Origin of the sequence: Pseudomonas sp. 50_B, assembly GCF_017491625.1 — a bacterium.
Classification (GTDB): Bacteria; Pseudomonadota; Gammaproteobacteria; order Pseudomonadales; family Pseudomonadaceae; genus Aquipseudomonas; species Aquipseudomonas danubii.
Map to the genome: position 1 here is coordinate 54,138 of NZ_JAFGYX010000013.1, position 112,743 is coordinate 166,880.

Genomic DNA, 112,743 nt, shown 5'->3' on the forward strand with positions numbered 1-112,743 from the left:
CGTACGCGCCGCTGAGCTGGGCCTGGACCCTGAGCAGACTGCCCTGGCCATGAGTCGCCCACCGCTGCGGGTGTTGATCGATGGCCGTTTGCGGGTGCCTCTCGACGCGCCGTTCTTCAAGGCCGGACCGGTGTTGGTGGCCACCTGTGCGGCCGTGGAAGAGCAATATGCCAACGGCCCGGAGTGCCTGATCGTTCCCGGCCCCGATGGCCAGGTCGACCTGCATCGCTTGCTGTTGGAGCTGGCCGCCCGTGGCGTCAATGAAGTGCTGGTGGAAGCCGGCCCGCGGCTGGCGGGAGCCTTTGCCCAGCAGGGGCTGGTGGACGAGTACCAGATCTTCGTCGCCGGCAAGTTCCTCGGTTCCTCGGCGCGGCCGTTGCTGGACTGGCCGCTGGCGCAGATGAGCGAGGCACCGTTGCTCAAGATCATTGAAATGCGTGCAGTGGGCGATGACTGGCGAGTCACTGCCATCCCGACCCCGCCAGCGAGCGTATAATTCCCGACTTTCGCCTACCCGGCGGCCCTGTTCTCGAGGAGGACTCCATGTTCACCGGCATCATCGAATCCATCGGCAGCATTCGCGCATTGACCCCAAAAGGCGGAGATGTGCGGGTCTATGTAGAAACCGGCAAGCTTGATCTGGCCGACGTCAAACTGGGCGACAGCATCGCGGTGAACGGCGTCTGCCTGACCGCAGTCGAGTTGCCGGGTGACGGTTTCTGGGCCGATGTCAGCCGCGAGACCCTCGATTGCACGGCCTTCCATCAGTTGAAAGCCGGCAGCCGGGTCAACCTGGAGAAAGCCCTGACCCCGACCACCCGCCTGGGCGGTCACCTGGTCAGCGGTCACGTCGACGGTGTCGGCGAAGTGGTGGCGCGGGAAGAAAATGCCCGGGCCATTCAGTTCCGCATCCGCGCACCGAAAGAACTGGCCAAGTACATCGCCCATAAAGGCTCGATCACCGTCGACGGCACCAGCCTGACGGTCAACGCGGTCAATGGCGCCGAGTTCGAGCTGACCATCGTGCCCCACACCCTGGCGGAAACCATCATGGCCGACTACCGGCCGGGTCGGCAGGTCAACCTCGAGGTCGACCTGCTGGCGCGCTACCTGGAACGCCTGCTGTTGGGTGACAAGGCTGCTGAAGCCACCACCGGCAGCAGCATTACCGAAAGTTTTCTGGCCGCTAACGGCTATCTCAAATCCTGACTCAAGGGGGTGCCGCGTGGCGCTCAACAGCATCGAAGAACTGGTTGAAGACATCCGCCAAGGCAAGATGGTCATCCTCATGGATGACGAAGACCGCGAGAACGAAGGCGACCTGATCATGGCCGCCGAGTGCTGCAAGGCCGAGCACATCAACTTCATGGCCAAGCACGCCCGTGGCCTGATCTGCATGCCCATGAGCCGCGAGCGCTGCGAGCTGCTCAAGCTGCCGCTGATGGCGCCGCGCAACGGTTCCGGCTTCGGCACCAAGTTCACCGTCTCCATCGAGGCCACCGAAGGCGTGACCACCGGCATCTCGGCCGCTGACCGTGCGCGTACCGTACAAGCGGCAGCGGCCAAGGACGCCAAGCCCGAGGACATCGTCAGCCCGGGTCACATCTTCCCGCTGATGGCCCAACCCGGCGGTACCCTGGCCCGTGCCGGCCACACCGAAGCCGCCTGCGACCTGGCGCGCATGGCCGGTTTCGAGCCAAGCGGGGTGATCTGCGAAGTGATGAACGACGACGGCACCATGTCCCGTCGTACCGAACTGGAAGCCTTCGCCGCTGAACACAACATCAAGATCGGCACCATCGCCGACCTGATTCACTACCGGATGATCCACGAACGTACCGTTCAGCGGATTGCCGAGCAGCCCCTGGACAGCGAACTGGGCCAGTTCAATCTGGTGACCTATCGTGATTCGGTGGAAGGCGACGTGCACATGGCCCTGACCCTGGGCGATATCTGTGCTGAAGAGCCGACCCTGGTGCGCGTGCATAACATGGACCCGCTGCGCGACTTGCTGATGGTCAAGCAGCCGGGCCGCTGGAGCCTGCGCGCGGCCATGGTCAAAGTGGCCGAGGCCGGCAGTGGCGTGGTGCTGTTGTTGGGTCACCCGCTGGATGGCGATGTACTGCTGGCGCACATCCGTGAAACCGCGGAACACCAGCCGGTGAAGAAACCCACCACCTACAGCATCGTCGGTGCCGGTTCGCAGATCCTTCGCGATCTGGGCGTCCGCAAAATGCGCCTGATGAGTGCGCCGATGAAGTTTAATGCGATATCCGGTTTCGACCTGGAAGTTGTAGAATACGTGCCCTCCGAATAAAAGCCGGTCGTTTCCGGCTTGAAATTCGCGGTTCAAATATCACTGAAGAGCGTGTGCTAGACACGCTCTGGCTCTTTAAGAGATTTGTCGAATGACCCTGAAGACCATCGAAGGTACCTTCATCGCCCCTAAAGGCCGCTATGCCCTGGTGGTCGGCCGTTTCAACAGCTTCGTCGTCGAAAGCCTGGTCAGCGGCGCGGTTGACGCCCTGGTTCGCCATGGCGTGAGCGAAAGCGACATCACCATCATCCGTGCCCCTGGCGCCTTCGAAATTCCGTTGGTCGCGCAGAAAGTCGCACAGAAGGGTGAATACGCGGCGATCATCGCCCTGGGCGCGGTCATTCGTGGCGGTACTCCGCACTTCGAATACGTAGCCGGCGAATGCACCAAGGGCCTGGCCCAGGTGTCCATGGAGTTCGGCGTGCCAGTGGCCTTCGGCGTGCTGACCGTTGATTCGATCGAACAAGCCATCGAACGTTCCGGCACCAAGGCCGGCAACAAAGGGGCCGAAGCTGCCTTGTCCGCCCTGGAAATGGTCAGCCTGCTGGCGCAGTTGGAGGCCAAGTGATTAGCGACGATAGCGATCGTTTCAACCCGCGCGATCCCAAGCCTGCCAACGCCGGCAAGCCATCCAAGAGCGCCAAGCGTCGCGAAGCCCGTCAGCTCGCGACCCAGGCGCTGTACCAATGGCACATGGCCAAGCATTCGCTGAACGAGATCGAAGCGCAGTTTCGGGTCGACAACGATTTCACTGACATCGACGGCGCCTACTTCCGGGAGATCCTGCACGGAGTTCCGGCCAACAAGAACGAGATCGACAACGCGCTCGTGCCTTGCCTGGACCTGGCCATCGATGAGCTGGACCCGGTTGAACTGGCGGTCCTGCGGCTGTCCACCTGGGAACTGCTCAAGCGCGTCGACGTGCCGTACCGCGTTGTGATCAACGAAGGTATCGAACTGGCCAAGGTTTTCGGTTCCACCGACGGCCACAAGTTCGTCAACGGTGTTCTCGACAAGCTGGCCCCACGCCTGCGTGAAGCTGAAGTGAAGGCGTTCAAGCGCTGAACCGCGCTTGCAGCTGCCATGGGCGAGTTTGAGCTGATCCGTAACTTCTTCGCTGCCGCGCCTTGTGCGCAAGGCGGCGAGGGTGTTGCCCTGGGGATTGGTGACGACTGCGCCTTGCTGGCGGTTGCTTCGGGCGAGCAGTTGGCGATTTCCACCGACACCCTGGTGGCCGGTGTGCATTTCGCCGATCCCTGCGACCCCTATCTTTTAGGCCAACGCTCCCTGGCGGTGGCTGTCAGCGATCTGGCTGCCATGGGCGCCACCCCGCTGGCCTTTACCCTTGCCCTGACCCTGCCGACGGTAAGCGCCGATTGGCTGCAGGCCTATGCCCGTGGCCTGAACGCCATGGCCCAGAGTTGCGATGTGCGCCTGATCGGTGGCGACACCACTCGTGGCTCGCTGACCTTGACCCTGACCGTCTTCGGGCGAGTGCCCGCAGGCCTTGCCCTGACCCGCAGTGGTGCCCGTGTGGGTGATTTGCTCTGCGTCGGCGGTGAGCTGGGCAATGCCGCCGGAGCCCTGCCGCTGGTCCTGGGCCAGCGCAGCGCTGATGCAAGCATCGCCGCCCCCTTGCTGGCTCACTACTGGTCACCGCAACCGCAATTGGCCCTGGGCCAGGCACTGCGGGGCAAGGCCACCTCGGCCCTGGATATCTCCGATGGCCTGCTGGCCGATTGCGGGCATATCGCGGCCGCTTCGAAGGTCGCCTTGCAGGTGGAGGTGGAGAAACTGCCACTGTCGCCAGCATTGTTGAGCTTTCTTGGAGAACAGGGTGCCCGCGCTGCGGCCTTGAGTGGCGGCGATGACTATGTCCTGGCCTTTACCTTGCCGCCTGCCGAGCTGGCGCCGCTGTTGGCGGCTGGTTGGCCGGTGCAGGTGGTGGGGCAAGTGGTGGCCGGGCAGGGTGTGACCCTGCTGGACGCCGGCGGCCAGGACATCACCCCCGGCACCCGGGGTTATCAACACTTTGCGGAGACACCGTGACAGATCATCCCAAACAGGTTCCGGCGGAGTTCGTACCGCCGTCGGTCTGGCGTAATCCCTGGCATTTCCTGGCGTTCGGTTTTGGTTCCGGCACCTTGCCCAAGGCGCCAGGCACCTGGGGCTCGCTGGTTGCACTACCCTTTATCCCGCTGTGGCAGATGTTGCCGGACTGGGGCTACTGGCTGATGCTCGGCGTCACCATGCTGTTCGGCTTCTGGCTGTGCGGCAAGGTCGCCGACGATCTGCGGGTGCATGACCACGAAGGTATCGTCTGGGACGAAATGGTCGGTATGTGGATCACCCTGTGGCTGGTGCCCGAGGGCTGGTACTGGCTGTTGGCGGGGTTTTTAATGTTCCGTTTCTTCGACATTCTCAAGCCGTGGCCGATTCGCTGGGTCGACCGGCATGTGCATGGCGGTGTCGGCATCATGCTCGATGATGTGCTGGCTGGCGTGTTTGCCTGGTTGGCGATGCAAGGGCTGGTGTGGTGCTTCAACTGAGGAATTAGGCATGGATGTCTGCCGCGTGCTGCTGGTGTTGCTGGTTGCCTGGAGCTGTTGCAGCGTCCGGGCCGGCGAGCTGCAGGCGCCATCCGGGCAGATTCGCATCGCCAGTGAGGTCTGGAGCGAATACACCGAGGCCGACGGCGATGGGTTGGCCTGGGCCATCCTGCGCGAAGTCTTCGAGCCCGTGGGAATCACCATCGAGCGTTGCAGCGTGCCTTATACCCGTTCGGTCGGGTTGGTGCAGCGCGGCGAAGTGGATGCACAGGTTGGGGCTTATCGCGACGAATCGCCGGGCGTGCTGTACCCGCACTGGAACTACGACACGGACCACATCTACGCCCTGGGCCTGGCGAGCAGTCCGGAACTGAGCCTGGCGACGCTCGGCAGTTACCGGCTGGTCTGGGTGCGTGGCTACAAGTACCAGGACTACCTGCCCAATGTTCGCCGCTACAACGAGATCCGGCGGCGTGTCGGTATCCTGCCGATGCTGCTCTACAGTCGCGCCGACTACTATATCGATGCCCAGACCGAGATCGATTATGTGCTGAGCCAGGCTCAGGACCCGAGCCAGTTCAAGCGCACCCATTTGGCCGAGCTGCCGCTGTACCTGGGGTTTGCCAGTAATCCCCGGGGCCGGGAAATGCGCGAGCTGTATGACCAGCGCATGGCGCAGTTGGTGAGTACAGGGCAATTACGGCCAATCTTCGAGCGTTGGAAGCAGCCTTATCCCTTTGATGGGAGTCCGCGTCCGGCGGTCCGTTGATCAAACTTATCGATCTTTATCTCCGATAATTCAGCCTAAGCGTGCAGTGGAGGCTGCTGTTACAATGCCGCCTCTGCGAATCTCCAGTCCTCATACAGATCAGGAGCACAACAGTGCCCGTCGTTTTTGTTGCCGCTTCCAAGCTGCCTACGCCTTTTGCGCAATTCACCATGCATGGTTTTCTCGATGAAGCCACCGGTCGCGAGCACGTGGTGCTCAGCCTGGGGGACATCGCCGATGGCGCGCCGGTTCTCGGTCGCCTGCACTCCGAATGCCTGACCGGCGACGCCCTGTTCAGCCAGCGTTGCGATTGCGGCTCGCAGCTGGAAGCCGCCCTGCGGGCCATCGCCCGGGAAGGTCGCGGGGTGCTGCTGTACCTGCGTCAGGAAGGTCGCGGTATTGGCCTGCTGAACAAGATCCGTGCCTATGAGCTGCAAGATGGTGGCGCCGATACCGTGGAAGCCAACGAGCGCCTGGGCTTTGCCGCGGATCAGCGTGACTACGGCATGTGCCTGCCGATGCTCGAGCATCTGGGGGTCAAGTCCCTACGCCTGATGACCAACAACCCGCGCAAGGTCAAGGCGTTGACCGAGATGGGCATCCAGGTTGCCGAGCGGGTGCCGCTGCACACCGGGCACAACCCCCACAACAAGCTGTACCTGGCGACCAAGGCCAGCAAGCTCGACCACATGATGGGCAACGAGCACCAGGGCGAGGTCGACCGCGCGTGACTCGGGGTCAAGTCAAACGGCGTCTGACCGTTAGCTGGTGGCAATACCTGGCCCTGGCCTTGCTGCCGCTGTTTGTGATCAACCTGGTGTTTGGTCAGGGCGAGGCCTTGATGCCAGTGCTGGCGATGCCATTCTTTATCGCCGGTACGGCCTCGATGTTCGTCAGCCTGCGTTTTTTCAACGGCTACAAACATGCCTTGATCGCCGCTGGCAAGGCCCTGGATACCCCTGAGGAACCTGCCGCCTGGATCACCCTGGCGGCCCGTCGTCGTGCCGCCTTCCTGGCGGCATCCTTGCCAGCCTGGATCGGTGCCCTGGCGGTGTTCGTCGGCCTGGAAGCGGTGCCGCTGATGCTCCTGGCCCTGTCCACCGCAGTGCTGTTCTACCTCTACCGTATTCCTCGTCAGCTCGGCTGATGTGGCGCTGGCTGGCGGTCCTGTGCCTGCTGGTCGGCACACCGGCACTGGCGGCGCAGCGGGTGGTCAGCCTGGCGCCGTCACTCTCGGAAATCGTCGTCGAGCTGGGGGCTTCCGACTTGCTGGTGGGCGTGCTGGATGCCGGTGAGCGGCCGGCACCGCTCAAGGACCTGCCTTCGGTAGGGCGTTACGGCCAGTTGGATATCGAGCGTCTGCTGAGCCTTCGACCGGATTTGCTTTTGCTCTGGCCGGGCAGCGTCGGCCCGGTCCAGCGCGATCAGCTGGCGCGCCTGGGGATCCCCACTTATGTCGCCGAGCCTCATGACTTCAAGCAACTGACGGCGCAGATCACCGAAATCGGCGAGCGTCTGGGGCGCTCGGCGGCCGCTCGTAAACTGGCCGCCGAGTTGGACGGGCAACTGGCCGGTTTGCGTGCCCGCTATCACCGCGAACCGGCATTGCCGGTGTTCTACCAGGTCTGGGACCGGCCGCTGTATACCGTGGGCGGTGGCCAGATCATCAGCGAAGCCCTGAGCGTCTGTGGCGCCCGCAATGTGTTTGCCGACCAGTCGTTGCCGGCGCCCCAGGTCAGCATCGAATCGGTGTTGCAGCGTAATCCGCAGGCGATCCTGGCCACCGCCCAGGGGCAGTTGGATGCCTGGAAGGCCTGGCCGCAGATCGCGGCGGTGCAGCAGGGGCGGCTGTTGCTGGTGAGGGACAAGGGGCTGGAGCGACCCAGTGGGCAGATGATCGCGGCGACGGCCAAGCTCTGTGCCTTGATCGCGCCTGAGCGCTGAGCCCCTTCGGCGGATCTTACAGCTCGGGCGTCCAGGTCACGCCGAGCATCCAGGTGCGGCCTTCGGTGCGGTAGCCATAGTCGCCGCCTTGGTAGCTGTAGAGCGCTCGGGAGTAGGACTTGTCGAAAAAATTGTCGAGCTTCAGGTCCAGTTTGATCTCGCGATTGACGGTCCAGCTGCTGCGCAATCCAACCAGCCCATAGCCGCCGAGTCGCGCCTGCTTCTGCGGAGCTTGATCTTCACGGCTATCGCTTACCAACTGCCAACTGGCGCCCAGGCCCAACTGCTCGAACTGCCGGTCCAGATCCAGGTTCAGGGTGCGCCTGGCTCGGCGTGGCAGTTGCTCTCCGCTCTGACGGTTGCGTGGGTCGATGATGGCGGCGCCAAGGCTGCTCTGCCAGCCGAACCACTCCTGCTTCAGGGCCGTTTCCAGGCCATTGATCCTCGCCGAGCCGATGTTCTCCGGGCGCTGCGCGCCGAAGTCGAAGATGATCGCGTCCCTGATGTCGGTACGGTACACCGATGTTTCCAGGCGGCTGCTTGGCGTCAGTTGGCTGCGCCATTGCAGTTCGTAGCTCCTGGAGTGCTCCGGCTTGAGGTCCGGGTTGCTGAAGCCTGGGTAATACAGGTCGCTGAAGTTCGGCGCACGGAAGCCTTCGCTGTAGGACAGCAGCAGGTCGTTGTCCGGATTCAGTGGCAGGGTCAGGGTGCCGCTCCAGGTGTTCTGGCTGCCGTACTGCTGGTTCTGGTCACGGCGCAGGCCCAGTTCGGTGGAAAAGCTCTCGCCTTGAAACCGATGCTGGATAAAGGCTCCACGATTCCAGCGGCTGTCTTCGGCGAAGTACAGCGGGGTGCTACCGATGAAAAAGGCCGGCCCGGTATTGAGTCGGTCCTCATACCAGTCGGCGCCAAGGATCAGGCTGTGCTGCGCATTCAGGCGCAGATCGTTTTGCCAGGCGAGCGAGTCGCGGTAGGTGTTAAACACGCTGTTTTGGTCGCTGAGCTTATCGCTCTTGAGGTCGCGGTTCTCGCTGTGGCCCAGTTCCAGTCGAGACTGCCAGTGATCATTAACCATTGCATCGATAAAGCCGCTGACGCTGCTGACGGTGAAGTCGGTGTAAAGATCCTGCTCCGGGCCGAACGGGTTGTCATAACGGCTGCGGCCTCGGTTATCCAGCAGGTTGAAGCCCACTTCCAGGTCGTCGCTGAGGGCATGGCTGAGGGTGAAGCTGAGGGATTGGTTGCGGTAGCCATCGTGATCCGCATCGCTGGGGTAGGAGGCGTGGGTCCAGTCGATTCCGGCACTTTCATCCAGGTTGGCGCCGAGGCTGAAGCGGGTCTGGGCGTCGCCGCCGGAAAGGCCCAGGCTGCGCTCCCAGGTCTGGTTGCTGCCAGCGGCGACGCGCATGCGCCCATGCAGTCCCGACTCGGCGCCGCGCCGGGTGAAGATCTGGATCACCCCGCCAATGGCGTCGCTGCCGTAGATCACCGAGCGCGAGCCGCGCAGCACTTCCACTCGCTCGATCTGCTCGACGCTGATGAATTGCAGATTGCTGTCGCCGGAGGATGAACTGCTGATGCGCTGGCCATCCACCAGCACCAGGCTCTGGGCCGAGTTGGTGCCGCGAATGAAAATGTTCGGCAGGTTGCCGCGTCCGCCGCTCTGGGCAACCTGGACCCCGGGCACCCGTTGCAGCAGGTCGGTCAGGCTGGTGGGTTGCAGGCGGTCGATATCTTCCCGGGTGAATACCGTGTTCGCCGCGCTGCTGTCGTTGCGCGCCTGTACCTGGCGGTTGGTGCTGATCAGTGTCTCGGACAGTTTCAATGCCTGATCGCGCCCGAGACTCTCGGCCAGGAGTTCAGTGCAAGGCAGGAGGCAAAGGGGCAGGGCAAATCGAGCAAGTTGCATGGCTATTCCATTAGCGCACTGCGGCCTTGACCGCGTACAGCGAAAGGTCGGGTCTTGCAGCACACGCCCGCGTGGCGGGCGTGTGCATTCGAGTGTGGCGGTTACAGGCCCAGCAGTTCCAGGCGCTGGCGCACCGAAGCTTCGATGCCAGCTTCGTCGAGGCCGCATTCGGCAAGCATCTGCGCCGGTTTGGCGTGCTCGACGTAGGCGTCGGGCAAGCCCAGGTGCAGGATCGGCTTGAGGATGCTTTCGCGGGCCAAAAACTCGCTGACCGCGCCACCGGCGCCGCCCATGATGGCGTTTTCCTCGATGGTCACCAGCAGTTCGTGGCTACCGGCGATCTCGCGGACCAGGGCTTCATCCAGGGGTTTGACGAAACGCATGTCGACCACGGTGGCGTCGAGCTTTTCGGCCACTTGCAGGGCTTCGGCCAGTTGCACGCCGAATACCAGCAGGGCCACTTGCTTGCCTTGACGGCGGATCACGCCCTTGCCGATCTCGATCGGTTCCAGGTCCTTGTCGATCGGCGCGTTGGGGCCGGTGCCGCGCGGGTAGCGCACGGCGGCGGGGCCGTTGTACAGGTGCCCGGTGCTGAGCATCTTGCGCAACTCGTTCTCGTCGCTCGGGGTCATCACCAGCATGCCGGGGATGCAACGCAGGTAGGACAGGTCGAAGCTGCCGGCGTGGGTCGGGCCGTCTTCGCCCACCAGGCCGGCGCGGTCGATGGCGAACAGCACATCGAGGTTCTGTACCGCCACGTCGTGGATCAGTTGGTCATAGCCGCGCTGCAGGAAGGTGGAGTAGATCGCCACCACCGGCTTGGCGCCTTCGCAGGCCATGCCGGCTGCCAGGGTCACTGCGTGCTGCTCGGCAATTGCCACGTCGAAATAGCGCAGCGGGAAACGCTCGCTGAAGGCCACCAGGTCCGAACCTTCCTTCATCGCCGGGGTGATGCCCACCAGGCGCGGATCGGCGGCAGCCATGTCGCACAGCCACTCGCCGAAGACGCCGGAATACTTCGGACCGCCAGCCTTTTTCGGTGCGGCCGCCGGAGCATCCAGGGGTTCCAGCTTGGTGATGGCGTGGTAGCCGATCGGGTCGACTTCCGCCGGGGCGAAGCCCTTGCCCTTCTTGGTCACCACGTGCAGGAACTGCGGGCCCTTGAGGTCACGCATGTTGCGCAGGGTGGCGATCAGGGTCGGCAGGTCGTGGCCGTCGATGGGGCCGATGTAGTTCCAGCCCAGCTCTTCGAACAGGGTGCCGGGGACCAGCATGCCCTTGGCGTATTCTTCGGTGCGGCGGGCGATTTCCCAGGCACCGGGCAGGCGCGACAGCACTTTCTTGCTGCCTTCGCGCATGCTGGCGTAGGTGCGGCTGGAGAGGATCTTGGCCAGGTAGTTGGACAGCCCGCCGACATTGCGCGAGATCGACATGTCGTTGTCGTTGAGGATCACCAGCATGTTGGCGTCCACTTCCGGCGCGTGGTTCAGCGCCTCGAAGGCCATGCCCGCGGTCAGGGCGCCGTCGCCGATCACCGCGATGGCCTTGCGCTCGCTGTGCTGCAGGCGGGCGGCGATGGCCATGCCCAGGGCGGCGCTGATGGAGGTGCTGGAGTGGCCGACGCCAAAGGTGTCGTACTCGCTCTCGGAGCGCCGCGGGAAGGCCGCCAGGCCGTCTTTCTGGCGCAGGCTGGCCATCTGTTCGCGACGACCGGTGAGGATCTTGTGCGGATACGCTTGGTGACCCACGTCCCACACCAGCCGGTCGTCCGGGGTGTCGAACACGTAATGCAACGCAATGGTCAGCTCGATGACCCCGAGGCCGGCACCGAAATGCCCGCCGGTCTGGCCGACCGTGTAGAGCAATTCCAGGCGCAACTCATCGGCCAGGGTTTCCAGCTCGGCTTCACCTAACCGACGCAGGCCGTCCGGCGTCTGGGCACGGTCGAGCAGCGGCGTGGTAGGGCGTTTGCGGGGAATCTCATGAAACGTCGTGGGCATCAGGCGAATCGTTATAGGTATAGAAAGAGGCGGCAGTTTACCTTATGCATCGCAAGCTGCCCACGCGGAGCGCCGAACTTGGCCGATATGCGGTCCGGCTATCGGGAGTCGATCAGCTGCGGCGCTCGACGATATACCGCGCCAGCTCGCGCAAGGGCTCGGCCGCTGCGTCAAACGGACGCAGCGCATGCAGCGCCTGGTCCCGCAATTCCAGGGCGTATTCCTTGGCTGCGGCCAGGCCCAGCAGCGCCGGGTAGGTCGGTTTGTCCCGAGCGATGTCGGCACCCTGGCGCTTGCCCAGGGTGGCGGTATCGCTTTCGACGTCGAGGATGTCGTCCTGCACCTGGAATGCCAGGCCGACTGCCTGAGCGTAGGTCTGCAGGGCCTTGAGTTCGTCTTTCTCGGCCCGGCCGCTGGCCAGGGCCCCGAGAATCACGCTGGCTTCAATCAGCGCGCCGGTCTTGTGCCGGTGCATGTACTCCAGGGCTTTCTGATCGAGCTTGAGCCCCACCGAGCCCAGGTCGATGGCCTGGCCGCCCACCATGCCCGCCGGGCCTGCGGCCTGGGCCAGGGTGGTGACCATGCGCAGGCGGATCTCGGCGCTGGCGTCGCTCAGGCCCGGGTCCAGCAGGGCGCTGAAGGCCAGGCTCTGCAGGCCGTCGCCGGCGAGGATCGCGCAGGCTTCGTCGAACGCCTTGTGGGTGGTGGGCTGGCCGCGCCGCAAGTCGTCATCGTCCATGGCCGGCAGGTCGTCGTGGACCAGGGAGTAAGCATGAATCAGTTCTACCGCGCAGGCCGCGCCGTTGGCTTGCTCGGGCCGGCCGCCCAGGGCCTCGCAGGCGGCGTAGGCCAGCAGCGGGCGTACACGCTTGCCGCCATTCATCACGCTGTAGCGCATGGCTTCATAAAGACGGGCAAGTTCGGGGCTTGGCGCGGTGAACAGGGTGTGCATTGCAGCGTCGACGCGGGCCTGGCTGGTGGCCTGATAAGCGGCAATCATTCTGGCTGTTCCGCGTCGAAAGGTTGTTCGGCCAGTTCGCCGTCGCGCTCCAGCAGGATCTGCACCTTCTGCTCGGCCTGGGCCAGGGCGGCCTGGCAATCACGGGTCAGGCCGATGCCTTGTTCAAAGGCGGTCAATGAGTCTTCCAGCGACAGCTCGCCGTTCTCCAGACGCTCGACCAGGGTTTGCAGGTCGGCGAGGGATTGTTCGAAATCTAAGGCAGCTTTTTTGCGGGCCATGGCGGCTATCCCGGTTGACGTTAAACCGGCGCGACACTAGCAGACACCGGGGTTTCGGGCAAATGAGAAGCGCTCGCTGGCACGCGTTTCACTGGCCCTGGCTTGAGCGTTTCACGGGGTTTTTCCAGGGGTGCCGAGACGCTCCGGCAGGTCTTCGCTGCGTGGACTGGTGCGGCTTTCCAGAGGGAGTTCCAGGCCAGGCGCCGTGCTGTTGCCAGATCCAGCGTGGGTGGTCCATGGGCGGGCTCTTCGGGGATGAGCCGAATAAATGCGCTATTCGGCTCAGCGTCCAGTTGCACCCTGCCTGAATCAGGCGGATGCAGCGTCGGTCTTGAGCGTGCTGCGCCCTGGTTCACCGGGCGGTGGTGCCTGGATCAGCCACTCCCCGGGCACAGCCTCGATGCGTGGATCAAGGGTCGAGGCCTGCACGCTTGGCGGATGCTCGGGCATGGCCACGTGCTGCAACGGCGCGTCGTCGACCCGGAACTCCCCGCTGACCTTGCTCGGTTGTACCCGCCAGGCCAGCAGCAGGGCGAACAGCGAAAACACCATGTATAAGGCGTTGTGGCCATAGAGGTTCATCAGTGCGCCGCTGAGCAGCGGCCCCAGGCAGGCGCCGACGCCGTGGGTGGCCAGGAGCATGGCGCTCAGGGCCACGCGTTGGGGTTGCTCAATGTGGTCGTTGGCCAGGGCGACCGCCAGCGGGTAGAGGCTGAACAACAGCAGGCCGCTGAGGCAGGCGAACAGCAGCAAGAAGGTAAACGACAGGCCGAACAGCCCCCACAAAGGCACAGTCACCAGGCACAGGAGCAGCGCGCAGGCGCGGATCAGTCGCGCGCGGTCGAGGCGATCCGAAAGCCAGCCGAGCGGCCACTGGGCGCACAGCCCGGCCAGGATCGCCACGGCGACGAAAGTGCCGGCCTGGGCCGTGTCCAGGCCGCTCAAGGTGATGAACACTGGTGCCAGGGCATAGAACGAACCGACCAGCAGTCCGGTGATGAACACCGTGCTCAGGGCTTGCGGCACCCGGCGCCAGAAAAAGCCGATCTGCAGGGGTGCTGTCACCAGTTTGGCCGGGTGCAGGCGTCGGGTCAGGGCGACGGGTATCAGGCACGCGGCGAAACACAGGGCGACGATCAGCAGAGGCTTGAAGTCCAGCTCGGGACGCCAGATCAGCACGCTCTGACCCAGCATCAAGCCCAGGGAGACCGCCACCATGTAGCCGGCGAACACCGCGCCGCGCTGCTGGTTGCCCGCCTGCTCGTTGAGCCAGCTTTCGATCACCATGTACTGGTTCATCATCACCAGGCCGGTGATGAAGCGCAGCACCAGCCACAACCACAGATCTTCGAACAGCAGGTGCAGGAGCACGATCATGGTCGCGGCACCCGCGCAGGCGACGTAAGAGCGGATATGGCCCACGGCGGCAATCATCCGATGGCCGAACTTGGCGCCGCAGACCATGCCGGCGTAATAGGCGGCGGTCAGGCCACCGATCCACAGTTCGCCGACCCCGTCGCTGGTCAGGCGCAGGCCGATAAAGCTGAAGAACAGCCCGTTGCCGGCAAGCATCAGGAGGGTGGCGCAGTAGAGCGCGGGGAATGTCAGCAGGTTCAGGTTCATGAGTCGTCAGGTCGGGGCGATCAAGGGCCGGCGTCGTGGGCAAGGTGGGTGTGTTCCAGCAGCCATTGGCGAAAGCGGCGTACGGCGGATGGTGGATTGCGGTGGTGCGGTTGCATCAGGTTCAGGCGCCCGCGGCTGGGCATGCGCTGCGGCAGTGCGCGTTGCAGGCGTCCGGCGGCGAGTTCGTCCTGCAGCAGGCTTTCCCAGCCCAGGGCCACGCCCTGGCCCATCACTGCCGACTGCATCAGCAACTGGTAGCTGTTGGTGCGCAGGGCGTGTTGCGGGGAGTGATAGGTCGCGCCCACGGCGCTGAACCAGTCGGACCAGGTCAGCCAGTCGTGATAGTGGTCTTCGACAATCAGCAGCCGGTGTTCCTGCAGCAGGTGTTGCGCATCGCGAATCGGCCCCTTGCGGCTCAGGTAGTCCGGGCTGCAGACGCAGATCACCTGCTCCCCGGCAAAGACCGGGGTCAGCTCCAGGCCCAGGGGCGCCGGCAACTCGTCCAGGTGATAGAACAGTCCCAGGTCGTACTCGCTGACATCCAGGTGCTGGGGGCTTTCACTGCAGAGGATGCGGATGTCCAGCTCCGGATACAGGCTCTGGAACGCCGGCAGCAGGCGCGCCAGCCAGATCGAGCTGATGGTCGGGGTGCTGGCCAGGGTCAGTTGGCGCTCGGCGCCGCGGCGGCGCAGTTCCGCCGACTCGCGGTCCAGCTCGCGCAGCAGGCGCTGGATGGTGCGAAAGTAGCGCTCGCCCGCCGGGGTCAGGCTGATGCCCAGGTTGTGGCGGTGGAACAGCGGCCGGGCGAGGTTTTCCTCCAGCCGCTTGATCTGGCGGCTGACCGCGCTCTGGGTCAGGTTCAGTTCCTGGGCGGCCCGGGTAAAGCTCAAATGACGGGCCACGGCCTCGAAAGGCTGCAGGCAGTTGAGAGGGGGCAGATCGACGTTTCGATGCGACATGCGGGTACCAGTCTACAGGGGCGGGCGCTGTGTCCTGCGTCCCGCCGAGTCTCGGAGATTGGGCATCCTGCCACGCTTTACAGCGTGGATCGGGCGATCCGTTTGTGCCACTGGCGTTGATGGATCTGCCGGCCATCGAGTCGCGCAACCTGGGTGGCGCGCAGGTAGAACCATTGCGCGTCGGCGTGCAGGCCCAGGGTGCTGTCCACTTCCACCGACCAGGTGCCGCGACCGGCCCGGTAATGCCATTGGATATCGGCCCGGGTCGACAGCGGGTCCCAGGGCAGGGTGCGGTATTGCTCGGTGCAGCGCTGGTCGACCCACAGGCCGTGATCGAGCAAGCGCATGGCGCCCAGATCGTCATCGATACGCACGCAGACTTCGCCGCTGGCCGCGTCTTCGCTGAGGGTGCGCTTGGGGGCGGCGGCGCGGATGATTTCCAGGTTGGCCGGCGGGGCGCTTTGCGGGGCTTCGAACGGACACGCCACGGCTTCGCCGATGAACACCGGCAACTGCACGCTCTGCACCTCGGGCAGCAGGGTCAGGGTGGTCAGCTCCCGGGCCGGCCACAGCAACGGGAAGCTGGCGGTGCTCAACGCCAGGCGCAGGCGATAACCGGCCGGCAGGCGATAACCGACATGGTCGAGGTTGACGCGCACCTGCAGGGGCGCGCCGGGCTCGGGTGGGCTGGCCACGGCGAAGTCGTCGCGCAGCGACAGGTTCAGGGTGCCGTAGGTGATCTGCGCCACCTGACCGTCCGGGGCCACGGCATTGAGCCGGGCGACGATCTGCCCGCAAGGCTGGTCCGAGGTCAGGCGCAGGTCCAGGCGCACATCACCCAGCAAGGCCAGGGGCTCGCTCAAGGGCTGGCTGTCGAAGCACAGCGAATGAGCATCGTCCCGGCGCTGGTCGGTGGGGCCGTCCGGTCCGAACCAGATGGCGCAGTACTCGCCCTGATGCAGGCCGGTGGTCAGGGGCGAGCAAATGCTGCGACTTGCGCTCAGCGCTTGCGCTCCCACGCTGAGCCCGTTGTCGCTGAGGCTGAAGGTCTGCCACTGGATCTGTGGATCGGGCCAGCCGGCGGTCTGCACCCACACGCCCGGGCGTTCGGCGTAGCTGGCCTTGGGCGGCACGGCGTCCTGCAGGTAGAAGGTGCAGGCGGGCTCGTCCATCACCCCGTTGTCGATGCCCTTGAGCCAGTGGTCCCACCAGCGCTTGGCCTCCTGGAGAAAACCAATGGCCGGGTTGGGCACGGCAAAGTGCGGGTACTTGTGAATCCAGGGGCCGAGCAGGGCTTTCTTCGGGCCATTCAGGTGCTGCATCAGGCGCGGCACGCTGTTCTTGTAGGCATCGCCCCAACCGCCGATGCAGTACACCGCGGCCTTGATCGCCGCGTAGTCCTCGCACACCGAGCCCTGGCGCCAGTAGTCGTCACGGGTCTGATGCTGCAGCCAGGTTTCGGCCAGCATCGGCATGGCGTCCAGGCGTTGCTGCCATTGCGCCTGCCAGTCCGGTACCAGCAGCGGGTCCGGTACGGCGGCGCTGAAGTTGAGCATGGTGGCGGCCCAGCCCTGGTTTTCCATCAACAGGTTGCCACCCTTGTAATGAATGTCGTCGGCATAGCGGTCGTCGGTGGAACACAGGGTAATGATGGCTTTCAACGCTGCGGGTTGATGGGCTGCCACTTGCAGGCCGTTGAAGCCGCCCCAGGAGATGCCCATCATCCCCAGGTTGCCGTCGCACCAGGGTTGGGCGCAGAGCCAGTCGAGCACTTCCAGGGCGTCCTGTTGTTCCTGCGGCAGGTACTCGTCGGCCATCAAGCCCTGGGATTCGCCGTTACCGCGCATGTCCACGCGCACGCAGGCGTAACCCTGGCCCGCCATCCAGGGGTGGGTCAGGGCATCGCGCACGGCGGTGCCGTCGCGCTTGCGATAGGGCAGGTATTCGAGAATTGCCGGGTAACGCCGGGTGCCGGCGTCGGCCGGCAGCCAGATACGCGCGGCCAGTTGGGTGCCGTCACGCAGAGGGATCAGGCAGTGCTCGATCTCGCGGATCGGATGGGGAAAGTCGCGGATGACGTCCATGGGCTACTCCAGTCGAAAAAGGGGCCGGCACCGGGCCGAGCGCGGTGGATCACAGCAGGCTGAAGGGGTATTCGGTGACCAGGCGGATGTGGTCGATATCGCCGTTCGAGGTTCCGTGGATGCGGTAGGTGCCCTGGCGCAGGCTCAGGGACAGGTCCTTGGCGACGCCGCTCTGCACCCGGTAGCTCAGGTCGATGTCCCGCTCCCATTGGCGCTCCTTGTCGGCGTAGTAGCGGTAGGGGCTGTCCTGGGGGATCCGCCGGCCGTCGACATGGCTGCCACGGATGTAGCGGGTGCCGAAGGACAGGCCGGGCAGGCCCAGGTGTTCCAGGTCGAGTCGGTAGCCCAGGCTCCAGGAACGCTCGCCGGGGCCGTTGAAGTCGGCGATCAACGAGGCGTTGGCCAGGTAGATCGAGCCGTGGAAGCCGCCGCCGCTCAGGGCCAGGTAGTCGAAGGGCTGCTGGCCATGGATGCGTTGGTGGGCCAGGGTCACGGTGTGCGGGCCCTGGTTCAGGGCCAGCGCCGCCGACCAGGCCGTTACCGCGATATCCCCGGCCAGGGCCTTGCCGTCGTCCAGGGAGCGGTAGAGTCGCAGGTCCAGGTTCAGGCTGCGCCGCTCCTCGGCGTCCAGGGGCTGGTCGAGGTTGAGGTTGAGGTAGTGCTGGCGCCACAGGTCCTGGTAGCGCGAGCTGTAGAGCCCCAGTTCGACCTGCGGATGCAACTGGTAGGTGCCGCCCAGATAGCTGGCGTCGCCGCCCTCGACCCTGGCGTAACCGGCGTGGAAGCCGCCCCGATGGCCGGTCTGGTTGAAGTCCCGGGAGGCGGTGAAGTGCCCGCCCTCCAGCAACAGGCCTTCCACCTCGCGGCTGCTGAAGGCCAGGCCGGTGGCGGTCGCCGGCATCAGCCGGTTGTCGGCCAGGGCCAGCACCGGGGTCTGTGGCCGCAGGTCGCCGTACTTGAGCTCGGTATTGGACAGGCGCATTTTCAGCGCGGCCCCGGCGGTAGCCGATTCTCGGCGGCTGCTGCCGTCGCTGTCGCTGACCAGCATCATGGTGCGCGCCCGGCCACCACCGCTGTCGAGTCGGGTGGCGAAATAGGCATGGGCATCCAGGCCCCAGCCCAGGGTGCCCTGGGTGTAGCCGGAGGCGTAGTCCAGCTGCAGGCCCTGGCCCCACTCGCGGGCATCCAGGTCCAACTGACGATGGTCGTTGTTGCGGTAGTTGTTGCGCACCAGGACGTTGATTCGGCTGTCTTCGACAAAGCCCCGGGATTGCGCCTGACTGGCGTGGGCCAGCGCGGGGCAGAGCAGCGTCAGGCCCAGGCCGCCCAGGATCAGGAGACGGACGTTCATGGGATAGGCCCTCGTGGCGAGTGGCTTTCCCCGGGCTCTTGTGCTGGCCGCGGCGGTGTCAGCAATGCCGGGTTTTTCATCCAGATAATCAGCGCGCTGCTGGAGAGCAGGACAATCAGCATGCCCGGCAGGCCGCCCAGGTTGGAGAGCATCTTGACCCCGTCGATGCCGACGTAGGCCACCATCACCCAGGACACGCAGCCGATGATCGCGCCCCAGATCACCTTGAGCAGCGGGTTGCCGTCCAGATCGGAGTCGGCGGTGACCCCGCGACTGCACAGATTGCCGATGACGTCGGTGCTGGAGTCGGCAGCGGTGACGAAGGAAATGAAGGCAATGAACAGCAGGAAGGCAATGATCAGGCCGCTCGCCGGCAACTGCTGGAACACCTGGTACAGCACGTGCTCCACCCCTTGCTCGTTGAGCACGCGGTTGAGTACCCCATCACCCTGGGCGTCGAAGTACAGGCTGCTGCCGGAGAAGATGCAGATCCACAGGGCGGTGAACAGCGCCGGGTAGAGCATGGAGATGTGGATGAACTCGCGCACGGTATAGCCACGGCCGATCTTGCCCAGGAACATCGCACTCACCGGGGCCCAGGCGAACCACACCGACCAGTAGAACACCGTCCAGCTCTGGGGCCAGTTATCGCCACTGGCCGCGCCGGTGAACAGGCTGCGGCCGAAGAAGGTCTGCAGGTAGGTGCCGAAGGACTCGATGCCGAGGCTGAAGATGTACAGGGTCGGCCCGCAGACCAGAACGAAAAGCCCCAGCGCCAGCATGATCCAGGTGTTGAAGGTGGAGAACTTGACGATGCCCTTCTGCAAGCCGCTGGCGGCGGAGAACACGAAGGTGGCGACGATCACCGCGATGATCAGTCCCAGGCGCAGCGGTGTGGTTTCTCCGCCGATGTACTGGCTCAGGCCGCCGGACAGGGTCAGGGCGCCGGTGCCCAGGGAAGAGGCCATGCCCGCCACCAGGGCGAACATCGCCAGGGTGTCGATCAGTCCGGCATGGCGCTTGACCCATGCCTGGCCGAGCAGGGGTTGCAGCATGGCGCCGATGGAGAAGTGGCCGCGCAGGTTGTAGAACACCAGGGCGAACACCAGTGAGGGCACCAGATAGATGGCGTAGGGCGTCAGGGTCCAGTGCAGGAACATGCTGGACATGGCGAAGTGCTTGGCTTCGCTGCTGCCGGCTTCGATGTTCAGGCTCGTGGGCGGGCCATACAGGTGATAGAGCGGCTCGGCGGTGGTCCAGAACAGCACGCCGACCGCCAGGGTGGTGCACAGGGCCACCATGAACCAGCGCGGCTTGCTCAGCAGGGGCTTGGCGTCTTCGCCACCGATGCGCACCCGCCCCAGGGGCGAAAAGTAGACGATGGCGGTCAGTACCAGGAGGAAGAAGCTGCCGGCGCTGAACAGCCAGGAAAAGTTGTCGAGGATGATCCGGTTGAGCTGCCTGCTCACCGCCAGGAAACCCTGCAGATCAAGGTAGCTGGCGATCACGGCTGCCAGCAGAATCAGAAAGGTGGGCCAGAAGACCCAGGCTCTTAACGGATACTTCATCAGTGAGGCACTCCCGTTGCTTATCTTTTTTATGGCCAGGCGAGGCCGCAATCACAGGGCGCCGCGGTGCAACGCTGCGGCGTTCTTAGATAAGCGTTGAGTGGTGCGCTGTAGCAATCGACTAATGGGTATGGGGTCATTCCCTGAGGGAATGCGCGATGGCCCCTGGCTGCCATGGGCGATGGCCGGGCCGATTGGTGTAGCAGGCATTGCAGAGCGCTTGCCGCAGGGTCGATCGGCAGCCGTCGGTGGTTGGCGGCCGGACGCTTGCGAGTGCTGGAGAGAGGGGGCCTCTGGGGCAGATTCGTACTTGAACTAAGGGTTTTTCTTGTCGGCTGATGAGGTGTGCAATTAATGGCGTATAGCCACCTTTTTCGGCGCGGATAATGTCGCCGTAGTGGCACCTGCGGGCCGTACTTCAGCAGGGTGTCGATTGCCTTGCAAAATCCCTTTTCGCCAATTGTGCAACAGGCGCCAAGTCGCTAATCTGCGGCCTTTCCAGCGCCCTTTGTCGCCGGGCACTCTTTCCGAATATTCGCAGCCGCGCCGAGGATCTGGCGCCAGGGTTTTCCCATGCATGGCAGGACGCATTACATGCGCGTTTTATCCTCCCTCCTGCTGACCTTGCTGGTGGCCGGGGTGGCGTTCGCCGAACCTTCCGCCGAACTTCAGGAACCCCTGGCCGGCTGGCGCTATTCCGGACTGCTGGACCGTACCGAGCAGGACCGGGTGGCCTATCCGACGCCACCCATCGACCGTGGCATTCAACGCAACCGCACTCTGATCGAGGGCCAGCTCAAGGCGATCGGTCACTTGCGCCAGCCCCATAGCCTGTCGGTCAACGGCAATCCGCTGAACCTCTACACCGACGAACAGGGCCGCTTCGCTCGCCCTTATGCATTTGGCGCCGGCTCCAACAGCGTCGAAGTGCGCAGCTCCGAGGGCAAGTCCCTCAAGCGCGTGCAATTCTACGAAGCCAATCAGAACAAGACGCCCCCACGCATTCGCGTGGTGCTGGGCTGGGATGATCCCAAGGCCGAGCTGGACATGCACATCATCACCCCCGACGGTCAGCACGCGTTCTTCGGTCATCCCGGTTTGACCAACGGTGGCGGCCTGGACCCGGACGGCGTCGACGGGCCGGGCCCGGAAATGTTCACCATGACCGCGCCGCTGCGGGGCACCTATCTGATCTACGTCAACTACTGGGGCAACTTCGGCGGTGGCGGGTACAACTTCGACGAAGGCAGCAATCAGAACGAGGTGATCACCTCGCAGATCAACCTGATCCTTAACGAAAACACCGTCGATGAGAAACGCGAGACCTTTATCGTGCCCATGCGGGCCATCGGCGACCTGTTGCTGGTCAAGTCTTTCAACTATTGAACATCCCGCACCACGGATGAATTGGGCTTTGTGAATCATGAGCGAAAACACAGCATCCCCGGCGGCCGGCGTTCCCGGCCCTGTACAACCCGGTAGCAAACGGCGCTGGCCAGCACTGGTCGCGGGCCTGTGTCTGGTCGCCGCCGCAGTCGCGGGTGTGGGCTGCAAGCCCAAGACCCCGGTGGTCGAACTGGCCGGCGACAAGCTGGGCCTGAGTCGCCCCGACGGGCTACTGGAAACCCACTCCCTGACGCAACTGCCCAAGGACCTGCTGGCGGTGCCTTTCCTCAAGGACACCCTGACCGAAGACTTCGTCTTCTATTACCAGGCCCACGCCGACCGCCTGGGCCTGATCGGCAGCCTGCGGCGGATCATCTACGAGCATGACCTGAAATTGCAGGACAACCTGATCGAGCAACTGTTCGACCAGCCGGCGGATGTGGCGCTGTGGCGCGGTGTCGATGGGCGTCTCAAGGATTTCCTGCTGGTGATGGATCGTGGCGGGCTGGCCAAGCTGCTGGAGCCCCTGGCCAAGGTTGCCCTGGACGACACGCAACTGAGCAAGCTGGCTGAGCTGAAGGTCGGCGGCGATGCGGTGACCCTCTACCAGTTGAACTACAACGCCGGTAAATCCCTGGCGTTCGCTTCCCACGGCGACAAACTGGTGGTGCTGTCCAACCCGGCCAAGCTGTATGACCTGAGCAGCGGTGCCGACGATGAGCATGGCGCCGTCTCCACCGCTGCCCTGGAAGCCCTGCTCAACGGTGACAAACTGTTCCCCGAAGCCTTTGGCCTGGAGGCGCGCAAGCCTGAAGTGCAGCAACGGTTGGCGGTCAACTCCAGTGTCCTGGCCATGGGTTACCAGCGTTTCATCCCCAACTTCGCCGGCCTGCGCTTCGACATGGACGCCAAGGGCTGGCACAGCTACCTGGCCATGCAAGAGCAGGACAACCAGCCGGCCTTCGACTTCAAGCCGATCTGGCAGGCCATGCCCATGGGCGCCAGTGCCTGCGTGGCGCTGCCCCTGGCAGCGGAGCAGCAGAAACCGTTGCTGGTCAAGCTCGGTGCCGAAGAAGCGGTGGCCAGCAGCCTGACTGAACACATGGCCGGCACCGCCGGCCTGTGCTGGTACGCCGATTCGCGGCTGTACACGCCGCTGCTGGTGGCCAGCCTCAAGGATAAGGACAACACCCAGCTCGATGGGGAACTGGGCAAGCTGTTCGGTTCCATGGTCGGGGCCCGGGAAAGCAAGGTGCCGGAGCGCATCTTCCCCGTGGTCGAGCAGCAGAACGGCGAGGTACACCAGTGGCAGCGCCAGGTCAGTTCCAACTTCGGTCAGTACCCGGCCAAGGAGGCCAAGGACCCGCAGGCCATCACCGGCCGCGCCTTCATGCAGGTCAGCCTGGCTCGCCATGGTTCGACCCTGGTGTTCTCCCTGGACGACAAGCTGGTGAGCAAGGCCCTGGATACTTTGGATAAACGCTTCCCGCCCCTGGCCGATGTGGTACCCAAGGATGCACTGATGCCGGTGTACCTGGGCCCGCAATCCCTGGCGCAGTTGATCCAGCAGGAAACCTTCGACAGCTTGCCCCAGGACATGGAGCCGGTGTTCAACAACGCTGCGCAAACCTACCTGGTGCCCAAGCTGCGCACCCTTGGCGGTTACGGCAAGTACGCCCTGACTCTGCCCGAAGGCAGCGAGCCCAACGGTCACTGGCAATGGCTGCCCCTGCAATGGCGCGCGCTGTGAGTGCATGGCGCAAGAGTCTTTCCAGCCTCGGCCTGCTGGCCCTGTTGCTGAGCAATGCCGTGGGCGCGACCCAGGTTCCGCCGCTGGACGTGCAGCAGTCCCAGGTGTTTCGCGCCTGGTTCGTGCGCATTGCCCAGGAGCAACTGAGCCAGGGGCCGAGCCCGCGCTGGTACCAGCAGGACTGCGCCGGCCTGGTGCGCTTTGCCGCCAACGAAGCGCTCAAGGCCCACGACAGCAAATGGCTGCGGGCCAACGGCATGTCCAATCGCTACCTGCCGCCGGAGCTGCAGCTGAGCGAAGGCCAGCGTGGCCTGGCCCAGCAGTGGCAGCAGGGCGGCGGCCAGACCGGGCCCTACGTCAACGCCATCAAGCTGATCCAGTTCAACAGCCATCTGGTCAGCCGTGACCTGGGCCAGGCGCGCCCCGGTGACCTGCTGTTCTTCGATCAGGGCGACGACCAGCACCTGATGATCTGGATGGGCCGCAACATCGCCTATCACACCGGCACCACCACCCCCACCGACAACGGCATGCGCTCGGCCAGCGTGCAGCAACTGATGACATGGAAGGACACTCGATGGATACCCGACCCCGCCAACCCCAACTTCATCGGCATCTATCGACTGAACTTCCTCACCCAATGAGCGAATCGCGTATGTGGCGTTTTCTGTTTCGACTGACTGTTGTTCTGACCCTCGCGGCCCCCGCGAGCCTGGTCAATGCCGAAGACTCGGTGCCGTCCAGCGATTACGCGGCGGTCTCCGGCGAGAGTTTCTTCCTCCTGGCCGACAGCAGCTTTGCCAGCGACGAGCAGGCCATGGTGCGCCTTGAGGCTCCGGGCCGGGATTACCGGCGCTTTCGCATGGAGCCCTACGGCGGCGCGGACATCCGGGTGTACCGGATCAACCAGCCGCTGGACTTCCTCAAGCGCCAGAAGAACCTGCACCGGGTGGTCAGTGACGGCCAGTTCAAGGGCGAGGGCCTGTCCAACACCCTGGCCTACCTGTGGGACAACTGGTATCGCAAATCCCGCCGGGTGATGCAGCGCGCCTTCTCCTACGAGTCACGCAAGCAGGTGACCGAGGAGGTGCCGGAACTGAAGGTCGGCAATTCGATGCTGGCGCCGACGCCCTATGACGCCCAGCCGCAGTTCGCCCTGATTCCGGGGCTGCCGCTGGTGACCCAGTTCCGTTATCCGCTGTGGCAGGCCAAGCCGATCCAGCCGCCGGCCGGGGTTGACCTGTCCGGCTCCTCCAGCCAGTTCATCAACGTCGCGCCGGGCAACGTCTATATCCCGCTGGGGCAACTCAAGCCGGGCCTGTACCTGGTGGAAGCCCTGGTGGGCAAGTACCGCGCGACCACCATGGTCTTCGTCTCCAACACCGTGGCGGTGAGCAAGATTGCCGGTGACGAGCTGCTGGTCTGGGCCGCAGGCAAGCATGAAGGCAACTCCGTGCCCAAGGTCAACGTGCTGTGGACCGACGGCCTGGGCGTGATGAACAGCGGCGCCACTGACGAGCAGGGCCTGGTGCGCCTGAAACACGTCAGCCCCGAGCGCTCCTACGTGATCGGCGAGGACCAGGAAGGCGGGGTGTTCGTCTCCGAGAACTTCTATTACGACAGCGAAATCTACGACACCAAGCTCTATGCGTTCACCGACCGGCCGCTGTATCGCCCGGGGGACTGGGTATCGCTGAAAATCGTCGGCCGCGAGTTCAAGAACGCCCGGGATTCGGTGCAGCCGGGTGCCGGCACGGTGAATGTCAGCGTGCTGGATGCCGCCGGCACCGCGCTGCAGAACCTGACCCTGAATCTGGATTCCAAGTCCGGCACACAAGGCCGTTTCCAACTGCCGGAAAATGCCGTGGCCGGTGGTTATGAGTTGCGTTTTGCCTACAAGGACCAGGTCTACAGCAGCGCCTTCCGCGTGGCCGAATACATCAAGCCGCACTTCGAGATTGCCCTGAGCCTGGCCAAGCCGGACTTCAAGACCGGCGAGCCGGTGAAGGGCAACCTGGTACTGCTCTATCCGGACGGCAAGCCGGTGGCCAATGCGCGCCTGCAGCTGAGCCTGCGGGCCCAGCAGCTGTCCATGGTGGACAACGAACTGCAGTACATGGGCCAGTTCCCGGTGGAACTGACCAGTGCCGAGCTGACCACCGACGCCAAGGGCAGTGCCACCCTCGACCTGCCAGCGGCCAGCAAGCCGAGCCGCTACATGCTCACCGTGTTCGCCAGTGACGGCGCGGCGTACCGGGTCAAGACCACCAAGGAAATCCTCATCGAGCGGGGCGCGGCGAGCTTCAGCCTGAGTGCACCACAGCGCTTCAGCGCCGCCGGTGACAAGGTGCAATTCAGCTACGTCAACCAGAACGCCGGTGAGCAGAGCCAGAAGGTTTCCCCCAGCCGCTACAGTTGGGTGCGCCTGGAGGACCAGTCCACCGGCGAGGGCAAGCTGGGTGAGGCCGACAAGGGCTTTGCCCTGGCCTTCGAACGTCCCGGCACCTACAACCTGACCCTGAAGGACGAGCACGACCGAGTGCTGGGCGGCACCAGCCACTCGGTCACCGGCGAAGGCGTTAAAGCGGTGCCGGGCACCGTGGAAATCGTTCTCGACAAGGCCGAATACAAGACCGGTGACGAAGCTCTGGCGCTGATTACCTTCCCCGAGCCGATAAACGATGCGCTGCTGTCGCTGGAGCGCGACAAGGTCGAAGCCACGGCGCTGCTGTCCAAGGGCGGCGACTGGCTGAAGGTGGAAAAACTCAGCCCTACCCAGTACCGCGCCCGGGTGCCGGTGAAGGACAACTTCGCACCGAACCTGACGTTCTCTGTGCTCTACACCAAGGGCGGCGAATACAGCTTCCAGAATGCCGGGATCAAGGTGCTGACACCGCAGATCGATGTGGCCATCCACACCGACAAGGACAAGTACCAGCCGGGTGACCTGGTCACCGTGGACCTGTCCACCCAGTTCGCCGGCAAGCCGGTGCCGGCGCACCTGACGGTCAGCGTGGTGGACGAGATGGTCTACGCGTTGCAGCCGGAAGTGGCGCCGAGCATCGACCAGTTCTTCTACCACCCTCGGCGTAACAACGTGCGCACCAGCGCCAGCCTGTCGTTCATCAGCTACGACGTGGCCCTGCCGGGCAGCCCCACCGCACCGGGCAAGGCCAACCGCAGCGAGCGTGGGGTCAAGGTGCTGGAGCGGCCACGTCGTGAAGACGTCGACACCGCCGCCTGGCAGCCGGAGCTGGTGACCGATGGCAGCGGCAAGGCGCGTTTCACCTTCCGCATGCCGGATTCCCTGACCCGCTGGCGCATTACCGCTCGGGCCATCGCCGATGACGGCCAAGTGGGGCAGAAGAAACAGTTCGTTCGTTCCGACAAGGCTCTGTACCTGAAGTGGAGCGGCCCGAGCCGCTTCCGCAGTGGCGACAAGCCGGACCTGGGGGTGTTTGCCTTCAGCCAGTCCGAACAACCGGTCAAGGCCGAGCTGGTGATTCATTACGCCGGGGAATCCCAGCGCCTGCCGCTGACCTTGAACAGCGGGATCAACTATGTGGCGCTGCCGGCCATTGCCCCGGGCAATGGCGAGTGGAGCGCCGAGCTGGTGCAGGGAGGCAAGACTGTGGACGCCCTGGCTGTGCGTCTGGTGAGCAGCGCGGCCGGCTGGCAGACGGTGCAAACCCAGAGCCTGGACGTGGTCAGCACCACGACGCCGTTGGGCCTGCCGGCCGATGCCGCAGAGATTCGCCTGCGTCTGGACGACAGCCCGCAAGCGCTGTTCCGTTCGGCCCTGGATGGGTTGCTGGAATACCCCTATGGCGGCGTCGAGCAGACCGCCAGCCAGTTGCTGCCGTTGAGCGTTGCCTACCCGGCGCTGGCCAGCAACCCGCAGATTCGCGATCGGTTGCGCCTGATCATGCAGAACAGCCGCCTGCGCCTGGTGCATATGGCCGGGCCGGAAGCGGCGTTCACCTGGTGGGGTGAAGACGCCGAACCGGATGCGTTCCTCACCGCCTATGCCTATTACGCTGACTGGAATGCCAGCAAGGTCATGGACCTGAACCTGCCGCCGGAACACTGGCAGCGGGTGCTGGAGGTCTATGCCAAGCAGGCCGGCAGCACGCCATTGCTGCAACGGGCGCTGATCCTGTCCTTCGCCCGTGAGATGAACCTGCCGATCAATACCCTGCTCAGGGGACTGATGGACGACCTGGCCAAGGTGGGGGCCGGTCCGGCTGCCAGCATGGATGACGACAGCAGCGACAGCCTGGTGATGGTGGACCCGGATTCGGCCCTCGGCCTGGCCAGCGCCCGGGTGCTGACAGCCGCCCTGGCGCGGGACGCCAAGGTCACGCCGCCACCTGCCTTCGTGGCGCAGTTGGAGGCGGCACAGCAGCAGGTCGACATCAGCTCGCTGCCGTTCGCTCAGGCAATGAATCTGTCCTTGAAGCCTTTCGATCAAGCGACGGCGCGCGCATTGCTGCAACGTCTGCTGCCATCGCAACCGACCCTGGACCGTGCTCTGGCCCTGACCTGGCTGCAGCGTAGCGTGGCCCAGTCGGCACCGGCCGAGGCCCTGAATCCGGGGCAGGGCTGGCAACAGCAGCAGGGCGCCAGCGGCGAACGCTACTGGCAGTGGCAAGGGCCGCAGGTGCCGGCCGTGCTGACCCTGGACAAGGTGCCGGAGCGTCCGCTGCAGGCCTCGGTCAGCTACCTGAGCAAGCTGGACATGGGCACGCCGTCGCCGGTGAACATTACCCGTCGCCTGTTGCGCCTGGTGCCCGGGGATGAAGCCTTCACCTTCAAGCTGGAGCCGGTGGGTAACAAGCCGATCGCCAGTGACGGCCTGTATCTGGACGAAGTGATCATTGCCAACGAGGGCAACCGGCCGCTGCTGTACGGCATGCTGGAAGTGCCGTTGCCGCCGGGCGCCGATGTCGAACGCACCACCTGGGGCATCAAGCTGGCCGGTCCAGCGGGCACTGAAGCGGCGTCCCTGGAAAAAGCGCGTTTCGAACCCGGGCAGATGAGTTACGCGGTGCCGCTGGATGCGTTGAACGACAACAGCGAAGTGCGTCTGCGGCATTTGATCCGCTTCTCCCAGAAGGGCCAGTTCAACCTGCCTGCGGCACGTTACTACCAGGTGTATGCGCCAGAGCATCAGGCCCAGGAACGTACGCCGGCACTGGGTCAGGTCACGGTCAAATAACATGACGCGGTGTTGGGCCTGGTTGTGCCTGTGTCTACTCCCTGGGCTGGTGACAGCCCAGGATGAGCCTCTGCGCCTGGCCTGGAAAGTCGCCCCGGACAGTGAGCTGGTGAGCCTGAGCAAGACTCAGGTGCTGGCTCGCGAGCCGTTGCCGCAGGATCTGCAAGCGCCCCTGGGCAGCATCTGGAAACTCTTCGTCTACGCCTGGCTGGTGGATACCGGCGCACAAGAACCGGCCTATGCCTGCCAGGGCAAGTCCAAGGACGAGGTCTATTGCTGCACGGCAGGCGGCAGCATTGCCCGGGATCAGGCCCTGGTTCGCTCCTGTGGTCTGTACTTCGAGCCTCAGCGCTTGCAGCTGTCCAGTGCTGACTGGCGCGCCTACTGGCAAGCGCGCAATGCTCCGAACTGGCTGCAGGACCTGGACCAGTTGCAACCCCAGACCCGGGTTCCGGTGACGCAACTGTTGCAGGTGCTGGCGCTGCTGCCAGCACGGGATACGGCGCGGCGCGTGCTGCTGGATGTGGTGCTCAATGCCGGTGACGGTGCCGTAGCGGGCGAGTTGGGTGGGCGCCTGCGGGTCAAGACCTGGAGCTGGCTGGCGGATCAGGACCCGCAGTCGCGCCAGGGCGGCTTTGCCGGTTGGCTGGTGGATGGTACGCCGCTGTGGGTGGGCGGGCGCGGTACTAGCCAGCGGGTGCTGAAGGACTACGCCCAGGCCCTGAACCAAGTGCTGCCGGACAATCCGCCTGTGGATAAAGGCCGCTGTGTGGAAGTCAGCCTGTTTTCCCGCTACCCGCTCAAAAGCGTCAGCCAGAAGGGTCAGCCAGCCAGGCCGGGCGCTCTGCAAGGGGATTATCGGGTGGAATTTGCCAACGGCAACCGGCTGGATATCCACAGCGCCGGCGAGTTGTTCCTGCAGCAAGACCCTGCGGCCCAGCGACTGGTGGCGCGCCTGGACCGTGAAGAATATGTGGCCCGTGTGCTGCAACGCGAGGCCAGCAGTGAACCGGCGGAGGCCGCCAAGGCCCTGGCCGTGGCGATCCGCACCTACCTGCTGCAGAACGCCGGACGCAGCGGCGAATGCCTGAGCATCGACGACAGCAGCAATCGCCAGCGGGTCGCGCCGCGCCCGGCGACCGCCCAGGCCCGCGCCGTTGCCGCCTGGACCAGTGATCTGGTGTTGGCCGGCACGCAAGTCACCTACCACTCGGACCTGAGTGCGCCGGACAAACTGTCCTGGCAGCAGGCCGTTGAACAGGCGCGCGCTGGCCAGCGTTACGACGCCATCCTGCTGCATGCCTACCCTCGGGCCAGCCTCAGCCGCTGGGACAACCCGGTGGCGTCTTGCGAACCCTTGCCCGCAGCTCAGGAGTGGCTGTTGAACCAGCGTCGGCGCTGGCGCCAGCCGCTGGAGCGAGAGATCGGCTACAACGAAATCAGCCAGTTCGCCGTGTGCCGCCTGAGCTTCGGTCGGCCCTACGTCGACCGCGAACGGCAACGCATCTACGTGCGTGGCGTGCTCTCGCTGCAAGACCGCCTCGACCTGACTCACGAATACCTGCACCTGGCCTTTGAAGCTCATCCCAACGGCCAGGATGAAACCTACATCGAAGGGCTCGCCCGTCATCTTTTATTGGAATAGGCCATGAAACTTCCTGCTCCCCCGGTCCTCCTGTTCCTTTGCGGAATGTTCAGCCTGCCCATGGCCCTGGCCGACAGCGGCATCCAGCTCGACACCCCCAAAGGCGGCTGGCGGACCCGCGCCGTCGATGGCGAGCAATACATTCAGGAGGTCAACTACCCGGCCTCTTCGGTGAACACGCCCCTGGGCCAGGCCGATAGCGCGCGTATCAGCGGGCAGATCAAAGGCGCGCCCAAAGCGAGCAAGGAGCCGGGCCAACTGATCGTCAATGGCGTCAGCATGCCGCTCAAGTTCAATGAACAAGGTGGTTTCGACCGGCCATATTCCTTCCCCAATGGCAGCAACAGCGTTGAAGTGCGCAGCCCGGACGGCCAGCAGCGCAAGCGCGTGCAGTTCCTCAATACCGGCGGTGGCGTGACTCCGCCCAAGTTGCGGGTGCTGCTGTCCTGGGACAGCGACAACACCGACCTCGACCTGCACCTGGTGACCCCAGACGGCGCGCACATCTGGTACGGCGAGCGCGTGGCCCCCAACGGCGCGGCCCTGGATGTGGACGTGACCACCGGCTACGGCCCGGAAATCTTCTCCATGCCGGCGCCGCTCAAGGGCCAGTACCTGGTGTATGTGAACTACTACGGTGGCGGCTATCGCAGTGACGATGAAGACGGCGGCCAGGAAAACGCCGTGCAGCCCCTGACCACGGCCCAGGTCACGGTGATTACCGAGGAGGGCACGCCGGATGAGAAGAGCGAATCCTTCATCGTGCCGATGCGGGCGCCTGGGGAGCTGACCCTGGTACGCAGTTTCAGCTATCCATGATCGGGCTCAATCTATCCGCCTGCCCGAGCATTGGTTCATTGCCCTGAGACAATACGGTTGCCCGGCGCTTGCCTTGCAATGAATCACCATTCATTGGCAGGGAAATGCGCAACATGGGTAGGTTTCAATCGTGGTTGAAGTGTTGTGTGGTGGTCGGCAGTTGTGCCTCCGGCCTGGTGTTGGCTGCCGGTGCCGACGGCTTGCAGAGGGTCAAGGTTGACCTGGTGGCACCGCCCCAGGTGCACGCCCATGAACAAGTGGTCAGCGGGCCGCCGAAGGTCGTGCAGTTTCGCATGACTGTGGAAGAGAAAAAGATGCAGGTGGATGACCAGGGCACCACCTTGCAGGCCATGACCTTCAACGGCTCCATGCCCGGCCCGACGCTGGTGGTGCATGAGGGCGACTACGTCGAGCTGACCTTGAGCAACCCGGCCAGCAACAGCATGCCCCACAACATCGATTTTCACGCCGCCACCGGCGCCCTGGGCGGGGCCGCGCTGACCCAGGTCGTGCCGGGCCAGGAGGTGGTGCTGCGGTTCAAGGCCGATCGTAGCGGCACCTTTGTCTATCACTGCGCGCCGTCGGGCATGGTGCCCTGGCACGTGGTCTCGGGCATGAGCGGAACCTTGATGGTGCTGCCTCGCGATGGCTTGAAAGACCCTGCCGGCAAGCCCTTGCACTATGACCGGGCCTACACCATCGGTGAGTTCGATCTGTATATCCCCAAGGACAAGGACGGGCATTACAAGGACTACCCGGACCTGGCCTCCAGCTACCAGGACACCCGTGAAGTGATGCGCAAGCTGACCCCGAGCCATGTGGTGTTCAACGGCCGGGTTGGGGCTCTGACCGGGGCCAATGCGCTGACCGCCAAGGTCGGGGAAAGCGTGCTGTTCATCCACTCCCAGGCCAACCGCGACAGCCGCCCGCACCTGATTGGCGGCCATGGCGACTGGGTCTGGACCACCGGCAAGTTCGCCAATGCCCCTTTGCGCAATCTGGAAACCTGGTTCATCCCCGGCGGTTCGGCGCTGGCCGCGCTCTACACCTTCAAGCAGCCCGGCACCTACGTGTACCTCAACCACAACCTGATCGAGGCCATGGAGCTGGGGGCCCTGGCTCAGGTCAAGGTCGAAGGCACCTGGGACGATGACCTGATGACCCAGGTAAAGGCCCCGGGGCCTATTGTTCCGGCCAAGCCTTGACCTGAAGCCGCGCCGTGGCCGCGGGGTTCAAGCCGCGGCTCCGAAACCTGGCATCAGAGGTTCAGGGCGAACTTCAGGTAGCCCGGGTACGCCTGGCGCCAATCGTCCTGGAAGGTGTGGCCTTCGGCATGTTCATGGCTCTGGACCTGGTTGCCGGGTTCCAGGGCCTGTTGCGTGGTGGCGGTGAGCTTCTGGTTGCTCTCGTGCTCTTGGGCGCCATGGACAATGACGATGCGCTTGTCCCGGGCCCGGGTTTCGCCGAACGGAATCCGGTAGCCGCCGGGGGACAGCAGCACCGCGCCGCTGTACTGCTGCGGGTATTCGGCGATCAGGTGCGAGGCGTGCTCGGCGCCTTGGGAGAAGCCCATCAGGGCAATGCGCGAGCGGTCGATGCGAGTCTGTTTTTCCAGTTTCTTCAACGCCGCGCTGACCGCTTCCTGAGTGGGCGCTACAGAGTGCTGCTGCCACATGAACTGGTGCTCATCGCGCTTGAGGGTGCCGTTGATGCCCACCAGCACGGCCTGCTCGCCCACAAGGTCGGTGCGCATATCGACGCCGTCGCTGCCCTCGGTGCCGAATCCCGATAGCCAGACCACCACCGGCCAGCCTGCGGCCGGGGCCTTGCCCTGGGGAATACTGAAGGCCGCAAGGCCGGCATCCTTGGCCTTGGCCGGGTAGTTCTGTTCCGCGGCTCGCAGCAGCTTCTGGTAGGCCGGGGTCTGCTGCAGGGATTGCAGTTCGTCGTCTTCCTTGAGAATCACCAACTGCCAGAAGCCTCGCTCGCGGGCCTGATCGAGGAATTCGGCGGCGCGCTTGTTCTTGTCCATGGCGGCCAGGCTCCCAGCCGCCTGGTAAGAGGCGTAGGCATTCTTCGGGTCGAGGCGGGCGGCGGTCAGGTAGTAGGCGAGGGCGCCAGCGTAGTTGTCATGCTGGCTCTTTTCGTTGTCCCCGGCCTCAATGAAATCCGCCGGCGTGGCCTCGTCCAGGTACAGGTTGGCCATACCGGCCAGGCCTTGCCAACGGCCCTTGGCGACGTCCTGTTGCGCATCGGCATGGGCCCAGGAACCGCTGAGGCTCAGAGCCCCGAACAACGAGAGGAATGACAGGGGCAGGCGTACTGCGGCCGGCAACGACATGACTGAGCGTCCTTTTTCAGTGAAGGAAGTCCCGGGCCGTTGCCCGAAACGGCGCGCAGCTTAGCATGGTGGATCGCCCTGGCGGACGACCCGTGCACTGGCTGGATTCAACGCCGAAATGCCAGATCAGTCGCTCTGATCGGCGGTGGAAAGTACCTCGTCGATCTTCCAGCAGCCCTTGTCCTTGATCATCCGCACATCGACGATCTGGGTGGTGTCCGGGGTGCTGCCCAGCGTCACCTGTTCCTTGGCGCTGGAGCCTTGGACCTGCGGTTCGCTGACCTTGATCTGGGTCAGCCACTCATCCATGTAGTCCTGGGCTTTGAGGAAGTAGTCCTCTTCCAGGCCGTCGGGGCTGGCCATCTGTTTCTTGATCTTGGCGATCAGCGAGTCCGTGACGTATTTCTTCATCTCGGGGACGCTGTCGGTGATCGGGTCCTTGTCTTCGCTGAAGGTTTGCAGGTACCAGCTGTAGAACGCCTGGGTGGCGGGTTTTGGCGAGCTGGCGCAGTCGGCCAGGGCGACCGACTGATGCATGGCGACCGCTGCCAGCAGCGAGCAGAACAGCATTCTCATGGCGAACCCCTTACGGATGGCGATAGATTTTGTAGGCAGGCTTCTGCACCCGATAGGAATGCCCCGGGTAAAAACCGTGCAGTTGCTTGAAGTCTGACACCCAGATGGTGCCGTTGAACATCGCCATGTGGCCGTGGGGGTGCCCGGGAATGGGCTGGATGATGACCACGTCGCCTGCTGCGGGCGCCTGGCCGGCCGGTTGCTCGATAAAACCGGCGGAGGTCAATGATGAGCCGAAATCCTTGGCCGAGTGCTTCCTGTGCAAAATCACCCCACCGCCACCGGCTTCGATCGCTTTGCGGGTATAGGCCGCGCAGCGCCCGGTACTGCCGGCGTGAGCGTGCGCGTTCAAGTGACTGATAGCGGCTTGTTTATTCCACATTCCTTGTTATCCGAGAGTCCTGAAGAGCGGCGATTCTATGCTTGCGCAACGGGGGCGGAAATACTGGCTAAGTGCCTTTTCTTCGGGCTTTGGGGGGCGTATCACAGTTATCGTTAAGGCCGCTAAAACCGCGTTGAGTCCACTTCGGCAAAGGTTGCCCTGACCATTCAACCCGGCTGTAGCTCAAGGACGTTGCGCGCCGCCGTTTGCACCCGGTTGCGCCCCCGGTCCTTGGCCCCATACAGGGCTTCATCGGCCAGGGAAAGCAGGCGCGGCAGATCGTAGCCTTGGGTTTCACTGGTTACTACGCCAATGCTGACACTGAGCAGCCCTGGCTTCAAAAGAGGCAACCGGGCAAATGCCTGGCGAATCCGTTCGGCGACCCGCACGGCGGACTGCTCGTCGGTCGACTCCAGCAGGCAAGCGAACTCTTCACCGCCGATGCGGGCAAACACGTCTTTGCCGCGCAGGGTGTCTGAGAGTACCCGGCTGAAGGCGATCAGCGCCTGGTCACCGGTCTGATGGCCAAAGGCGTCGTTCAAACGCTTGAAATGGTCCAGGTCGCACAACAGCAAGGCTATCGGCGCGCCTCGACGCTGGCATTCGAGCAGCATCCGCTCGCCATGGACCATGAACGCCCGGCGGTTGCCGATGCCGGTCAGGGCGTCACAGAAGGCTGCGGCCTTGAGGCGCAGTTCGACCCGTTCCTTGACCATGCACAGCGTCACGTAGGCGATGCCGATCACATACAGCATCGATTCGAACAACATGAGCGAGAACAGCGGCACTCCGGCGCCGTAGCCTTTGAGCACCTGATCCATGGCCAGGCCCTGGTCAATCACCGCGCGCACGCTGTAGAACACGGTGTGCAGCAGAGTCAGGGCCAGGGCAGGCATATAGGCAACTTCCAACTGCCGACGGCTGCGCCAGAACTCCAGCATGATCAGCAGGCCATAGCCGGCCACCAGCAGCGAATACACCGAGACCCGAACCGTCATCGACTGGTAGAACGCTGGAACCATGCACAGGGCCAGCCAGATGCCGGCCCCGGCGAGCATGCCCGGTGCATGGGGCGGACGTCCGGCGAATACCCGCATGGCCGTCCAGTTTAAGGCTGCGCTGAGTAAAAGGGTCACGTTGCCTAGGACCTTGGGCACCAGATCGGCCTCAAGGTCGCGCAAGCTGACAAGCAACATTCCGGCAGCCGCCAGCAACATCGTGCCGCCTAGGTAGGCCAATGCACGCTCACGGGTTTCCCGCAGCCAGGCATGGAAGGTTAGCAGTCCCATTAAGAAGAAAATGAAGACTGACACCACGAGCAGTGTGGGGATGTGAAGTTCCGTACTCAGGAATATGGCCAAGCATCCTATCAGGGCTGAGTTGCGAGTATTGGTGCAATTGTAAATGGTGCTGGAAACTTACAGTTGGAGCTCTTATTGGTCGTTTTTTGTTTCGTTCTGAACGTAAGTTGTAGGGGATGAGTTGATGTTATGTAAATGGTGTCGGGGTTGTCAGTGGGTTTTAAAGTTTGGTGGTTCAGGTGTTTTTTTGGGGGATGGTGTTGATTGAAAAGTAATTGTTCAAAAAAATGATGGTGTTTTGGTGTGCCACTTTAAATCTTATTGGGTTTTGTATGAGTGTGTTTTTGGGTGTTGAACAGGAAAGTGTTTAAACGGTGAGCTGGCCAAACAAGAGCTGGTCTGTGTTTGGCGCATAAGTGCTCTGTTGTTTTTTGAGCTTACCCGTGCTCGGCAATAAAACTATTCGCAGTTTTACATACGAAAAGAATATCTTCCTTAGTATGGAAGAAAGAGATGGGCAAGCTTAATGTGGTTTTGTGTATTTGCTCGGATATGGGGAAGCTACCGCTAATAATTCCCTTCATGGCAACCTGGTCGATAGGGGGGATCGGATAGTGAATTTCGGTCCCTACGCCATGCTCTAAGAGATAGTTTTTCAGCTTGTCGCGATGGGGGTGTCTTATATTGAAGATATGGAATACATCTCCAAAGTCTTCATTGCGAAGAGGCTTGATGAATGCCTTGTCAAGATGGGTGAAGTATATTTCAGCCAGAGCCTGTTTATGTTTGTTTATTTTCTCTAGTGACTTGAGTTTTATATTCAGGAACGCAGCTTGTAATTCATCAAGTCTGGAGTTGTAGCCCACTAATTCATTATGGTATTTTTTTACAGATCCATAGTTTCTTAGTTTTTTTATGACGCTATCTAGAGCCTCATTGGCACTTATAACAGCTCCAGCATCACCCAGCGCTCCCAGGTTTTTAGTAGGGTAGAAGCTGAAACAACCGAAGTCTCCAAAGGTGCCTGTTATCTTGCCCTTATAGGTCGAGCCGTGAGACTGAGCGCAATCTTCAATAAGGCGTAGTTCATGCTTTTTGCAGATATCTAGAATTGGATCCATATCGCAGGATTTGCCATATAAGTGTACAACCAAAATGGCTCGAGTTCGTTGTGTAATATGGGCTTCGATTTTACCAGGATCTATATTGTAAGAGTAAAGGCAGGGTTCAACCAATATAGGCTTCAATCCAAGGCGCACAATCGCGATAATGGTTGCAATATAGGTATTTGCTGGAACGATGACTTCATCTCCGGCTTGGAGGTCTAGTGCTTGCAGTGCAAGAACTAATGCATCAAGGCCGTTGGCGACACCAGTACAGTAATCCGCACTCAAATATTCAGCAAAAGCTGACTCGAATTGAGCGACATTCTTTCCTAGTACGTACCATCCACTTTCGAGCACTTGTTTGAAGGCGCTTTCATACTCCGTGAAGAAAGGAGCGTTCAGACGACCTAGATTTTCATATTCGATCATGGATATTTCTCATCAATATAGTCAGATGAATCATAAAGCTCAGAAGCTAGGACCAGTAAAGTCGCTGATGTGGTGAAATCTTGCATTGTATGCCAGTCTTTTGCATCCAAAAGCAAACATTGGTCAGGACTATCTAAAGTGTAGGTCCTTTTATCAGTTCCATCATCTACAAAAATTTTACAACTACCACCCAGGCAGATCAGCGCTTGTTTAGTAGTTTTATGACGGTGTCCGCCACGCTGACCTACAACATTGTAAATGTAATAAATTCGCTTTACTGAGAATGGTATCTGTTTTTCTATTACTGATAGAGATCCTCGTGCATCAGTAAATGTTGGGATAACTATCAGTTTGGCCATTATCTATAAAACCAGTTGATTAAATGAATATTATAACACCCGGTTATTTTTTGTCGCAACTTTCGTGCGAGGCTCCTCCAGTCATTGGGAGCGGGCCTGGTGATGGATAGGCTGCCAGTGGCTGACGTCTTGGTTTGAATTGACTGCTCAATTTGCATGAGATGCTTTACGTATGGCTGGTATACCATTTTTTTGGTTTTTTCGGAGAGTCTATACCCCCCAAGATCAACCTTCTGATCTGGTAGGATTTTAAATCCATGAAAGTGGAAAAAGACCAAGTCGAATGCTTGCTGCGTAGTCAACTCAGTGCCTGTTACCTGTTGATCAGTAAGAGTAAAGGCATATTGTTGTACATTCCAAGGGGCCACACCACCACCTAAATGGTAGAGCACATGAACCTCCTCGAAGCGTTCCGTCCAGTCGTCCAGATACTTCTGATCGCCGAAGCGCCCATCTTCGAACCTATCGAAACACCACTCTAGGCATGCTTCTGCCCACCAGCGAAGGGCTTTCATCCCTGCTTTTGTGGATTTGAAGGTCATGAATTGAACGCAGTATTTTCCACTGGTAGTCTCTTGATTGTATATCTCTGTGTAGCGGTGTTCCGTGATTAGGACGGAGTTGTTCTGCATCTCATCAATGAGAACGACTGGATTTGAAAAGAAATATAGATCTGCATCCAGATAGGTGCAGTTTTCTAAATTATAATGCTCTAGTGCATGCAGGATAGTAAAGGGAGTGCATGTCCAACAGTATTCACCTGGGCTACGCTCTTTCTTGACTGAGAGCAGCGCCTCGGTTTCAAACTCCTCTAGGGATACTATCGTTACGTTAGGAAGATTTTCGTTTGAAAGGTATTCGTAGGATAGTTTGTCAAATGCGAATATGAATAAATGAAAAGTCTGGCAGTTGACGCTCAAGGATTCATACATGGCAAGTCCTCGAGACATGTATCGAGAGTCAAATAATGTGCAAAAATTATACATGTTGCTATCCCTGAGGCTTTGGTTTTTCTTGGGTGTTTACGTTTGGGTGCAAGTTGATGGCTGAAAGTTAAGCGATTTTTTCAGCAAAGATCCCCATGTACTCACCGCCTTTGATGTCACCGTCAATATGTGTAGGGAAACATTCTAGGATTTTATAATTGTGGCTTTTCAAATAGCTGATTATCTTGTCAAGGTCGAGTATGCGACAGGGGTAGCTCGCTGAGTATATAGATGGATGTACCCGCTGTACTTTGATTATGTCTCGACCATTTTTTCCCATGGGGGTTCGATCAATCAAAACGAAGGGGGGGGCAACCGAGAGTAACCGTTCAAGCCACTCGTACGGCTCAGGTAGATAGTGCAGGACACTCGAGAGTAAAATTACATTTGGTTGATGCGCGCTGATACTTTCTTCAATGGTTTTATGAAAGCAAAGACTCTGGTCTTCAAGGTGTTCTGAACCGAAGCTTGTAAAATGTTCCTGCTCAACAATTGACCAATGTGTCTTCAGTCCAGAGATAAACAGTCGATTGTTGAAATAGCTACTGCCCAGGCTGCCCCCGAAGTCCAGCACATTCAGTTCGCCGGAGGAGCGAGCGGCAACATGCATTAGACAGGCCAGCGACTCCCAAGAGTATTGGGGGGACTCGAAAAGTACAGAGTCACGTTCACAAAAATACTCTCCACTCTTCACTTTAAGTGCGGCCTGTTTAACACTCTCAAAGATGGGGCCTGCGGCGTAGCCGTCCTTGCATTCGTCTTCAGCTTCTTGCCAGGATGGGTAGTCTCCCATAAAACCGAAACGTGAGCTTTTAATCGCTCTGTATGCGCTAAGAATTATTGGCGGTAGAAACTGCTTTATAATTTTCTTCATCGTATTCTCCGCATAATTGCACGAATGGCTCGGCGAAAAAAACTCGGTCTGGTGGAGTAGAAGTATTCCGTTATTCGAGTCCGGGCGACTGTATTCTCTTTTGTACTATTCAATGACAACGGGGGGTAATGTTTCAAAATGTCGGCATCAAAATGATTAGTTGTTTCAGAATGAGTGCCTGAGCCATCATTGCCAATATTATGGACGAATGATTGTGATGGATAAAGTGTAACCATTCCTCTTAGGAATGCAGATGCATACCAGCGTATAGCCCAGGAGTTATTTTTACCCTCCACTTGATCTTGAAGCATTTTTGTATATTTGTAGCCTCCTGAGAAGTCAAAATCCGCTTTGTCAGGGGCGTTATTAATTTGTTCTAGTAACAAGTTTCCATCGGCTTCAAAGTGTTGCCAGGCACGGTCCCAGGTTGCCCAGCCCCAGCAGTCTGCTCCCTTTATGAAAAAATAATTAGGCAGGTTTTTATTGTTTATCGGATAAATGTAGCCATGAATACTCGCGACCTCAGAGTGCTCTTGGTACATTTCAAGAGCGTCATTCATGTAGTTAAGAAAGTATGGGCTTGTAACTAAATCATCTTCTAAAATGATAGCTCGTTTGTATGTTTTTAGTGTCTCGCTAACACCGTCAATAATGGAGTTGGCGAGGCCGAAATTTGACTTTCGATGAATGATGGTGACTGACTGAAAACCATCTATTTTTGTGAGGTAAAGTCGAACCTTTAATACGTCCTCTGCACTTTGTTTGTTTTTTGCTGCGTCCGAGTAAATTATCAAGTCTGTTTTGGGAGCTAGCTTGTTAAGCTTTAATGAATCTATCGTGACTTGGAGATGATGGATGCGGTTATATACGAACAAAATAACAGGTGCGTACACATTAACCTCGAGCGTCGATAAAGATTAAGCTGTTACCTGTTTTTGCATAAAATTTATAGTCCAGATCCTGGAGGTATTGATATATGCGGTCTTTGAAAAATACTACTTCTTGGGAAAGAGACTCGGCAACTACAATTTTGGGGCGATATTTTTCCCAGTTGTTGGATTGCAGAACTTCAAGATCAAGACCTTCAACATCTACTGATAAAAAGTCAATTTTTCCATTGTAGCCGCTATCTTCGATAATGGAGGAAAGTGGGCTAACTTGAATTTTCCTTTTTTCAATAAGTCTGTATCCGTGGAAGCCGTCTCTTTTCTTAGCGAGAGCTTCGTCGAAAGTGTTCAGCGCAGGGTCATTAAACATATAATACATTAAGTGGCCTTCTGTGCTTGAGACACCTTTCTCGATAATGGTATCTCGTTTTCTCCAACGACTGAATTCTTCACCTACTCCAGGCAATGGGTCAATGCAGAGTCCACTCCAGCCTTTCTTGTAGAAGAAGTATGTATTTGAAAAGCGGAATGGGTGATGGCAACCTACTTCAAGATAAAATCCTTTATTTTTTTTCTCTAAAAGTCTGTCGATAATTAAATCTTCCCCCTCTTGTGCGTATGAGTTATTTGAGTAGTAGTGGCGATTAAAGATGCCTTTTATGATGCTCTTTAGTTTTTTTTTCATGATTTTTCCGAATGTCGAATCCCTAGTTGCATAAGGAATATTTTAGGATCAAATATGGCGGTTAGGAGAACTGCTGAGATGGAATAAGAAGCTACTGCTGCAATCGCGGCTCCTGTCATACCCAGTATCGGTATCAGAATCCAGTTAGAGGTTACAGAAATGGCGCCACCAATAAGTGTAGAGTAAAGCGACAGCATTGATCTTCTTTCATTTACAATCCATAGGCTGCGTGCGACTCCGAGAAAAACGGGTATGATTGTAAATATATGAATGCTAAGTATCGCAGCGGCGTCTTTATATGTCGGGCCGTAGAGTGCAGTAATTATGAAGGGTGATAGTGCTGATACTGCTATTGCAATTGTTACACTGCAGGCCAAAAAATATCTGAATATACTTAGAAGTGTATTGTTGTATGCTTCAGCGCTTTCTATTTTTTTCTTCGATATAAATGGAAGTAGAACGATACTCAGCGTCGTTGGTATGACATGCCACAAAGTAGATAGTGGGAGCATGGCGGAGTAAAGTCCAAGAGCCTCGGCTCCGAGGGAGTTTTTAATCATTAACTGGTCTATTCTCATGTAGGTCATGATGGATAGCCCGCTAATGATAAAAGGCCATGATTCTCGAAGGATTCTACGAGCACACTTTTTTGTTGCCAGCCATCTATTCTTTTTTGCAGATTTTTTGTAAATTATATAAAGGCCAATAGCGGTAAACGCCATATCTAGCGCGATAGCTGCTGCAAAAGCTTCCAAGGGTGCTTCGTATAATATTAGTGCAATCTTCGTGCTACTTGATAGTAAGTAGGCAATCATTTTTGCAACTACGGTTTTTCGATTTTGATTTTGACTTTGAAACCATAGATCTATTGTGTCGGCAGCTTGAAAGACTAAAACCGAGCCTGCTAGAGTTGCTAGTAGGACTATACGCTCGTGGAGTCCGTTCGTTACAATTAAGAACGCAATTATAGTTAGCCAACATAGAAGCCCAACTACCAGTCTCAGAACAAAAATTGTGCCAAGTATCTCGCCTGCATCGGAGCTTTTATGAGATATATCCCTAACTACGATGGATTCCGCACCTAAGCTTGCTATGGCTTGAAAGAATGCAATCAAAGTAATGGTATAAGAAAGCTCTCCAAGTTCAGTTGGTCCTAAGTAGCGCGCAACCCATGCACTAACAAACAATCCAAGTAGGAGGCGAAGGCCTTTGTCAAGTAGAAGCCAGCCGCTATTGTAAGCTATAACTTGTAAGTCGGCCCTAAGCTGTAGTTTTTTTAGAACAGATTTAGGTGTGAGCTTATGCAATAATAAAGTTAACTTATTCACGGAATTTATAGTCTGTACTAACGACCAATTGCATAATATTCAAAGCCCAAGCCCCCTATTCTTGTCGGTTCGTATAAGTTCCGACCATCAAAAATAACCGGCTGACTAAGTTTCGCTGAAATCAGCCCGAAATCGGGAGCTTTAAACGCCTGCCACTCAGTAATGATTACCAAGGCATCCGCTCCCTCCAGTGCCGCCTCTTTGCTTAGGCATAGGCGAAGGTCGGCCCTGTCTTGATAAATCCGCTGCGCCTCACTCATTGCTTCTGGGTCGAACGCTTGAACAATAGCTCCGGCTGCCCATAGCGCTTCCATCAATACTCTGCTGGGAGCTTCGCGCATGTCGTCGGTATTGGGCTTGAAGCTCAGACCCCAAAGCGCAAAGACCTTACCTTTTAGCTCACCCTTAAAATGGTTGAGTATTTTTTGGTATAAGACGCGCTTTTGTTCGTTATTACGATGCTCGACAGCTTTGAGAACCCTTGCGTCGAAATCTATGGATTCAGCGGTTCGAACCAGGGCTTGGACATCTTTGGGGAAGCAGGAGCCGCCATAACCTGCACCTGGATATATAAACTGATAGCCGATGCGCGGGTCGGAACCGATGCCTTGGCGAACCATTTCAATATCAGCGCCCAGTCTTTCCGCCAAGTTGGCCATTTCGTTCATGAAGCTGATTTTTGTCGCAAGCATGCAGTTGGCTGCGTATTTCGTCAGCTCCGCGCTGCGAACGTCCATGATAATGATTTTTTCATGGTTGCGGTTGAAGGGCGCATAGAGTTCGCGCATGGCATCTTCAGCGCGTTTGCTCGCCGTTCCAATCACAATACGATCAGGACGCATGCAGTCTGCTACCGCAGAACCTTCTTTCAGAAACTCTGGGTTTGAAACAACATCGAAACCAAGATCAGCTCTGTTGCGTTTGGAGAGGGCTGTGGCAACACACGCCCCCACTTTGTCAGCTGTACCTACAGGTACGGTCGACTTGTTGATGATGATTTTCGAGTTTTGCATGTTTGTCGCGATGGTTTCAGCTACCGTCAGGACGTATTTGAGGTCGGCTGAGCCATCCTCGTCGGGAGGTGTACCTACCGCGATGAACTGGATATCACCATGCATCACACCTTCGGCTGCATCAGTCGTGAATTGTAGGCGACCAGCCGCGTAGTTATTTGTTACTAGGGCCTCTAGACCCGGTTCATAGATCGGAATCTTTCCTTTTTTCAGGTTTTCGATTCTATTTTGATCAACATCAACGCACACCACATGATGTCCCACTTCAGCCAACACAGCTCCTTGGACAAGCCCAACATAGCCCGTGCCGAAAACGGTGACATTCATAAATAATCCTTTCTTAGAAAAACTGCAGATATGACCTGTAGCAGGGGGGCTAGGCAGTGCTCGGTGTTTTTGCCCCGTACCTTGTTGGTTCCTGACCTTTTTGTGCATAGGCTATCAGGGAGATTTTAGAATTGGGTAGGATTATTTCGGTGTAATTAAAAAGCCGGCTTGTGGCCGGCTTCTCGGGGACTGGCTTGGTTCATTTTTGGTAAACCGCACCAGCCTTCAAAACGTACACCCAGCTCTTGCGGCTGGCTGTGGGACTGGGCAGGAAAGTCATCCGCTTCGTCGGGCGATCTGACCGCAGGGAGGGTCGATGCGCAAATGTGGGGCGCAGCATACGCATATTCGCCGGCAATTCCCAGTGCGAAGCGCTATCCAGAGGCCCTGGGGACGAAAATAGTGCGTGGGAATTTGTTGCCGGGTGCGTGTTTGGTGCGGCCTTGTTGGCTGGCAGGACGATTGTGATGGGGGAACAGGTACGAAAAAGCCCCGATCACTCGGGGCTTTCTCTTGAAGCTTGTCGCTCGAAGCTTAACGCTGCTTCTCAGCCTTTATAGGCGGCAACCGACTTCAGGATCTCGGCGCGGGCTGCATCGGCATTGCCCCAACCGTCGATCTTCACCCACTTGCCTTTTTCGAGGTCTTTGTAGTTCTCGAAGAAGTGCTTGATCTGTTCCAGCAGCAGGGCTGGCAGGTCGGTGTATTCCTTCACGTCGACATACAGCTGGGACAGCTTGTCGTGAGGAACCGCGATCACTTTGGCGTCGCCGCCGCCGTCGTCGGTCATGTTCAGGATGCCCACTGGGCGAGCACGGATCACCGAGCCTGGCGCTACTGGGTACGGGGTCACGACCAGCACGTCGAGGGGGTCGCCGTCGTCAGCCAGGGTGTTGGGGATAAAGCCGTAGTTGGCCGGGTAGAACATGGGGGTGGCCATGAAACGGTCAACGAACAGGCAGTCGCTGTCTTTGTCGATTTCGTACTTGATCGGCGCGTGGTTGGCCGGGATTTCGATAGCGACGTAGATGTCGTTCGGCAGGTCTTTGCCCGCCGGAATCTTGCTGTAGCTCATTGGGCGTTGCCCCCGTTAGTTGACCAAATGACTTGGCCGGATTGACCAAAAAGTGGCGGCGATTATAGACACACTCCGCAACCGTTGCTACGTGCCAAGGGTCGTAGAACCTTGGTTGTACTGTCTCGCAGACATGTTCGGGCGAGCCTTGCGACCGGCGGTTTTGCCATCGGTCGGCAGGCGGTGCAGTGGTCTTTCAACTGGCCTTCAGATGAACAACGTATCGGCGCGACAGGACATTAGTGATGCGTTTGATAGACCGGATCTTCAGCTTGAAGTTGCTGCAGTCGGGCCAATGGATTCTGCCGATAAAACAGCTGCAACTGTTCATAGACTTTCGGATAGGCCGCCACGAGCAAGTCCGGGGCACTGAAGAAGTATTCGCTGGTGACGGCGAAGAACTCCGCCGGGTTTTCCGCCGCGTAGGGATCGATGGCGGTTTCGGCGTCCGGATCATGGTCGAGCTGGCGGTTGAGATCGTCGTAGGCACTTTGCATCACCTGCGCCCAGTCGCTGACTCGCATGTCGCTGTGCAGCGGCGGCAGGCCATTGGCGTCGCCGTTGAGCATGTCCAGCTTGTGGGCCAGTTCGTGGATCACCAGGTTGTAGGCTTCCCAGCCGCCGCTGGCTTGCACCCCGGGCCAGGCAAGGATGATCGGCCCCTGTTGCCAGGCTTCGCCGCTGTGCTCGCCGTCCCATTCATGCTCGATACCGCTGGCATCGCGGTGGCGCTGGGGGCTGAGGAAGTCGTCGGGATAAAGAATGATTTCATGGAAGCCCTGGTACCAGTTCAGGTCGCCCAGGTGCAGCAATGGCAGTTGCGCCTGGGCTGCCAGCAGCAGGCGTTGTTCCTGATGCAGCTCCACGCCGGGCAGGGCGGTGAGGTGCTTGTCATCGAGAAACAGCACGCTGGCCTCCCTGAGCCACTGGTCCTCGGCAACGCTGAGGCCGTCGAGGAAGGGCAGGTGCTGGCGCACCCGCTGCCAGGTTTCATCACTGACCGGGTGCTTGGCCAGTCGGCGCTTGCGGCGCCAGGCACTGAGGGACCACATGCTGTTTAGCGGGTTTCGGCTTTTTCAGCACTGCGGCCGAAGCGGCTGCGCAGCACGCCAATGATCATCGGCACCAGGGACAGCAGGATGATGGCCACCACCAGCAACGACAGGTTTTTCTTGATGAACGGTACGTTGCCGAAGAAGTAGCCCAGGGTCACCAGGCCGCCGACCCAGAGGATGGTACCGATCACGCTGAAAGCGAAGAATCGTGGGTAGGGCATGCGGGCCACGCCAGCGACGAACGGTGCGAAGGTGCGGATGATCGGCAGGAAGCGCGCCAGGGTTACGGTCTTGCCACCGTGTTTTTCATAAAAATCATGGGTTTTCTGCAGATAGTCGCGACGGAAGATCTTCGAATTGGGATTGCTGAACAACCGTTCGCCCGCGGTTCGCCCGATCACGTAATTGGTGCTGTCACCGAGGATCGCCGCCAGCATCAGCAGGCCCCCCAGCAGCACCGGGTCCATGCCGCCGCCCGCAGCGACTGCGCCGGCGATGAACAGCAAGGAGTCCCCGGGCAGGAACGGTGTCACCACCAGGCCGGTTTCACAGAAAATCACCAGAAACAGGATGGCGTAGATCCAGGTCCCGTAGTTTTTCACCAGCATGTCGAGGTAAACGTCGAGATGAAGGATTAGGTCGATCGGGTTGAAATCCATGGGGGCACCTGTGGTGACAGCCTGGCTCGGCAGGCCTGTGCGATGACTCGGAGAAAGGGACTACAAGGACGTGTAGCTTTTCTTACGCGCCGAAAAGGGCGGCCATTATAAAGGCAGAGAGGTGAAATGCGTGTTCAGATTGTAGCGGGGCGTTTCGGCGTGCAAAGCGCGGCAGGCCCCCTGGGATCACCACGGCCTGAGGGACTAAAGCGGCCCGCAGGCCGCTGTTGGTGAGATCAGCTATCGCTGAGAGGCAGGACGTAGTTCTTGAACTCGCTGTCTTCGCGAAAGCCCATGGACTCGTAGGTTTTCTGCGCCACGGCGTTGTTGCTGCTGGTGGACACACGCAAGCGGACGGCGTTGGTTTCCTTGGCCATCTTCTTTGCGGTGCGCATCAGGTTGTCGGCCACCAACTGGCGCCGGGCATCTTCAGCGACGTAGATGTCGTTGAGAATCCATACGCGCTTGAGCGACAGGGAGGAGAAGCTTGGGTACAGCTGGCAAAAACCCAGCAATTTGTTGCTGTCATCATCGGCCAGGGCCAGGTAGATCACCGATTCCTTGCGGCGCAGGCGCTTTTCCAGAAAGGCCCGGGACGAATCCGGATAGGGCAGGGCGCCATAGAACTCGCGGTATTTGACGAATAACGGGGTCAACAGATCCAGGTGCTCGAGGGTTGCTTGAGTAATCCGCATGGTGGCTCTCAACTTCAAGTGGATGTGACGGCACAGGTTGGATGACTCGGGCAGCCGTGTTCCGATGCTGCCCAAAGCGGAAAAAAAGCGCAATCGTCTTGCAAAATCACGCTTGGGGCGGCCCCAGAAGGAAGTTGCCCTTCATGTCTGCCGTTGAGTCGCTGTCCAGAGTCTGCACTTGCGCTTCGTCTTTGAGGTTTACTCCCGACAATTGCCGGCGGCAGGCTTCACGCATCAAGTACAGCAGGCGATGGGCGGCCATGCCATAGCTCAGGCCTTCCAGGCGCACATTGGAGATGCAGTTGCGATAGGCATCGGTGAGCCCGACTTTCGGCTGGTAGGTGAAGTACAACCCCAGGCTATCGGGAGAACTGAGCCCGGGACGCTCACCGATCAGGATCACAGTCATCTTCGCCCCCAGCAGTTCGCCAATCTCGTCGGCCACCGCTACCCGACCCTGTTCCACCAGGATCACCGGCGACAGCGACCAGCCTTCGGCAGCGGTCTGTTCCTCCATGCGCGCCAGAAAGGGCAGGGTGTGGCGATGCACCGCCAGGGCCGACAGACCATCGGCCACCACCACCGCCAGGTCGACCCCACCGGGATGGGCGCTGGCGTAGTCGCGCAGGCTCTGGGCCGATTCATCACTGAGCCGGCGCCCCAGGTCGGGGCGTTGCAGGTAGCTGTGGCGATCGGTAGCGGCGCTATGGAGCAGCAGGCTGTCACGGCCGCGCTCGGCCAGTTGGGCGCTCAGGCCGGCGTGGTCGAAGGGCAGGTGCACGGCATCCCGGGCCTGGGCGTGGGCGAATTGGAAGTCCAGTTGGGCACCGGTCGGCAGGCTGGTGCCGGTGCGGCCCAGGGCAATGCGCGCGGGGGTCAGGCGGCGCAGTTCCAGCCAGGGATTTTGCGAGTCGGTCGGATGTTTTTGCATGTGCCTGTTCCTTATCCCAGCTGGGCCAGTGCCTGGCGGAAAGCCGGTGGCAGGTTGTTGCCGAAATGCACCTTGCCGTCGGCCTGGGTGAAGATACCGGTCCTGGCTAGCCATTGTTCGAACTCAGGGGCAGGTTTCAGGCCCAGGGTCTGGCGAGCATAGAGTGCGTCGTGGAAGGACGTGGTCTGGTAGTTGAGCATGATGTCGTCGGAGCCGGGGATGCCCATGATGAAGTTGATCCCGGCCACGCCCAGCAGGGTCAGCAGGTTGTCCATGTCATCCTGATCGGCTTCGGCGTGGTTGGTGTAGCAGATGTCGCAACCCATGGGCACGCCCAGCAACTTGCCGCAGAAGTGGTCCTCAAGGCCGGCGCGGATGATCTGCTTGCCGTTGTACAGGTATTCCGGGCCGATGAAACCGACCACGGTGTTGACCAGGAACGGCTTGAAGTGCCGGGCCACGGCGTAGGCGCGGGTTTCACAGGTTTGCTGGTCGATGCCGAAGTGGGCGTTGGCCGAGAGGGCGCTGCCCTGGCCGGTCTCGAAGTACATCAGGTTCTGCCCGAGGGTGCCGCGGTTCAGGCTCAGGCCTGCTTCGTAGCCTTCCTGGAGTACGTTGAGGTTGATGCCGAAGCTGGCGTTGGCGGCTTCGGTGCCGGCAATCGACTGGAACACCAGATCCAGGGGCACGCCGCGATTGATGGCCTCGATGGAGGTGGTGACGTGGGTCAGCACGCAAGCCTGGGTCGGGATCTCGTAGCGCTGGATGATGGCGTCGAGCATTTCCAGCATGGCGCAGATCGAGGCGATGCTGTCAGTGGCCGGGTTGATGCCGATCATCGCATCGCCGTTGCCGTACAGCAGGCCGTCGAGAATGCTCGCGGCAATGCCCGCTGGCTCGTCGGTGGGGTGGTTGGGTTGCAGGCGGGTGGACAGGCGCCCGCGCAGGCCCAGGGTGCCGCGAAACTGTGTCACCACGCGAATCTTCTGCGCCACCAGGATCAGGTCCTGCACGCGCATGATCTTCGACACCGCGGCGGCCATTTCCGGGGTCAGGCCCGGCGCCAGGGCACGCAGGCTCTGCTCGTCGGCGGCGTCACTGAGCAGCCAATCGCGAAAACCGCCAACGGTGAGGTGGCTGACGGTGGCGAAGGCCTGCTTGTCATGGCTGTCGATAATCAGCCGGGTGACTTCGTCGGACTCATAGGGAATCAGCACTTCTTCGAGAAAGTGCTTGAGGGGGATATCCGCCAGGGTCATCTGGGCAGCGACCCGTTCGCCGTCGTTGAGGGCGGCGACACCGGCTAGAAAATCTCCGGAACGGGCCGGGCTGGCCTTGGCCATGACTTCCTTGAGGCTGTCGAAGCGATAGGTCTGAGAACCTACGCTGTGGGAAAATTGGGCCATCTCAGTCTCCGTTTCAACGATGTAGGGGCGTTGCCGAGTGCTGGCGGATCATCAGGATGCCACCTTCTTCAGCAGGTTTTCCAGACGGTTTCCGGCAGCCCGGTGGTGGAGGATGGCAAAGGCCTTTTCCGCCACCAGGCTGCCGCCTTCCAGCGGTGGCAGGCCACCGCTGTAGATGTTCGAAATCACCGTGTATTCGTAGCGAATGTCCGGATTGCCGCTGAACTGGGCGGCGGCGCGGCGTGCCTGGTCGTCCGGCAGGCGGTAGCCCAGGTAGGCGGACATGCTGCGCGAGGCCAGGGCATCGCCGCCGGGACGCTCGCCAATCAGCACGATGATCAGTTGCGGTTGCAGGGCTTCACCCACCGACTCCGCCAGCTTGACCCGGCCATAGGGCGCGAGGATCGGCTGGCCGATGCGCAGCTCCCGACTCTGCAGACCGTCCAGCAGCACCGGCAGCAGCTCGGGAATGTTGTGGTGGATGGCCTCGGCGCTGAGGCCGTCGGAAATCACGATCTGCACGTCGTTGTATTCCGGTTGCAGGCGCCGTAGCACCTCCTCGGTCAGCCGCGCGCCCAACTCCGGGTCCTGCAGGTGGGCCAGCTTGTCCGGGGCGGCAGTGCGCAGTTCCCGCAGGGGAATGGCGGCGATTTCGGCAGGGCGCAGGTCGACGTAGATCGCCTCTCGGGCCACCGCGAGGTTGGCGCGCACGGTCCGCGACACTGCGTTGGCCGGGCGTGGGCCGGCGTTGTCGAAGCCGTAGGTGGCCGGGGTGGACTCCAGCAGGCGCTGGAAATCAATGTCCGACTCACAGAAAATCCGCGGGTTGCCCCAGTTCGGTCCGCGTTCCACGTTGCCGTGGGCGTCCTCCTGGAAAATCCCCTTGCCCAGGGCCCAGCGCAGGTATTCCGGGGCCGGCGCCAGGTCATGGACTTCGCGCAGGGTCTGGTTGTCGTGGGCGCTGGTGTCGAAGTAGGCGAGCATGCGGTCGGTGCTCAGGTACACGTCCATGAAGAAGTTGGCACCGGCGGCGGTCAGCAATTCGGTGGCCATTTGCTGGCCTTCCAGGGTCACCTGGGAGTGCAGGGTGTAGCAGGGCGCCATGCCCATGGGCAGCCCCAGCAGCTTGCCCATGAACTGGTCCTGCAGGCAGGAATAGGTCATCTCGAAGTTGTCGAGGTGGGTTTCCGGGCCGATGAAACCGGTGACGTTGTTCACCATGTACGGCCGATAGCGCCGGGCCAGTCCGTAGCACAGGGCTTCGCAGGTGGTCATGTCGATGCCTTCGTGCTTGCCGTAGGTCAGCTCGCTGCCCTGGCCGGTCTCGAAGTACATGAAGTTTTCTGCAACATCGCGCAACGGGCCGCGTTCGGTCATGGTCTGCCAGGCCTGATCCAGCAACGGCACGGTGACGTCGAACTCGTCGGTCAGGGTGCGTTCGGTGCCGGCCAGGCTCTGGAACATGATTTCCACTGGCGCGCCCTGGTCGAGGCAGGCCAGTTGGGTCTTGATGTGGGAGAGCACGCAGATCTGCGTCGGCGCTCCGGTTTCCCTACGCAATTTATCCAGGTGACGCAGGGTGGCGCTGATGTTGTCCACGGTGTCGATGGCCGGGTTAAGGCCGATCAGCGCGTCCCCCGAGCCCATGCTCAGGCCGGTGTAGACCAGCAGCGTGATGCCGCTGAGGTTGTCGGTGGGATGGTTGGGCTGTAGCCGCGACGACAGAGTACCGGGCAGGCCCACCAGGGTCCGGGCCTTGGCCGCCGCGCCGCTCTTGAGCTTTTTCGACAGCAGGATCAGTTCATGCACGTCCAGCAGCTTGGCCAGGGCCGCCACCATGACCCCGGTCAGGGCCGTGCCGATACGGCGTATTTCAGTGCCATGGCTGCGCAGCAGGCGATCTTTCAGGGCGCCCAGGGTCAGGTCGGCGATTTCGCCAAAGACGCTGTGGTCGATGTCGTAGTTGACCTGCATGACGCTGTCGATGCGGCCGTGGCGATCGGTCAGTGGATGCTGGAAGTAGTGATCCAGGGTCAGCTCTGAGAGCACCTTGCGCGCCGCCTCGCGGGTGATTTCATCAGCCGCCGCGAGCCCTGCCACCCGGTCCCCGGCCTTGCTGATGTCGGCGGCGCCGAGCACCGCCTTGAGGCTGGCGAAGCCTATCTCGCGGTCCAGCACCCGGGTGCTGTAGGCCCGTTCGGCAAGCGCTTCGGGAAGGCGGATGTGCTGCAGTGCGGTGAGTGACATGGCAAGACGCTCCTTGGCCGGCATCGGCTCAGTGCACGCCGTAGAAGGCGACGGGCACGATGTGCTGGTGGGGTTTTCCCAGGTTGATGAAGTGTGCCGAACGCTCGCGTACTTCATCGATGACGATCAGGTTGCAAGATCTGCGCCCCCAATCCGTGGCGTAGTTGCCCAAGACCTTGCCGACGTTGCTTTCCAACAGCAGCACCAGCGGCCAGTCCGGGGCGGGTCGTGCCTGCTCCAGGGCGCGGGCCAGGCGTGCGCCCAGCTGTCGGATGTCCTCCAGTCGTGGCGCCTGGCCGTTGTCGAGCAATTGCAGGCAAGCGCCGTCGCAACTGCTCAGTGCCAGGGCCAGGGCGTCGTCCAGTTGCTGCTCGGTGGCATCCATGGGCAGCCGGGCGACGATGGGCAGGTCATTGAGCGGCAGCACCTCGGGCTGGGGCAGAAACAGGGTGCTGCCGGAAATCTCGGTGTTGTGCAGGGTCAGGCCGTAGACCGTGGCCCGGCCGCGGTTTTCCGGTACCAGCCGGGTGGCCGCGTGCACCAGTCGCGGGTGGCGGGCAATGGCCAGGGCCAGATCGATGCCCAGATCGCCGTAATAGGTGGTGCCGGGCATGGGTTCGCCTTGCAGGTGGCGATAGAGCAACTCGCCCACACCACCGGAAAAAGTCAGGGCCGGGTGGGCATTGCGTGCAGGGAGGATCAGCGGCAGTTGCTCGGTCAGTTGGCCCAGCGGGCCGGCAAAGAAGTGGCGATCACCTTCGGCAATGGCGACCAGGGCATCGATGTACCAATTGACCACCGCCTCCAGCTCGGAACGCTCCAGGACCTGTCCGGGATGCTTGCGGATTGCCAGGTGATCGAGCAGTGCCTGACCGAACTCCGATACGCCGCTGAGACGATAACTGCCCGGCTCGAACTGCAAGTGCCGGGCACCGATGAAATGGCAGCCGCTGGCCAGGACGTTGCCATCCAGGCCCCAGGCCGCGTTGGTGGTGCCCCCGCCGATATCCAGGTTGAGTATCGGTTGCCGAGCGTGGAAGCGGCTCAGCGCCGAACAGCTGCCCATGAAGGCCAGCCAGGACTCCAGCCCGCCGTCGTCGGCGCGCGTGATCAGGGCGTTGCCGATCAATTGGCCGACCAGTTGCGCCAGGGCCTGGGCGTTGTGCCGCCGCGCCGCCAGACCGGTGATGATCACGCCACCGGAAAACAGCTGTTGCGGGCTTACGCCGGCCTGTTCGAGCCAGGTTTCGATCAGGGCCCGGATCGCGGCTTCATCGATGACCTGGCCCTTGAACGGGGTGAACACCGGCTCGCCACGAAACAGTACCCGTGGCTCGTTGAGGGCCATGCGTCCGGTGATGCAGTGGCTGCTCAGGCTGGCCTGGGCGATCAGCGCGCTGCTGGTGGTGGACCCGAAGTCCAGCCCCAGCAGCAGTACCGATGCGCCGCCCGTGATGGCTTGCATGCAGGCGTTCCTCGCCGCGCCGCAGTCAGGCGGTGGCCTTCTGGCCTGCAGGTTCCGGCGTGTCCAGCGCAGTGCCGCCCAGGTACTCGCCCGGGGCGATGATGCCCGCTGCCCGATCCTGAGCTTCCAGTTGCAGCGCCTTGGGCACCGACAGCCAGTAGGCCAGGCCGACGGCGACGAAGCCGGCGCTGATCTTGCCGATCAGTACCGGCAGGATGATGGTGGGCTGGAAGTTGGCGGTGAAGGACAGGTGGTCCCCCAGCAGGAAGGCGGCGCAGACGCCGAAGGCGATGTTCACCACTTTGTCCTTGGGGGGCATGAGGCGCACCAGGCGGAACATGGCGAGGATGTTGGCGATGGTCGCCAGCATGCCGGCGCTGCCTACCGCGCTCAAGCCGATCTTGCCGCCGAGGTTTTCCAGAGGCTTGCCCAGGTATTTGCGCAGCAGGTAGACCATGGGGAAGGCGCCGGCCAGCATGATGCCGATGTAGCCGGCGGTTTCCAGGGCGCGGGTCTGGTCCTGGGCGTCGGCGATGATCGGGTGGAAGCCCCAGCCGCCAAATACCACGGAGAAGACCCCGGTGAAGTATTCGACGATGGAGAACACCAGCACCAGCTTGATGGCCGCGTCCATGGCGCGGCCGAAGATGATGAAACCCTTGATCATCATGTCCGGCAAAAAGCGCAGGCCCAGGGCCAGGGCCACGACGAAGATCAGGATCGGCAGCAGGTTGGCGAAGATGCTGCCCAGGCCCAGGGCCAGTTGGTAGCTGGCTTCACCGTTGGTGCTCACCAGTTCGCGTACCACCGGGTTGCTGAAGGCCAGGATCAGGCTGGCGATCATCACCCCGACGGGGATGGTGAGGATGCCGGACATGATCCCCAGGGCCATGTACTTGTGGTCGCGCTTGTCGAGCATCGCCAGGCCCATGGGGATCGAGAAGACGATGGTGGCGCCGCCCATGAAGCCGGTGATCAGGGCCATCACCAGGGCTTCCTTGCTGGCGGCCAGGGCCGAGGCCAGCTGATAGCCACCCATGTCCGAGGCGATGATCATGGTCGCCGCCAGGGCCGGGTCGGCGCCCAGGGAGTTGAAGAACGGACCGAAGACGGTCTCGATGACCACGGTCAGGTAGGGAATGGAAGCCATGATCCCTGCGGCCGGCACAAAGATGTAGCCGGTGGCATGGATGCCTTCCATGAATTCTTTGCCCAAGCCTCGCTCGCTGTCATAGATGGCGGCGAAGGCACCGATTACGGCGCAGAGCATGATGAGGTAGAGCACGTAGTTGCCGATCTGATCCATTGCGTTTGTCCCTTGTTATTGTTTTTCAAGCAGGGTCTGTGCACGACTGGTTTGGCGCAGAACTTCCGACAGCAGTGTTCCGTCCGGCCAGCCTTTGGCACCGGATCAGAGCAGGTGAACAAGTGCGGCAAGGCCGCGAAAAGGCCTCCCGGCGACCTGGGTCGCCGGGAGGGTCGATCAGAAGAAGCCCAGCGGGTTGATGTCGTAGCTCACCAGCAGGTTCTTGGTCTGCTGGTAGTGGTCGAGCATCATCTTGTGGGTTTCACGGCCAACGCCGGACTTCTTGTAGCCACCGAACGCGGCGTGGGCCGGGTACAGGTGGTAGCAGTTGGTCCACACGCGGCCGGCCTTGATCCCGCGGCCCATGCGATAGGCGCGGTTGATGTCGCGGGTCCAGACCCCGGCACCCAGGCCGAACTCGGTGTCGTTGGCAATCGCCAGGGCTTCGGCTTCGTCCTTGAAGGTGGTGACGCTGACCACCGGGCCAAAGATTTCTTCCTGGAACACGCGCATCTTGTTGGTGCCCTTGAGCAGGGTCGGCTGGATGTAGTAGCCGCTGGACAGGTCGCCTTCGAGTTTCTCCACCTTGCCGCCGGTGAGCAGCTGCGCGCCTTCGTTCTTGGCGATGTCGAGGTAGGAGAGGATCTTGTCGAACTGCTGCTCGGAGGCCTGGGCGCCGACCATGGTGTCGGTGTCCAGCGGGTCGCCGCGCTTGATCTGCTCGATCTTCTTCATCACCACTTGCATGAATTCGTCGTAGATCGACTCCTGCACCAGGGCGCGGGATGGGCAGGTGCAGACTTCACCCTGGTTGAAGAACGCCAGCACCAGGCCTTCGGCGGCCTTTTCGATGAACTTCGGTTCGGCCTGCATGATGTCTTCGAAGAAGATGTTCGGCGACTTGCCGCCCAGTTCCACGGTGGACGGAATGATGTTCTCGGCGGCGCACTTCATGATGTGCGAGCCCACCGGAGTCGAGCCGGTGAAGGCGATCTTGGCGATGCGCTTGCTGGTGGCCAGGGCCTCGCCGGCTTCACGGCCGAAACCTTGCACCACGTTGAGCACGCCCGGTGGCAGCAGGTCGCCGATCACTTCCATCAGTACGGTGATGCCCAGTGGGGTCTGCTCGGCGGGTTTGAGTACCACGCAGTTGCCGGCAGCCAGGGCTGGGGCGAGTTTCCAGGCGGCCATCAGGATCGGGAAGTTCCACGGGATGATCTGCCCGACCACGCCCAGGGGTTCATGGATGTGGTAGGCCACGGTGTTGCCGTCGATTTCCGCGGCGCTGCCTTCCTGGGCCCGCAGGCAACCGGCGAAGTAGCGGAAGTGGTCGGCGGCCAGGGGAATGTCGGCGTTCAGGGTCTCGCGTACCGCCTTGCCGTTGTCCCAGGTTTCGGTGATGGCCAGCAGTTCCAGGTTCTGTTCGATGCGGTCGGCGATCTTCAGCAGGATCAGCGAGCGGGCCTGTACCGAGGTGGCGCCCCAGGCGTCGGCGGCGGCATGGGCGGCGTCCAGCGCCTTGTCGATGTCTTCGGCGGTGGAGCGGGGGAATTCGGCAATCGGCTGGCCATTGACCGGCGAGGTGTTGGTGAAGTACTGGCCTTTGATTGGCGCAACGAATTCGCCGCCGATGTAGTTACCGTACTTGCTCTTGAACGAAACAATAGCGCCTTCAGTACCGGGGTGTGCGTAACGCATGGTGGGTATCTCCTGGCTTTTATGCTTATGGGGGAGGACGCGCTATAGCGCATACCAAGCGTAGAGCAAAGGTCGGGCCAGTGGGGTGCAGGCCATACGAATCAAGGGTTTGCGGATGTTTCGAAGCGGTGCCAACGGCAGCGTGTGACGAATCTGGTACGGCACTGAGTGACAGTTTGTAACCTGGATGGCACAAGCTGTGACTCATGGGGCAAGCCGGCATTGCAATGAAACAGCGGCTGGAGGATGCTGGTTCGCGTGTCGAATCTTGTCGGATAGATCTGATGGTCTGTCCTTCTTTACAGGGCCGATTGCGGCCTGCAGCGGCGCCAGTGTTCCGTCTGAGCGTGACAGCGCATCAGGAGAATAATAAGAAATGCACAGTAGTAATCATCTGAGTCGACATGCCCAGCAGGTGCTGACGGTGGCCCAGGGTAAAGCCCATTTGCAGGGCCCCGGCAGCGATCCTTCCATTGCTCGCTCCTGGCTGCGCTGCCTTGAGGACTATCACCTGGATCCGGCCCAGGCCATGGCCCCCACAGTGCTGGAGCATGGTCGCCTGCTGGAAAGTCGCGAACGCCTGCAGGATGTGCTGCAAATAGCCGGCACCGAGATGGCCAACCTGCACCAGCAATTGTCCGGCGCGGGCCATGCCGTGCTGCTGACCGATGCCCGGGGGGTGATCCTCAACTGCATCACCGCCCCTAGCGAGCGCAAGATTTTCGAGCATGCCGGTCTCTGGCTGGGCGCCGACTGGAGCGAGGCCCGGGAAGGCACCAACGGTATTGGCACCTGCCTGGTGGAGCGCCAGTCGCTGACCATTCACCAGGGCGAGCACTTCCGTGGCCGGCACACTGGCCTGACCTGCTCGGCGAGCCCGGTGTTCGATCCCCATGGCGAATTGCTGGCGGTGCTGGATGTGTCCTCGGCGCGTCAGGACGTTTCCCGGCAGAGTCAGTTCCACACCATGGCTTTGGTCAATCTCTCGGCGAAAATGATCGAGAGCTGCTATTTCCTGCGTTATTTCGAGAACCAGTGGCTGCTGCGCTTTCATCTGCAGGCGGAGTCTGTGGGGCTGTTCAGCGAGGGTTTGCTGGCATTTGACGGCGAAGGGCGAATCTGTGCGGTGAACCAGAGCGCCCTGAATCTGCTGGGGCATATTCGCGGTGGTTTGCTGGGCAAGCCGGTGGACAGCTTTTTCGACTGTTCCCTGGATGAATTGCTCAGTCGCGCCAGCATCAATGCCAGCGCCAGTTGGCCCTTGCGTACTCGGGATGGGCGGCGCTTGTTTGCCTTGTTGCGCGGTCAGCCGCACCCGGTATCGCAACCTGCGCCGCGGGTGCCGGCTGGTGTTACGTCGCCACGCACTTCAAGCATCTGCCTTGGGGATGAAGGGCTGCAGAATGATTTTCGCCGGGCCTCGCGGGTGTTCGAGCGTGATGTGCCGCTGTTGATCAATGGTGAAACCGGCTCCGGCAAGGAGGCTTTCGCCAAGGCCGTGCACCAGGGCAGTGCTCGTTCGGATAAAACCTTTGTCGCCCTCAATTGCGCGGCGATTCCGGAGAGCCTGATCGAGAGCGAACTCTTCGGTTATCGCGGCGGCAGCTTTACCGGGGCACGCAAGGAGGGCATGCGCGGCAAGTTGCAGCAGGCCGATGGCGGCACTTTGTTCCTCGATGAAATCGGCGATATGCCCCTGGCCCTGCAGACGCGTTTGCTACGGGTGTTGGAAGATCGCCTGGTGGTGCCGATTGGCGGTGAGCCGCAATCGGTCAACGTGCGGATCATCAGCGCCACCCACCGGGATCTGCTGGAGCGGGTCCGCGACGGCAGTTTCCGTGAGGATCTGTATTACCGGCTCAATGGTCTTGAGATCGCGCTGCCGGCCCTGCGCGAGCGCAGCGACAAATCCCAGTTGCTGGACTTTCTCCTGGCCGAAGAAGCGGGCGGGCAACCGGTGGTGCTGGACGAAGCGGCGCGTCAGAGCCTGTTGAGTTATTCCTGGCCGGGAAACGTGCGGCAATTGCGCAACGTCCTGCGAACCCTGGCGGCCTTGTGTGAAAACGGCCGCATTGGTCTGGAAGACCTGCCGCCGCTGATCCGCAACAGCCGCCCGGCGCCGGTTGGCGAGCCGGTTGCCGAAGCACAGGAGCGCCCCCTGGAGGACGCCGAGCGGGTTGCGCTACTGGCAGCCCTGGAGCAACAGCGCTGGCACATGACCCATACCGCCGAACAGCTGGGGGTCAGCCGCAACACCCTCTATAGAAAGCTGCGCAAACACGGTATTGCGCGTTAAACCGCACCTGTGACTGCCGGTACAGGGCCGCTTGCCTTGTGCCAGCAGCGGCAAGCTCAGCAGCCTCCCGGTCAGCTAATGGGTGCGATTTGCAGCCCTCTAGGCTAACCTGCGCCGATGTTTTATGAGGTCGACTATGCACATCCATATTCTCGGTATCTGCGGCACTTTCATGGGCTCGATGGCGGTTCTGGCTAAAGAACTGGGCCATCATGTCACCGGCTCCGACGCTAACGTCTATCCCCCCATGAGCACCCAGCTGCAAGCCCAGGGCATCGAGCTGACTCAAGGCTATGACCCGGCCCAGCTGGACCCGGCTCCGGATCTGGTGGTGATCGGCAATGCCATGTCCCGGGGCAACCCGGCCGTGGAGTATGTGCTGAACAAAGGCCTGCCCTATGTTTCCGGCCCGCAGTGGTTGGCGGACCATGTCCTGCAAGGGCGCTGGGTCTTGGCGGTAGCCGGCACCCACGGCAAGACCACCACCAGCAGCATGCTGGCCTGGGTACTGGAGCATGCCGGCATGAGCCCGGGCTTCCTGATTGGTGGGGTGCCGCAGAATTTCGCCGTTTCGGCCCGCCTGGGCGACACACCGTTCTTCGTGATCGAGGCCGATGAGTACGACAGCGCGTTCTTCGACAAGCGCTCGAAGTTTGTCCACTACCGCCCGCGCACCGCAATCCTCAATAACCTTGAGTTCGACCATGCGGACATCTTCCCTGACCTGGCAGCCATCGAGCGGCAGTTCCACCATCTGGTGCGGACCATTCCCAGCGAAGGCCTGGTGATTCATCCCACCACCGAACCTGCCTTGCAGCGGGTCATCGAGATGGGCTGCTGGACGCCGGTGCAGACCACCGGTGCCGATGGTCAGTGGCAGGTCAAGTTGCTCAGTGCCGACGGTTCGGCCTTTGAAGTGATGTTCGAGGGCGTGAGCCAGGGCGTGGTGGAGTGGGAACTGACCGGGCAGCACAACGTGGCCAATGCCCTGGCGACGCTGGCCGCTGCTCGTCATGTTGGCGTGGTGCCGTCGATGGGCATTGCTGGCCTGAGTGCGTTCAAGAGCGTGAAGCGCCGCATGGAGAAGGTCGCCGAAGTGCATGGCGTGACCATCTACGATGACTTCGCCCACCACCCGACGGCCATCGCCACCACCCTGGACGGCCTGCGCAAGCGGGTCGGCGACGCACCGGTGATCGCCATCATCGAGCCGCGCTCCAACTCCATGAAGCTTGGCGCCCACCGTGATGGGCTGCCGGAAAGCGTCAACCAGGCCGATCAGGTGATCTGGTACGCACCGGCCAACCTGGGCTGGGACCTGGCGGCAACGGCGGCCTTGTGTTCGGTGCCATCGATTGTCAGCGACTCTCTGGAAGGCATCATCGAACGGGTGAAAAGCCAGGCCAAGCCGGGCACCCAGGTGGTGATCATGAGCAACGGCGGCTTCGGCGGCCTGCACGGCAAACTGGCCGAGGCACTGCAATGAGCAACGGCCCGGAACGCATCACCCTGGCCATGACCGGTGCCTCGGGCGCCCAGTACGGTTTGCGCCTGCTGGATTGCCTGGTGCGTGAGGATCGGGAAGTGCACTTTCTGATCTCAAAGGCTGCGCAGTTGGTCATGGCCACGGAAACCGATGTGACCCTGCCGCCCAAGCCGCAGATGATGCAGGCCTTTCTCACCGAGTACACCGGTGCGGCGGCGGGGCAGATCCGGGTGTACGGCAAGGAAGACTGGATGTCGCCGGTAGCCTCGGGTTCCGGCTCGCCGGCGGCGATGGTGGTGGTGCCTTGCTCCACCGGCACCTTGTCGGCGATTGCTACCGGGGCTTGCAACAACCTGATCGAACGGGCTGCGGACGTGACCCTCAAGGAGCGCCGGCAGTTGATTCTGGTGCCTCGCGAGGCTCCCTACTCCAGCATTCATCTGGAGCACATGCTCAAGTTGTCGAACATGGGCGTGACTATCCTGCCGGCCTCGCCGGGTTTCTATCATCAGCCGCAGACCATCGATGACCTGGTGGACTTCGTCGTGGCGCGGATTCTCAATCTGCTGAACATCCCCCAGGACATGTTGCCGCGCTGGGGCGAGCATCATTTGAGCAGCGATGAATAAATCCCTGCTGATGCTGCTGGCTGCCCTGCAGTTGGGGGGCTGTGCCACGGTCCGCACCTTGAACGCTGCACAACCTGGGGCGCCGGTGGTGTATTCGGGGACGCGCCTGGATCTTTATGCCATGCAGGGTGGTTGCTGTGCCATGGACCGCTTTGGCGCCGAGGCACCGAGCTATCCGGGAGTAGACCTGCCGGCCAGCGCCTTGCTCGATACGCTGTTGCTGCCGTTGTCGGTGCTGACAGTGTTGGGGGTGGGGTTTCAGGCAACGGGCGGGTTGTAGTGTTTCGCCGGCAATCCGGTTCCTGCAGCTATGTGCAGGAACCGGATTGCCGGCGAGTGCTTTATTTACCTAGCTTGCGCAACTCATCGGATTCGACGACCCGAGTGCCGCTTTGCTCTTCCAGGGCCAACCGCCACATGGCGCGTGCCAACTGGCAGGCTTCGATGCCGTGGTACTTGCCCGGGATCAGTCGCGACAACGGGCCGGCCAGTTGTTCGGTCAGGCGCGGTTCGATCCGGTCTCCCAGCAGCAGTGACGGCCGGCAAATGGTCAGCTGTGGCCAGCCCTGCTGCTTAAGGGCCTCTTCCATTTCACCTTTGACCCGGTTGTAGAAAATCGATGACTTGGGGTCGGCGCCCAGGGCGCTGACCACTATCAGGTGCCGCGCGCCCATTTCCAGGGCGCGTTTGCCGAAGGCCACCACCATGTCCAGGTCCACCGCGCGAAAGGCCGCTTCGGAACCCGCCTGCTTGATGGTGGTGCCCAGGCAGCAGAAGGCGATCTCCACCTTGCCGCTCAGTTGCGGCAGGAATACCGCCGGATCGCCGACGGGGTTCTCCAGGCGTGGGTGCTTGCTTAGCGGGCGTCTGCTGGGTGCCAGAACACGAATGATGGTGGGCTCGTTGAGCAGGCGATCGAGCAGATGCTCTCCGGTCAGTCCGGAGGCGCCGGCGAGCAGGATATGCTGAGGCGTCAAGTACATAGTCATTCCCCCTTGATACTGTTTCAGCTTAGTTGCTCTGTGCTTCCTTGCTGCCTATAGAGACACTTTGCAGCGCTTTTCGTGCCTGCTGTTTGCGCAATTGTTGCCAATGCGCGATCACGCCTTTGGGGGCCCAGATCTGTGGTTCTGACGCTTCGAAACCATCGGCCTGTTCACGTTCGGCCACAGTGGCCCGGGCCAGCTTGAAGGCGTGCTCCAGGTCGTCGGTCTGGTTCAGTGCCTGGGCGAACATAGCATCGCCGAAGTAGGTGAAGTCGGCTTCTTCGGAACAGCCGAAAGATACCCGGTCGGCCTGGGAGGCGGTCATGATCAGGGTTCGTTCGTCCTTGAGCGCAGGGATGAAACCGCCCGAGTAGCAGGACGAGATGACGATGATCTTGTCGCGGTTTTTCAGGGGGGCCAAGGCGATGGCCAGTTCATCGGCTGGTAGGTCGGTCAACTCCATGCGCGGCTGATCCAGTACCAGTTCGTGCTCGCTGGTGCCATGGCTGGTGAGGTAGATGAACACCAGGTCCTCGGGGCCGCTGCGTTCGGCCAGGGTCTGTGCGGCGCGGCGCAGGTTCTCCCGGGTGGCCATGGGCCGGTTCATCAGGTGGTCCCGGTGGTTGACCAGGCGGATCTGACCGTAGGCGCCGAAGCGGCTCGCGAGCATGTTGCTGACGTAGTCGGCTTCGCGCAGGAAGACACTCTGCTTGCCGTCGCCGGCCAGGGTCAGGCTATAGAGTTCGATGGTCGGGCTGGAGGCAGGCACCGCATCGAGGGCCTCCTTGAGCAGGCGACCCTGGACCAGCAGAGCAGTTTCCAAGGGGTCCGGCAGTAGTTTGCCGTCGGCGTCGCGAACCCGCATGCCATTGCTCCAGATACCGCTTTGCACACTGCCATCGCGCAGCACCAGCACACCGTGGCCCTGGTAGTTGTCGCTGTCGAAGCCGCCGATGTAGAAGCTGCCGTCACTGAGGTTCAGTCGTCCTTCGCCGCTGAAGCGCCAGTCGCTGAAGGTGCCGACATAATGGCTGCCATCGGCGCCGATCAGCTCGCCCTTGCCACCCAGGGCGCCTTCCTTGAACTGGCCGATCCAGACGTCGCCGTCGGAGTTTTCGTAGCGGCCCTTGCCATTGAGCTGGTTGTGTTTGAAACCACCGACATAAATGTCGCCTTCGGCGCTGTTGAAGGTGCCGTTGCCTTCCAGTTGGCCGTTGACGAAGTTGCCGCTGAACTGGTTGCCGCTGGCATCGCTGCGCTGGCCTTCGCCATTGGGCTTGCCCTTGGCGAATTGCCCCTGGTACTGGCTGCCGTCCTCCAGCTCCAGGCGGCCCAGGCCCGAGTACAGGTCGGCCTTGAACTCGCCGCGATAGGTCATGCCGTCTTCTTTGAGGGTGCCTTCGCCGTCCCGGCGGCCTAGTTTGAAGCCGCCGCTGTAGCTGCTGTCCTTGGTGGTCAGGGTGCCTTGCCCGTGGAACAGCCCTTGCTGGAACTGGCCGCGATAGACCTCGCCATTGCTCCCGTGCCATTCGCCCTGGCCATGCCATTGGCCCTTGTCGAACTGGCCGGCGTACCAGCTGCCGTTGGGGTAGTCGATGCGTCCCTGTCCCTGGAGCAGGCCATTGACCAGGTCGCCGCGATAGCGCCCGCCGTCGGGCAGTCGGGCATCGGGCGGCAACAGCGATTCGCCGTCTCCGCAAGCGCTGAGCAAGAGAGTCAAGACCAGGGGTACAAGTGGGCGCATAACGGGTTCCGGATAATTAGGGGACCGAGTATGCCGCAGCGGTGTGACTTATATATAGAGAGGTTGAGCGAAACAGCATGAGCTGTTTCGCATCAGGGACATTTCAGACGAAGCAGAGCGAAAGAGGCTCAGCGATATAGGCAGGTTTTTCCTCGCCGTCGATTTCCAGGGTGGCCGTGGCCTTGAGCAGCCATTGGCCGGGTTTCTTCTCGGTGACGTCGGTCAGTTCGACCTTGAGACGCACCTTGGAGTCGACTTTCACCGGCTGGATGAAGCGCACGCTGTCCAGGCCATAGTTGACCACCATCTTCAGGCCCTCGGGCAGCACGAGGATGTCTTCCATCAGTTTGGGGATCAGCGACAGGGTCAGGAACCCGTGGGCGATGGTGGTGCCGAACGGCGTTTTCGCTGCCTTGACCGGGTCCACGTGAATGAACTGGAAGTCGCCAGTGGCTTCGGCGAACAGGTTGATACGCTCCTGGTCAATGGTGAGCCACGCGGAACGTCCGAGTTCCTTCCCGACATAATCTTTGAGCTCTGCAACAGGAACATAGGGCATTGAGACTCTCCTTGGTTCAACGATTTTTTAGTATTCGACCCAGTGCTTTGTGGTCTGAAGTATCCACTTTAGATCATCATGGCGATCCTTCCCGGTAAACATCCATGCTTTTGGCGAATGCCGGTTCATAGCGCCTGCGTGCTTATAATGCGCCACGGGATCTGGCTGGAGAGGCGGTATGTTGTTACGCGGTTTGACATGGCTGGTGCTGTTCCAATTGCTCGGCACGGCGCTCAATCATCTGCTGTTGCCCGTACTTCCCGGGCCGATCATCGGCCTGTTGTTGCTGCTGGTTTTTCTGGTGGTGCGCGGCGAAGTGGGCGAGCCGTTGAACCTGGCGGCCAGCAGTTTGCTGCGATACCTGCCGCTGTTACTGGTGCCGCCTGCGGTCGGAGTGATGGTCTATGCCCGGGATATTGCCGCGGACTTCTGGGCGATCAGTGGCGCGCTGGTGCTGTCTCTGGTGATCTCCATGGCCTTTGTCGGTGTGCTGATGCAGCGCCTGGTCAAGCGCCAGTCCCGCCAGGAGGACAGTCAATGAGTGTTGATTGGCAAGGCGCCTGGGCGGCGGTGATTCACCATCCGCTGTTCGGCATCGGCATCACCCTGGGTGCCTACCAGTTGGTGCTGGCGGCCTTTGAGAAAACTCGCTGGATGTTCCTGCAGCCGGTACTAGTGTCCATGCTGCTGGTGATCGGTGTGCTGCTCGGCTGTGGTTTGAGTTATGCGGAGTACCGCAAGAGCACCGAGATTCTGAGCATTCTGCTGGGCCCTGCCACGGTGGCCCTGGCGGTGCCCCTGTACCTCAACTTGCGGCGCATCCGCCAATTGTTCTGGCCGATATTGACTACGCTGGTGGTGGGCGGGGTGCTGGCCACCGGCCTGGGGGTACTGCTGGGGTGGTGGTTCGGTGCTGAGCACATGATCCTCATGACCATGGCACCCAAGTCGGTGACTTCGCCGATCGCTATGCTGGTGGCCGAGCAGATTGGTGGCGTCGCGGCTCTGGCGGCGGTGTTCGTGCTGATTACCGGGGTGATCGGGGCGATCTTCGGCCCGAGTATCCTCGACCGCCTGGGCGTTCATGGGCCTGAGGCGCGAGGCATGGCCCTGGGCATGACCGCCCATGCGGTGGGCACTTCGGTGGCCTTGCAGGAGAGTGAGGAGTGCGGCGCCTTTGCGGCGCTGGCCATGAGTCTGATGGGCGTGGCCACGGCGGTACTGCTGCCGTTGGCGGTGTCTTTGCTGGTTTAAGGATGGGTGTATGAGCCTGGCGCTGTTTCCTTTGAATACTGTGCTGTTCCCTGACTGCATCCTCGATCTGCAGATTTTCGAGGCGCGCTACCTGGACATGATCGGCCGCTGCATGAAGCAGGGTTGCGGCTTCGGGGTGGTGTGCATCCTGGAGGGCGAGGAGGTCGGTACGGCCGCGCCAGGCTATGCCCTGGTGGGGTGCGAAGCACTGATTACCGACTTTCACCAGCAGGACAATGGACTGCTGGGAATCAGGGTCAAGGGTGGTCGACGCTTCCGCGTGCTGGAGAGCGAAGTGCAGAAAGACCAACTGACGGTGGCCCAGGTCCAGTGGCTGGCGGAGGCTGCGGAGCAACCATTGCAGGATGAGGACGCAGACCTGATCGCGCTGCTCAAGGCTCTGGCCGAGCATCCGATGGTGGAGGCCCTGGACATGGGCAGCGAGGCCCAGGGGCAATTGTCCCTGGCCAATCAGCTGGCCTACCTGTTGCCCTTTTCCGAACAGGACAAGATCGACCTGCTGCAACTGGATGATCCGCAGCAGCGTCTCGATGCCATCCAGCAACTGCTGGATGAACTGCAGGGCGAGCTCTTCGCCTGAGACCTGAACCTCTAGCGGCGGCTACAGGTTGCCGCCTGCACGCTTAATAGGCGTATCGCAGCAGGGCGTGAGGCAGATGCCGTGTCGCCATGAACCCGCACAACAGCAGCATGACTGGCAGTAGCAGCCACCAGACCTTGGCCGACATCGGCTTGAGCGATTCTTGCCATTGAATCAGGGTCAGGCTGGCGGCGCAGACACAGGTCGCGAGCATGGCACCGGCGAGAATGTCGGTTGGCCAATGAGCCCCCAAGTAGACCCGGGACAAGGCAATGGATGCCGCCGGCAGGCAGCCCAGCAGCAGCCAGGTCAGGCGCATTCGTGGTGGCTGGCCACGGCCTGCCAATACCGCCAGGGTCAGGAACAGGGCGAAGGAGCCAGAAGAGTGCCCGCTGGGCATGCTGAAACTGGTGAGGGGCTCGGTCAGGACCTCGGGACGTACCCGCGCAAAGAACCATTTGCTGGCAGTGTTGGCCAGTGCGGTGCACATCAGGGTGGCGCCGGCGAATACGGCGTGACGCCATTGGCGCAGGGCCAGAAGTAGCAGGGTCAGTACTGCGCTGATGATGAACATGGCGCGAAACTCGCCGATCTGGGTGACCATCACCATGATCTTGTCCAGGGTCGGGTTCCGGTGTTCCTGCACCAGGGCGATCAGCCCCTGGTCGAACTGCGTGAGATAGGGGTAACCGATGAACAGCCCTGCCAGGATCAACAGGCTCAGGCCGGACATCAGCAGGGTAGCCCGACGATGGCGACGCAGGCTGCTGGCGACGCTCAAGCCGATCAGTATTGCGAGGCTGCCAGCTACCACACCGGCTTGTGGCCAGAAGCCTTCGGGCAGCGGCAGGCGAATCGCCGCACCCGTGGCCCAGCCTGGCAGCAGGTAAGCCACCGACCAGCCCGCGGCTGCCAGCAGGCTGACGGCGAAAAATCGTACAAATGGCATGTCGAACATGCCGGCAACCATTGGCAACATTGGCCGCAGCGGGCCGATGAAGCGTCCTACCAGCAGACTGGCGATGCCGTAACGCTGAAAATAGGCTTCGGCGCCGTTGATCCATTCCGGATGATGGCGCAGTCCCGGCAGGCGCCGGATGCTTTGGTGAAAGTGACGCCCCAGCAGGTAGGACACCACGTCCCCGAGCAAACCGCCGAACAACCCCAGAAGCAGGGTTTCTCCCAGTGACAGCGCGCCGTTGCCCGCCAGCACGGCAATCGCGAACAGTAGCACCGTTCCCGGAACGATCAGGCCGGCAATGGCCAGGCACTCCACGCAGGCCACAATAAATACAGCGGCGGCCAGCCATTGCGGGTTGGTGGTCAGCCAGGCGGTCACGCTGTCGAGCCATGGGCCCATAATTTCAACTCCATTGTCAGTGTCTGGCGGGTACGGGGTTGCGCTAATCAGTCGAGGATCAGGTAGTCGCGACCTTCGACTTGGCCACGGCGCAGCGGGTTCCGTGTGCAGTAGGGCGCATAGGCGGCATCGACGAAGCGGTACATCAGGTGTTCGTCACGACCGCGGGGGATACCCAGGCGGGTGGTCTGGATGATGTGCGGCACTGCGCTGCCGACGTCCTCGACGAAAAGGGTTTCGTGATCGAAGCGCTTTGCATCCCAGATTGGGACTTTCAAGCCCATGGCCTTGCACAGCAGGGTCTGGCCGGCGCATAGCTTTTGCGAGGGGCGCGGGCGGCCACTGGCGTCCGGGTTGTTCAGTAGCATCTGCGCCAGGCTGGCCGGGCCGGAGACAGTGTCAACCCAGGGATAGGCGGACTTGATCAGTACCGCATTGCCGGGCCCCTGGGCGCTGAAGTTCAACGAGTCGCCACCGCGTGCGTAATACATATAGATGTGGCCGCCATCGAGAAACAAAGCCTTACGCTTTTCTGTGTAGCCGAGGGAGGCGTGGCTGCCTTTTTCCTCGCAGTAATAGGCTTCGGTTTCGATAATGCGCGCGGATAACCACAGCTCGCCGACTTTATGGCGAATGACTTTGCCCAGCAGTTCACGGGCCAAAAGCTCGGCGTCACGGTCGAAAAAGCCGTCAGGCAAGGCTTTGGGCGGGTTCGCAGAGGTCAGGATGGACATGGTGACGAGGGTTATGGCGGAAAAAGTGACGTAATGGTAACAACTCCAGGCTTAATTCAGGCTGAACTGCGGGTATTTACACTCCATTTCGACCATCCGCCTGTGACCGCTGTCCGTGAACGGGCGCGACAGCTATAATCAGCCGCTTTCCTCTTTGCCAAGACCACACCAGACCATGACTGAGTCCGTTCTTGACTACATGACCCGTTTGGGTCGCGCTGCCCGCCAAGCTTCCCGGGTGATCGCCCGTGCCACCACTGCGCAGAAGAACCGTGCGCTGTTGGCGGCTGCCGATGCCTTGGACGCTGCGCGACCGGAGCTGACCGCAGCCAACGAGCAGGACCTGGCCAACGGCCGGGCCAATGGTCTGGAACCGGCTCTGCTGGATCGTCTGGCGCTGACTCCGGCGCGTATCGATGAAATGATCGAAGGCCTGCGTCAGGTGGCCAAGCTGCCTGACCCCATCGGTGAAATCCGCGACATGCGCTACCTGCCTTCGGGCATCCAGGTGGGCAAGATGCGTGTGCCCCTGGGAGTGATCGGCATCATCTACGAGTCCCGTCCGAACGTGACCATCGATGCTGCCAGCCTGTGCCTGAAGTCCGGCAACGCCACCATCCTGCGGGGTGGTTCCGAGGCCATTCATTCCAACCGTGCCATTGCCACCTGCATTCAGCAGGGATTGGCGGCTGCCGATCTGCCGCCTCACGTGGTGCAAGTGGTGGAAACCACTGATCGCGCCGCGGTGGGTGCGTTGATCACCATGCCCGAGTTTGTCGACGTAATTGTGCCTCGTGGCGGCAAGAGCCTGATCGAGCGGGTCAGCCGCGATGCCAAAGTTCCGGTGATCAAGCACCTGGACGGCGTCTGCCACGTGTATATCGATGTGGCGGCGGACCTGGACAAGGCGATTCGTATTGCCGATAACGCCAAGACCCAGCGCTACGCGCCGTGCAACACCATGGAAACCCTGCTGGTTCACGCCGCCATTGCCGAGCGCGTATTGCCGCCATTGGCTGCGATCTATCGCGACAAGGGCGTCGAGTTGCGTGGCTGCGAGCAAACCCGAGGAATTCTTGGCGCTGATGTGCTGCAAGCGACCGAAGAAGACTGGCGCACCGAGTACACCGCGCCGATCCTCTCGATCCGGGTGCTGGACAACCTGGAGCAGGCCATCGAACACATCAACACTTACGGCTCGCACCATACTGACTCCATCGTCACCGAGAACTTCAGTGACGCTCGGCGCTTCCTCAATGAAGTGGACTCCAGTTCGGTCATGGTCAATGCCTCTACGCGCTTTGCCGACGGTTTCGAATATGGCCTGGGCGCTGAGATCGGCATTTCTACCGACAAGCTGCACGCCCGTGGCCCGGTGGGCCTGGAAGGCTTGACCAGCGAGAAGTATGTGGTTTTCGGCGACGGTCACGTGCGCACTTGATGGGTAAACGTATCGGTCTGCTGGGCGGCACCTTCGATCCAGTGCATATCGGCCACTTGCGTGGTGCGCTGGAGGTGGCTGAATCCATGCAACTCGATGAGCTGCGCCTGACACCCAGTGCCAGGCCGCCGCATCGGGATACACCGCAGGTGTCGGCGCTCGATCGTCTGGCGATGGTCGAATATGCGGTGGCGGGCGTTTCACCCCTGGTGGTGGACGACCGTGAGCTGAAACGGGACAAGCCGTCCTACACCATCGACACCCTGGAGCAGATGCGGGCCGAGTTGGCCGCGGATGACCAGTTGTTTCTGTTACTGGGCTGGGACGCGTTTTGCGGCCTGCCCACCTGGCATCGTTGGGAAGAATTACTCCAGCATTGCCACATCCTGGTGCTGCAACGCCCGGATGCCGACAGCGAGCCACCGGATGCCTTGCGCAACCTGTTGGCGGCGCGCTCGGTGAGCGACCCACTGGCCCTGCAAGGGCCGGGGGGACACATTGCATTCGTCTGGCAGACGCCGCTTGCGGTGTCCGCCACCCAGATCCGTCAACTGCTGGCCAGCGGTAAGTCGGTACGTTTCCTGGTGCCTGACGCGGTCCTGGCCTATATCGATGCTCACGGACTTTACCGTGCGCCGAACTGAAGGAACGCTGCCGGCCTGTGCTGAGCGGCGCTCCAAACATACGAGCTGAACGAGTTTTATATGACTAACCAAGTAATGAAAGGCGAAGATCTGGTCAAGGTGGCTGTTGCCGCGCTGGAAGACGTCAAGGCCCAGGATGTCCTGGTGATCGATGTTCGCGACAAGCAAAGCATCACTGACTACATGATCATCGCCACCGGTACCTCCAATCGCCAGATCGGCGCGATGCTGGAAAAGGTCCGCGAGATGGTCAAGGCCCAGGGCGTGCGTCCGCTGGGTGAAGAAGGCAAGGGCGACAGCGACTGGGTGCTGCTGGACCTGGACGATGTGATCGTGCACATGATGACTGCCTCGGCTCGTCAGTTCTATGACCTGGAGCGTCTGTGGCAGGGCGCAGAGCAGAGCCGCGCGGCCGATGGCAAGCACCACAGCCCGGAGCATGGCCACGAGCACTTCACCAAGCTCAACAAAGACCAGCAATAAGGGACAGCTGTGCGCCTGCGTCTGATCGCTGTTGGTTCACGCATGCCCAAGTGGGTGGAAGAGGGGTGGCACGAGTATGCCAAGCGTCTGCCCTCCGAGCTGGCGCTGGAACTGGTGGAAATTCCGCTCAATACCCGGGGCAAGAACGCCGACGTGGCTCGCTTTATCCGTCAGGAAGGCGAAGCCATGCTGGCCAAGGTCGGGCATAACGAGCGCATCGTCACCCTCGAGGTGCACGGCAAACCCTGGAGCACCGAGCAGTTGGCGGTGGAACTGGATCGTTGGCGTCTCGATTCGCGCACCGTGAATTTCATGGTCGGCGGCCCGGAAGGGCTGGCGCCGGAAGTCTGTGCGCGAGCGGATCAGCGTTGGTCGCTGTCGCCGCTGACCTTGCCGCACCCGCTGGTGCGGATTCTCATCGGTGAACAGCTGTATCGCGCCTGGACCGTGTTGTCCGGGCACCCTTACCACAAGTAGCCCGCGCCCCTAATGTCCCAGCCGATCCGCATCAAGGACCACGAAAAAGACGCCCGTCTGGTGCGTAGCCGGGTCGTGTTCGGCGCCATTATGGTGGTCTGCCTGATTGGCGTGCTGATTGCCCGGCTGTATTACCTGCAGGTGATTCAGTACGACTATCACTCCACGCTGTCGGAGAACAATCGGGTGCATGTGCAGCCGATTCCCCCGACTCGCGGACTGATTTTCGACCGCAATGGCGTGGTAGTTGCTGATAACCGGCCCAGTTTCAGCCTGAGCATGACCCGCGAACGTTCCGGCAACTGGCAGCAGGTCCTCGATGTGATTGTCGAGGTGCTGGAACTGACCCCGGAAGACCGGGTGCTGTTCGAAAAGCGCATGAAACAGGGGCGGCGCCCTTTCGAACCGGTGCCGATCCTGTTCGAGTTGACGGAAGAGCAGATAGCCCGCATTGCGGTGAACCAGTTCCGTCTGCCCGGGGTGGAAGTGGTTGCGCAACTGGTCCGGCACTACCCGCAGGGCGCGCACTTTGCGCACTCCGTGGGCTATATGGGGCGGATCAACGAGAAAGAGCTGAAGTCCCTGGACCCGGTGAACTACAGCGGCACCCACCATATCGGCAAGACTGGCATCGAACGTTTCTACGAGCCGGAATTGCATGGCCAGGTGGGTTACGAGGAAGTTGAAACCAACGCCCGTGGCCGAGTGCTGCGGGTGCTCAAGCGCACCGATCCGATTCCCGGCAAGGACATTGTCCTGAGCCTGGATATCAAGTTGCAGGAGGCCGCGGAGCTGGCTCTGGGCGGCCGCCGCGGTGCGGTGGTGGCGCTGGACCCGAGCACCGGGGAAGTTCTGGCGATGGTCAGCCAGCCAAGTTTCGATCCGAACCTGTTCGTCACCGGTATCAGCTTCAAGGCTTATGCCGAATTGCGTGATTCCATTGATCGGCCGCTGTTCAACCGGGTGCTGCGCGGTCTGTATCCACCGGGTTCGACCATCAAGCCGGCGGTGGCGATTGCCGGGCTGGATGCCGGGGTGGTGACGGCCTCGTCCCGCGTTTACGACCCGGGCTACTACCAACTGCCCAACTACGATCACAAGTACCGCAACTGGAACCGAAGCGGTGACGGTTATGTCGACCTGGACACCGCGATCATGCGGTCCAACGACACCTATTTCTATGACCTGGCCCACAAGCTGGGGATCGATCGGCTCTCGGCCTACATGACCAAGTTCGGCATCGGCCAGAAGGTCTCCCTGGACATGTTCGAGGAATCCCCGGGGCTGATGCCGACTCGCGAGTGGAAGCGCGCCACCCGGCGTCAGGCCTGGTTCCCGGGAGAAACCCTGATTCTCGGGATCGGCCAGGGCTACATGCAGTCGACGCCGTTGCAACTGGCCCAGGCGACCGCTCTGGTTGCCAGCAAGGGCAAGTGGAACCGACCGCACCTGGCCAAGAGCATCGAAGGCGAGAAGCCGGTGGATCACAACCCGATGCCGGACATCGTCCTGCGCGACCCGTCGGACTGGATGAGGGTCAATCACGGCATGCAGCAGGTGATGCACGGCGCCCGCGGCACTGCGCGCAAGGCTGCGGTTGGTTCGCAGTACCGGATTGCCGGCAAGAGTGGTACTGCCCAGGTGGTGGCGATCAAGCAGGGCGAGAAATACGACCGCTCCAAGGTTCAGGAGCGCCATCGCGACCACGCCCTGTTTGTCGGCTTCGCCCCGGCGGAAAACCCCAAGATCGTGGTTTCGGTCATGGTCGAGAACGGCGAGTCGGGCTCCGGCGTTGCGGCTCCCGTGGTGCGCCAGGTGATGGATGCCTGGCTTCTCGGCCAGGACGGCCAGCTCAAGCCTGAGTTCGCCAGCCCTATCAGCGCGGAGGCTACGGCCCGTGAAGAGTAATTTTGACCGCATCCTCTCCAGTGAGGATGTGATGCGCCGTCGTGCGACGCTGTTGCAGCGCCTGCATATCGATGGCCCCTTGCTGGTGTTGCTGTTGACGCTGGCCGCCGGCAGCCTGTTCGTGCTGTATTCCGCCAGTGGCAAGAGCTGGGATCTGCTGGCCAAGCAGGCCACGTCCTTCGGCATCGGCTTGGTGTCGATGATTGTCATCGCCCAGTTCGAGCCACGTTTCATGGCGCGCTGGGTGCCTCTGGGCTATGTGTTCGGCGTGGTGTTGCTGGTGGTGGTGGACGTCATGGGCCACAACGCCATGGGCGCGACCCGCTGGATCAACATTCCCGGGGTGATCCGCTTCCAGCCGTCGGAGTTCATGAAGATCATCATGCCGGCGACCATCGCCTGGTACCTGTCCAAGCGCACCTTGCCGCCCCATCTCAAGCATGTGGGGATCAGCCTGATACTGATCGGCATTCCGTTCATCCTGATCGTGCGTCAGCCGGACCTGGGCACCGCCCTGCTGATCCTGGCCGGTGGCGCCTTCGTGCTGTTCATGGGTGGGCTGCGCTGGCGCTGGATTCTGAGTGTGCTGGCGGCCGCGGTGCCGGTGGCCATCGCCATGTGGTTCTTCATCATGCATGACTACCAGAAACAGCGAATCCTGACTTTTCTCGACCCCGAGAGCGACCCCCTGGGCACGGGCTGGAACATTATCCAGTCCAAGGCGGCCATCGGTTCCGGCGGGGTTTTCGGCAAGGGTTGGCTGCTGGGTACGCAGTCGCACCTGGACTTTTTGCCGGAGAGCCACACCGACTTCATTATTGCGGTCATGGGCGAGGAGTTCGGCCTGGTGGGCATTTGTGCGCTGCTGCTGATCTACCTGCTGTTGATCGGGCGCGGGTTGGTGATCACCGCTCAGGCGCAGACGCTGTTCGGCAAGTTGCTCGCAGGCAGCCTGACCATGACGTTTTTTGTTTACGTTTTCGTCAACATCGGTATGGTCAGTGGCTTGTTGCCGGTAGTGGGGGTTCCGTTGCCGTTCATTAGCTACGGAGGAACTTCGCTGGTGACGCTACTGTCAGCGTTTGGGGTTTTGATGTCGATCCATACCCATCGCAAGTGGATCGCGCAGGTTTGATTAAGGTGAAGAATTCAATGCAAGTAATGCGTGGCTGGGCTGCTCGGCATGCGCCGTGGGTCGGCCTGGTAAGCATCCTTGGTGCAGCGCAACCCGCGTTCGCCGGTGATTACGAAGGTTCGCCGCAAGTGGCCGAATTCGTTGGCGAAATGACCCGGGACTATGGTTTTGCCGGGGAACAGCTGATGGGGGTGTTCCGCGAGGCCGAGCGCAAGCAATCGATTCTTGACGCCATTTCGCGGCCGGCCGAGCGGGTCAAGCAGTGGAAAGAATACCGGCCGATGTTCATCACCGACGCGCGCATTGCCCGCGGTGTGGATTTCTGGCGTCAGCATGAGGCGGTTCTGGCTCGCGCCGAGCAGGAATATGGCGTACCGGCCCAGGTCATAGTGTCGATTATCGGCGTTGAGACCTTTTTTGGGCGTAATACCGGCAATTACCGGGTGATCGATGCGTTATCTACCCTGGGCTTCGATTATCCGCCCCGCGCCGAATTCTTCCGCAAGGAACTGCGCGAGTTCCTGCTGCTGGTCCGTGAAGAGCAACTTGATCCCTTGAGCCTCAAGGGCTCCTACGCGGGAGCCATGGGGCTGCCGCAGTTCATGCCGAGCAGTTTTCGCGCCTATGCGGTGGACTTCGACGGTGATGGCCACATCAATATCTGGACCAACCCGGACGATGCCATCGGCAGCGTTGCCAGCTACTTCAAGCGTCATGGCTGGGTGGCCGGCGAGCCGGTGGTGAGTCGCGCCGACGTGCGTGGCGATCGCGTGGACGAAGGCTTGACCACAGGGATAGAGCCGACCAAGACGGTCGGGGAGTTGCGGGCCTTGGGCTGGTCGAGTCATGATGCGCTGCGCGATGATCTGCCGGTCACCGCTTTCCGTCTGGAAGGTGACAGTGGCCCGGAATACTGGATGGGCCTGAAGAACTTTTACGCGATCACTCGCTATAACCGCAGCGTGATGTATGCCATGGCCGTACATCAGTTGTCTGAACAACTGGTCCAAGCACGGGGCGTCAAGTAATGCTGGCAATGCCAATCCGCAAACCCCTGAAGCTGGTGGCTTTTGCCGCGTTGTCCTTGTTGTTGGTCAGTTGCTCGACGAGCCGCTCGCCGCAGCACAAGTCCACGAGTGGCGTGCGCGCCATGCCGGGCCTGGACGTCAACCGTGCACACAAGGATGGCGCGCCCTGGTGGGACGTCGACGTCTCGCGCATTCCCGATGCGACCCCGACCCTGCACACCGGCCCGTACAAGGCCAACCCCTATACGGTGCTGGGCAAAACCTATTTCCCCATCCAGGAGTCCAAGAACTACGTGGCTTCCGGTACGGCGTCCTGGTACGGCACCAAGTTCCATGGTCAGAACACCGCCAATGGCGAGGTCTATGACCTGTACGGTATGAGTGCCGCACACAAGACCCTGCCCTTGCCCAGTTACGTGAAGGTCACCAACCTGGACAACAATCGCAGCGTGATCCTGCGGGTCAACGATCGTGGTCCGTTCTACTCCGACCGCATCATCGACCTGTCCTACGCGGCTGCAAAGAAGCTCGGTTATGCCGAGACCGGCACCGCTCGGGTCAAGGTCGAAGGCATCGATCCGCAGCAGTGGTGGGCCCAGCGTGGCCGTCCGGCGCCGTTGATGCTCAATGAGCCGCAAGTGGCGCAAAATAACGCGCCGGTGATCACGGCTTCGGCCGGTACTGTCGAGCAATGGACGCCGCCGCCCCAGCAACACGCTGCAGCGGTAGTTCCCGTACAAGTTAAAAACACTCCTGCAGCCGCCTCAGGCCAGTATCTGCAGGTGGGGGCCTTCGCCAACCCGGACGCTGCGGAGCTGTTGAGGTCTAAATTGAGCAGCATGGTGAGCGCCCCGGTGTTCATCAGCTCGATCGTACGTAATCAGCAGACGCTGCATCGGGTACGCTTGGGGCCATTCGGCACGCCGGGTGAGGCTCAGCAAGCGCAGAACAGTGTGCGCTTGGCTAACCTTGGCCAGCCCAGTGTGGTGACTGCCGAGTAAGAAGATTGAGGGTCCGCTTGCGGTATTGGGGGGCGGACCCTGGTTGTTGGCTCGTCGAACAACAAAAGCCCGGCAAGGGTCAGTGAGTGAGCAACTGAACACGCGACAGCCCTTTAGAAGGCTGTCTGAAATAGTTTTGCCCTCGGGCAAGTTTCCATTAGCAACTTCGAGAGACGGATGAACATCACCACCTTTGCCAAACGCCTGTGCCTGCTTGTCCCGCTGATCATCACGCCCGCCGCCTGGGCGGTCGAGGCGATGCCGTCGCCACCGCAACTGGCCGCCAAATCCTATGTGCTCATGGACGCCAGCAGCGGTAACGTGCTGGTGGAGAACAATGGTGACCAGCGCCTGCCACCGGCCAGTCTGACCAAGCTGATGACCGCTTACATCGCGACCCTGGAAATCCGTCGCGGCCAGATCGGCGAGAACGATCCGGTAACCGTCAGCGAGAACGCCTGGCGTACCGGCGGGTCGCGGATGTTCATCAAGGTGGGTTCGCAAGTCACCGTCAGCGACTTGCTGCACGGCATCATCATTCAGTCGGGCAACGACGCCAGCGTTGCGGTTTCCGAGCACATTGCCGGCAGCGAAGACGCTTTTGCCGACATGATGAACAAGACGGCTGCCGATCTGGGCATGAGCAACAGCCACTTCATGAACCCGACCGGCCTGCCGAACCCTGAGCACTACTCGTCGGCCCATGATATGGCGGTGCTGGCTCGCGCGATCATCCATGAAGACCCTGCCCACTATGCGATCTACTCGCAGAAGGAGTTCTTCTGGAACGGCATCAAGCAACCTAACCGTAACCTGCTGCTGTGGCGCGACAAGACCGTCGATGGTCTGAAAACCGGCCACACCGATGAAGCCGGCTACTGCATGGTGTCTTCGGCAGTACGTGATGGCATGCGTCTGATCGCCGTGGTGTTCGGCACCAACAGCGAGCAGGCCCGCGCCGCCGAAACCCAGAAGCTGCTGACCTACGGTTTCCGCTTCTTCGAAACCCAGACCTTCTACCAGAAAGGCACCGAGCTGGCTCAGGCGCAGGTGTGGAAGGGCACCTCTCATCAGGTCAAGGCCGGTCTGGCTGAAGATCTGACCATGACCATGCCTAAAGGCCAGTTGAAAAAGCTCGCCGCCAGCATGACCATGAACCCGCAACTGGTTGCGCCGATCGCCAAGGGCGACGTGATTGGTAAAGTCGAAGTGAAACTGGACGACAAGGTGGTGCACAGCGCTGACCTGATCGCCCTGGAAGCGGTCGACGAAGGTGGTATCTTCCGCCGCATGTGGGATAGCATCCGTCTATTCTTCTACGGCTTGTTCAACTGATATTGTCGACCTGCATGGCCCCCGCTCCGAAGTGGAGCGGGGGCCATGTCCGTCGTCCGGCTTACGAGGCCGTTACTGCCATGACAGACACTGACGTTAAGTCGCACAAGATTGAATTCCCCGTCGATGACTACCCGATCAAGGTGATCGGTGACACGGTTGTCGGCTTCAAGGACACCGTGATCGAGATCCTCGCCAAGTACGCCAAGCTGGACATCAAGTCCCTGGCCGAGCGTCAGAGCAGCAACGGCAAGTACACCACGGTACAACTGCACATCACCGCCACCGGTGAAGACCAACTGCGTGATATCAATAGTGCCCTGCGTGCTACCGGTGTCGTCCACATGGTGCTGTGATGCCACAGACGCTGGGCTTTCGTGAGCTTGGCCTGATGGCTTACGAGCCGGTCTGGCAGGCCATGCAGCGCTTTACCAATGAACGTGGCACCAGCGCCCCAGACGAAATCTGGCTGGTGCAGCATCCGCCGGTGTTTACCCAAGGCCAGGCGGGCAAGGCCGAGCATCTGCTGCTGCCGGGAGATATACCGGTGGTGCAGGCCGATCGCGGCGGACAGGTGACTTATCACGGTCCCGGCCAGTTGGTGGCCTACTTGCTGCTGGATGTGCGCAGGCTGGGATTCGGCGTGCGTGATCTGGTCAGTCGCATGGAGCAATGCCTGGTGGAGTTGCTGGCCAGCTACGGCGTGCCGGCGGCGGCCAAGCCCGATGCACCGGGTGTCTACGTCGAAGGGGCGAAAATCGCCTCCCTGGGCCTGCGTATCCGCCATGGATGTTCCTTTCATGGCCTGGCCTTGAACGTGGACATGGATTTGCAGCCGTTTCGACGGATTAACCCCTGTGGTTATGCCGGGTTGGCGATGACCCAGCTGAGCGACCATGCAGGGCCGATTGAATTTGCCGAGGTAAGTGCCCGGCTGCGTGCGCAGCTCGTCAAACACCTCGACTATGCTGAGCAGACGACCCTAACGGGCGGAATCGACTGATATGACTACTGCGCAAGACGCTGTTCAAACCCTGATCCCGACGGTGGATGTCTCCGAGCGGGCGCCACGTCCGAAAGTTGAAGCCGGCGTCAAATTGCGCGGTGCGGAAAAAGTTGCGCGCATTCCGGTGAAGATCATTCCGACCACCGAACTGCCGAAGAAACCGGACTGGATCCGGGTACGTATTCCGGTATCCCCGGAAGTCGACCGGATCAAGCAACTGCTGCGCAAGCACAAGTTGCACAGCGTCTGCGAAGAAGCATCCTGCCCGAACCTGGGCGAATGTTTCTCCGGCGGTACCGCAACCTTCATGATCATGGGCGACATCTGCACCCGTCGCTGCCCATTCTGTGACGTTGGCCACGGTCGTCCAAAACCTCTGGATGTCGACGAGCCGATGAACCTGGCAGTGGCCATCGCCGACCTGCGCCTGAAGTATGTGGTGATCACCTCGGTGGACCGCGACGACCTGCGTGACGGCGGTGCCCAGCACTTTGCCGACTGCATTCGCGAGATCCGCAAGCTGTCGCCGAACGTACAGTTGGAAACCCTGGTGCCCGACTACCGCGGTCGCATGGATGTAGCCCTGGAAATCACCGCTGCCACGCCACCGGATGTGTTCAACCACAACCTGGAAACCGTGCCGCGCTTGTACAAGGCTGCGCGTCCGGGCTCGGATTACCAGTGGTCGCTGACCTTGCTGCAGAAGTTCAAGCAACTGGTGCCCCATGTACCGACCAAGTCCGGCTTGATGCTGGGCCTGGGCGAAACCGACGACGAAGTCATCGAAGTCATGAAGCGCATGCGTGAGCACGACATCGATATGCTGACCCTTGGCCAGTACCTGCAGCCGTCCCGCAACCACTTGCCGGTTCAGCGTTTCGTGCATCCGGATACCTTCGCCTGGTTCGCCGAGGAAGGTTACAAGATGGGCTTCAAGAATGTCGCTTCGGGCCCGCTGGTACGTTCCTCGTATCACGCCGACGAACAAGCGAAACTGGCCAGAGAAGGCCTGGTTTCCTGATTTGCCTGCCCGCAAGGCTTGGGTCTTGCGGGCAGTTTCCCGGCTCTTTCGAGCACCTCTGCAGTCTCGGTTGTTTTTCGCCCACCCGGTCGCGTCATCCTCTTCTGTTTAACGAGATTCATGGCTACTGTGCTTGAGTGAATTCACACAGGGAGAATCTGCATGCCCATCCAACCGACTGCTGCCCTTCATGCTCACCTGCCGGTGCCGGCACTGGCTGCGGAAGGCGTCATCGGCCTTATTGCCCCCGCCGGTCCCGCAGTGCTGGATACCGAAAAAGCCTTTCAATGGATGCGTTCCCGTGGCTATACGCTGCGGATCTTTCCCGGCGTTGGCCAGCAGGAGGGATATCTGGCTGGCAGCGACGAGGTGCGCCTCGATGACTTGCACAGCGCATTTGCCGATAGCCAAGTCGACGCCATTGTGTGCCTGCGCGGGGGCTATGGCAGTCCGCGTTTGCTGGACAAGATCGACTTTGAGTTGCTGCGACGCAACCCCAAGCCCTTTGTCGGCTACAGCGATATCACCGCCTTGCACCTGGCGATCAACCGCTATGCCGGGTTTGTGAGTTTTCACGGCCCCATGCTCAATGCCGACCTGCTGGGTGACAAGCAACCGCCAACCGAGGCGTCCTTTTTCAACCTGCTCCGGGGCCAGGTAAAGGCGGGCAGTCTGCTGTCTCATCCCGTGGCTTTCCCATTGACCACTGTGGAGCCGGGCATTGCGTTGGGTCCGCTGTTGGGGGGAAATCTGTCGATGATTGCCTGCACGCTGGGCACGCCTTACGAAATCAATACCGACGGCGTCATCCTGTTTATCGAGGACGTCAACGAGCCGTTGTACCGTATTGACCGCTTGCTCAATCACCTGCGGCTGGCCGGCAAACTGGACAACCTGCGGGGCGTCTTGGTGGGGGATGTGGCCGGTGTGGACTTCAGCGCATTGTGCCGCCTGCTCAAGCAGACCTTCGAGCCGCTGCGGATTCCGGTGCTGGCAGGATGGCGCAGTGGCCATTGTGACCCGAACCTGACTTTGCCCATGGGCGCTCTGGTCAGGCTGGACGCAGGGGCGAGGGAGTTGACCCTGGCACAGGACGTGGTGTTCAAGTAGGGCTGGCCCTGGCGAAGGGGGAAGCCCTTCGCCAGCTCCGGGCTTAGCGGTTGCGCAGGCTGTCCAGCAACTTGTGAGTAGGGTAGCCGTCTGCGGGCCAACCCAATGCTTGCTGGGCGCTACGAATGGCTTTGCGGGTGTTGGCTCCGATGATGCCGTCGGGGTTGCCGGCGTCATACTGGTTGGCGTTGAGCAGGCTCTGCAATTCGATGCGCTCGGAGCGGCTCAGGGGCAGGTCGTCCTTGGGCCAGTCGCCACTGATCAGGCCGGCGCCGCCGAAGCGTTCGGACAGCAGGTTGACTGCCAGGGCGTAGGACGATGAGTTGTTGTACCTGAGCACCGCACGGAAGTTATCCAGGATCAGGAACGCCGGCCCCCGATAACCCGCAGGCAGCAGCAACGAGGCGGACAATTGCTCTGATCCGTAAGGCAACGCCTTGCCATTGGCGGTTGTCATCCCCAGGCGCATCCACTCGGCCACGGTCTTGCGGGTGGACGCATCGGCCAAGGCATAGTCGAAGCCGCTGTTGAGCTGGACTTCAACACCCCAGGGCTGGCCCTTTTGCCATCCTGAGCTTTGCAGATAGTGAGCGGTGGAGGCCAGGGCGTCGGCCGGGCTGTTCCAGATATCGCGCCGACCATCGCCGTCGAAGTCCACAGCGTGGGTGTTGTAGGTGGTTGGAATGAATTGGGTCTGGCCCATGGCCCCGGCCCAGGAACCCAGCATCTTCTCTGGCTGGATATCGCCGTGTTGAATGATCTGCAAGGCGGCAATCAGCTGGCTGTTGGCAAAGGCTGGGCGCCGTCCTTCATACGCCAGGGTTGCCAGGGAGCGAATCACCGACTTGTTGCCCTGGAAGTCACCGAAATTGCTCTCCATGCCCCAAACGGCCACCAAGGTCTGGCGATCAACCCCATAGCGCTGTTCGATCCGTTGCAGGATGTCGCTGTACTGGACCAGCAGTGCCTTGCCCTTGCGTACCCGTACCGGGGACAGCGCGCCATCCAGGTATTCCCAGACGGGGCGGGTGAATTCCGGTTGGCTGCGGTCGGCCTTGATCACGCTCATATCCGGGGTGATCCCGGCGAAGGCACGGTCGAATACATCGGCGCGAATCCCGGCGCCCAAGGCTTCGGCGCGGAATGTGTTCATCCATTCATCGAAGGTCTGAGTGGGCTGGATGTCCAGATTGTCGACGGCCAGTGGTGCGACGGTGGCAGGTGCGGCAAGGGGGGCTGCCTGGAGGTTGGGTAGCGGCTGGGCGTCGGCGGCAGTGGGTTTCTCCGCGCAGGCGACGAGTAGAACAAGGCTGGAGGCAGCGATCAGTTGGCGCATGTGCCAACGACGAGAAAGACAAAAGGGCATGCACAGGTCCAGAGAGAATAACAATCAGGTGCAGACCTTATCATGCCAACGGGGTTCAGGGCTTTAGGCGGCCAGAAAGTAAGAAGCCTCCCAGCTTTTAGACTGGAAGGCTTCGCGGCGGTAGCTGCCTTTGCCCTTGGCCGGGCGTTCCTGACGGCTGCGGAACAGTGGCTGGGCGATGATGGATTTGGCCTTGTTGGGGCCATGCTTGGATGGCTTGCTCATGGTGAGTGCTCGCTGTTTCAGGAATAGAAGTGTTGCGGCGCGAATCATCGGCCAGAGTGGAGTTGCTGTCTAGGGTCTGTTCCTGTTTGGTGACGAGCCGCGTTGCTGGGTCAAACGAGAACAGACCCTAGTGCAAGCAAAAGATAAGTAGCGCGATTATTCGGCAGGCAGGGCCAGGCGTTGGCCGGCCATCAGCAGCGACAGCCGGCTCAGGCTGCTCCAGGGCGAACCACTGGCTTGGCCCTTGATCTGGGCATCAATGCGCTGGGCATCCAGTAGCAATTGGCCCCAACGTTGCGCCGAATAGCGCTGCAAGGCTTTGCTCATCAGGGGTTTGCGCTTGTCCCAGACGGGAGGGCGAGCCTGACTGAATACCTTGTCCAGTGGCACACCCTGGCTGAATTGCAGTGCCAGGTTGGCCAGCAGTCGCAGTTCCCGGGACAGGGCCCAGAGAATGACCGGCGGTTCGACGCCTTCGCCCCTCAGTCCCTCAAGCATGCGCAAGGCGTGGGCGGCCTCGCCGTTGAGAATCGCATCCACCAGCCCAAACACGTCGAAGCGAGCGCTATCGGCCACGGCGGCCTGTACCGTTTCGACGGTGATCTGCCCGCCTTCGGCCATCAGCTTGAGCTTTTCGATTTCCTGTGCGGCCGCCAGCAGGTTGCCTTCTACCCGGGCGGCGATCAGCTCCACGGCGTCCTGGCTGGCGGACAGGCCGGCCTGTGACAGGCGCTGGCGAATCCACTGTGGAAGCTGGTTGGCGTCCACCGGCCAGATCTGCACGAACTGAGTCTGGGCACCTTCGACCAGGGCCTTGCCCCACTTGGTCTTCTGTGCGCTGCCGTCGAGCTTGGGCAGGCTGATCAACAGCACCGTGTCTTCGGCCGGACGCGAACAGTATTCGATCAGTGCTGCTGCACCCTTGTCCCCAGGCTTGCCCGAAGGCAGGCGCAACTCCAGCAGGCGCTTTTCTGCGAACAGCGACATGCTGGCCCCCGCTTGCAGCAGGGTGCCCCAGTCGAAGCTGGCATCGGCGCTGAAGACCTGGCGCTCGTCGAATCCCTGCTGGCGCACGGCAGAGCGAATGGCGTCGGCGGCTTCCTGGCACAGCAGGGGATCGTCGCCGCTGATCACGTAGACCGGCGCTAGTGTGCCTTGCAGGTGTTTGCCGAGTTGGGCGGGGGCGAGTTTCATAGGCGGGGGCCAGAGGGGCGCCTGAGCGCCCCGCAAGGCTTACTGGTTCGGCAGTTCCAAGGGAGACTGTTGCGGAGTTTCCGCCTCAGCCTTGCGTGCGGCTTCCAGGGCCTCGGCTTCTGCCTTGGCTTTGGCCTCGGCGGTAGCCTGCAACTGAGCAAGCTGTTCCGGGGTCAGCAGTTGCAGGCGGATCAGCATGCGCTGGATCAGGTCGCGACGCATTTCTTTGCGGGTTTCCGACGATTCCTGATCCGAACCGGTGATGTTGTTGCCGTCGTGCAGGAAGACTTTCTGCACTTCCAGCTTGTCGTTGAGCAGGTGCAGGTTGTCGTGAGTCAGGATCTCGTACCTGAGGGTTGTGCTGATCTCGTATTCGGCCGAGCTGCCACCGCCGGTGTAGCTGAGCGTGCGCTGGGAGTTTTCCTCATTCAGCAGCACCAGCTTGTAGGGCGCGCCGGCATGGACCCGTACGCCACTGTTTTCCAGTTGCTGCTGGAGCATTTTCACGGTGGTGCCGTAGGCGTCCCGAGCACTCAGGTCGAGCTCCTTGATGGTCAGCTCCTGGGTTCCCGTGCCGCGCAACTGGAAGCCACAGGCGCTCAGCAGAACAGCCAGGCCCATCACCAGCAGGTTACGTTTGATCATGTATTGCTCCCCTTGAAACCATATGGGCCAACCTTGTGGCCCTGAAGGTTTTGTTCGGCGCCCGGTCCCGGACCGGGCGCCCGATCCAATTAGCTGGCGACGATGTTGACCAGTTTGCCAGGCACCACGATGACCTTGCGGATGGTCAGGCCTTCGGTGAAGCGCAGCACGTTCTCGTTGCTGCGCGCCGCGGCTTCGACTTCTTCACGGCTGGCGCTGGCCGGCATTTCGATCTGGCCGCGCAGCTTGCCGTTGACCTGGATGACCAGTTGCAGGCTGTCCTGAACCAGGGCGCTTTCGTCCAATACCGGCCAGCCGGCGTCGATCACCGGGTCGGCGTGACCCAGGCGATTCCACAGTTCGTGGCTGATGTGCGGGGTGATCGGCGCCAGCAGCAAGGTTACGGTTTCCAGACCTTCCTGAACCAGTGCGCGATCCTGCTCGGTACCTTGCGGGGCTTTTTCCAACACGTTCATCAGCGTCATCACCTGGGCGATTGCGGTGTTGAACTTGTGGTTCTGGCCCACGTCGTGGCTGGCCTGCTTGATGGCTTGGTGGATCGAGCGGCGAATGGCTTTCTGCTCGTCGTTCAGGCTGGCGATGTCCAGTGTGCCCGGCAGGCCCTGTGTGACATGTGCTTGAGCCAGGCGCCAGACGCGCTTGAGGAAACGGTGCGAGCCTTCAACGCCGGAGTCCGACCATTCGGCACTCATGTCTGGTGGCGAGGCGAACATCATGAACAGGCGGCAGGTGTCTGCGCCGAACTGGTCAATCATCGACTGTGGGTCGACGCCGTTGTTCTTCGACTTGGCCATCTTCTCGGTGCCGCCGATTTCCACCGGCAGGCCGTCCGCGATCAGCTTGGCGCTGATGACCTTGGCCTTGCTGTCGCGTTCGAGTTCGACGTCCGCCGGGTTGAACCAGGTGTAGGCACCGTTGGCTTCACGACGGTAGTAGGTCTCGGCGATCACCATGCCTTGGGTCAGCAGGTTCTTGAATGGCTCGTTGGAGCTCACCAGGCCTTCGTCACGCATCAGCTTGTGGAAGAAGCGCGCGTAGAGCAGGTGCAGGATGGCGTGTTCGATACCGCCGATGTACTGGTCCACCGGCAGCCAATGGTCGGCTGCCGATTTTTCCACCAGGCCGCCTTCATAGTGCGGCGAGGCGTAGCGGGCGTAGTACCACGACGATTCGACGAAGGTGTCCATGGTGTCGGTTTCACGCTTGGCCGGTGCGCCGCATTTCGGGCAACTGCACTCGTAGAACTCAGGCATGCGTGCCAGGGGCGAACCGGCGCCGTCCGGCACCACATCTTCCGGCAACACGACCGGTAATTGGTCTTCCGGCACCGGCACATCGCCGCAGCTGTCGCAGTGGATGATCGGGATCGGGCAGCCCCAGTAACGCTGGCGGCTGATGCCCCAGTCGCGCAGGCGGAACTGGGTACGCGATTGGCCGAGGTTCTTCTTCAGCAGGGCCACTTCGATGGCGTCGAACGCGCCGGGGAAGTCCAGGCCGTTGAATTCGCCGGAGTTGATCAGTTCGCCGTGCTCGCCGTAAGCGTCCTGCCAAGGGGCAGGCGTCTCATCGCCGGCGCTGGTGCGCACCACGGTCTTGATCGGCAGGCCGTACTTGCTGGCGAATTCGAAGTCGCGCTCATCGTGGGCAGGCACTGCCATTACTGCGCCATCGCCATAGTGCATCAGCACGTAGTTGGCGACCCAGACCGGAAGCTTCTCGCCAGTCAGTGGGTGCTCGACGAACAGCGAGGTCGGCAGGCCTTTTTTCTCCTGGGTCGCCATGTCGGCTTCGGCAACGCTGCCGCCTTTGCATTCGGCAATGAACGCCTGCAGCTCAGGGTTGTCGCGGGCGGCCAGGGTGGCCAGCGGGTGTTCGGCCGCGACGGCGACGTAAGTCGCGCCCATCAGGGTGTCGGGACGGGTGGTAAAGACTTTCAGGGTGCCGGTTTCGCCGATCGACGCCTGATCGTAAGGGAACTGCACTTCCATGCCACGGGACTTGCCGATCCAGTTGCGTTGCATGGTCTTGACCTGCTCGGGCCAGCCCGGCAGCTCGTCGAGACTCTCCAGCAGCTCATCCGCGTAGGCGGTGATCTTGAAGTAGTACATCGGGATTTCGCGCTTTTCGATCAGCGCGCCGGAGCGCCAGCCGCGGCCATCGATCACCTGTTCGTTGGCCAGGACGGTCTGGTCGACCGGGTCCCAGTTCACGGTGCCGTTCTTACGGTAGATCACGCCTTTTTCGAACAGGCGGGTGAACAGCCACTGTTCCCAGCGGTAGTAGTCCGGCTTGCAGGTAGTGACCTCACGAGACCAGTCCACCGCCAGGCCCAGGCTGCGCAGTTGGGTCTTCATGTAGGCGATGTTTTCGTAGGTCCACTTGGCCGGTGCGACGTTGTTCTTCATCGCGGCGTTTTCCGCCGGCATGCCGAAGGCGTCCCAACCCATGGGTTGCAGGACGTTTTTGCCTTGCATGCGCTGGTAGCGGGAAATCACGTCGCCGATGGTGTAGTTGCGCACGTGCCCCATGTGTAGCTTGCCGCTGGGGTAAGGGAACATCGATAGGCAGTAGTAAGTTTCCTTGCCTGGCTGTTCTCTGACTTCAAAGGACTTTTGCTCATCCCAGAACGACTGGGCGGCGGCTTCGATTTCACGGGGCTGATAGTGTTCGTGCATGGCTACTTTTGTACTGAATAGGGGTGGCCTAATCCTCTTCAACGCAACCTCGGGTAGTGATGGCGCCAAATACGGCGTTTTTCAGGGCCCGGTGGAGCTGGAAGTGGAGTTACAGGAAGCGCCGTAGCATACATGACCGCACTCTGCCGAGGGAAACCCTGATTGCTCGCGCGGGCCGTTGGTCGCGGCGGCGCGTCGCTTCCAGCTGTCCGACTAAGCTCAAAAAGGGGAGTGATTCTTATCTTCGATGAGGTGAACGGATGCTTGAGTCGCAGCGAAAAGTAACAGAACCGGAGGTGTATGAAAGGCTGCTGAATCGACTGGCTCTGGCCCTGGATGCGGCAAGAACTGCGGATCGACTGCGCAATGAACGGCCGGTCGAGTTGGAGCTGCGGGGGTTGAGCCCTGCTGAGTTCGAGTTGATCAGGGCCTACCTGGCCCGCAGTCAGCATGAAATGCAGGTCAATGTATCGGGCAGTCCGCAACACCAGGAAAGGCCCCGTTCGGCCAAGGTCATTTGGTTGAAGGATCAGGCGCCCCTCAGGGATTCGGTAAGCGTCCGGTCCCAGCAGTTCAAGTAGGTCACGAGCCCTTCATTGGGTTGAGAGGTCGTTGCCGAGGACCTCGAAAGCGAAAGTGCCTGGCAACGGTTGTTGCCGCATGGGTATCCCCTTTAGGCTTCGAGCATCTTTTGGAGATGCTCGATGCCTTTTCGTTATTTCATCAAACAGTTACTGCTGCCGCCCGGCATTCTCTTGCTGTTGCTTCTACTGGCCTGGAGTCTGCGTCGGTCCAGGCCTCGGCTGGCGCGATGGTGCTTTGTCCTGGGCTTGGGCGGCTTCTGGTTGATGAGCCTGCCGGTAATGGTGGAGTGGGGTGCCCGTGGGCTTGAACGGTTGCCGCCCTTGCCACAGAGCCAATGGGCCAGCCTGGCAGAGCAGGCGGACGCGATCGTGGTCCTGGGTTCCGGCCGTGAGCGGGGTGATCCGGCTTGGGGTTCTGATCAGCCCACGGGCGTGGGGTTGGAGCGCGAGCGTTATGCCGCGCGGCTGGCCAAGGCTTCCGGGCTGCCCCTGTTGACCAGCGGCGGCCTGCATTACGGTACGCCGCCCACCGAAGCTGCGCTGATGGCCGAATCGCTGCTCAATGACTTTGGCGTGAGCGTGCGCTGGCAGGAAGGTCGTAGCCGCACCACCTGGGAAAACGCCCAGTTCAGCGCCGAAGTCTTGCAGCCACTGGGTATCAAGCGCGTGGTGGTCGTGACCCAGGCCTGGCACATGCCCCGTTCGGTCTGGAGTTTTGAGCGCGCAGGGTTTGTTGTGGTGCCAGCACCGGTAGGATTTCTGGGCGTGGACAACGCTCGGCCGTTGGGAGGCTGGATGCCGGAGTTCAAGTCGATCTGGCAGAGCGGCCAATTGCTGAACGAGGCGGTGGGCCAGTTAGGTTATCGCCTCTTTTATCGCTGATCACAGGGCCGACTCCAGTCGGAGCCGGCTTGCGGGCGAAGCTTTCTAAACGGTCTTGGCGATGCGGCTGGCCAACAAGGCCCAGCCAAACAGCAGGGCGCAGAGCACTGCCAGTGGCCATGAGCGCCACTGCAAGTACGGTGTCAGGTTATGCATGGGCACCACTTCGCCATAGAGAATGCCTCGTTCGAACTGTGGAATCTGCACGGTGATCTTGCCGAACGGATCAATCAGCCCGGTGACTCCGTTGTTGGTGGCGCGGATCATCCAGCGTCCGGCTTCCAGGGCGCGCATCTGCGCCATCTGCAAATGCTGAAGAGGGCCGATGGAGGTGCCGAACCAGGTGTCGTTGCTGATGGTCAGCAGCAGGTCGCTGCGGGCCGAAAGACCGGCGGCGAACTCAGGGTAGACCACTTCGTAACAGATGAACGGCGCAATCTGATACCCCTTGGCTTGCAGTAACGGCTGGTCGGCCGGGCCGCGGGCAAAATCCGACATTGGCAGGTTGAAGAAGTCGATCAGGCCACGCAACAGCTCCTGCAGGGGCACATACTCGCCAAAGGGCACCAGTTTTTGTTTCAGGTAGGTGCCATCGCCTTCGCCGGTCACGGTGATGCCGTTGAAGTAGCGTTTTTCATGGTGCACCAGTTGGCGCACCGGAACGCCGGTAATCAATGCGGAATGACGCTCGGCGGCAAAGTTGCCCATCATCGTCAGGTAGCCCTCGGCGGACTCCTTGAGCACCGGAACCGCGGTTTCCGGCCAGACCAGCAGGTCAACCCGCTTGCTGCTGAAACTCATGTCGCGGTACAGAGCCAGTTGGGCATTGAGCTCGGCCGGGTCCCATTTCATGCTTTGTTCGATATTGCCCTGAATGGCGGCGACCGAAAGCGGATCACCCGAAGGGCTGGTCCAGGCGTGACCTTTGAGTGCCAGGCCAACTGCCCAGGGCGCAGCCAGCAGCAACAGGCCGGCGGCGATAAACCCCTTGCGTCCGGCCTTGATCAGGCGCGGCAGGTTGTAGAGCAATGCAGCGGTCAACGCCAGGGAGAAGGAAATCAGCCAGATGCCGCCTACAGGCGCGAGTCCGGCCAGGGGGCCGTCGAGCTGGCTGTAGCCAGAGTAGAGCCAGGGGAAACCGGTAAGGAACCAGCCGCGAAACGCTTCCTGCCCCAGCCACAGGGCAGCGAAAGCCAGAGCATCCGCCAGCGGTGCTTCGTTGCGCCGCAGCCAGCGGGCCCAGAGCCAGGCGGGCAGGGCAAAGAACCAGGCAATGGCGGCGATGAAGGCCAGCATCAGCACGCCAGCGAGCAAAGCCGATGCGCCGCCGTAGGTGTGGATGCTGACGTAGATCCAGCTGGTACCGGCGCCGAACAGGCCGAAGCCGAAGCACCAGCCCCGGCCGAGGGCCTGGCGGGGCGTGAGCTCCCGCAGACCGGCATAGAACAGTCCTACCGCCAGCAGCGCCAGCGGCCAGATGTCATAGGGCGCCAAGGCCAGGGTGGTAATGGCGCCGGCTGCAACGGCTAGCAGGTTGCCGGGCCAGCCGGGTCGGGTTGAGCGCTGCAAGAGGCGTTTCATCAGCTCTTTCCTGTTTCGCGCCGGGCGGGGCACGAGGAGATGGGGTGGGTGAATTCAGATGAGCGGCGAATCCTGCAGCGCTGTTTGACAGTCCGCCCCCGAGATCTGTCGTCCCCAGGCCAGGTCGTTGGCCTGGGGACGATGATTCTGTGCGGGGGAGGGCTGATGCCCCTTGTCCTTAGCGGGAGATGGGGGTCAGGCGCAGCAGATGAATCCGCCGGCTGTCGGCGTTGAGCACGCGGAAGCGATAGGCGCCGATTTCAGTGATTTCGTTGCGTTTTGGCAAGTGGCCGAAAGCACTCATCACCAGGCCGCCCACGGTATCGAACTCGTCATCGGAGAAGTCGCTGTCGAAAAACTCGTTGAAGTTCTCGATCGGCGTCAGCGCCTTGATCAGGAAGTCGCCGCTGGGAAGCGGTTTGATGTAGCTGTCTTCCTCGACGTCATGCTCGTCCTCGATGTCGCCGACGATCTGTTCCAGCACGTCTTCGATGGTCACCAGGCCCGCCACGCCGCCGTATTCGTCGATGACGATGGCCATGTGGTTGTGGTTGGCGCGGAACTCGCGCAGCAGCACATTCAGGCGCTTGGACTCGGGGACGAAGGTCGCCGGGCGCAGCAGGTCCTTGATGTTGAAGCTGTCGCCGTTCTCCTTGAGGATCAGCGGTAGCAGGTCCTTGGCCAGCAGGACGCCCATCACGTCGTCATGGCTTTCGCCGATCACCGGGTAGCGCGAGTGCGCCGAATCGATGACTGCAGGCAGGAACTCCCGGGGTGTCTGGGTCGCCTTGATGCTGATCATCTGCGAGCGCGGAACCATGATGTCCCGGACTTGCAGGTCAGCTACCTGGATGGCGCCTTCGACGATGGCCAGCGCTTCGCTGTCCAGCAATTTGTTCTGATGGGCTTCGCGCAGCAGCTCCAGCAGCTCCTGGCGGTTTTTCGGCTCATGGGCAAAAGCCTGGGTCAGTTTGCCCAGCCATGACTTTTGCCCGTTGCTCGATCGATCTTCGCTCATAGCGATTGCTCTGAATCCTTGGTTGTTACAGGTGGTTGTTGATCAGCTTTCGTCGTCTGCATACGGGTCGGGGTGACCCAGCTCAGCAAGCAACGTTCGTTCCAGTGCTTCCATTTCTTCGGCTTCGTCATCATCTATATGGTCGTAACCCAACAGATGCAAGCAGCCGTGAATGACCAGATGGGCCCAGTGGGCCTTAAGTTCCTTGCCTTGTTCGGCGGCCTCGCGTTCGACCACCGCAATGCAGATCACCAGGTCCCCCAGCAAGGGGATATCCAGCAGTTCATCCGGCACGTCGGCAGGAAATGACAGCACATTGGTTGCGTAATCTTTATGACGCCAGGTGTGATTCAGCTCACGGCCTTCGTCTTCGTCCACCAGGCGGATGGTCAGTTCCGAATCGGCGGTGCGCTGGCGCAGAGCCAGTTCGCACCACTGGCGGAACTCTTCATCGCTGGGGGCCGGCTGCTGGCTGGCGCGTTGCAGGTCAAGCTCAAGCATCGCGGCGGTTGCCTCTGTCGGCTGAAGCCTTGGCGGCCTCGTCCTCGGCTCGCAGCTCGAAGCGTTCATAGGCTTCGACAATGCGTTGCACCAGTGGATGGCGCACCACGTCCTTGGGCATGAAGTGAGTGAAGCTGATGCCGGGTACATCCTTGAGCACGTTGATCACTTGGGCCAGGCCCGACTTGGTGCCTTTGGGCAGGTCGACCTGGGTGATGTCGCCGGTGATCACTGCGGTGGAGCCGAAGCCGATTCGGGTGAGGAACATTTTCATCTGTTCCACGGTGGTGTTCTGGCTTTCGTCGAGGATGATGAAGCTGTTGTTCAAGGTCCGGCCGCGCATATAGGCCAGAGGCGCGATCTCGATGACCTGGCGCTCGATCAGCTTGGCCACCTGTTCGAAACCGAGCATTTCATACAGCGCGTCATACAGCGGGCGCAGGTACGGGTCGATTTTTTGTGCCAGATCGCCGGGCAGGAAACCGAGCTTCTCGCCCGCTTCCACGGCTGGCCGCACCAACAGGATGCGCCGCACTTGCTCGCGCTCCAGGGCATCTACGGCGCAAGCCACCGCGAGGTAGGTTTTGCCGGTACCGGCCGGGCCAATGCCGAAGTTGATGTCATTGCCGAGGATTTCTTTGACATAGCGCTGCTGATTCAGGCCGCGAGGGCGAATCATGCCTTTTTTGGTGCGCAGGGCTATGGCCGCATCGGCCACCGATGGGTTGTCCAACTCTTCCACGGCGGATTCCTGGAGGAACAGGTGTACCAGGTCCGGCGATAGCTCGGTGCCCTTGGTTTCCCGGTAGAGACGGCGCAGAAGATTTTCCGCGGAGGTGGTGTGCTTGGGTTCGCCAATCAGCTCGAACTGATTGCCGCGGTTGCGGATCTCGATCATCAGGCGCTGTTCGATCAAGCGCAAATGCTCGTCGAATTGCCCGCACAGATTGGCGAAGCGGCGAGCCTCGAAGGGCTCGAGGATGAAACGATGAGGTTCTATGGGTGCGTTCAAGGTCGTTTTTTAGCCGCCCAACGGCAATTAAGATGAATTCAAGGATAACGCCAGCGGCCTGGGTGCGAAAGCTCTTATGCGGTGCAATGGCCGGTGATGCTTACTTTGTAGGAGTCGGCTTGCCGGCGAAGGTGCTCTTGAAGGTTTCTTCGCCGGTAAGCCCGCTCCTGCACAAGCCCGCTCCTACACAAGTCAGTGCTTACGATAACAGCGAGCCGCGCAGCGAATGGGGCTGCGCCGAATCGATGTGCACGTCGGCGAACTGGCCGATCAGTGTGGGATTGTCGCAACGGAAGTTGACGATTCGGTTGTTCTCGGTACGACCCTGCAATTCGCCAGGGTCTTTCTTGGAGTAATCGGTGACCAGAATGCGTTGGGTCGAGCCGACCATTTGTCGGCTGATCTCGAATCCTTGCTGGTTCAGGCGATGCTGCAGTGCGTTCAGACGCTCCTTCTTCAGCGCTTCGGGTGTGTCGTCGGCGAGGTCTGCAGCCGGGGTACCTGGGCGCTGGCTGTAGATAAAGGAGTAGGAGAAGTCGAAGCCTACGTCCTCGATCAGCTTCATGGTCTGCTGGAAGTCTTTCTCCGTCTCGCCGGGGAAGCCGACGATAAAGTCCGAGCTGATGCAGATTCCCGGGACTGCCGCCCGTAGCTTGCGCAGCTTGGACTTGTATTCCAAAGCTGTGTGATTGCGTTTCATCGCCGCCAGAATGCGGTCCGAGCCCGATTGCACCGGCAGGTGCAGGTGTTTCACCAGCTCTGGTACTTCGGCATGAGCCTGGATCAGGCTGTCGGAGAACTCCAGGGGGTGCGAGGTGGTGTAGCGAATTCGTTCGATACCATCGACAGCGGCGACTACGCGGATCAACTCGGCCAGGTCCGCCATGCGCCCGTCGTGGGTCTGCCCCCGGTAGCCGTTGACGTTCTGGCCCAGCAAGGTGACTTCACGCACACCGTTTTCCGCCAGGTGGATGATCTCGGCGATCACGTCGTCAAATGGCCGGCTGACTTCTTCGCCGCGGGTGTAAGGCACTACGCAGAACGTGCAGTACTTGCTGCAGCCTTCCATCACCGACACATAGGCGCTGGGGCCGTCGATGCGCGGCTCGGGCAGGTGGTCGAACTTTTCGATTTCCGGGAATGAGACATCCACTTGCGGCAGCTTGGTGGCGCGAGCGACGTCGATCATTTCCGGCAGGCGGTGCAGCGTCTGCGGGCCGAAGACCACGTCCACGTAGGGCGCTCGATCACGGATGGCCGCGCCTTCCTGACTGGCCACGCAGCCACCGACGGCGATCACCATGTCCGGGTTGGCCAGCTTCAGCTCGCGCCAGCGCCCCAGTTGCGAGTACACCCGGTCCTGGGCGCGCTCGCGAATGGAGCAGGTGTTGAGCAGGATGACGTCAGCGTCTTCGGCGCGGGCGGTGACTTCCAGGGCCTGATGTTCACCCAGTAGGTCCACCATGCGCGAGCTGTCGTACTCGTTCATCTGGCAACCGTGGGTTTCGATGTAAAGCTTCTTGGCCATGGACCTCGGTCTCACGTGATTCAAAGAACCGCGCATTATAGGGGCCATACCTACAGGTTCCTAGCGTTGTGCATCGGGTAGCTATGCTATAGTTCGCGCCCTATTTTTGTCCCCCGATGTGTTGCCCGCCCACCATGACCAAACGTGAAGCCCCAATCTATAAGGTGATTTTTCTCAACCAGGGCCAGGTGTTCGAAATGTACGCCAAGCAGATCTATCAAAGTGATCTGTGGGGCTTTCTGGAAGTGGAAGAGTTCGTCTTTGGCGAGCGCACGCAAGTGGTCGTCGATCCGAGCGAAGAAAAACTCAAGGCTCAGTTCGAAGGCGTTGTGCGCAGTTTTGTGCCGATGCATTCGATTGTGCGCATCGACGAAGTGGAGCGCCTAGGCACACCGAAGATCAGCGAGGCTCGTGGCGTAAGCAACGTCATGCCGTTTCCCATGCCAATGCCCGAAAAGTAAGCCTGGTTTGCGTAGGCGCCAGTTTGCCGGTGAGTGGCGCGAAGCGGTTACGGCAGGGGCGAGAAAGGCGAACGCCCATCGGCGCTTTGCAGTTCCATCAGGTATTTACGGAAGATCTGCGCCAGCACCTGGGTCGCAACTTCCAGTTCGTCACGCTGCATGTGCTCGGCGACTTCGTCGGCGGTGTCCAGGGCGTCTTCGGCACCATTGACCGCAGCCATCTTCAGCACGATGTAGGCTTGAACGTTGTTGGCCGGCACGCCTTCGCCGTGGAAGAACATGGTGCCGAGCTTGAACTGCGCCTGGGCATGGCCTTGCAACGAGGCCTTTTCGAAATAGCTCAGGGCTTGATTGAGGTCCTGCGGCGCGCCTTTACCCTCGTAGTAGAACTCACCCAACTCGTATTGCGCCTGTGCATCCCCTTCATCGGCGGCTTTCTGGCACGCGGCTAGCGCCTCGGCCTGTTCCTGTGCCTGGGGATCGAGGGTGCAGCGACCCATCGCTGGGATCAACAACGAGTTGCCGCCTGCTTGTGCGTGCGCGAGCAGGGGCTGAAGGAGCAACAGGCAGCCCAATGTCAGGGCGCGGCCGGTGCGGTTCATGGGAATCGACTTACCTCTGAGGGGCGCGCGGACCCGGCGAGGGGGTCCAATAAGCGCGCATTATGAAATAAGCAGGGCCAACCTTACAAAGTCTTTACTCGTTTTTCTGCTGCGTGGCCGCGATATCCGCTGGTTTGCCGCGTATTTCCCCCTTTGCCAAGGGAAAGTTCGAGTAAAGCACGAAGCTGGCATGGTCGGTCACCATGCCAGCCATGTAGCGCTTATTTCAGGGCGGCAAATGCGCGCTCTGCTGCATCCAGGGTCAGTTGCAGCTCAGTCTCGCCGTGGGCGATCGAGGTGAAACCGGCCTCAAAGGCACTTGGCGCCAGGTACACGCCGCCTTCCAGCATCAGGTGGAAGAAGCGCTTGAACAGGTTGGCATCGCTGGCCATCACATCGTCAAAGGTGACGATATCGTCGGCGCCACTGAAGTACAGGCCGAACATGCCGCCCGCCTGAGTGGTGACGAACGGAATGCCTGCGGCATCGGCGCGTTGCTGCAAGCCTTCGAGCAGGCGGCTGGTGTAGTCGCTCAGTTCGGCGTGGAAGCCCGGGCGGCTGATCAGGCGCAGGGTGGTCAGGCCGGCAGCCATGGCCAGTGGGTTACCGGACAGGGTGCCGGCCTGGTAGACCGGACCCAGGGGCGCAATGTGTTCCATGATCTTGCGTTTGCCGCCGAAGCAGCCCACTGGCATGCCGCCGCCGATGATCTTGCCGAAGGTGGACAGGTCTGGAGTCACGCCGTAATGGGCCTGGGCGCCGCCTAAAGCGACACGAAAGCCGGTCATCACTTCGTCGAAGATCAGCACTACGCCGTGTTGGTCGCAAAGAGTGCGCAGCCCCTCGAGGAAGCCCGGTGCCGGCGGCACACAGTTCATGTTGCCGGCCACAGGTTCGACGATGATGCAGGCCACTTCCTGGCCCACTTCCGCCAGCATTTTTTCCACTGCAGCGATGTCGTTGAAGGGCAGGGTCAGCGTGTGTTTGGCGAAAGCTGCAGGTACACCGGCAGAGCTGGGTACGCCTTGAGTCAGGGCGCCGGAACCGGCCTTGACCAGCAGGCTGTCGGAATGCCCGTGGTAGCAGCCTTCGAACTTGATGATGCTGTCGCGGCCGGTAAAGCCACGGGCCAGGCGAATCGCGCTCATGGTGGCTTCAGTGCCGGAGCTGACCATGCGCACCATTTCCATGGAGGGAACGATGGAGCACACCAGATCGGCCATTTCGGTTTCCATGGCAGTCGGGGCGCCGTAGGACAGGCCATGCTCCAGCTGCTTGCGTACCGCGTCCAGCACGTCCGGGTGACTGTGGCCGAGAATCATCGGGCCCCAGGACCCGACATAGTCGACATAGCGCTTGTCGTCTTCGTCAGTGATGTAGGCACCTTCGGCGTGCTTGAAGAACAGCGGGGTGCCGCCCACGCTCTTGAAGGCGCGGACCGGCGAGTTGACGCCACCAGGGATGTGTTTCTGGGCGTCGGCAAACAGGGTTTCGGAACGGGACATGATCGGGCTCTCAAAAAATCAGCTGTTGAATAGGGCGTTGAAGGCGCGGGCGCGACGGGTCACTTCGTCGGCGCTATCGGCGCCGAACAGGCCGTGAACCACCGCCAGCAGGTCGGCGCCGTGGTTCACCAGGGGAGCGGCGTTTTCCAGGGTGATGCCGCCAATCACGCAGATCGGCAGATGCAGGCTGGCCCGGGCCTGATCCAGCAACTCCAGGCTGGCCGTGGGCGCGCCGGGTTTGGTGGTGGAATTGAAAAAGCGGCCGAAGGCGACATAGCTGGCGCCTTCCTTCGCGGCTTGCTCGGCCAGTGGCAATTGGTCGTGGCAGGTCGAACCGATAATGGCCTGGCGCCCCAGCAGGGCGCGGGCCGGCGTCAGGGGACCGTCGCTCTGGCCCAGGTGCACGCCGGCACCGATGCGTGCCGCCAGCTCGGCGTCATCGTTGATGATCAGGCGGGTCTTGTAGCGCTCGCACAGGTTCAGCAGGGTTTCGGCTTCCCGCAGACGGCGGGCCTGGTCATCGCTTTTATCGCGGTACTGCAACAGGGTGACGCCGCCTTCCAGCGCTGCCTCCACGTACTTCAGGAACTTGCCGGCCAACAGCTGGCTGTCGGTGATGGCGTACAGACCACGTAGTTTCATTGAGCGGGCCTCATGACATTACGAGCAGAAATCCAACGGCAAGCGGCGCGGGACAAACTGGCCGCGGCCCAGTTGCTCGGCGTCGCGCAGGGTGCGCCAGGTGTAGTCCAGGGCCGACTTTACGGCGCTGGCCAGATGTTCGCCTTGGGCCAGACGTCCGGCCAGGGCACTGGCCAGGGTGCAGCCGGAGCCGTGGTAGCTGCCTGGCAGACGCTGGCAGGTGTAGGTCTCGCGCAGGCCGTCACGGCTGTACAGGCGATTGTGCACTTCGTGTTCATCGCCATGGCCGCCGGTGATCAGCAGGTGCTTGACGAACGGCAGGAGTTTTTCGGCGCATTGGTCGGCGCTGCCTTCTGGCAGTTCCGCAAGAATTCGGGCTTCGGGAAGGTTGGGAGTGGCAATGGTGGCCAGGGGCAGCAGGCGTTCGCGCATGGCGTAGCCCACTTCATCCTTGCCCAGGCGGCCACCGCCGCCGGCGCGCAGCACCGGGTCGCACACCAGGGGCAGGTGTGGGTGTGCCTGGAGCAGTTCGACCACGGTGTCGACCATCTCCAGGGAGCCCAGCATGCCCAGCTTGACCGCGGCGACAGTGGAGTCGTTGAGCACGGCATTGGCCTGGGCCAATACCCACTCGCGATCCAGAACGCGGAAATCGCTGACGTTGACCGTGTCTTGCACGGTCAGGGCGGTGACAGCCGGAGCTGCGTGACAACCCTGAGCCAGCAGGGCTTCGATATCTGCCTGCAAGCCGGCGCCACCACTGGGGTCGTGGCCGGAGAGACAGAGGACAACGGGGCGAGAGCTGTAGATATTCATGGGCGGCGAGCTTACCACCAAACGCTTTTTTTCGCGGCGCCTGGTGCGCAATGGAAGTTGTCGCTTTGCCGTGTTCGATCTTCTTGACCGATGCAACAGCTCTAGCTCGCTGGATTGCGCTGAAAGGCCCGTTCTAGAGCCTTTAGACTAAAATTTTCAATGGTGTTCATTGGCCATCAACGGCTATGCTAGAGTGCATTCAAACCAATAACAGGTCATGCCGGTCTTGCGTCTGCTCAAGGGAAATGGGGGACTTCCTGACACCACCGGACAAGCCACGCTGGGGCTTTAATGCGCTATTTGCTGATGTTGCTGTTGAGCTTGCCGATGCTGGCTGGCGCCGTCGAGTTCGACGAGTTCACTCAACGCTTGCCTTTGGGCCGAGTGATGCAAGTATTCGAAGACGCGGGTGGCGAAGCAACCATTGCCGATGTCAGTTCGGGGCCCTTGGCTGAGCACTTCAAACCCCACGATAAAGACACCCTCAATGCCGGTTACTCACGTTCGGCCTTCTGGCTGAAGATCGACCTTCAATACCGCCCCGGCAATCCCACGGCACAGCGCAGCTGGTTGCTGGAACTGGCCTATCCGCCCCTGGATCACCTGGATCTGTACGTCCCCGATGAAGCCGGTGGCTTTCGTCTGGCGGAGCGCACCGGCGATGCCTTGCCATTCGACAGCCGACAGATTCGGCAGAACAATTACCTGTTCAACCTGAATTTCTCCCCCCATGAGCACAAGACTGTCTATTTGCGCCTGGCCAGTGAAGGTTCGATCCAGGCGCCGCTGAGCCTCTGGTCCACCACTGCCTACCTTGAGGCGCAGCCAGTGCGGCTCTACGTGCTGGGGCTGATCTACGGGGTGTTGCTGGGCATGCTGGTGTACAACCTGTTCATCTATCTCAGCGTGCGTGACACCAGCTACCTCTACTACATCGTCTACATCGCTTCGTTCGGTCTTTATCAACTGTCGGTCAACGGTGCCGCAGTGGAGTACTTCTGGCCCAACAGTCCGTGGTGGGCCAATGCGGCGACGCCATTCTTCATCGGCGCCGCGGGGCTGTTCGGCAGTCAGTTCGCCCGCAGTTTCCTGCAGACCTCCCGGCACAGTCCCTGGGTTGACCGGGTGCTGCTGGCGCTGATGGCGTTCGGTGCAGTGGTCATGGCCTTGTCACTGATGACCAGCTACGCCCTGGCCTTGCGCCTGGCAACCACCTTGGCGCTGCTGTTTACCGTGGTGATTTATGTGGCGGGGATCGTCGCCTGGTGTCGCGGATTGCGGGTGGCGCGTTATTTCATCATTGCCTGGTCGGCCTTTCTGTTCGGTGGGGTGATCAACACCTTGATGGTGCTGGGTTACCTGCCGAACGTATTCCTGACCATGTACGCCAGCCAGATCGGCTCGGCGATCGAGGTGGCGCTGCTATCCCTGGCCCTGGCCGACCGGATCAACTCGATGCGTGAGCAACAAGCCCAGACGCTGCTTGAGGCCGGGCAGAAGCTTGAAGTGCTGAACCAGCAACTGGCTCACAGTAACCGTCTCAAGGATGAGTTCCTGGCTACCCTGACCCACGAGTTGCGTACGCCGATGAACGGTGTCATCGGCTCGCTTGAGCTGATGCAGACCCTGGAACTGGACCCGGAGATGGAGCAGTACCAGCAGACCGCCGCCGGCTCGGCACGGGACATGATGCGCATGGTCAACGGCATCCTCACGTTGACCGAACTGCAAGCCGGCAAGCTCAGCGCCCAGCGCCAGCCGTTCAGCCTGCGTTCGATGCTCAGCGCACTGCAAACCCAGTTTGGCGCCAGCGCGGCGGCCAAGTCCCTGTCCTTTCAGGTCGACCTCAGTGCCGGGCTGCCCGACCGCTTGCAGGGAGATCGCTGCAAGCTCAGCCATTGCCTGGAGTGCCTGCTGGAGAATGCCGTCAAGTTCACCCATTCCGGTGGCGTGGTGTTGCGGGTGGTCACCCGGTCTGTTTCGGCCGAGCGGGTGAGCCTGAGCTTTGAGGTGATCGACAGCGGGATAGGTTTTGTCAATCTGGACGAGGCGACGCTGTACCAGCGTTTCTTCCAGCTCGACGGTTCCATGACGCGTGAATACGGCGGATTGGGCATCGGCCTGGCGATCTGCCGGCAATTGGTGGACTTGCTGGGCGGGCAATTGACCCATGAGTCCACGCCTGGACAGGGCAGTTGTTTCCGCTTGCTGGTGGAGTTCGATGTCCAGGAACCCACTCCTCGGGCGCCGACAGCCCTTCATCGGCGTGCGCCCCAGGACTGTACCGTGCTGCTGATGGACGATAACGACGTCGATCAACTGGTGGTGCGGGGCATGTTGCTCAAGCTGGGGTACCGAGTTCGCACCGTCGGCAGTCCCACCGATGCGCTGCAACTGCTGGGGCGTGAACTTGTCAGCGCGGTGCTGATCGATGGCCAGATCACTGCAGCGCAACTGGGGGCATTTCGTCTTCAGGCCCAGGCAATGCCCGGATACGCCCACCTGCCCATCTTGCTGGCCTGCGCTCCTGGTACTGAAGGTTGTGCAGCGACAGCAGGAGCCGACTGCCTGGGCAAACCGGTGAAATTCGAGGCACTGCAAGCGGTGCTGTTGAAGCGGGTACTTTGTGTTGAGCAAGGCGAAAGTGCCGATATTTAGGCTGATATGCCACTTTGTTCGGGGTAGAGCGGGTGCTTAACTGGGGTCTTGGCACACCCTGAAGGAGTCCCGCAATGAACCTCCACCAGTTCGCTGAAACTCACGAAGTCACCAACCAGCCGCCCGCCCTGGACGGCGCCAACCTCTATCGGATCGACCTGCCGTTGCAGCAGTGGATGCGGCGCTTCGATGCCGGCTGGGCCGAATCCCGGGTCGATGCCTATGGCGCCCTGGCGGGTGGTCCGCTGATGGAGGCGGGGTTCCTGGCCAATCAGAACAAACCGGTGTTTTCCAGTCACGACCGCTTTGGTCACCGGATCGACCTGGTGGAGTTTCATCCGGCGTATCACCAGTTGATGCAGGCGGCCATCGAGGGCGGGCTGACCTCACTGCCCTGGACCGACCCACAAGCAGGGGCTCATGTAGCCCGCGCCGCCATGACCTATCTGCACAGTCAGGCCGAGGCGGGCAGCGGTTGCCCGTTGACCATGACGTTTGCCTGCGTGCCGGCGCTGAAACTGCAGCCGGACATCGCCGAGCAGTGGTTGCCGAAGATCCTCGCCACTCAATACGACCCACGTAATGTTGGCATGCAGCACAAGACCGGGCTGACGATTGGCATGGCCATGACCGAGAAGCAGGGCGGGACCGACGTTCGTGCCAATACCACCCGAGCCTATCCGGTGGGAGCCCCGGGACCGGGGCAGGCTTATGAGCTGGTGGGGCACAAGTGGTTCTGCTCGGCGCCGATGTGCGATGCCTTCCTGACCCTGGCCCAGACCGACAAGGGCCTGACTTGTTTCCTTCTGCCCCGTCATCGTCCGGATGACAGCCGCAACCAGTTCTATATCCAGCGCTTGAAGAACAAGCTGGGCAACCTCTCCAATGCTTCCAGCGAAGTGGAGTTCCGTGGCGCTCTGGCCTGGATGATCGGTGACGAGGGGCGCGGCGTACCCACCATTATCGAAATGGTCGCCATGACTCGCTTTGACTGCATGGTCGGCTCCAGCTCGCTGATGCGCCAGGCCTTGACCCAGGCCAGCCATCATTGTGCCCATCGCCGCGTCGGCGGGCGGGTGCTCAGTGAGCAACCGCTGATGCAGAACGTGCTGGCCGACCTGGCCTTGGAAAGCGAAGCGGCCCTGGCCTTGAGCATGCGCATGGGACGAGCCCTGGATCATCAGGACGATGCCCAGGAAGCGAAGTTCTCTCGGCTAGTGACGGCGGTGGGCAAGTATTGGATCTGCAAGCGCGCCCCGGCCATGATCAACGAGGCCGCCGAATGCATGGGAGGCGCCGGATATGTCGAAGACAGCATCCTGCCGCGGCTGTACCGCGAGGCGCCGGTGAACTCCACCTGGGAAGGCTCAGGCAACGTGCAATGCCTGGACGTGCTGCGGGCCTTGTCGAAAGAGCCCGGGGTACTCGATGTATTGTTTGCCGAGCTGGGGGACGGGCATGGCGAGCAGCGTCTGGCGGCGCATATTGCGGCGCTCAAGGACAGCTTCAGGGACACCGGCGACATCCAGTACCGCGCCCGCCAACTGACCGAGGACATTGCCTTGGGCCTGCAGGCCAAGCTCCTGCTTGAGGCTGGTAATGAGGTGGTCAGCGACGCCTTTATCGCCAGTCGTCTTGGAGGGCAGAGCGGTCGGGTCTACGGTACCTTGCCCCGCGGGCTGGACGTAGCCGCCATTGTTGCCCGCTCCACGCCTCAAGGCTTCTGACCTTTCGTAGCAGCCGGCTTGTCGGCGAAGAGGCGTTGTCGCCATGGCCAGCGCCGACACGCCTGCTCCTGTAACTCCGCTGTTCCCGTGGGGCGGTGTTGCAGGCAAGATGAACGCCTGCAAGATCAGAACACAGGATGCTTACCGTGACCGAAGCTTTTATTGTCGTTCAAACCGCCGAGCAAGCCGTGGATCGGCTTGCTGCTTTGCATGAGCGGGCCACCACGGCCCTGAGCCAGGCGCTCAAGCGTTACCTCAAGGACCGGGTCGAGCCGGATGCCGAGCAAAGAGCGCTGTTTCGCTATCCCGAATTGCGCCTGACCTACCACTGCCATGGCGAAGTTCCGCAGACCACCCGGGCTTATGCCAAGGTGCAACTGCCGGGCACCTACAGCGTCACCGTCACTCATCCCGCGGCCTTTCGTAATTATCTGCTCGAGCAACTGGTGCCTTTGATGCATGACTTCACCGTCACGGTGGAAGTGGGTGTCAGCGAGCAGAACATTCCTTATCCCTATGTGGTGGAACAGGGCGACGAACTGGCCGGTTCCGGCGTAACCGCGGCGGCCCTGGCCCGGGTATTCCCCAGCACCGACCTGTCGGCTGCCACCGACGGTATCGCCGACGGTCTCTACGACTGGGAAAACACTCACCCGCTGCCTTTGGCGCTGTTTGATGCGGCGCGGGTCGATTTCTCTTTGCGGCGCCTGGTGCATTACACCGGCAGCGACTGGCGTCATGTGCAGCCGTGGATCCTGCTAACCAACTATCACCGTTACGTCGACCAGTTCATCGTCCATGGCCTGGAGCAACTGCGCAGTGATCCGCGTTTTGTGCGCATGGTCCTGCCGGGCAACGTGATCATTGAAAAGAGCATGGATCATGGCGAGGCTTCGGCAATCGCCGCCGGTGTTGTCTGGCATCGCTACCAGATGCCGGCCTATCACCTGCAGGCCAGCGATGGCCACGGTGTGACCCTGGTGAATATCGGCGTCGGCCCCTCCAATGCCAAGAACATCACCGACCACTTGGCGGTGCTGCGCCCTCATTGCTGGTTGATGATTGGCCACTGCGGTGGACTGCGGCAGTCCCAGACCATCGGCGATTACGTCCTGGCTCACGCCTACATGCGGCGTGACGGCATCCTTGATCGCGTGGTGCCGCCGAACATTCCGATTCCTGCCTTGGCCGAGGTCCAGCTGGCGTTGCAGCAAGCGGCGGCCAATGTCACCGGGGAGAAGGGCGAGCAACTGAAGAAGCGCCTGCGCACCGGTACCGTCCTGACTTACGACGACCGCAACTGGGAGCTGCGCTGGGCCGAGGAACGTCCGTTCATCAACCTGTCCCGGGCCGTGGCGGTGGATATGGAAAGCGGCACTATCGCGGCCCAGGGCTATCGCCTGCGGGTGCCTTACGGCACTTTGCTGTGTGTCTCGGACAAACCCCTGCACAGTGAGATCAAGTTGCCGGGGGCGGCCAATGCCTTCTACGAGCGGGCGGTCAGCCAGCATTTGAAGATCGGTATCGAAGCCGTGGACCTGATGCGCAGTGAGCTCAACTCCCTGCACTCGCGCAAACTGCGCAGCTTCGACGAGCCGCCTTTCCGCTAAGCGTTTAATCCATGGTCATTTGGCGATCAGGCCACTAGCATTGTCGGTCCTGATCGCTGAATGTTCCTGATCCCATGTCCCGTCCGTCCCGTCCTGCTTCCCGTCGCCCTGGCGCGAAGCCGTTTTCCGTTTCTCCCTCCAAGCGCGTGGCCAAGGCGCCACCGGCCGAGCCGAAGCTGATCCTGTTCAACAAGCCTTTCGACGTGCTGACCCAGTTCAGCGATGGTGAGGGACGGGCGACGCTCAAGGATTTCATCGCCATTCCCGGGGTCTACCCGGCCGGGCGCCTGGACCGCGACAGCGAAGGGTTGCTGCTGTTGACCAATGACGGGCAGTTGCAGGCGCGGATCGCCGATCCCAAGCACAAGTTGGCCAAGACCTATTGGGTACAGGTCGAAGGCGAACCCAGCGCTGAGCAGTTACAGCGCTTGCGTGACGGCGTGGAGTTGAACGACGGCATGACCTTGCCGGCTGAGGCGCGACGGCTGGAAGAGCCAGAGCTGTGGCCGCGCAATCCGCCAGTGCGCTTTCGCAAGAGCGTGCCTACTCATTGGCTGGAATTGGTGATTCGTGAGGGGCGCAATCGCCAGGTACGGCGCATGACCGCCGCCGTCGGCTTGCCGACCTTGCGGCTGGTGCGGGTCAGGATTGGCGACTGGACCCTGGATGGCCTGGATCAGGGCCAGTGGAAGGAAGTGCCGGCGCGCTTATAGAGCGCCGGATTCGATCAGGCCGATCACCACGCTCTTGATGATGAAGGCGGCCACGCCCAGGCCCAGTACGAAGAACAGGATAAAGGAGCCGAAGCGTCCGGCCTTGGACTTCTTGGCCAGGTCCCAGACGATGAAACCCATGAATATGATCAGGATGCTGACCAGACCGGTCATCATCCACTCTTCGAATACTGCTGGGTCCATCGATCATCTCCATTGCAGGCAGGTCAAAAAATGCCGGGCGAGTATACGCCATGGGACACTTGCCGAGCATTGATCTGCCTGCGTTACGTCGCCACAGCCGCTATTCAGCTGCGCAGGTGGGTCAGGGGCAGTTCGGTGCTGTTGAGCACCTGATTGAGCACGAAACTGGAGCGCACACTGGTCACGCCGTCGATACGGGTCAGGTGGCCGAGCAGCAACTTCTGATAGTGATCCATGTCCGGCACCACCACCTTGAGCTGGTAGTCGGCGTCCACACCGGTCACCAGGCTGCATTCCAGTACCTGGGGCAGGCTGCGGATGGCCGCTTCGAAGTTCTCGAAGCGTTCCGGCGTGTGCCGGTCCATGCCGATCAATACGTAGGCGGTCAGGCTCAGGCCGAGCATCTTGCGGTCCAGCAGGGCGACCTGGCGGGAAATATAACCGTCGTCTTCCAGCTGCTTGACCCGGCGCGAGCAGGGCGAGGGCGACAGACCGATGCGCTCGGCCAGTTCCTGGTTGGAGATGCGGGCATCGCGTTGCAATTCCGCCAAAATACTCAGGTCATAGCGGTCGAGTTTGCTCATCAATCAGGCCTTTGTCATAAGTATTGCGTTGAATTATCTATCTTTAGTTAAAAATTGCGCAAGAGGTGTTTTTGCAAGCAATCTTCGCAATCCGCTGTCGCCGGCCCAGGCCTATTCTTATCACCAGAATCACTGCCCGGACATAGAGTCCACTGCGGCCCGCCGAATCAGGCCTGCCGCGGCCGCCAACCCCACAGGGTTGATCCGGCCCCCGGGCTACACCCTGTCCAGAAGACGGAGTGAGGTGAGCCGGCGCCACAAGCGTCGAGCACGGACAAAATCTCAAGGGGTGGCCGACGGGCCGCCCTTTTTTATTGCCTGCGAAATAAGTCTCGTGACTGATAATCTGCTGCAGAACCGCCCCAGGCTTTTTCAGTCTTAGGTACAGGCCCCAATCCGCAGTGAGGAATAGCATGAAGTCGCGCATCTGGCGTTTGGCAGGTGTTGGTGTGTTGTGCGTGAGCGTCAGCGCGCAAGTGCTCGCCGATGAGCGGGACGAAAGACTGCAGGGAGCACCTTCCGGCGGGCAGCGTGAGCATGCCCCCGAAGGGCGTGGCGAGGGCCATCAGGGCGGTCCGGCGAACTCGCCTGAACGTGCGCAACCTGCCCCGCAGCAACCGCGTCCGCAGAATGAGATCATTCGTGGCGATAACAGCCGGCAGTTCGAACACAACGGCCAGAATCCGGGTGGGCAGTGGCAGAACCGTCCCCAGCATGATCCCAATCAGCAGGGGCGACCGGCTCCTCAGCAGCCGCAGCCGGCGCCAGGGCTGCCCATCCAGAGCCGTCCCGATACCGTGCGCCAGACCCAGGAACCCCTGCGCGGCTACTACCAGGACATTCCCCGGCGCAATGACTACAACCCGCATTGGCAGGCCGGTGGTCCAGGCTCGCGTCCCGACCATGGTCGCCCCGACGACTATCGCTGGCCGGGCCGTCCCGACGGGCATGGCAACGGCTGGGGGCCAGGTCCGCAGTATCGCCCGGGTTACGTGATTGACCGTTTCCCCGAGCGCAATTACCGGGTGCTTTACCGTGGCCAGGATTACTTTTTCTCGGGGGGCTATTGGTATCGTCCACAAGGTCCACGGTATGTGGTGGTGCGCCCGCCTTATGGGATTCGAGTGGCCTACCTGCCTGACTACGCGCGTGAAGTGTGGATCGGCAGCGCGCTGTTTTTCCTCGCTGCCGGGGCTTATTACACCTATGAAGCCAACACCCAGCAGTATGTTGTGGTCGAACCGCCCGTGGGTGTGCCGCCGCCGGACCAGCAGCCGGCTGGCAATGGCTATGATGTGCTGGCGTACCCGGTCAACGGCCAGTCGCCACAGCAGATCGATCAGGATCGCTACGACTGCTATCGCTGGGCGGTGCAGCAGAGTGGCTTCGATCCGGCCAGCGCAACCTATCAGCCGGCCCCGCAAGTGGTGCAGGCCTACCGTCAGGCCCAGGGCAACTGCCTGAGCTCGCGGGGCTACCAGGTCACTTACTGAGCCCTGGCGGTGTCGACCACTTCCTGCGGATCGGCGTGTACCAGTACCTCGGCCCGTGGATAGGCCTGGTGGATCGCGTCGGCGGCCCGATCGCTGATGGCGTGGGCCACCGACAGGCTCAGGTCGCCGGGCAGTTCCAGATGCAGTTGGACGAACCAGTGGCTGCCGGAAATCCGCGTGCGCAAGTCATGGGCGCCCAGCACGCCGGGCACACTGCAGGCCAGTTCCAGCATGTGTTGGCTGACATCGGCGGGCAGTTCCTCGTCCATCAGCACCGAGAAACTTTCCCGGGCGATCTGGATCGCGCTCCAGAGAATGTAGACGGCGATCCCCAGGCCGAACCAGGCATCCACCTGATGCCAGCCGAAGGCCGCCAGTACCAGGGCCAGGAGGATGCTGCCATTGAGCAGCAGGTCGGAGCGGTAGTGCAGGGAGTCGGCCCGTACCGCGTTGGAGCCGGTTTCGCGGATCACCCGATGCTGCAGGATCAATAGCGCCATGGTCAGCACCAACGACAGCCCGATCACCCCGATGCTCAGCCAGGGTGCGCCTACCGGTTCCGGGTGCTGCAGGCGTTCGAACGCTTGAAAGGCAATCAGCACCGCACTGCCGGCGATGAACAGCGCCTGGGCCATGCCCGCCAGGGACTCCGCCTTGCCGTGGCCGTAGCGGTGATCATCATCGGCCGGGCGCAGGGCGTAATGCACCGCCAACAGATTGAGCAGCGAGGTGAAGCCGTCGAGCACCGAGTCGGTCAGCCCCGCCAGCATGCTCACCGAGCCACTGAGCCACCAGGCGATGGCCTTGGTCACAATCAGGATGCCTGCCACCGTAACCGAGGCGCGGGTGGCCAGGCGCAGGAGGCGAGCGTGTTCCGGGTTGCCAATCATCGGCGGCGGGTTCCTTGAAGGTGGGGTCAGGCTGCAGGCTGCAGGCCGTACAAGGCCAATTGCTGCACGCTGCCCTTGTGCTGGATCAGGCGCGGATCATCCAGAGGGAAGCTGCCCCCCAGTTCGCTTTCCAGAATGGCCTGCAGTTTGCGGTTGTCGACTTTACCGTCGGCGCCAATGGCCTGCTGGAGTTTTTCCGGCGCGATTTGCGCGGTCTTGCCCGGCTCCAGGTAGATCGCCCCGGTGGCGAAGTCGACGCCAAAGGCGATCAGCCCCGGAATGACATAGAACAGCAGGCCCACGGCATCGAGCACCACCACCACTGGATCGATCTTGCCGTCGATCTGGCCGCGGCGGTCGGGAAAGAAGATCGAGCCACAGGCCGTGAGTTGGGTCAGCAGAGTGGTCACCAGAACGCCGCCAATGACACGGTGGGGAATACGCATGGATATCTCCTGGTAAATATGCAGACAAAGCGAAATGGAGCGGGGCATTGAGTCTTGTCGATCAGCACTCAGACCATGATTAACCCCAGGCAGTTCGCCGTTATACTCGCGCCTCTGTTTTGGAGCCAGCATGAATTCTTTGCCAATTGATGAAGTTTTGCCTGCATTGCGCGAGGCCCTGGCGGCGCGCCATGAAGCGGTGCTCGAAGCCCCGCCCGGTGCCGGCAAGACCACCCGTGTGCCCCTGGCGCTTCTGGATCAGGACTGGCTGGCCGGACAGACCATCCTCATGCTCGAACCCCGGCGCCTGGCGGCCCGGGCTGCGGCGGAGCGCCTGGCCAGCGAACTGGGGGAGAAAGTCGGTGAAACCGTGGGCTACCGCATCCGCCTGGAGAGCAAGGTCGGCCCGCGGACCCGTATCGAAGTGGTCACCGAAGGCATCCTCACCCGACGCCTGCAGGACGACCCGGCCCTGGAAGGGGTTGGCCTGCTGATCTTCGATGAGTTTCACGAGCGCAGCCTGGATGCCGACCTGGCCCTGGCCTTGAGCCTCAATGGCCGGGAGCTGTTTCGTGACGAGCAGCCCCTGAAGATTCTGTTGATGTCGGCGACCCTGGAGGGCGAACGTCTTTCCACGCTGCTGGGCGATGCGCCGATCCTGCGCAGTGAGGGGCGCATGTTCCCGGTGACCCAGCGCTGGGGTCGGCCGTTCCAGCCCGGCGAGTTCATCGAGCCGCGGGTGGTGCAGACCGTGCTTGAAGCCATCAACGATGAAAGCGGCAGCCTGCTGGTGTTTCTCCCAGGCCAGGCCGAGATTCGGCGAGTGCATCAGCAGTTGGCCGAGTCCTTGGGACAGCGCAGTGAGATTCTGCTCTGTCCACTGCATGGCGAGCTGGACCTGGCCGCCCAGCGCGCGGCCATCGATCCGGCCCCGGCGGGGCGGCGTAAAGTGGTATTGGCCACCAATATCGCCGAAACCAGCCTGACCATTAACGGCGTGCGGGTGGTGGTGGACGCCGGGCTGGCCCGAGTGCCGCGCTTCGATCCCGGCAGCGGCATGACCCGCCTCGACACCCAGCGTATCTCCCGGGCCAGCGCCACCCAGCGCGCCGGCCGGGCCGGGCGCCTGGAGCCTGGCGTGTGCTATCGCTTGTGGTCGGCGGATCAGCAGGAACAACTGGCGGCCTATGCCGGCGCGGAGATCCTTCAGGCCGACCTGGCCGGTCTGGCCCTGCAACTGGCGCGCTGGGGCGTGACCCCGAATCAGCTGGCCTGGCTGGACCCGCCTCCCAGCGCCGCTTATGCACAGGCCCAGGACCTGTTGCAGCGCCTGGGAGCGCTCAACGATGACGGCACACTGACCCGCCACGGTCAGGCCATGGCCGAGTTGCCGGCCCATCCGCGCATTGCCCACTTGCTGTTGCGCGGCCAGTCCCTGGGGCTGGCGCAGATGGCCTGCGACGTCGCGGCCCTGCTGGGGGAACGGGACATTTTGCGCGGGGCCGGCGCCGACCTGCACAGTCGCCTGGTGCTGCTTTCCGGGGAGGAGCGCGCGGCCCGTGGTGCCCAGGGTGGTGTCCAGCGTGCGCGGCAACTGGCGCGGCAGTACCGTGGCTACCTGCGAGGGCAGCCCGAGGCAGCGGTCGCCGATCCCGAGCATCCGCGCTGGCTTGGTGCCTTGCTGGCCCTGGCCTACCCCGATCGGGTGGCCCAGCAGCGCCGTCCCGGTGGTGCCGAGTATCGACTGGCCAACGGCCGTGCGGCGCTGTTCAGCGAAACCGACAACCTGATGAAGCAGCCCTGGCTGGTGATCGCCGACCTGGGCAGCCGCCAGGGCCAGCGTGAGGAGCGCATCTACCTGGCAGCGGATTTTGATCCGACCCTGTTCGATACGGTGCTGGCAGAGCAGGTGCGCAACGTCGACCAGCTGGATTGGGACGAGCGCGAAGGCGTGCTGCGGGCCGAGCGTCAACGCAAGGTTGGTGAGCTGGTACTCAGCCGTGAACCGCTCACCGGCCTGGACGAGTCAGCCCGTAGCCAGGCCCTGGTCAATCTGGTGCGGCGCAAGGGCCTGGAGCTGCTGCCCTGGACCCCGGAGCTGCGCCAGTGGCAGGCTCGGGTGACCTTGCTGCGGCAGCTGGATCTGGCGGACAAGGGCGAGAGCCAATGGCCGGATGTCAGTGATGGCGCCTTGCTCGCAGGGCTGGAGCAGTGGCTACAGCCCTACCTGGGCAAGGTGTCGCGACTGAGTCACTTTGCCAACCTGGAGCTGGCCAGCATTGTCCACAACCTTTTGCCCTGGCCGCTGCCCCAGCGCCTGGACGAGCTGGCTCCGCATCATCTGACGGTACCTTCGGGTTCCTCGATCCGTCTGGACTACAGTGAGCAGCCGCCGATTCTGGCGGTGCGCCTGCAGGAGCTGTTTGGGCTGTCGGACACGCCGCGGATTGCCGGTGGCCGCCAAGTGGTCAAGTTGCACCTGCTGTCGCCGGCGCGGCGTCCGGTGCAGGTCACCCAGGATCTGGCGAACTTCTGGCGCAGCACTTACGCCGAGGTGAAGAAGGATCTCAAGGGCCGTTATCCCAAGCATTACTGGCCGGACGATCCGCTGATTGCCGAGGCTACGGCGCGGATCAAACCCCGCAAGTAAAGCGGGGTTACAACGCCGGCAACAGGAACCGGGCAAGCACCGGCAGGTGGTCGGAGATGCGCTGGGTGTCGTCCTGGCGTACTCGGGATTCAACCCGCTTCAGTCGTGGGCTGTAGAACAGGTAGTCCACCGTGCGATCCGGGCCGTCGAGGCTCGGGTCGTTGGGGTAGTGGGTCAGCCAGCGAGCACGGTCGACCCCACTGGCCTGGGTGTTGCTGGGGATCATCGGGTACTTGTCCCACAGCAGGTGCAGCGGGCTGTCAGCGTTGTAGGGCGCGCGCTGTTCTTCGCTCAGGCGTTGGTACTGGCTCAGGGGCAGCAGGTTGAAATCGCCGCCAATCAGCCAGGGGGTGCCGCGGCTCTCCAGTTTGTCCAGAACCTTGGCAATGGCCGTCACCTGCTTGTGCTGAGTGTCGTCGGCGCGCTGTGCACGTTCCAGATGGGTGTTCAGCACCACCAGTTGGCCGCCATCGCTCAGGGGCAGGTAGCTCAGCAGCAGGGCGTCCTTGGGCTGGAACTGCCGGCTGATGAGCGGGTGCGGGGCAACCGGCAGTTGCAAGCGTTCGGCGTGATCGATGCGGTAGCGGCTGAGGGTCGCCAGTTGTCGGCCGACGCTGCCGAAAATGTGCGGCGAGGGCACGAAGTCCGCCTTCCAGTCGTAAGCCTGGGTGCTGCAGGGGTAGAGGTCGGCGAGCCGCTCCTGCAGGAGTTTGAGTTGATCCTGGTAGGCGCTGGCCTTGGCGCCGTTGTCCACTTCCTGCAGCAGCACCAGGTCCGGCTGTTCGTCGCGGATGACCCGGGCCACTTCGTCGAGGCTGAAGGCCATGTCTTCCAGGGTCGGACGTTCGTCCTCGCCCCGGGCCTGGTCGTTCCAGAACACGTAGCGCTTGCCCGCCAGGTACTGCAGGTTCCAGGTCATCACCTTGAGTGCCTGGCCCGGCACCAGCGGCGTGGCCTGGGCGCTGCAACTGACCGTCAGGGTTTCCTTGGGCAGAGGGCGCCAGGTCAGGCTGTAGATCAGGCCGGCCAGTACCAGGCCGATCAGGAGCAGGCTCAACAGGGTGATGCGCAGTAGACGGGTCATCGGCTCGGCTTATGGCGTTGCAGGATGGGCCGGAGCATAACCGAGTGCGCGGCGCTCACCCAAGGGGTAGAGCGGCCGCAAGGTGAATCAGCGGTTGTCCGTTGGCTCGTTGATGAGCATGAACAGGCGGAACAGCACCACGCTGGTGAACAGCTGCAGGAAGCTGTAAGCGCTGTCGATGGCCAGGGACAGGATCGGGTTGTGCGGATCGGGATAGGCGGTTTCGCTCGCCCCTTTGAGCAGCCACAACGGGGCCATGACCGCCAGGATGCACAACAGGATGCGCAGGAAGTGCCCGCGGCTCAGACGCAGGCTTTCCTTGATGGCCGCCAGGGGCGCCAGGCCCTTGAGCACCAGCAGGTACTCGGCGAAGGCCAGCACCACCATCAGCCACAGCCCCGGCAGCAAATACAGCGACAGCCCGAGAAGAATCAGCAGCGTGCTGACCGCCGTCAGCACGGCGAAGCGCGGCCACAGGCTCAGGGCCATGGCCCAAAGATCACGGTTGCGAGGCGATTCCCCCCGGGTGCGGGCGTCGAGAAACAGGATCAGCGCGCCGGTGTACAGCGGATAGAGCAAGAGCCCCACCACCACGCTGGAGCCGGGAAAGGCATTCTCGCCCAGGGCGCTGCTGACGCCTTGTTGCAGCAGCGCTTCGAGAATCACCAGGGGCAGGCACAGTTGGGCGATGCGGCCGAAGTTGCGTTGGAAAAAATAGAAAGAGTCGCGCAGAACATCTAACGGAGTCATTGATGGGGATCGCAGTTGACCAAGCGGTTGAACACTTTAACCGAAGCTGGCTCCTCGGGAGCAAACGTAAACCTTGAGTAAAGACCATTGAAAGTCGTCGCCCCAACCCCATAACTGGTGCGTACCGCGGCCCTGTGGGGGCACGGACCAGATTTTTACCGGCAATCTAAAGAGGTC

102 protein-coding genes and 1 pseudogene (1 of these 103 cut by a window edge) are annotated in these 112,743 nt (G+C 61.4%); 47 read left to right on the plus strand and 56 right to left on the minus strand.

All coding sequences use genetic code 11. From position 1 onward, the window contains the following. The 11 genes from ribD to J5M73_RS19260 form a co-directional block, all read left to right on the plus strand. Positions 1–496: the end of a bifunctional diaminohydroxyphosphoribosylaminopyrimidine deaminase/5-amino-6-(5-phosphoribosylamino)uracil reductase RibD gene (gene ribD, locus J5M73_RS19210; RefSeq protein ID WP_102865288.1), read on the plus strand. It extends 638 nt beyond the left edge of the window; the window shows 496 of its 1,134 coding nt (coding positions 639–1,134); its start codon lies off the left edge, out of view; the stop codon is at positions 494–496. Between the two features lie 47 nt (positions 497–543). Beyond that, a complete protein-coding gene (locus J5M73_RS19215) occupies positions 544–1,209 on the plus strand; it encodes a riboflavin synthase (protein WP_102865289.1) in 666 nt (221 codons plus the stop codon). 16 nt (positions 1,210–1,225) lie between these two features. Further along, positions 1,226–2,317: a bifunctional 3,4-dihydroxy-2-butanone-4-phosphate synthase/GTP cyclohydrolase II gene (gene ribBA, locus J5M73_RS19220; RefSeq protein ID WP_102865290.1), complete on the plus strand. Its 1,092-nt coding sequence runs from the start codon at positions 1,226–1,228 to the stop codon at positions 2,315–2,317. A gap of 91 nt (positions 2,318–2,408) precedes the next feature. Then, on the plus strand, positions 2,409–2,885 hold the full coding sequence (gene ribE, locus J5M73_RS19225; protein WP_003185938.1) for a 6,7-dimethyl-8-ribityllumazine synthase: 477 nt from the start codon (positions 2,409–2,411) through the stop codon (positions 2,883–2,885). Further along, positions 2,882–3,382, plus strand: a complete 501-nt coding sequence (nusB, locus tag J5M73_RS19230; RefSeq protein WP_102865291.1) for a transcription antitermination factor NusB — start codon at positions 2,882–2,884, stop codon at positions 3,380–3,382. The genes ribE and nusB overlap by 4 nt, the downstream gene beginning before the upstream one ends. A gap of 18 nt (positions 3,383–3,400) precedes the next feature. After that, positions 3,401–4,366: a thiamine-phosphate kinase gene (gene thiL, locus J5M73_RS19235; RefSeq protein WP_102865292.1), complete on the plus strand. Its 966-nt coding sequence runs from the start codon at positions 3,401–3,403 to the stop codon at positions 4,364–4,366. Next, complete coding sequence (locus J5M73_RS19240; RefSeq protein WP_102865293.1) at positions 4,363–4,866, plus strand: phosphatidylglycerophosphatase A; 504 nt, start codon at positions 4,363–4,365, stop codon at positions 4,864–4,866. Before thiL ends, J5M73_RS19240 begins: the two co-directional genes overlap by 4 nt. A 10-nt stretch (positions 4,867–4,876) precedes the next feature. After that, positions 4,877–5,635 carry a transporter substrate-binding domain-containing protein gene (locus J5M73_RS19245; RefSeq protein ID WP_207815984.1) on the plus strand — a complete coding sequence of 253 codons (759 nt, stop codon included), beginning with the start codon at positions 4,877–4,879 and terminating at the stop codon, positions 5,633–5,635. A 113-nt stretch (positions 5,636–5,748) separates the two neighbouring features. Then, entirely contained in the window at positions 5,749–6,366 is a 618-nt protein-coding gene (gene ribA, locus J5M73_RS19250) for a GTP cyclohydrolase II (protein ID WP_102865295.1), read from the plus strand. Then, on the plus strand, positions 6,363–6,782 hold the full coding sequence (locus J5M73_RS19255; RefSeq protein ID WP_102865296.1) for an MFS transporter: 420 nt from the start codon (positions 6,363–6,365) through the stop codon (positions 6,780–6,782). Before ribA ends, J5M73_RS19255 begins: the two co-directional genes overlap by 4 nt. Continuing rightward, positions 6,782–7,579: a cobalamin-binding protein gene (locus J5M73_RS19260; RefSeq protein WP_207815987.1), complete on the plus strand. Its 798-nt coding sequence runs from the start codon at positions 6,782–6,784 to the stop codon at positions 7,577–7,579. The genes J5M73_RS19255 and J5M73_RS19260 overlap by 1 nt, the downstream gene beginning before the upstream one ends. Before the next feature lie 16 nt (positions 7,580–7,595). Here the strand turns inward: J5M73_RS19260 and J5M73_RS19265 are convergent, their stop codons facing one another. From J5M73_RS19265 to J5M73_RS19305, 9 genes are all read right to left on the minus strand, one after another. Further along, positions 7,596–9,488 carry a TonB-dependent receptor gene (locus J5M73_RS19265; RefSeq protein ID WP_207815988.1) on the minus strand — a complete coding sequence of 631 codons (1,893 nt, stop codon included), beginning with the start codon at positions 9,486–9,488 and terminating at the stop codon, positions 7,596–7,598. A 101-nt stretch (positions 9,489–9,589) separates the two neighbouring features. Then, on the minus strand, positions 9,590–11,488 hold the full coding sequence (gene dxs, locus J5M73_RS19270; RefSeq protein WP_207815990.1) for a 1-deoxy-D-xylulose-5-phosphate synthase: 1,899 nt from the start codon (positions 11,486–11,488) through the stop codon (positions 9,590–9,592). Positions 11,489–11,600: 112 nt separating this feature from the next. Then, entirely contained in the window at positions 11,601–12,488 is an 888-nt protein-coding gene (locus J5M73_RS19275) for a farnesyl diphosphate synthase (RefSeq protein ID WP_102882371.1), read from the minus strand. Then, the gene (locus J5M73_RS19280) at positions 12,485–12,727 is read right to left on the minus strand and encodes an exodeoxyribonuclease VII small subunit (RefSeq protein WP_011063724.1); all 243 of its coding nucleotides are present in this window, start codon (positions 12,725–12,727) and stop codon (positions 12,485–12,487) included. Before J5M73_RS19280 ends, J5M73_RS19275 begins: the two co-directional genes overlap by 4 nt. Positions 12,728–13,036: 309 nt before the next feature. Continuing rightward, positions 13,037–14,350, minus strand: coding sequence for an MFS transporter (locus tag J5M73_RS19285; protein WP_207815992.1), 1,314 nt, complete (start codon positions 14,348–14,350; stop codon positions 13,037–13,039). A 20-nt stretch (positions 14,351–14,370) separates the two neighbouring features. Further along, positions 14,371–15,309 carry a LysR substrate-binding domain-containing protein gene (locus J5M73_RS19290; RefSeq protein ID WP_207815993.1) on the minus strand — a complete coding sequence of 313 codons (939 nt, stop codon included), beginning with the start codon at positions 15,307–15,309 and terminating at the stop codon, positions 14,371–14,373. A gap of 77 nt (positions 15,310–15,386) precedes the next feature. Continuing rightward, positions 15,387–17,393 carry a CocE/NonD family hydrolase gene (locus J5M73_RS19295; protein ID WP_207816001.1) on the minus strand — a complete coding sequence of 669 codons (2,007 nt, stop codon included), beginning with the start codon at positions 17,391–17,393 and terminating at the stop codon, positions 15,387–15,389. Positions 17,394–17,442: 49 nt separating this feature from the next. After that, positions 17,443–18,744: an OprD family outer membrane porin gene (locus J5M73_RS19300; RefSeq protein WP_207816002.1), complete on the minus strand. Its 1,302-nt coding sequence runs from the start codon at positions 18,742–18,744 to the stop codon at positions 17,443–17,445. Beyond that, positions 18,741–20,312 (minus strand): BCCT family transporter, encoded by a 1,572-nt coding sequence (locus tag J5M73_RS19305; protein ID WP_207816003.1) that lies wholly within the window; start codon positions 20,310–20,312, stop codon positions 18,741–18,743. Before J5M73_RS19305 ends, J5M73_RS19300 begins: the two co-directional genes overlap by 4 nt. Positions 20,313–20,906: 594 nt before the next feature. Here J5M73_RS19305 and J5M73_RS19310 point away from each other — a divergent pair. From J5M73_RS19310 to nirK, 7 genes are all read left to right on the plus strand, one after another. After that, positions 20,907–21,698 (plus strand): DUF2135 domain-containing protein, encoded by a 792-nt coding sequence (locus J5M73_RS19310; protein WP_207166630.1) that lies wholly within the window; start codon positions 20,907–20,909, stop codon positions 21,696–21,698. 37 nt (positions 21,699–21,735) lie between these two features. Beyond that, complete coding sequence (locus J5M73_RS19315) at positions 21,736–23,448, plus strand: DUF2138 domain-containing protein (protein ID WP_115581025.1); 1,713 nt, start codon at positions 21,736–21,738, stop codon at positions 23,446–23,448. Further along, positions 23,433–24,092 carry a DUF1175 family protein gene (locus J5M73_RS19320; protein ID WP_102865308.1) on the plus strand — a complete coding sequence of 220 codons (660 nt, stop codon included), beginning with the start codon at positions 23,433–23,435 and terminating at the stop codon, positions 24,090–24,092. The genes J5M73_RS19315 and J5M73_RS19320 overlap by 16 nt, the downstream gene beginning before the upstream one ends. Beyond that, entirely contained in the window at positions 24,089–28,666 is a 4,578-nt protein-coding gene (locus tag J5M73_RS19325) for an alpha-2-macroglobulin (protein ID WP_279381758.1), read from the plus strand. The genes J5M73_RS19320 and J5M73_RS19325 overlap by 4 nt, the downstream gene beginning before the upstream one ends. Position 28,667: 1 nt before the next feature. Further along, positions 28,668–30,311: a DUF2300 domain-containing protein gene (locus J5M73_RS19330; protein ID WP_102865310.1), complete on the plus strand. Its 1,644-nt coding sequence runs from the start codon at positions 28,668–28,670 to the stop codon at positions 30,309–30,311. A gap of 3 nt (positions 30,312–30,314) precedes the next feature. After that, entirely contained in the window at positions 30,315–31,130 is an 816-nt protein-coding gene (locus tag J5M73_RS19335; RefSeq protein ID WP_207816005.1) for a DUF2135 domain-containing protein, read from the plus strand. A gap of 113 nt (positions 31,131–31,243) precedes the next feature. Then, positions 31,244–32,335: a copper-containing nitrite reductase gene (nirK, locus tag J5M73_RS19340; protein WP_102865509.1), complete on the plus strand. Its 1,092-nt coding sequence runs from the start codon at positions 31,244–31,246 to the stop codon at positions 32,333–32,335. A 53-nt stretch (positions 32,336–32,388) separates the two neighbouring features. Here nirK and J5M73_RS19345 read toward each other — a convergent pair whose 3' ends face one another. The 22 genes from J5M73_RS19345 to J5M73_RS19450 form a co-directional block, all read right to left on the minus strand. Further along, the gene (locus tag J5M73_RS19345; protein ID WP_102865312.1) at positions 32,389–33,471 is read right to left on the minus strand and encodes a dienelactone hydrolase family protein; all 1,083 of its coding nucleotides are present in this window, start codon (positions 33,469–33,471) and stop codon (positions 32,389–32,391) included. 126 nt (positions 33,472–33,597) lie between these two features. Further along, positions 33,598–34,047, minus strand: coding sequence for a DUF3828 domain-containing protein (locus J5M73_RS19350; protein WP_102865313.1), 450 nt, complete (start codon positions 34,045–34,047; stop codon positions 33,598–33,600). 10 nt (positions 34,048–34,057) lie between these two features. Further along, positions 34,058–34,429 (minus strand): cytoplasmic protein, encoded by a 372-nt coding sequence (locus J5M73_RS19355; RefSeq protein WP_102865314.1) that lies wholly within the window; start codon positions 34,427–34,429, stop codon positions 34,058–34,060. A gap of 167 nt (positions 34,430–34,596) precedes the next feature. After that, positions 34,597–35,718, minus strand: a complete 1,122-nt coding sequence (locus J5M73_RS19360) for a GGDEF domain-containing protein (RefSeq protein ID WP_207816006.1) — start codon at positions 35,716–35,718, stop codon at positions 34,597–34,599. A gap of 449 nt (positions 35,719–36,167) precedes the next feature. Further along, entirely contained in the window at positions 36,168–37,265 is a 1,098-nt protein-coding gene (locus tag J5M73_RS19365; RefSeq protein WP_102865316.1) for a DegT/DnrJ/EryC1/StrS family aminotransferase, read from the minus strand. Beyond that, a complete protein-coding gene (locus tag J5M73_RS19370; RefSeq protein ID WP_102865317.1) occupies positions 37,262–37,624 on the minus strand; it encodes an FdtA/QdtA family cupin domain-containing protein in 363 nt (120 codons plus the stop codon). Before J5M73_RS19370 ends, J5M73_RS19365 begins: the two co-directional genes overlap by 4 nt. Then, positions 37,624–38,556, minus strand: a complete 933-nt coding sequence (locus J5M73_RS19375; RefSeq protein WP_102865318.1) for a glycosyl transferase — start codon at positions 38,554–38,556, stop codon at positions 37,624–37,626. Before J5M73_RS19375 ends, J5M73_RS19370 begins: the two co-directional genes overlap by 1 nt. Positions 38,557–38,677: 121 nt before the next feature. Next, entirely contained in the window at positions 38,678–39,484 is an 807-nt protein-coding gene (locus tag J5M73_RS19380) for a methyltransferase, TIGR04325 family (protein ID WP_102865319.1), read from the minus strand. Further along, the gene (locus tag J5M73_RS19385) at positions 39,481–40,377 is read right to left on the minus strand and encodes a glycosyltransferase (protein WP_207816008.1); all 897 of its coding nucleotides are present in this window, start codon (positions 40,375–40,377) and stop codon (positions 39,481–39,483) included. Before J5M73_RS19385 ends, J5M73_RS19380 begins: the two co-directional genes overlap by 4 nt. A 1-nt stretch (position 40,378) precedes the next feature. After that, on the minus strand, positions 40,379–41,056 hold the full coding sequence (locus J5M73_RS19390) for an FkbM family methyltransferase (RefSeq protein WP_102865320.1): 678 nt from the start codon (positions 41,054–41,056) through the stop codon (positions 40,379–40,381). Further along, a complete protein-coding gene (locus J5M73_RS19395; RefSeq protein WP_180988633.1) occupies positions 41,053–42,384 on the minus strand; it encodes a flippase in 1,332 nt (443 codons plus the stop codon). Before J5M73_RS19395 ends, J5M73_RS19390 begins: the two co-directional genes overlap by 4 nt. A gap of 17 nt (positions 42,385–42,401) precedes the next feature. Beyond that, a complete protein-coding gene (locus J5M73_RS19400) occupies positions 42,402–43,724 on the minus strand; it encodes a UDP-glucose/GDP-mannose dehydrogenase family protein (RefSeq protein ID WP_102865322.1) in 1,323 nt (440 codons plus the stop codon). Positions 43,725–44,271: 547 nt separating this feature from the next. Continuing rightward, positions 44,272–44,799 (minus strand): inorganic diphosphatase, encoded by a 528-nt coding sequence (gene ppa / locus J5M73_RS19405; RefSeq protein ID WP_011063696.1) that lies wholly within the window; start codon positions 44,797–44,799, stop codon positions 44,272–44,274. Between the two features lie 239 nt (positions 44,800–45,038). Next, positions 45,039–45,851, minus strand: a complete 813-nt coding sequence (locus J5M73_RS19410) for a M90 family metallopeptidase (protein WP_102865323.1) — start codon at positions 45,849–45,851, stop codon at positions 45,039–45,041. A gap of 5 nt (positions 45,852–45,856) precedes the next feature. After that, positions 45,857–46,513, minus strand: coding sequence for a DedA family protein (locus J5M73_RS19415; protein ID WP_102865324.1), 657 nt, complete (start codon positions 46,511–46,513; stop codon positions 45,857–45,859). A gap of 236 nt (positions 46,514–46,749) precedes the next feature. After that, complete coding sequence (locus J5M73_RS19420) at positions 46,750–47,208, minus strand: GNAT family N-acetyltransferase (RefSeq protein WP_102865325.1); 459 nt, start codon at positions 47,206–47,208, stop codon at positions 46,750–46,752. A 106-nt stretch (positions 47,209–47,314) separates the two neighbouring features. Continuing rightward, a complete protein-coding gene (gene eutC / locus J5M73_RS19425; protein ID WP_102865326.1) occupies positions 47,315–48,139 on the minus strand; it encodes an ethanolamine ammonia-lyase subunit EutC in 825 nt (274 codons plus the stop codon). A gap of 11 nt (positions 48,140–48,150) precedes the next feature. After that, complete coding sequence (locus tag J5M73_RS19430) at positions 48,151–49,545, minus strand: ethanolamine ammonia-lyase subunit EutB (RefSeq protein WP_102865327.1); 1,395 nt, start codon at positions 49,543–49,545, stop codon at positions 48,151–48,153. A gap of 51 nt (positions 49,546–49,596) precedes the next feature. Next, the gene (locus J5M73_RS19435; protein WP_102865328.1) at positions 49,597–51,792 is read right to left on the minus strand and encodes an ethanolamine ammonia-lyase; all 2,196 of its coding nucleotides are present in this window, start codon (positions 51,790–51,792) and stop codon (positions 49,597–49,599) included. Between the two features lie 28 nt (positions 51,793–51,820). Then, positions 51,821–53,257, minus strand: a complete 1,437-nt coding sequence (locus tag J5M73_RS19440; RefSeq protein WP_207816012.1) for an ethanolamine ammonia-lyase reactivating factor EutA — start codon at positions 53,255–53,257, stop codon at positions 51,821–51,823. 25 nt (positions 53,258–53,282) lie between these two features. Further along, entirely contained in the window at positions 53,283–54,563 is a 1,281-nt protein-coding gene (gene eutH, locus J5M73_RS19445) for an ethanolamine utilization protein EutH (protein WP_115581015.1), read from the minus strand. 177 nt (positions 54,564–54,740) lie between these two features. Then, on the minus strand, positions 54,741–56,261 hold the full coding sequence (locus J5M73_RS19450) for an aldehyde dehydrogenase family protein (RefSeq protein ID WP_207166619.1): 1,521 nt from the start codon (positions 56,259–56,261) through the stop codon (positions 54,741–54,743). A 376-nt stretch (positions 56,262–56,637) separates the two neighbouring features. Here J5M73_RS19450 and J5M73_RS19455 point away from each other — a divergent pair, with 376 nt between their 5' ends. From J5M73_RS19455 to J5M73_RS19470, 4 genes are all read left to right on the plus strand, one after another. Continuing rightward, a complete protein-coding gene (locus J5M73_RS19455; RefSeq protein WP_102865332.1) occupies positions 56,638–58,557 on the plus strand; it encodes a sigma-54-dependent Fis family transcriptional regulator in 1,920 nt (639 codons plus the stop codon). A 136-nt stretch (positions 58,558–58,693) separates the two neighbouring features. Continuing rightward, positions 58,694–60,043, plus strand: coding sequence for a UDP-N-acetylmuramate:L-alanyl-gamma-D-glutamyl-meso-diaminopimelate ligase (mpl, locus tag J5M73_RS19460; protein ID WP_102865333.1), 1,350 nt, complete (start codon positions 58,694–58,696; stop codon positions 60,041–60,043). Continuing rightward, positions 60,040–60,672 carry a flavin prenyltransferase UbiX gene (gene ubiX / locus J5M73_RS19465; RefSeq protein ID WP_102865334.1) on the plus strand — a complete coding sequence of 211 codons (633 nt, stop codon included), beginning with the start codon at positions 60,040–60,042 and terminating at the stop codon, positions 60,670–60,672. The genes mpl and ubiX overlap by 4 nt, the downstream gene beginning before the upstream one ends. Continuing rightward, positions 60,665–60,952: a YceK/YidQ family lipoprotein gene (locus J5M73_RS19470; RefSeq protein WP_102865335.1), complete on the plus strand. Its 288-nt coding sequence runs from the start codon at positions 60,665–60,667 to the stop codon at positions 60,950–60,952. Before ubiX ends, J5M73_RS19470 begins: the two co-directional genes overlap by 8 nt. A 61-nt stretch (positions 60,953–61,013) precedes the next feature. Here the strand turns inward: J5M73_RS19470 and J5M73_RS19475 are convergent, their stop codons facing one another. From J5M73_RS19475 to J5M73_RS19485, 3 genes are all read right to left on the minus strand, one after another. Continuing rightward, positions 61,014–61,655, minus strand: a complete 642-nt coding sequence (locus J5M73_RS19475) for an oxidoreductase (RefSeq protein ID WP_102865336.1) — start codon at positions 61,653–61,655, stop codon at positions 61,014–61,016. A 28-nt stretch (positions 61,656–61,683) separates the two neighbouring features. Continuing rightward, positions 61,684–63,402 carry a C13 family peptidase gene (locus J5M73_RS19480; protein ID WP_102865337.1) on the minus strand — a complete coding sequence of 573 codons (1,719 nt, stop codon included), beginning with the start codon at positions 63,400–63,402 and terminating at the stop codon, positions 61,684–61,686. Between the two features lie 103 nt (positions 63,403–63,505). Next, positions 63,506–63,961, minus strand: coding sequence for a MaoC family dehydratase (locus J5M73_RS19485; protein WP_102865338.1), 456 nt, complete (start codon positions 63,959–63,961; stop codon positions 63,506–63,508). Between the two features lie 178 nt (positions 63,962–64,139). Here J5M73_RS19485 and J5M73_RS19490 point away from each other — a divergent pair, with 178 nt between their 5' ends. From J5M73_RS19490 to J5M73_RS19500, 3 genes are read left to right on the plus strand one after another with little or no spacing between them, the layout of a single operon-like run. Continuing rightward, positions 64,140–64,502, plus strand: coding sequence for a CidA/LrgA family protein (locus tag J5M73_RS19490; protein WP_115581012.1), 363 nt, complete (start codon positions 64,140–64,142; stop codon positions 64,500–64,502). Beyond that, positions 64,499–65,215 (plus strand): LrgB family protein, encoded by a 717-nt coding sequence (locus tag J5M73_RS19495; RefSeq protein WP_102865340.1) that lies wholly within the window; start codon positions 64,499–64,501, stop codon positions 65,213–65,215. Before J5M73_RS19490 ends, J5M73_RS19495 begins: the two co-directional genes overlap by 4 nt. Before the next feature lie 10 nt (positions 65,216–65,225). Further along, positions 65,226–65,816, plus strand: coding sequence for an LON peptidase substrate-binding domain-containing protein (locus J5M73_RS19500; RefSeq protein ID WP_102865341.1), 591 nt, complete (start codon positions 65,226–65,228; stop codon positions 65,814–65,816). Between the two features lie 43 nt (positions 65,817–65,859). Here the strand turns inward: J5M73_RS19500 and J5M73_RS19505 are convergent, their stop codons facing one another. Together J5M73_RS19505 and J5M73_RS19510 are read right to left on the minus strand one after the other, a co-directional pair. After that, entirely contained in the window at positions 65,860–67,176 is a 1,317-nt protein-coding gene (locus J5M73_RS19505; RefSeq protein ID WP_102865342.1) for a bifunctional DedA family/phosphatase PAP2 family protein, read from the minus strand. 47 nt (positions 67,177–67,223) lie between these two features. Beyond that, positions 67,224–67,910, minus strand: a complete 687-nt coding sequence (locus tag J5M73_RS19510) for a DNA-3-methyladenine glycosylase (RefSeq protein WP_102865343.1) — start codon at positions 67,908–67,910, stop codon at positions 67,224–67,226. Positions 67,911–68,085: 175 nt separating this feature from the next. Here J5M73_RS19510 and J5M73_RS19515 point away from each other — a divergent pair, with 175 nt between their 5' ends. The 13 genes and pseudogenes from J5M73_RS19515 to J5M73_RS19575 all read left to right on the plus strand — a co-directional run bounded on the left by J5M73_RS19515 (position 68,086) and on the right by J5M73_RS19575 (position 80,499). Further along, positions 68,086–69,351 carry a glutamate-5-semialdehyde dehydrogenase gene (locus tag J5M73_RS19515; protein ID WP_102865344.1) on the plus strand — a complete coding sequence of 422 codons (1,266 nt, stop codon included), beginning with the start codon at positions 68,086–68,088 and terminating at the stop codon, positions 69,349–69,351. Further along, a complete protein-coding gene (gene nadD, locus J5M73_RS19520) occupies positions 69,351–69,995 on the plus strand; it encodes a nicotinate-nucleotide adenylyltransferase (RefSeq protein WP_102865345.1) in 645 nt (214 codons plus the stop codon). Before J5M73_RS19515 ends, nadD begins: the two co-directional genes overlap by 1 nt. Before the next feature lie 78 nt (positions 69,996–70,073). After that, positions 70,074–70,478: pseudogene (rsfS, locus tag J5M73_RS19525) on the plus strand (ribosome silencing factor); the annotation flags it as partial. 9 nt (positions 70,479–70,487) lie between these two features. After that, on the plus strand, positions 70,488–70,955 hold the full coding sequence (rlmH, locus tag J5M73_RS19530) for a 23S rRNA (pseudouridine(1915)-N(3))-methyltransferase RlmH (protein ID WP_011063671.1): 468 nt from the start codon (positions 70,488–70,490) through the stop codon (positions 70,953–70,955). Between the two features lie 12 nt (positions 70,956–70,967). Then, positions 70,968–72,863, plus strand: a complete 1,896-nt coding sequence (gene mrdA, locus J5M73_RS19535) for a penicillin-binding protein 2 (RefSeq protein ID WP_102865346.1) — start codon at positions 70,968–70,970, stop codon at positions 72,861–72,863. Positions 72,864–72,894: 31 nt separating this feature from the next. Further along, positions 72,895–73,998: a rod shape-determining protein RodA gene (gene rodA / locus J5M73_RS19540; RefSeq protein WP_102865347.1), complete on the plus strand. Its 1,104-nt coding sequence runs from the start codon at positions 72,895–72,897 to the stop codon at positions 73,996–73,998. A 17-nt stretch (positions 73,999–74,015) separates the two neighbouring features. Then, entirely contained in the window at positions 74,016–75,026 is a 1,011-nt protein-coding gene (mltB, locus tag J5M73_RS19545) for a lytic murein transglycosylase B (protein ID WP_102865348.1), read from the plus strand. Next, the gene (locus J5M73_RS19550) at positions 75,026–76,027 is read left to right on the plus strand and encodes a septal ring lytic transglycosylase RlpA family protein (protein ID WP_102865349.1); all 1,002 of its coding nucleotides are present in this window, start codon (positions 75,026–75,028) and stop codon (positions 76,025–76,027) included. Before mltB ends, J5M73_RS19550 begins: the two co-directional genes overlap by 1 nt. 177 nt (positions 76,028–76,204) lie before the next feature. Next, positions 76,205–77,362, plus strand: a complete 1,158-nt coding sequence (locus tag J5M73_RS19555) for a D-alanyl-D-alanine carboxypeptidase family protein (RefSeq protein ID WP_102865350.1) — start codon at positions 76,205–76,207, stop codon at positions 77,360–77,362. An 80-nt stretch (positions 77,363–77,442) separates the two neighbouring features. Beyond that, positions 77,443–77,718, plus strand: a complete 276-nt coding sequence (locus tag J5M73_RS19560; RefSeq protein WP_011063665.1) for a DUF493 domain-containing protein — start codon at positions 77,443–77,445, stop codon at positions 77,716–77,718. Next, positions 77,718–78,365, plus strand: coding sequence for a lipoyl(octanoyl) transferase LipB (lipB, locus tag J5M73_RS19565; RefSeq protein ID WP_102865351.1), 648 nt, complete (start codon positions 77,718–77,720; stop codon positions 78,363–78,365). The genes J5M73_RS19560 and lipB overlap by 1 nt, the downstream gene beginning before the upstream one ends. A 1-nt stretch (position 78,366) precedes the next feature. Further along, complete coding sequence (lipA, locus tag J5M73_RS19570; protein ID WP_102865352.1) at positions 78,367–79,389, plus strand: lipoyl synthase; 1,023 nt, start codon at positions 78,367–78,369, stop codon at positions 79,387–79,389. A gap of 162 nt (positions 79,390–79,551) precedes the next feature. Continuing rightward, positions 79,552–80,499 carry an LD-carboxypeptidase gene (locus tag J5M73_RS19575; RefSeq protein ID WP_102865353.1) on the plus strand — a complete coding sequence of 316 codons (948 nt, stop codon included), beginning with the start codon at positions 79,552–79,554 and terminating at the stop codon, positions 80,497–80,499. Positions 80,500–80,542: 43 nt separating this feature from the next. On the opposite strand, the gene J5M73_RS19580 is transcribed toward J5M73_RS19575, so the two are convergent. The 5 genes from J5M73_RS19580 to leuS all read right to left on the minus strand — a co-directional run bounded on the left by J5M73_RS19580 (position 80,543) and on the right by leuS (position 86,625). Next, positions 80,543–81,865: a lytic murein transglycosylase gene (locus tag J5M73_RS19580; protein WP_207816014.1), complete on the minus strand. Its 1,323-nt coding sequence runs from the start codon at positions 81,863–81,865 to the stop codon at positions 80,543–80,545. A gap of 63 nt (positions 81,866–81,928) precedes the next feature. Next, positions 81,929–82,090: an alternative ribosome rescue factor ArfA gene (arfA, locus tag J5M73_RS19585; protein ID WP_007927093.1), complete on the minus strand. Its 162-nt coding sequence runs from the start codon at positions 82,088–82,090 to the stop codon at positions 81,929–81,931. Positions 82,091–82,246: 156 nt separating this feature from the next. Beyond that, entirely contained in the window at positions 82,247–83,284 is a 1,038-nt protein-coding gene (gene holA, locus J5M73_RS19590) for a DNA polymerase III subunit delta (RefSeq protein ID WP_115581007.1), read from the minus strand. A gap of 39 nt (positions 83,285–83,323) precedes the next feature. After that, entirely contained in the window at positions 83,324–83,929 is a 606-nt protein-coding gene (gene lptE, locus J5M73_RS19595) for an LPS assembly lipoprotein LptE (RefSeq protein ID WP_102865356.1), read from the minus strand. A gap of 89 nt (positions 83,930–84,018) precedes the next feature. Next, positions 84,019–86,625 carry a leucine--tRNA ligase gene (leuS, locus tag J5M73_RS19600; RefSeq protein WP_207816015.1) on the minus strand — a complete coding sequence of 869 codons (2,607 nt, stop codon included), beginning with the start codon at positions 86,623–86,625 and terminating at the stop codon, positions 84,019–84,021. 260 nt (positions 86,626–86,885) lie between these two features. Between leuS and J5M73_RS19605 the strand changes: the two genes are divergently transcribed. Together J5M73_RS19605 and J5M73_RS19610 are read left to right on the plus strand one after the other, a co-directional pair. Then, a complete protein-coding gene (locus tag J5M73_RS19605) occupies positions 86,886–87,206 on the plus strand; it encodes a hypothetical protein (protein WP_102865358.1) in 321 nt (106 codons plus the stop codon). 123 nt (positions 87,207–87,329) lie between these two features. Further along, positions 87,330–88,091, plus strand: a complete 762-nt coding sequence (locus J5M73_RS19610; RefSeq protein WP_102865359.1) for a YdcF family protein — start codon at positions 87,330–87,332, stop codon at positions 88,089–88,091. Positions 88,092–88,136: 45 nt separating this feature from the next. Here J5M73_RS19610 and lnt read toward each other — a convergent pair whose 3' ends face one another. The 5 genes from lnt to miaB form a co-directional block, all read right to left on the minus strand. Next, complete coding sequence (lnt, locus tag J5M73_RS19615) at positions 88,137–89,660, minus strand: apolipoprotein N-acyltransferase (RefSeq protein ID WP_102865511.1); 1,524 nt, start codon at positions 89,658–89,660, stop codon at positions 88,137–88,139. Between the two features lie 190 nt (positions 89,661–89,850). Then, complete coding sequence (locus J5M73_RS19620; RefSeq protein WP_011063653.1) at positions 89,851–90,690, minus strand: HlyC/CorC family transporter; 840 nt, start codon at positions 90,688–90,690, stop codon at positions 89,851–89,853. Positions 90,691–90,732: 42 nt separating this feature from the next. Next, positions 90,733–91,191: an rRNA maturation RNase YbeY gene (gene ybeY / locus J5M73_RS19625; RefSeq protein WP_102865360.1), complete on the minus strand. Its 459-nt coding sequence runs from the start codon at positions 91,189–91,191 to the stop codon at positions 90,733–90,735. Next, a complete protein-coding gene (locus J5M73_RS19630) occupies positions 91,184–92,203 on the minus strand; it encodes a PhoH family protein (RefSeq protein ID WP_102865361.1) in 1,020 nt (339 codons plus the stop codon). The genes ybeY and J5M73_RS19630 overlap by 8 nt, the downstream gene beginning before the upstream one ends. A 199-nt stretch (positions 92,204–92,402) precedes the next feature. Continuing rightward, the gene (gene miaB, locus J5M73_RS19635; protein ID WP_162884095.1) at positions 92,403–93,731 is read right to left on the minus strand and encodes a tRNA (N6-isopentenyl adenosine(37)-C2)-methylthiotransferase MiaB; all 1,329 of its coding nucleotides are present in this window, start codon (positions 93,729–93,731) and stop codon (positions 92,403–92,405) included. A gap of 134 nt (positions 93,732–93,865) precedes the next feature. Here miaB and J5M73_RS19640 point away from each other — a divergent pair, with 134 nt between their 5' ends. Continuing rightward, positions 93,866–94,192 (plus strand): DUF1820 family protein, encoded by a 327-nt coding sequence (locus J5M73_RS19640; protein ID WP_007927079.1) that lies wholly within the window; start codon positions 93,866–93,868, stop codon positions 94,190–94,192. Between the two features lie 47 nt (positions 94,193–94,239). On the opposite strand, the gene J5M73_RS19645 is transcribed toward J5M73_RS19640, so the two are convergent. The 4 genes from J5M73_RS19645 to J5M73_RS19660 all read right to left on the minus strand — a co-directional run bounded on the left by J5M73_RS19645 (position 94,240) and on the right by J5M73_RS19660 (position 97,757). Next, positions 94,240–94,794 (minus strand): tetratricopeptide repeat protein, encoded by a 555-nt coding sequence (locus tag J5M73_RS19645; RefSeq protein WP_207816016.1) that lies wholly within the window; start codon positions 94,792–94,794, stop codon positions 94,240–94,242. A 221-nt stretch (positions 94,795–95,015) separates the two neighbouring features. Then, entirely contained in the window at positions 95,016–96,299 is a 1,284-nt protein-coding gene (gene hemL / locus J5M73_RS19650) for a glutamate-1-semialdehyde 2,1-aminomutase (protein ID WP_207816020.1), read from the minus strand. 18 nt (positions 96,300–96,317) lie between these two features. Beyond that, positions 96,318–96,941, minus strand: coding sequence for a thiamine phosphate synthase (gene thiE, locus J5M73_RS19655; protein WP_102865365.1), 624 nt, complete (start codon positions 96,939–96,941; stop codon positions 96,318–96,320). Between the two features lie 18 nt (positions 96,942–96,959). Then, a complete protein-coding gene (locus J5M73_RS19660; protein ID WP_042941299.1) occupies positions 96,960–97,757 on the minus strand; it encodes a hydroxymethylpyrimidine/phosphomethylpyrimidine kinase in 798 nt (265 codons plus the stop codon). A 291-nt stretch (positions 97,758–98,048) separates the two neighbouring features. On the opposite strand from J5M73_RS19660, the gene J5M73_RS19665 reads away from it, so the two are divergent. The 4 genes from J5M73_RS19665 (at position 98,049) to J5M73_RS19680 (ending at position 104,465) form a co-directional block, all read left to right on the plus strand. Beyond that, complete coding sequence (locus J5M73_RS19665) at positions 98,049–100,415, plus strand: hybrid sensor histidine kinase/response regulator (RefSeq protein WP_102865366.1); 2,367 nt, start codon at positions 98,049–98,051, stop codon at positions 100,413–100,415. Positions 100,416–100,489: 74 nt separating this feature from the next. After that, a complete protein-coding gene (locus tag J5M73_RS19670; RefSeq protein WP_110596243.1) occupies positions 100,490–102,142 on the plus strand; it encodes an acyl-CoA dehydrogenase family protein in 1,653 nt (550 codons plus the stop codon). Between the two features lie 137 nt (positions 102,143–102,279). Next, entirely contained in the window at positions 102,280–103,752 is a 1,473-nt protein-coding gene (gene amn / locus J5M73_RS19675; RefSeq protein WP_162884094.1) for an AMP nucleosidase, read from the plus strand. Between the two features lie 146 nt (positions 103,753–103,898). Next, positions 103,899–104,465 (plus strand): pseudouridine synthase, encoded by a 567-nt coding sequence (locus J5M73_RS19680; RefSeq protein ID WP_162884158.1) that lies wholly within the window; start codon positions 103,899–103,901, stop codon positions 104,463–104,465. Here J5M73_RS19680 and J5M73_RS19685 read toward each other — a convergent pair. Together J5M73_RS19685 and J5M73_RS19690 are read right to left on the minus strand one after the other, a co-directional pair. After that, positions 104,460–104,669 carry a DUF2788 domain-containing protein gene (locus tag J5M73_RS19685; RefSeq protein WP_003228500.1) on the minus strand — a complete coding sequence of 70 codons (210 nt, stop codon included), beginning with the start codon at positions 104,667–104,669 and terminating at the stop codon, positions 104,460–104,462. The genes J5M73_RS19680 and J5M73_RS19685 overlap by 6 nt on opposite strands. Positions 104,670–104,773: 104 nt before the next feature. Continuing rightward, a complete protein-coding gene (locus tag J5M73_RS19690) occupies positions 104,774–105,253 on the minus strand; it encodes an Lrp/AsnC family transcriptional regulator (RefSeq protein WP_102865370.1) in 480 nt (159 codons plus the stop codon). 413 nt (positions 105,254–105,666) lie between these two features. On the opposite strand from J5M73_RS19690, the gene J5M73_RS19695 reads away from it, so the two are divergent. After that, complete coding sequence (locus J5M73_RS19695; RefSeq protein ID WP_207816023.1) at positions 105,667–106,746, plus strand: DUF6515 family protein; 1,080 nt, start codon at positions 105,667–105,669, stop codon at positions 106,744–106,746. Here the strand turns inward: J5M73_RS19695 and J5M73_RS19700 are convergent. Both J5M73_RS19700 and J5M73_RS19705 read right to left on the minus strand, forming a co-directional pair. Beyond that, entirely contained in the window at positions 106,740–107,636 is an 897-nt protein-coding gene (locus J5M73_RS19700; RefSeq protein ID WP_207816025.1) for a cation diffusion facilitator family transporter, read from the minus strand. The genes J5M73_RS19695 and J5M73_RS19700 overlap by 7 nt on opposite strands. 26 nt (positions 107,637–107,662) lie before the next feature. Next, positions 107,663–108,082, minus strand: a complete 420-nt coding sequence (locus tag J5M73_RS19705; RefSeq protein WP_102865373.1) for a polyribonucleotide nucleotidyltransferase — start codon at positions 108,080–108,082, stop codon at positions 107,663–107,665. 130 nt (positions 108,083–108,212) lie between these two features. On the opposite strand from J5M73_RS19705, the gene hrpB reads away from it, so the two are divergent. Further along, positions 108,213–110,732 (plus strand): ATP-dependent helicase HrpB, encoded by a 2,520-nt coding sequence (hrpB, locus tag J5M73_RS19710; RefSeq protein ID WP_110596238.1) that lies wholly within the window; start codon positions 108,213–108,215, stop codon positions 110,730–110,732. A 7-nt stretch (positions 110,733–110,739) separates the two neighbouring features. On the opposite strand, the gene J5M73_RS19715 is transcribed toward hrpB, so the two are convergent. Together J5M73_RS19715 and J5M73_RS19720 are read right to left on the minus strand one after the other, a co-directional pair. Then, the gene (locus tag J5M73_RS19715) at positions 110,740–111,816 is read right to left on the minus strand and encodes an endonuclease/exonuclease/phosphatase family protein (protein ID WP_102865375.1); all 1,077 of its coding nucleotides are present in this window, start codon (positions 111,814–111,816) and stop codon (positions 110,740–110,742) included. An 87-nt stretch (positions 111,817–111,903) separates the two neighbouring features. After that, complete coding sequence (locus J5M73_RS19720) at positions 111,904–112,566, minus strand: YciC family protein (protein WP_102865376.1); 663 nt, start codon at positions 112,564–112,566, stop codon at positions 111,904–111,906. Between the last annotated feature and the right edge of the window lie 177 nt (positions 112,567–112,743).

What these genes read in the sequence shown, in the direction of transcription:
- J5M73_RS19440 (WP_207816012.1), bottom strand. Translation starts at nt 53,257, where the DNA reads ATGCAAGCCATCACGGGCGGCGCATCGGTACTGCTGCTGGGGCTGGAC.
- J5M73_RS19685 (WP_003228500.1), bottom strand. Translation starts at nt 104,669, where the DNA reads ATGGACCCAGCAGTATTCGAAGAGTGGATGATGACCGGTCTGGTCAGC.
- J5M73_RS19330 (WP_102865310.1), top strand. Translation starts at nt 28,668, where the DNA reads ATGACGCGGTGTTGGGCCTGGTTGTGCCTGTGTCTACTCCCTGGGCTG.
- J5M73_RS19660 (WP_042941299.1), bottom strand. Translation starts at nt 97,757, where the DNA reads ATGAATATCTACAGCTCTCGCCCCGTTGTCCTCTGTCTCTCCGGCCAC.
- J5M73_RS19410 (WP_102865323.1), bottom strand. Translation starts at nt 45,851, where the DNA reads ATGTGGTCCCTCAGTGCCTGGCGCCGCAAGCGCCGACTGGCCAAGCAC.
- J5M73_RS19350 (WP_102865313.1), bottom strand. Translation starts at nt 34,047, where the DNA reads ATGAGAATGCTGTTCTGCTCGCTGCTGGCAGCGGTCGCCATGCATCAG.
- J5M73_RS19275 (WP_102882371.1), bottom strand. Translation starts at nt 12,488, where the DNA reads ATGATTGCCGCTTATCAGGCCACCAGCCAGGCCCGCGTCGACGCTGCA.
- nadD (WP_102865345.1), top strand. Translation starts at nt 69,351, where the DNA reads ATGGGTAAACGTATCGGTCTGCTGGGCGGCACCTTCGATCCAGTGCAT.
- J5M73_RS19665 (WP_102865366.1), top strand. Translation starts at nt 98,049, where the DNA reads ATGCGCTATTTGCTGATGTTGCTGTTGAGCTTGCCGATGCTGGCTGGC.
- holA (WP_115581007.1), bottom strand. Translation starts at nt 83,284, where the DNA reads ATGAAACTCGCCCCCGCCCAACTCGGCAAACACCTGCAAGGCACACTA.
- J5M73_RS19300 (WP_207816002.1), bottom strand. Translation starts at nt 18,744, where the DNA reads ATGAACGTCCGTCTCCTGATCCTGGGCGGCCTGGGCCTGACGCTGCTC.
- J5M73_RS19470 (WP_102865335.1), top strand. Translation starts at nt 60,665, where the DNA reads ATGAATAAATCCCTGCTGATGCTGCTGGCTGCCCTGCAGTTGGGGGGC.
- J5M73_RS19370 (WP_102865317.1), bottom strand. Translation starts at nt 37,624, where the DNA reads ATGGCCAAACTGATAGTTATCCCAACATTTACTGATGCACGAGGATCT.
- thiL (WP_102865292.1), top strand. Translation starts at nt 3,401, where the DNA reads ATGGGCGAGTTTGAGCTGATCCGTAACTTCTTCGCTGCCGCGCCTTGT.
- J5M73_RS19245 (WP_207815984.1), top strand. Translation starts at nt 4,877, where the DNA reads ATGGATGTCTGCCGCGTGCTGCTGGTGTTGCTGGTTGCCTGGAGCTGT.
- J5M73_RS19260 (WP_207815987.1), top strand. Translation starts at nt 6,782, where the DNA reads ATGTGGCGCTGGCTGGCGGTCCTGTGCCTGCTGGTCGGCACACCGGCA.
- thiE (WP_102865365.1), bottom strand. Translation starts at nt 96,941, where the DNA reads ATGAAACTACGTGGTCTGTACGCCATCACCGACAGCCAGCTGTTGGCC.
- nirK (WP_102865509.1), top strand. Translation starts at nt 31,244, where the DNA reads ATGGGTAGGTTTCAATCGTGGTTGAAGTGTTGTGTGGTGGTCGGCAGT.
- J5M73_RS19400 (WP_102865322.1), bottom strand. Translation starts at nt 43,724, where the DNA reads ATGAATGTCACCGTTTTCGGCACGGGCTATGTTGGGCTTGTCCAAGGA.
- J5M73_RS19550 (WP_102865349.1), top strand. Translation starts at nt 75,026, where the DNA reads ATGCTGGCAATGCCAATCCGCAAACCCCTGAAGCTGGTGGCTTTTGCC.
- J5M73_RS19305 (WP_207816003.1), bottom strand. Translation starts at nt 20,312, where the DNA reads ATGAAGTATCCGTTAAGAGCCTGGGTCTTCTGGCCCACCTTTCTGATT.
- hemL (WP_207816020.1), bottom strand. Translation starts at nt 96,299, where the DNA reads ATGTCCCGTTCCGAAACCCTGTTTGCCGACGCCCAGAAACACATCCCT.
- leuS (WP_207816015.1), bottom strand. Translation starts at nt 86,625, where the DNA reads ATGCACGAACACTATCAGCCCCGTGAAATCGAAGCCGCCGCCCAGTCG.
- ppa (WP_011063696.1), bottom strand. Translation starts at nt 44,799, where the DNA reads ATGAGCTACAGCAAGATTCCGGCGGGCAAAGACCTGCCGAACGACATC.
- J5M73_RS19355 (WP_102865314.1), bottom strand. Translation starts at nt 34,429, where the DNA reads ATGTGGAATAAACAAGCCGCTATCAGTCACTTGAACGCGCACGCTCAC.
- J5M73_RS19420 (WP_102865325.1), bottom strand. Translation starts at nt 47,208, where the DNA reads ATGCGGATTACTCAAGCAACCCTCGAGCACCTGGATCTGTTGACCCCG.
- J5M73_RS19325 (WP_279381758.1), top strand. Translation starts at nt 24,089, where the DNA reads ATGAGCGAATCGCGTATGTGGCGTTTTCTGTTTCGACTGACTGTTGTT.
- J5M73_RS19555 (WP_102865350.1), top strand. Translation starts at nt 76,205, where the DNA reads ATGAACATCACCACCTTTGCCAAACGCCTGTGCCTGCTTGTCCCGCTG.
- lptE (WP_102865356.1), bottom strand. Translation starts at nt 83,929, where the DNA reads ATGATCAAACGTAACCTGCTGGTGATGGGCCTGGCTGTTCTGCTGAGC.
- J5M73_RS19335 (WP_207816005.1), top strand. Translation starts at nt 30,315, where the DNA reads ATGAAACTTCCTGCTCCCCCGGTCCTCCTGTTCCTTTGCGGAATGTTC.
- J5M73_RS19695 (WP_207816023.1), top strand. Translation starts at nt 105,667, where the DNA reads ATGAAGTCGCGCATCTGGCGTTTGGCAGGTGTTGGTGTGTTGTGCGTG.
- J5M73_RS19295 (WP_207816001.1), bottom strand. Translation starts at nt 17,393, where the DNA reads ATGGACGTCATCCGCGACTTTCCCCATCCGATCCGCGAGATCGAGCAC.
- J5M73_RS19365 (WP_102865316.1), bottom strand. Translation starts at nt 37,265, where the DNA reads ATGATCGAATATGAAAATCTAGGTCGTCTGAACGCTCCTTTCTTCACG.
- J5M73_RS19720 (WP_102865376.1), bottom strand. Translation starts at nt 112,566, where the DNA reads ATGACTCCGTTAGATGTTCTGCGCGACTCTTTCTATTTTTTCCAACGC.
- J5M73_RS19495 (WP_102865340.1), top strand. Translation starts at nt 64,499, where the DNA reads ATGAGTGTTGATTGGCAAGGCGCCTGGGCGGCGGTGATTCACCATCCG.
- rodA (WP_102865347.1), top strand. Translation starts at nt 72,895, where the DNA reads ATGCGCCGTCGTGCGACGCTGTTGCAGCGCCTGCATATCGATGGCCCC.
- J5M73_RS19480 (WP_102865337.1), bottom strand. Translation starts at nt 63,402, where the DNA reads ATGCGCCCACTTGTACCCCTGGTCTTGACTCTCTTGCTCAGCGCTTGC.
- J5M73_RS19670 (WP_110596243.1), top strand. Translation starts at nt 100,490, where the DNA reads ATGAACCTCCACCAGTTCGCTGAAACTCACGAAGTCACCAACCAGCCG.
- J5M73_RS19280 (WP_011063724.1), bottom strand. Translation starts at nt 12,727, where the DNA reads ATGGCCCGCAAAAAAGCTGCCTTAGATTTCGAACAATCCCTCGCCGAC.
- J5M73_RS19265 (WP_207815988.1), bottom strand. Translation starts at nt 9,488, where the DNA reads ATGCAACTTGCTCGATTTGCCCTGCCCCTTTGCCTCCTGCCTTGCACT.
- amn (WP_162884094.1), top strand. Translation starts at nt 102,280, where the DNA reads ATGCTTACCGTGACCGAAGCTTTTATTGTCGTTCAAACCGCCGAGCAA.
- J5M73_RS19285 (WP_207815992.1), bottom strand. Translation starts at nt 14,350, where the DNA reads ATGAACCTGAACCTGCTGACATTCCCCGCGCTCTACTGCGCCACCCTC.
- J5M73_RS19620 (WP_011063653.1), bottom strand. Translation starts at nt 90,690, where the DNA reads ATGAGCGAAGATCGATCGAGCAACGGGCAAAAGTCATGGCTGGGCAAA.
- J5M73_RS19610 (WP_102865359.1), top strand. Translation starts at nt 87,330, where the DNA reads ATGCCTTTTCGTTATTTCATCAAACAGTTACTGCTGCCGCCCGGCATT.
- J5M73_RS19640 (WP_007927079.1), top strand. Translation starts at nt 93,866, where the DNA reads ATGACCAAACGTGAAGCCCCAATCTATAAGGTGATTTTTCTCAACCAG.
- J5M73_RS19345 (WP_102865312.1), bottom strand. Translation starts at nt 33,471, where the DNA reads ATGTCGTTGCCGGCCGCAGTACGCCTGCCCCTGTCATTCCTCTCGTTG.
- J5M73_RS19490 (WP_115581012.1), top strand. Translation starts at nt 64,140, where the DNA reads ATGTTGTTACGCGGTTTGACATGGCTGGTGCTGTTCCAATTGCTCGGC.
- J5M73_RS19605 (WP_102865358.1), top strand. Translation starts at nt 86,886, where the DNA reads ATGCTTGAGTCGCAGCGAAAAGTAACAGAACCGGAGGTGTATGAAAGG.
- J5M73_RS19320 (WP_102865308.1), top strand. Translation starts at nt 23,433, where the DNA reads ATGGCGCGCGCTGTGAGTGCATGGCGCAAGAGTCTTTCCAGCCTCGGC.
- J5M73_RS19315 (WP_115581025.1), top strand. Translation starts at nt 21,736, where the DNA reads ATGAGCGAAAACACAGCATCCCCGGCGGCCGGCGTTCCCGGCCCTGTA.
- J5M73_RS19500 (WP_102865341.1), top strand. Translation starts at nt 65,226, where the DNA reads ATGAGCCTGGCGCTGTTTCCTTTGAATACTGTGCTGTTCCCTGACTGC.
- lipA (WP_102865352.1), top strand. Translation starts at nt 78,367, where the DNA reads ATGACTACTGCGCAAGACGCTGTTCAAACCCTGATCCCGACGGTGGAT.
- J5M73_RS19290 (WP_207815993.1), bottom strand. Translation starts at nt 15,309, where the DNA reads ATGTCGCATCGAAACGTCGATCTGCCCCCTCTCAACTGCCTGCAGCCT.
- J5M73_RS19375 (WP_102865318.1), bottom strand. Translation starts at nt 38,556, where the DNA reads ATGTATGAATCCTTGAGCGTCAACTGCCAGACTTTTCATTTATTCATA.
- eutC (WP_102865326.1), bottom strand. Translation starts at nt 48,139, where the DNA reads ATGCAAAAACATCCGACCGACTCGCAAAATCCCTGGCTGGAACTGCGC.
- lipB (WP_102865351.1), top strand. Translation starts at nt 77,718, where the DNA reads ATGCCACAGACGCTGGGCTTTCGTGAGCTTGGCCTGATGGCTTACGAG.
- J5M73_RS19715 (WP_102865375.1), bottom strand. Translation starts at nt 111,816, where the DNA reads ATGACCCGTCTACTGCGCATCACCCTGTTGAGCCTGCTCCTGATCGGC.
- J5M73_RS19390 (WP_102865320.1), bottom strand. Translation starts at nt 41,056, where the DNA reads ATGAAAAAAAAACTAAAGAGCATCATAAAAGGCATCTTTAATCGCCAC.
- arfA (WP_007927093.1), bottom strand. Translation starts at nt 82,090, where the DNA reads ATGAGCAAGCCATCCAAGCATGGCCCCAACAAGGCCAAATCCATCATC.
- ubiX (WP_102865334.1), top strand. Translation starts at nt 60,040, where the DNA reads ATGAGCAACGGCCCGGAACGCATCACCCTGGCCATGACCGGTGCCTCG.
- J5M73_RS19485 (WP_102865338.1), bottom strand. Translation starts at nt 63,961, where the DNA reads ATGCCCTATGTTCCTGTTGCAGAGCTCAAAGATTATGTCGGGAAGGAA.
- dxs (WP_207815990.1), bottom strand. Translation starts at nt 11,488, where the DNA reads ATGCCCACGACGTTTCATGAGATTCCCCGCAAACGCCCTACCACGCCG.
- hrpB (WP_110596238.1), top strand. Translation starts at nt 108,213, where the DNA reads ATGAATTCTTTGCCAATTGATGAAGTTTTGCCTGCATTGCGCGAGGCC.
- J5M73_RS19575 (WP_102865353.1), top strand. Translation starts at nt 79,552, where the DNA reads ATGCCCATCCAACCGACTGCTGCCCTTCATGCTCACCTGCCGGTGCCG.
- ybeY (WP_102865360.1), bottom strand. Translation starts at nt 91,191, where the DNA reads ATGCTTGAGCTTGACCTGCAACGCGCCAGCCAGCAGCCGGCCCCCAGC.
- J5M73_RS19700 (WP_207816025.1), bottom strand. Translation starts at nt 107,636, where the DNA reads ATGATTGGCAACCCGGAACACGCTCGCCTCCTGCGCCTGGCCACCCGC.
- J5M73_RS19310 (WP_207166630.1), top strand. Translation starts at nt 20,907, where the DNA reads ATGCGCGTTTTATCCTCCCTCCTGCTGACCTTGCTGGTGGCCGGGGTG.
- J5M73_RS19705 (WP_102865373.1), bottom strand. Translation starts at nt 108,082, where the DNA reads ATGCGTATTCCCCACCGTGTCATTGGCGGCGTTCTGGTGACCACTCTG.
- J5M73_RS19435 (WP_102865328.1), bottom strand. Translation starts at nt 51,792, where the DNA reads ATGTCACTCACCGCACTGCAGCACATCCGCCTTCCCGAAGCGCTTGCC.
- J5M73_RS19690 (WP_102865370.1), bottom strand. Translation starts at nt 105,253, where the DNA reads ATGAGCAAACTCGACCGCTATGACCTGAGTATTTTGGCGGAATTGCAA.
- J5M73_RS19505 (WP_102865342.1), bottom strand. Translation starts at nt 67,176, where the DNA reads ATGGGCCCATGGCTCGACAGCGTGACCGCCTGGCTGACCACCAACCCG.
- mrdA (WP_102865346.1), top strand. Translation starts at nt 70,968, where the DNA reads ATGTCCCAGCCGATCCGCATCAAGGACCACGAAAAAGACGCCCGTCTG.
- mpl (WP_102865333.1), top strand. Translation starts at nt 58,694, where the DNA reads ATGCACATCCATATTCTCGGTATCTGCGGCACTTTCATGGGCTCGATG.
- J5M73_RS19560 (WP_011063665.1), top strand. Translation starts at nt 77,443, where the DNA reads ATGACAGACACTGACGTTAAGTCGCACAAGATTGAATTCCCCGTCGAT.
- J5M73_RS19455 (WP_102865332.1), top strand. Translation starts at nt 56,638, where the DNA reads ATGCACAGTAGTAATCATCTGAGTCGACATGCCCAGCAGGTGCTGACG.
- J5M73_RS19515 (WP_102865344.1), top strand. Translation starts at nt 68,086, where the DNA reads ATGACTGAGTCCGTTCTTGACTACATGACCCGTTTGGGTCGCGCTGCC.
- ribE (WP_003185938.1), top strand. Translation starts at nt 2,409, where the DNA reads ATGACCCTGAAGACCATCGAAGGTACCTTCATCGCCCCTAAAGGCCGC.
- J5M73_RS19380 (WP_102865319.1), bottom strand. Translation starts at nt 39,484, where the DNA reads ATGAAGAAAATTATAAAGCAGTTTCTACCGCCAATAATTCTTAGCGCA.
- J5M73_RS19360 (WP_207816006.1), bottom strand. Translation starts at nt 35,718, where the DNA reads ATGGGACTGCTAACCTTCCATGCCTGGCTGCGGGAAACCCGTGAGCGT.
- J5M73_RS19430 (WP_102865327.1), bottom strand. Translation starts at nt 49,545, where the DNA reads ATGGCCCAATTTTCCCACAGCGTAGGTTCTCAGACCTATCGCTTCGAC.
- J5M73_RS19580 (WP_207816014.1), bottom strand. Translation starts at nt 81,865, where the DNA reads ATGCCCTTTTGTCTTTCTCGTCGTTGGCACATGCGCCAACTGATCGCT.
- J5M73_RS19450 (WP_207166619.1), bottom strand. Translation starts at nt 56,261, where the DNA reads ATGCGTTACGCACACCCCGGTACTGAAGGCGCTATTGTTTCGTTCAAG.
- miaB (WP_162884095.1), bottom strand. Translation starts at nt 93,731, where the DNA reads ATGGCCAAGAAGCTTTACATCGAAACCCACGGTTGCCAGATGAACGAG.
- J5M73_RS19475 (WP_102865336.1), bottom strand. Translation starts at nt 61,655, where the DNA reads ATGTACTTGACGCCTCAGCATATCCTGCTCGCCGGCGCCTCCGGACTG.
- J5M73_RS19415 (WP_102865324.1), bottom strand. Translation starts at nt 46,513, where the DNA reads ATGGATTTCAACCCGATCGACCTAATCCTTCATCTCGACGTTTACCTC.
- mltB (WP_102865348.1), top strand. Translation starts at nt 74,016, where the DNA reads ATGCAAGTAATGCGTGGCTGGGCTGCTCGGCATGCGCCGTGGGTCGGC.
- J5M73_RS19215 (WP_102865289.1), top strand. Translation starts at nt 544, where the DNA reads ATGTTCACCGGCATCATCGAATCCATCGGCAGCATTCGCGCATTGACC.
- eutH (WP_115581015.1), bottom strand. Translation starts at nt 54,563, where the DNA reads ATGGATCAGATCGGCAACTACGTGCTCTACCTCATCATGCTCTGCGCC.
- J5M73_RS19510 (WP_102865343.1), bottom strand. Translation starts at nt 67,910, where the DNA reads ATGTCCATCCTGACCTCTGCGAACCCGCCCAAAGCCTTGCCTGACGGC.
- J5M73_RS19645 (WP_207816016.1), bottom strand. Translation starts at nt 94,794, where the DNA reads ATGAACCGCACCGGCCGCGCCCTGACATTGGGCTGCCTGTTGCTCCTT.